This is a genomic window from Salsuginibacillus halophilus (assembly GCF_003014715.1).
GTDB lineage: Bacteria > Bacillota > Bacilli > Bacillales > Marinococcaceae > Salsuginibacillus > Salsuginibacillus halophilus.
Genome location: NZ_PYAV01000010.1, coordinates 1 through 115,343 on the forward strand (window position 1 = coordinate 1; position 115,343 = coordinate 115,343).

A 115,343-nucleotide genomic window follows, 5' to 3' on the forward strand; every position below is an offset into this window, starting at 1 on the left:
AGCCGAAAATCCCGCAGGCAGCGGTTGTCTGCCGAGGAAGTTGAGGCCGTACCCGAGGCAAGCGTCCGCCGAAAAGCGACGTCAGCCTTCATTTTCTTAAAAGTTTGTCTACACGCTGACAGAACCGCCTGCACTGCAAGGCGGTTCTGTTTGTATGATACAATGTATGTAGTCAAAGCTGGTTTGTCAGCCAGCCTGTCAATTGCTGCGTGTTAGGGTGAGAAGCATGAGTATATTAGTAGCAGAAGGACTAACAAAAACACATGGAGATAAAACGCTATTTCAAAATATTTCATTTACAATTGAGCCGAAGCAGCGTATCGGTTTAATTGGCGTCAACGGTACAGGAAAATCCACGTTACTGAAAGGAATTGCTGGTATTGAAGGTTTTGAAGCCGGCACACTTCAGCACAGCAATCAGCTGCGGATTGAATACTTACCGCAATCACCGGACCTTGAAGAATCAAAAGCCGTCATTGATGAAGTGTACGGTGGAGACGCACCGGTTATGCAGGCGATGCGGAATTATGAACGCGCCCAGCATAAGCTGGAGCAGTCTCCATCTTCAGAAGCAGCCCAAAATGAGCTTTTAAAAGCGCAGGCTGAAATGGATGCGTATGAGGCATGGGAGGCAATTACGACTGCTAAGACTGTGCTTACAAAACTCGGTGTCACGGATTTCATCAAACCAATTCAAGCGCTCTCCGGGGGACAAAAAAAACGCGTCGCGATCGCGAAAGCTTTAATCCAGCCGGCGGATCTGCTCATTTTAGATGAGCCGACCAACCACTTGGACCAAGAAGCAATTGAATGGCTTGAAACATACTTGGCACAGTACAGCGGGGCAATTATACTCGTCACGCACGACCGCTACGTTTTAAACAGTGTAACAAACTACATTTTTGAGTTAGAACAAGGGAATTTGTACGCTTATGCCGGGAATTATGAAACTTTTCTGCAGAAGCGGGCGGAGCGTGAAGCCGAGCAGGCAAAAGCTGAAGCGAAGCGCCAATCTTTATTAAAGCGTGAGCTTGAATGGTTGCAGCGTATGCCAAAAGCGCGTGGTACAAAACAGAAAGCCCGTAAAGATCGGGCTGAAGAACTTAAAGAAGAGAAAGGCCCGAAAGAAACAGAAAATGTAGACTTTGCAATTGGCTCAAAACGTCTTGGTAAGAAGGTTATTGAAGTTGAAGAGGCAGGAAAGTTTTTCAACGATACGTGGCTGTTCCGCAACTTCACATATAAAGTTACCCCAAAAGAACGGATTGGCATCATCGGCCCTAACGGTGCCGGTAAAACAACGTTAATGAACGTATTTGCCCAAGTTCTTCCGCCGGATGAAGGTGAAGTTGAACACGGTGAAACGGTGCGTATCGGCTATTATACGCAGGAACAAATGGATATGGATCCGGACTTACGGTTAATTGATTATATTCGTGAGGCAGCAGAAGTTGTTTATACGAAAGATGGACGGGAAATTACAGCAGAACAAATGTTAGAACGCTTTCTCTTTTCGCGCGCTTCACAGTGGGGGTATATCCGCCGTTTATCAGGAGGTGAGAAACGGCGCCTATATTTGCTCCGCATCTTGATGGGTGAGCCAAATGTGCTATTTTTAGACGAGCCAACGAACGATCTTGATACGGAGACCTTAAGTGTGCTTGAAGACTATTTAGCACAATTTCCAGGGGTTGTTGTGACCGTATCTCACGACCGTTACTTTTTGGACCGGGTTGTCGATCATTTATTTGTTGTTGATGGCAGCGGTAAGATCACGCGGTTTAACGGTGGGTATTCAGCTTATTTACAAGCACAAACTAAAGAAGCCACCCCAACAAAGAAAATCAAAGAAGAAGCAGCCCCGACAAAACAGCAGAAAAAGATGTCCTATAAAGAACAGCAGGAATATCAAACAATTGAACAGCAAATTGAAGAACTGGAAGGAAAAATCGAACAGCTGCAAACTGAAATTGCGGAGGCGGGAAGTGATTTTGAAACGATCCAAAGCTTGCACGAACAGCAAGAGCAGGCTGAAGTTGAACTCGAAGCTGCCATGAACCGCTGGGCGGAACTTGCAGAGCTTGCTGGTGATGCATAACGAAAAGCTCGAGGTGATTAATTCACCTCGAGCTTTTTGTCTTTTAATGGAAATTGAACGTGCACAATCGTAGCATCATCAGCGAGTCCGCTGCTTGTTAATTGATTGAAATACTCGTTTAAGCTCTCTGTTGTATGACGTTCATTGAGAAGGGCTGTATCTAATGCTTCATACACACCGTCAGTCATAAAGTAAATGTCGGCTACGTCTGTGAGTGTCATTTTACATTGCTCAACAGGGGTTTCATTAAATAAGCCAAGCAGCATTCCTAAACATTTATGTGTACCCACTTTGCCATCGCGGTAGCGGGTTAAAAATGCAGGAATGCCTGAAGACACATAGTTCATTGTACCGGAGCGTATATTGATTTCGGCACAAAAAGCAGCCGCAAAGTAATTCTCCGGAAGTACAGCTTGTGTAGCAGTGTTGATCTCTTGAATTTTTCGTTCCAATGGAATGTTCAGCTTCGTTGTATACTCAAATAAAACATGAATAGCGGAAGACTGGAGGGCAGTAGAAACCCCGTGCCCCATGACGTCTACAAGATAGATAAATAAATGGTCATTATCAAGCCAGTGATAACCGTACGTATCACCACTGACGTAGTTATTTGCTTCATAAATAGCATCAATATTCACATCACGATGGATCAATGGGGCAGGCAGCATTTCCTGCTGTAGTTTTGAGGCTGTGCTCAAATCTTTTTCGACCTGAAGATCGAGAGAGATGTCTGTCGCTGTGCCGACGATCCCTGCAGGTTCGCTTCCTCCTTCGTACAAGAGCATCGCACTCCAGCGGTACATCAACTCACTCCCGCTTTTGGTGTAAAGTTCCAGCTCAAATTCAGTTGAGCCTTCAACTTTTACATTATCAAGCTGCTGTGCTAGTAAATCATGCCCTCGCTCCGGAAACAAATCCAATGTATTTTTTTGCTTAATTTCCTGGGTTGTAAAGCCGGTTACTTCTTCTAAACGGCCGTTCCATTTTAAAAGATCCCCGTCTAAGTTCATGTGGTAAACAATATCAGGTATAGCTTCAAAAACACTTTCTTGTTGGAAGATCTGCTTTAACATGGTATTTTCGGAGCGCTTACGTTCCGTAATATCGTGATGAGCCATCGTATAATGTGTAAGTTCTCCTTGTTCGTTAAAAACAGGGTTCATAACGATATCCACCCAGATGATTTGACCGTTTTTACAATATAACAAAAGTTCTTCGCGCACTGTCATGTGCATATGAAAAGCATCGGCAATGCGCTTTATCGTACCTTGGTCAGTCATTGGACCGTGCAGCTGCTGTCGGCCGTCACCGTCAATTTCATGCAGTTCATAACCGGTTAAGTTCGTGTAAGCTTCATTTGCATAAACGATGGTCGGTGTTTCTGTACGCATGTCGAGAATGATAAAAGCTGTACTGGTTGTATCAAGCGCTTGATACAACCACATGTTTTGCTCATGTAGATCAATTAAGGTTTGTTCACGCTCGTGACTCATTTTCAGCTGGTAACGTAGTTGAATTTCAGATTCGACCCAGTGGGCAAACATTTGCAGCTGCTCAAGCTCATCATCTTGAAATTCTCTAAGCCCATAATCAAGCACACATAAAGTACCAAGGGCATAGCCATTTTCTGAAAAGATAGGAACACCTGCATAAAAGCGAAAACCGGATTCTAAGATCGCTTTTCGGTCACTAAAGCGGCTGTCTTGCAGCAGATCAGGCACAATCAAAGGAGCTTCTGCAGCTACAGCGTATTGGCACACAGAGTTTTCGCGTGCAATTTTACCTGATTTTGTAAGCTCACTAGGGAGTCCTGTAGTAGACTTCAACCACTGCTTATCGACATCAATTAAAGTGATTAAGCATATAGGGGAACTTAATTGCTTTTTTACAAAATTTGTAATTTCATCAAGGGTTTTGTCACCTTCCCCGTTAGCTAAACCTAATGCCTCCAGTGCTTGAAGGCGCTCAAATTCCCGCTCAGCCGAAGCTGCTGCGATATTTTGGTTTGTGCTAAGGTGATGAAGAAGTTGTTCGTAATTCATGGATTCACTTCCTATAGTTACACATTCGTACGTATAATTTATCATGATTCTATACAACTTTAAAGGAGCATAAAGAACCTGAAAACGTTGTAGTGATGAGCGGTTGCTCAATCAAATGAAAATAAAAAAGAAGATAATCAGCGCTGTTAAGAGTGAAAGTGCAGCTGTGGAAAAAGAAGCAGAGCTGATTGTTCAGCCCTGCTTTTGCCATTGGTCGATGTGGTCAGTGATCTGTTCGATGGAGGCGTGATTTTCCGGGGAGTCATCAATGTGTTTAAAGCGGACGTTACCTTGCTCATCTACAAGCCAGGTACCTCCTTGAATGTAAACGTCCTGCGTTTTCATAGATGTGGTTGCAACTTTACGCTGGGCAGGGTCTTTCGGAAGAAATTGCTTAACTTTTCTTGTTAGTATTCCAACCGCAGCTTTAGCAAGCATTGTTCTCTTTTTTAGTGTAGGATGTCCAAGTGCACGAAACGTATGGCGTTTCGGATCGCACGCCAAGGTAAAAGGAAAAGGGCCAAATGCTTCTTCAAACTCGGATACAAGTAACGGGGGTGAAGGGAAAATCCCGACGATACGCACCCCACGCTCTTCTTGAATGGCTGGAGCGGACTTACGCAACTGCGCAAGAAATTGTTGACATATCGGTCAGCCAGGGTGCCGCAAAAATACAAATAACGTACCGTCATCATCGCTGCGAAGATCGTTGAGGCTGACTTCTGTACCATCTTGTTTTGTCACATGAAGTGTCAGTTGCATTGATTTATCTCCTTTCCTCTGAGTTAAGAGGATCTTCGTTATTGAGCCACAATGTTTCAAATTGCTCTGCTGGAACAGCAGGGCTGTATAAAAAACCTTGGCCATAATCGCTGTTCTGTTCAGTGAGCCACGAAGCCTGTGTTTCAGTTTCCACACCTTCAGTTACAACATGTAACCCAAGAGAGTGTGCCAATTGTATAATCAACGCTACCATTTTTTCGTCTTTAATGGTGCCGGGGACTTCGAAAATGAATGAGCGATCGAGCTTAACCGTATGAATCGGCAGGCTGCGTAAATGAGTTAATGATGAAAAGCCGGTGCCAAAATCATCGAGACTAATGCGAATCCCCTGCTCGGTAAGTACTTTTAAGAGCCGGGTCGCCCCGTTTAACTGTTCAATGGTACCGGATTCTGTAATCTCAAGCTCAAGTTTTTCTGGTGGGAAACCTGTATCACGAAGCGCTGCCTGCACCATGTCAGACGTCCCTTCAAGCTGAAAATGTAGAGGAGAAAGGTTGACGCTAATGTGCTCAAAGTCAAAACCTTGATCAAGCCATGCTTTTCCCTTACGGCATGCTTCATACAGCACGTGACGGGTAAGTAGTGTGATATATCCATATTTTTCAATTAAAGGCATAAACTCTCCAGGTGAAACCCAGCCGTATACCGGATGCTCCCAGCGTACGAGGGCTTCAGCAGCAACAAGCCCTTCAGAAGCTAACGGAACTTTAGGCTGGTAATAGACATGAATCTGCCCTTGGCTGAATGACCACGGGCAGTCTTCCATTAACTGTCGTTCTCGCTCGTCGGAGTGTGACTCAGGATGATAAAACAACCATTGGCCAAGACCTTCACTTCGTGCAAGCTGAAGAGCACGCTCGGCTTCTTTCATCAATTGCTGTTTTGACTTTAAACTTTGCGGCTTTGTGATCCCGAGCGAAAAATCATTCGTTACTTGATCACCAAAAATGGTATATGATTGATCAAGTGCAGCTTTTAGTTCAATGAGCAGTTTATCTAAAGAGGCTGCTAATGTCCCAAAAATCAAGAACTTTCGGTTTTCAAGATGAAATAACATTAAATGGCGGTTTGTTACTTGCTCAATGCGTGCGGCAGCCTCCTGGATAACTGCATCGCCTGCTTGATAACCAAATGTTTCGTTTAATTTAGGGATATGTTCAATATGGATCATAACTGCAAAACGGGCGCTTCCACGGTCTTTTAGTAGTGTGTCTTCTAGTGAACGTTGGTTAGGCAGACCAGTCAGCGGGTTTCTGTATTTTGTTTGAATCGACCAGCGTCGCTCGTTATAAATGAAGAAAACGACAAATGAAAACATCACAAAAACAGCAAATGACACGCCGGCCCAGAGCCAGTCAATACCGCTCTCCGGTGCGGGTAGTAGTTGGGCGGTCATACTGCTTGGAATGCAGTATGAGGTCGCTTCCATGCCAGTGTAGTGCATGCCGCTGATAGCTGCGCCTAAAAGTAGAGAGGCTCCGATTTTTTGTGAGAAACGCCGGTTTGTTTTCATGAAAGAAAAAATTAGTAAAGCAGCGATTGAGGCAGATACTGCTATGATAAATGATAAGAAAAACATACCGAAATTGTATTCCCGTACTCCTGCAAATTGTATGGCCTCCATGCCGGTGTAGTGCATGCTTGTAATCCCTAACCCCATGAATCCACCAGCAATAATGATTGTCATGAACCGCCAATCTTTTTTATGAAGGACATAAAAAGCAATAAAAGCCGATAGTAAAGCAGGAATAAATGAAACTGCTGTTAACACGGGATCGTAGCTGAGCGGGATTCTAAGCTCAAATGCAGCCATTCCAACGTAATGCATCGACCAAATGGACAGCCCCATCGCTACAGCTCCGGCTGTGATCCAAACGTTTTTTTTCAGCCGCTTCCCTTGTTCACCAGCCATACGGTGGATTTCTAAAGTTACAAACGAGCCGAAGACTGCAATTAAGATAGAGAGTGCGACGATACGCCAGTCGTAAAAGTGTATTAGTGTGTAAAGATTATCATTCATATTCCCGTTCACCTTCATATTCATCTCCACAAGTAACCAAAAGTCATGCTTCTTACCTATTATATCATGAAGGTGACGGCCATCGACGTTTGAATATAGTTAAAAAGACAGTTTTTTAAGTGAATTATAAATGGACTAGGTGTTTTATAAAATATTTATAAGGTCGATGTTGGTGTTTCAGCGTCAGCTGCAATTGTGAGTAAGTTGCCGGTGCTTACAGTTGCTTCGTAATCAATAAGGTTCCGTGCAAAAAATGCGCCACAAAACCTCCGGTCAACTGTAGGCAAGCTGAAAAAGTAGTCCACGATATTTTTACGCTCCGCGCTTGAAGCGAACCCGGTTTCTTTAATACGTTGAATGATTTGGTTCACTTCTTCGTTTTCTGTTTTGCCCGCTGCCCAGCGGTACGCTTCTTTCGTTATTGAACAGTAGGCGCCAGGTTCAATTGTTGAATTAGCATGCTCCTCATAAATCATTGCTTGAAATATTAAATGATCGCGAAAGAGAAGGTCATGATAAATTGAGTTTTTTGCTTTTGCAGGTGCAGTTTGGCTTGCCTGCACTGCTTCATAAACCATGGCAGGCGATAAACATCCGCTTGAGATCCAAGGTGACAGTTTTACAGATTCATCTAACGGTTTAATGCCCTCTCTCATTTCTACATAATGATCGAGCGCACCATTTTCTTTTGTGAAGGCTCGTAACCGTGCTTGACCGGCTGTTGTACCTCCAATGAACTCGGAAGGCCCTGCTAAGCACTGCAGGCGTTGCTCTAGTATTTGGGCACTTACATTGTGAGCATCAGCCTCAACCATATCTTTTTGAGGGTGAGGCGGGGAAAAGGTTTTTCGTGTTTGCTTTTTAACATCTGCTTTGTAAATTAAATCACGAAGCGATGCTGGTGGTTTGATTTGAGCTGTATTAGTTACACCCGGGTTGTACAACGTTTTGCTAAAAGATGAATAAATATCGACCCCGGATGTTTTTAACTGCTGCGTCAAGGTCTCAGTTGTTTGCCGGTTGAAAGGTTGCGGCTCGTCGTGAAAGTACACCCCATCGATATTTAATTGTTCAATTAAAGCTTCCCATTGATCTTCCGGATCACTTTCAATAACAATTAATGGCACATTCAACTGTTCTAAATGCAGGTGAAGATCTAGTAGTGCCTCGTAGTAAAAGCGCTGCTGAATAAGGTTGCACTGACCAAAAGTATCGTCGCGCCAAGCAGATATATCGGATGCAATAAAAGCAACAGCGATGACAGGCTCATTTGTTTGCAGGGCTTCGGTTAATGGGGGATGGTCGAGCGTACGTAAATCATGTCGAAACCAGACAGCTTTTCGTTTGGCCAAGGATCCCCCTCCTTTCTGTACAACGTTTAGCGGTGATCTGTAACGAACTTTACCCTTTATTATACAAATTGTAACGGATTATGCAAAAGTTTAACATAAGTTATTCAAACAAAAACTTTTTTAGCGTTACTATGCAGCTGCTGGTTGTTTAGACGAAGATTGACATGGTACACTATATTATTGACTGACTGTCAGTCAATAGATTTATTGAGTGATCGGAGGTTCTTACATGTCGCAAACAAAAAAAACGCAAATTATATCAGCGGCAAAGCAGCTTCTAGCTGAACACGGTATTGAGAATATTAAAGTGAACGATATTGTAAAGCAGGCAGGTGTGGCTCAAGGTACCTTTTATTTGTATTTTCGTTCTAAGTCGGCTTTAATTCCAGAGATTGCGGCTGAATTAATTGGAGAGCTTTTGCAGATCCAGCGTGAGAAGTTGTCACAAGTCGTACGCACAAGTGACAAAATCGATATCATTATTGATACGTCTTTTGAGGTGAGCCGTTCTTACAGGGGGCTGCTTTCCCTGTGTTACTCAGGGCTTGCGATTAATGACGAGTTAAGTGAATGGGAGCGGATTTATGAACCGTATAAAACATTCATTGAAGAAATTTTAGAAGCTGGTAAAGCTGAAGGTGAAGTGACCCAGCAGATTGCCACAAGTTCTGCGGCGCAAATGATGATCAGTTTGATTGAAGAAACAACAGAACGTGTTCATCTACATGAAGATGAAACAGAAGTGCCGCATGAAAAAGAACAGCTGCGTACGTTTTTAAAGCGAGCTCTACTTCATGTGTAGAGAGGTTTTAATTTCATCATGAGGGTTTTTCAAACGCCTTATCCGAAAAGGCTAGCTGAAGGCGAGCCTACGGGAAAGCCTCCGTCTGAAGTGAAGAACATGTTAATTGTTCTGTTTTTAATTTCTTTAAGGGTTTCAAAAATTGAGGTGAATAAATGATGGAAAATACAGCGTTGAAGGAAAAGTCATTGTTAGTGCTTTCCGTTTGGGGGGCGCTTATTTTTGCGGTTGTAGCGATTGTGTGGGGCATAGCTATCCAATCGCAGATGTTGTTGTTTGATGGTGTCTACTCATTTTTAAGTGTTGGGTTGTCAGCGATGAGCCTGCTTGCAGCTAAATTTGTAAGCCAGGATGATGAGCGGAAATTTCCATTTGGTAAAGCAGGTGTAGAGCCTTTAGTGCTCACATTAAAATATACCGCCATTGCAGCGATGTGTATTTATGCAATTGCGGCTGCACTTACAGATTTATTTGCAGGCGGCCGGGATGTGAGTGCCGGTCCCGCTACGGTATATGCATTGCTTGCTACGATAGGGTGCTGGTGGATGTACCGCCATTTACACCGGAAAAATCAAGGTGACTCTTCAAACTTTGTCCGTGCAGAAGCAAATCAATGGCTGATGGATACGTATTTAAGCTTAGCAGTTTTAATTGGTTTTTCAGCTGCTGTTGTCATGTCTTACACGGCACTTGCCAGCTGGACCGTTTATGTTGATCCAGTCATGGTTCTTATTGCTGCCGGTTATTTTTTAAAAGTCCCGATTGAAGGCATTCGTGAAAGCATGCGTGAAGTGCTTAGTATGGCCCCGCAAGATGGTGTGCAGGAGCGGGTGGAAGCGCTGGTTGAACAAGAGGGTGAAAGAAACGGTTTTGAAGCTACCGTTGTGCGAACGTCCCGTGTTGGACGGAGGTTGTATGTTGAAGTAGATTATATTGTTGGAGAATACGCCGAAGTCCAGGATATCCGCGGGGCAGATGTTGTACGCAGTACCTTGTATGCTTCTTTAAAAGAAGAGTCAACAGATTTATGGCTGACCGTATCCTTTACACACGATGCTTTTTGGGCGGAATAAAGAAAGAGTTTTGAGGTGCGCTTGATTAATCCAGGTGTGACATCTACACTATGGAAAGAATCAATCGTGTTTTTAGCTAGTTGAAGATAGAAAGGATTTTGAATATGACAACACTGCGTGAAAATATTGAAGCGCGTAAAACGTTTGCGATCATTTCACACCCTGACGCCGGAAAAACGACGTTAACGGAAAAACTGCTCTATTTTGGAGGGATGCTCCGTGAAGCAGGGACGGTTAAAGGGAAAAAGAGTGGCAAGCATGCTGCAAGTGATTGGATGGACGTAGAAAAAGAACGCGGAATTTCAGTCACAAGTTCCGTGATGGAGTTTGACTACAAAGGCTCGCGGATTAATATTTTAGACACGCCCGGTCACGAAGATTTTAGTGAAGATACGTACCGGACATTAACTGCAGCAGATTCAGCTACGATGTTGATTGATGTTGCAAAAGGTGTTGAAGCGCAGACGAAGAAATTGTTTAAAGTTTGTCGGATGCGCGGTATCCCAATTTTTACGTTTATTAACAAGCTCGACCGTGAAGGACGGGACCCGTTTGATTTAATGGAAGAGCTAGAAGAAGTGCTCGGCATTCGCTCTTGTCCAATGAACTGGCCGATTGGGATGGGGAAAAGACTGCAGGGAATTTACGACCGGCAGCTAAATAAAGTTGAACTGTTTGATGATGCGGTTGGTCATATTGAAACGCTAGATGTAAGCGGCCCGGATGATCCGTTATTTGACGAACGGCTTGATGAAACTGTTGTTGCGCAGTTCCGTGAAGAAGTAGAACTACTTGATGTCGCCGGTGATCCGTATGATGAAGAAGCGATTGCTGCAGGCACGTTAACACCAATTTTCTTTGGTAGTGCAATGGCCAATTTTGGTGTACAGAACTTTTTAGAACACTTTCAGCAAATGGCCCCATCACCTGCTCCAAGAGAAAGCGATGAAGGGCGGATTGATCCGGTAGAGTCATCTTTTTCCGGCTTTATCTTTAAGATTCAAGCGAACATGAACCCGAAACACCGGGATCGAATCGCATTCTTACGGATCACCTCCGGAAAATACGAACAAGGGATGACCGTAAAACAGCCCCGGTTGAATAAAAATATCCGACTTGCCCAGCCAACACAGTTTCTTGCTCAGGACCGTGATATTGTGTCGGAGGCTTATGCAGGGGATATTATCGGCTTGTTTGATCCAGGGACGTTCGGAATTGGTGATACGTTAACTGCTGAAGGGTCATTCCAGTTTGATGAAATGCCGCATTTTTCACCGGAATTGTTTGCAGCTGTCGAGCCTAAAGATGTGATGAAGCATAAATCCTTTGATAAAGGGATGTCCCAATTAACAGAAGAAGGGCTTGTCCAGCTGTTCCGGACAGAAAATCAAGTACCGGCCCAGCAGATTATCGGTGCAGTCGGTGAGCTTCAGTTTGAAGTCCTTGAGCAGCGCCTGCAGACCGAGTATAACTCTAATGTCCGGATGGAGCGTAAACCTTATCAAGTTGCCCGTTGGGTTGACGGTTCAGATGAAGCGATTGAAGATATTAAAAAGCGCCACCGTCATCTTTTGCGGGACAAGGATGATCGGCTCGTAGCAGTGTTTGAAAGCGAATTTCAGCTGCAGATGGCGCAGGGAAAATTTCCTGACATCACATTTTATGAAAACGTCTTTCAAATGGAACAAAACCATGTATAATAGAACCTCACGGAACGTGCTGTCTTGCAAAAGACTAGCGCGTTCATTCATGTATTTTGTTTTAACACATAAAAGCGTTCAAGTATTGATGTAACGAAAGGGTGTGGGGTGATTGACTGAACAAGAACAAGTATCACCTGCCTCAACGACGGAGGCAGTACTGATTTTTATCGGGATTTTAGCAATTATAGGTCCGGGTCTGCTCGTGTTTGAAGCGGCACCACAAGTTCCGATATTCTTTGTCCTGCTATTATTAATTGCATATAGCTTTATGAAACGAGTTCCTTGGAATGAAACCGAACAAGGAATCAAAAAAGGGATAGAAGCCGGTATTATTCCGATTGTTATCTTTTTACTGATTGGTATATTAATTAGCATATGGATGAGTTCAGGCACGATTCCAAGCATTATATACTACAGCTTTCAAGTAATTCATCCGTCAATTTTCGTTGCAAGCATCTTTGTTGTAACGGCACTAGTTGGCACGGCCGTCGGAAGCTCATTTACCACGGCTTCAACCGTCGGTGTTTCTTTTATGGCGTTAGGTGCGTTAATGGACATGAACTTAGCACTCGTAGCTGGTGCAGTTGTTTCCGGCGCCCTCGTGGGTGATAAGATGTCGCCGCTTTCAGATACGACAAACTTAGCTTCATCGATCGCCGGCGTTGATTTGTTTGAACACATTCGCCATATGCTTTGGACAACCATCCCTGCCTTTTTCCTTTGTCTTGGGTTTTACCTTATCATCGGCGGAGGTGCTGCAACAGCAGACTTATCAGATTTACAAACGTTAATGGGCGACTTGCGCGCAGAGCAGATTGTTCATCCACTGGCTTTGTTACCGCTATTGGTGATTTTCATATTCGCAGTGATGCGTGTTCCGGCAATACCAACAATCGCTGCAGCGATCGGTGCTGGGCTTCTCACTTCGTTAATCTTTTCGCCAGGGTATACGATGAGTGAGTTTTTAGGATTCATTCAAGCAGGGTATGCTCCTGATACTGGAAATGAACAGCTTAATTCCATTTTAGCTCAAGGTGGAATAGAGAGTATGATGTTTGCGCTATCGCTCTTAATTTTAACCCTTAGTATGGGTGGGGTGTTGTCTTCACTCGGTTTAATTGAGCAGCTTATGCAGGCGATTCGTTCATTTGTTCAAAGCACCGGTAGGCTTGTTACTTCAACCGTCGGTACCGGTATCGGCATTAACCTTCTGCTTGGGGAGCAGTACATGTCGGTGATTTTAACCGGCAAAGCTTATGCTTCAAAATATGCTGAATTAGGTTTAGCACAAAAAAATATGTCGAGAGCCTTAGAAAATGGCGGGACTTTAATTAACGCATTAATTCCGTACGGTGTGAGCGGGGCGTTTATGGCAAGTGTGCTTGAAGTTGATGTGCTCGCTTATGCACCTTTTGCCGTGTTTTGTTTAATTGGTCCTGTACTGGCCATATTGTATGGGTGGATAAACATTGGTATGGCAGAAGCGGAAAACGAACGAAAAACGACATAAAATCGAATCACTTCTTAAAAGAGCGTGGATCTGTTAGAGACAGTATTCTACGCTCTTTTTTAATAATACAGCGTGAGTTATAATTAAACACATGTACTTTAAAACTATTTAAAAATAATAATGTTTAATGTTTTTAAGAAAAGGGGATAGGCATGAGGATGTAGCGAAGGTGAAAGAAAAGGAAATATTCTATTAAAAGACACAAAAGATTTGTTAATTGTATCGTTGCCTACTTGCTGGTGTTGAACAACCATTCCCTTCCACAGGCAGCCACATATTTTAAGTTTACGAATGAAGGGGGAAAAGGTATGCTCATTTCAATTCGAAATGGCCTGGTATATATTTATTTACAGCATAAAGATGCAATCAGTCAGCCGTCTGATTCTTTCCCTGATGCTGATGGTTATTTTCTTTACGACCGGGCTTCCAATTGGGTAGGGGTCAGGATTAGACGGACGCTCTTAGAGGAGGGACCGGTCATGCCGATCGGGGTACCAAAAATTAAACGTCTCGATTATATGCTGCTTCCTGGAAGTATTGAGGAGACAAAAACGCAATTAGAGATTAAATTTCATGCAGAAACTGAAGTTTACAGCACCCGCGAACAATCTTGTGTACTTGATTTGAACGAACACGGCATTTATGGGATTGAGATGGTGATGGATACGACTGTCACATCAGGAGCAGCTTGTTTTGTCGAGCGCTTTCTTGATCGTCCATATTTTTAAAGGAATGTTATATTTCTTACCCCCTATGGGATGAAACAAAACCCATCAGGTGGTAAGATTTTTTATATACAGCATACAGCGCTTTTCGTTCGTTGGCGTAGATCTACCGTATACAAATGATGCCAATCATAATGGAGGATTATATGGGCTTTCGATTTCGAAAAAGTAAAAAGCTTGGTAAAGGTGCACGTATAACATTCAGTAAACGGGGGGCTGGCCTTTCTTTTGGTGGAAAAGGATTGCGGCTCGGGGTAGGTTCAAGCGGCCCCCGGGCACGGGCAACGCTTCCTGGTACAGGTGTGTTTTATGAGAAGCGCTTTGGCACGTCTAAAAAAGCAAAGCAGCATTCGAATGACACAGCTGGTTCTTTAAGTGGGCAAAGACAGCAGGCAGGGTCGGCACGTAAACAGGCTGAAGCGTATAGAGATGCGTGGGAAGGCTGGATGGAGCAGCTGCGTACGTTTCACCAAGCAGATGTTGAGGAAGTCGACTGGGTTGGTGAAGCAGAAGCTTTACCACCATTTACAGAAGAAGAGACGGGCCCGAATGAAGCTGCAGCCCGGCGGCGCCTTGAAGCATATCGACCGACAATTTTTGATCGTTTATTTCGGCGCGAACATAAAAAAAGAGCAGCATTAAAATCAGAATTAGAAAATGCAAAGCAGGAAGATCGTGCATTGTATGAAGCTTGGCAGGAAGATGTGGCCCGTGCAAAGCGAATGGTCGCAGGCGATCCAGAAACAATGAAAGCGGAGATCATGTCAGCAGGAGCGGCAGAGCTTTTGAAAAACTTAAAAGGCCGGCTCGATGTTCAAAGTATCGCGACAGATACCGCGGTTCTACGTCTTTTTCTTACAGATGACGAAGAAGTAGTACCTCATGTTCGTTACCATGTGACAAAAACCGGCAAGCTTTCGGAGAAAAACTTAACAAAAACAGAATATTATGCCTTGTGGCGCGATTATGTGTTGGCACTGGCAGTGCTTGTCATGCGTGAAGCAGTGGCTCACACTCCGCTTGAAAAAGTTGTCGTACATGTTCAAGGACCAGATGCCGATGGCTCAGAAAGTACAATTTTCACGGTCGGCGTACGACGTGATTTAGAGTATCAACTCGATCAAACGCATTTACCACTTACTGAAATTGTGGAAGAGCTGCCGCACCGATTAAACTTTTTGAAGACAAAAGGTACACGCGCGGTGCAGCCGTTAGAGGAGGAAGATGTGTGAAAAATATGAAGCTTTTAGCCCGAACCGTCGTAAGTACAGCTATCGCGGCCGGGTTAATGGCTTGTGGAACAGCTGCAGACGAAAAAGAAGCGGTAGAAGAATCCTCAGTTTACGAATCCGATGAATCAGATGAAGAGGAAAATGAACAAGACGAAGGGGAAACTAGTGAGAATACGTTAAATGAAAATGAGGGGCCTCGCGAAGAAAGTGATGATTTAAAACAAGAAGTAGATGTACAAGAAGATTCAAATGATGAAGAGGAAACCAGTGAAAAGAGTGAGGCGGTCGTTACTTTTCTAAACGTAGACCAAGGGGATGCTACGCTTATTGAAGGCGAAGACACGACCATTCTCATTGATGCAGGCCGGCATGATCGAGATGATGTTCTACCTGCATTACAAGCACGTGATGTGACATCGTTGGATGTATTGATCGGCACGCACCCCCATGCTGATCATATCGGGCAGTTCGAATCAGTATTGCGTGAACTTGACGTGGATGAAGTATGGATGAGTGGAGATGATCATTCGACGCAGACGTACGAGCATGCCTTAGCAGCTATTGATGTTTACGCTGAGCGGTATGAAGAGCCTCGTGCTGGCGATAGGTATGAAATTGATCCATTTGACATTGAAGTTTTTAACCCTGAACAATTAACCGGTGATCTTCATGAAGGGTCAGTTTCATTTAAAGTGTCACACGGTGATGTTGATGTTGTGTTCACCGGAGATGCTGAAGAAGAGACTGAGCTTGATATGATCCATCGGGGTCATGATCTGCAGGCAGATATTTTTCAGCTCGGTCATCACGGGTCTTCAACTTCAAACATCCCGCAATTTTTAGATGAGGTGGCTCCGGAAGTTGCGGTATATTCAGCAGGGGCAGATAATCAGTATGGTCATCCGCATGATGAAGTCATCAATTCACTACAAGAAAGAAGTATTGAAACCTATGGTACTGATATTCATGGAGATGTTGAGGTGACTTCTAATGGAGCATCCTTTGAAGTCTCAACGTCTCAAAGTGGTAATGTGTTTCATGTTCACGACCCACAGGAGACTTCACAAGCAACTGATTCAAATTATGAAGACGCAAAACCGTCCGAGCAAGGTTGTATAAATATTAATGAAGCAGGCGCCCAAAAACTAGAAGATATTATTCATATCGGTGAAGCCCGGGCCCAGTCCATCAAAGAGCACCGCCCGTTCCAAAGTGTTTCCGGGTTAGACCGTATTGATGGGATCGGTGCGGGACGTCTCGAGGAAATTCAAGCAGAAGGGACAGCATGCGTACAATGATGAAAAAAAATCAACGGCATGGGGTCATTGACCGAATAGTAGATGGTGCGCAGGCAGTCATTATAGATCAAGTAACAAATCAAACGTATCATGCAGAGGTTGGGAAGCTTCCAAGCTCAAGTGAAGAAGGTTCGCACGTGACGTTTCATTTGTTTGATGACACGGTGCAAGAGGTAAGATTAGCTGAAGATGAAAGAAAAAAAGCACGTCAGCGGGCTGCTGAAAGCAAGGCGCGTCTGCAGAAAAAAGCAGGAAGTCGTTTTAAGAAATAACTTCCCTCCCGTCTGCGGGTTGTTCAAGGGCTGGCTCCGTTGTATAATGTGACCATTGCATGAAAGCGTAAAGCGTGCACAAATGAGGTGAAAAGCATGAGTGATGAGCAATACGAGACAGGTGAAGAAAACTTGTCGAATAGTGACGAGCAGTATGAAAAATATAAAGAGCAGATTGACGATATCCGTTCAATGGTGACAAACGCGATTGCTGAAACAATGGACTTGTATGGTGCGCCTCCTTCTGTTGGTCGAATTTATGGCGCGATGTATTTTCATGAAAACCCTTCAACATTAGATGACCTCCGCGAAGAGCTTGATATGAGTAAGGCAGCGATGAGTACCGGCGTGAAGCGGCTCTTAGAAAATAAAATGGTCAAGCGGGTTTATAAGAAAAAACAAAGGAAAGACTTGTATCAGGCAGAAACTGATTTGTTTAAAACATTTATTTCTTTCTTCACGAAGCGTTGGGAATACGAATTAGATGTGAATTTAGATGCTATTAAAGATGCGGAGCCGTATTTTAAAGAGCTGCTCAATGATGAAGAGCTGCCGGAAGCATTGCGTGAGAGTGTAGAGGATGATTTGCAAAAAATTCAGCAGGCTAGAGAGTATTATCACTTTTTGCAGGAATTGATCATGCTTTTCCGTACCGAAGAAATTTTTGACATGATGAATGAGTACCGCCAAGAGCGTCGCTTTGGCCGGAATATGAATGATTAATCTTATATGTTGAAGCGCCGTCTGCAGTATGCAGGCGGCGCTTCGTTTACCTATTTTTACAGTTGTTTCAATTCTTCATCTTCAAAAACGCGCGAACGGGTGAAAAAGCGGACGCCTTCAGGACCTTCGAGAGAAAACATACCACCGCGGCCATCAACGACATCGATAATCAGCTGCGTATGCTTCCAGGCATTGTATTGATCGGCGGAAATGTAAAATGGGGCTCCGCCGATTTCACCAAGGTAAACGTCTTGTTCTCCGACACGCAGTTCTCCATCAGGATAGCACATCGGGGAACTGCCATCACAGCACCCGCCGGATTGGTGAAACATCAGCGGGCCATGTCGCCCTTTTAGCTTTTCAATGAGCGCCACAGCTTCGTCTGTAGCTGTCACACGTTCAACCATGCAGCACCACGCCTCCTTTAAAAGAGTCCCATCGGTTTTTCCCCGTAGCTGACGAGGAGATTTTTCGTCTGTTGATAATGATCAAGCATCATGAGGTGGTTTTCCCGACCAATCCCTGATTTTTTATACCCGCCAAACGCTGCATGAGCCGGGTAGTCGTGATAGCAGTTCGTCCAGACGCGGCCGGCTTCAATATTGCGCCCGAAGCGGTAAGCTGTGTTAATATTACGTGACCATACCCCGGCGCCTAAGCCGTATAATGTATCATTTGCAATTCGAAGGGCTTCATCATGATCTTTAAAAGATGTAACTGAAACGACCGGACCGAAAATTTCTTCTTGGAAGATCCGCATTTGATTATTGCCTTCAAATACGGTTGGCTGCACGTAATAACCACCGGAAAGGTTACCATCGAGCTTCATTGACTCACCGCCGGTTAACACTTTGGCACCTTCCTGTTTGCCGATATCAAGGTAGGAAACGATTTTATCCATTTGTTCTTTGGATGCTTGAGCTCCCATCATCGTATCTGTATCAAGTGGATCGCCTACTGTAATTTTATTAACCCGGTCAATGGCTTTTTGCATGAAGTCGTCATAAATCGATTCATGCACTAAAGCGCGTGATGGACAAGTACACACTTCACCTTGGTTTAAAGCAAAGAGAGAAAATCCTTCCAATGCTTTTTCTAAAAAGTCATCGTTTTTATCCATGACGTCTTCAAAGAATAGGTTTGGTGATTTGCCGCCGAGCTCCAGCGTAACAGGAATGATATTTTCAGAAGCATACTGCATAATTAAGCGTCCTGTGGTTGTCTCACCGGTGAAGGCAACCTTGTCGACCCGGGGGCTTGAAGCAAGGGGTTTACCGGCTTCAACGCCGAAACCGCTCACTACGTTAAGCACACCGTCCGGGAGCAGATCCTGGACTAATTCAAGCCATACATAAATCGAAGCTGGCGTTTGTTCTGCAGGTTTAATGACGACGGCATTGCCTGCTGCAAGCGCCGGTGCAATTTTCCATGCGGACATGAGTAATGGAAAATTCCACGGAATGATCTGGCCTACAACACCGATCGGTTCATGGAAATGATAAGCTACGGTATCCTCGTTAATCTGGCTTAAACTTCCTTCTTGGCTGCGAATCGCTGCGGCAAAGTAGCGGTAGTGATCAATCGCAAGTGGTACATCAGCTGCAAGTGTTTCACGAACCGGCTTCCCGTTGTCCCACGTTTCAGCTACTGCTAGTTTTTCGAGGTTTTCTTCCATGCGGTCAGCAATTTTATTTAAAATGAGTGCACGTTCTGCCGGCGGCGTTTTTCCCCATGCTTCTTTTGCTTTATGGGCGTGTTCAAGTGCCAGTTCCACATCATCTTTTGTTGAACGGGCAATTTCACAGAAGACTTCGCCAGTGACAGAGGTAGTATTTTCAAAGTATTCGCCGTTGGCTGGTGGACGGAACTCACCACCGATAAAATTATCGTAACGTTTTTTAAACTGAACAAGGCTTTCTGGACTGTTAGGCGCTGCATATTTCATAACATCACTCCTTAACAAAAATGAAAGCGATTTCTTAAAACTTATTTTAGCACGTTTTCTTTTAGTTGGAAAACATAATCTATTATGAACAAAAGATGATTAAAGATGATCAAGAAGATTGCTTTAAAGTAAAAAAGAAATTAAAATTAACAATTACAAATTCTACTATTCAAATCAAGCAAAGGTGGTGGATCATGAATCAGATAGGACAAATCATTCGTAAATATTTTGCAGTGCTCGTTATTGTTGTTTCGATCGTTGCTTTAGTGCAGCCGAATGCATTTATATGGATTGCGCCTTATATTAATTTGTTGTTAGGTGTCGTCATGTTCGGAATGGGGTTAACAATGCGCCCGGTTGATTTTCAAGCGGTAGCTAAAAAACCGCTCCCGGTATTTATTGGTCTAGCGGCACAGTTTGTTATTATGCCGCTCGCAGCCTTTGTCATTGCTTATGCTTTGCAGCTGCCGCCGGCACTTGCGGCAGGTCTAGTACTTGTAGGGGCTTGTCCGGGGGGGACAGCTTCGAATGTGATGGTGTATTTATCACGCGGTGATGTTGCTGTATCTGTCGCCATGACAAGCGTTTCTACGCTGCTTGCGCCACTTCTCACCCCAGCTGCATTTTTGTTACTTGCCGGGCAGTGGCTTCCGGTCAGTGCGGGGGATATGGTGGTTTCAATTCTACAAGTCATCATTGTTCCGATTGTGCTTGGAGTTTTGGTGCGCCGGACATTTCCAGATGCTGTTGAACGTTCGGTTGCAGCACTTCCGGTCGTTTCTGTCGCAGCAATTTTAGCGATTATTGCTGCGATTTTGGGCTTAAATCAAGAAGAAGTGCTTACAGGCTCTGCGCTCGTTTTTGCAGCGGTCATTTTGCACAACACTTTCGGATTGTTACTTGGGTATCTCACGGCAGTTTTCACCGGCTTAGATCGTACGAAGCGCCGGGCGATCAGTTTAGAGGTGGGGATGCAGAATTCCGGTCTTGCTGCTGGACTTGCAACAGCCCATTTAAATCCACTCGCTGCGCTGCCGAGTGCAATATTTTCTGTATGGCACAACATTTCCGGTACGGCATTAGTGTCGCTATGGAATCGCGACCGTAAAAGCAAAGAAGGAGAAGGACTTGAAAATGAACACCCACCGAATAGTTAGGTGCTAAAAAATCATTCATAAACTAATGCTGCCCATAAAAGCGGGTAGCATTAAACTATCGACAAAGTACAAAACCAAACAATCACGGACAGCTTACTGCTCCGAGCCGCGGACTGCCGCATGAAGATGACAAAAAACTGAATCATGAATGTAACCTTCACGCCAGACGGACGCTTTCCCGAGGGCTTGGCTTCAGCTAACTTGTTCGAATAAAAACCAATCGAACAAGTGGATCTTCAGCCTGCGCTTAATCCTCTGGGAGTCGCCGTCTTTCGTTTCGGTTACTTTTACATTTGTCTTTCGTGTATGGTTCGCTTGATCGTTTACAAAGCATCATGATGTAACTGATTCATGTAGCTATTGCTTGATCAAAAAGAACCTCTACAATGCATGACCCTCAAATGATGCTAGGCTGACGAGCACCGGCGGCGACGCCACCAGGAACAGCGCGAGCCGAAAATCCCGCAGGCAGTGGTTTTCTGCCGAGGAAGTTGAGGCCGTGCCTGGGGCAAGCGTCCGCCGAAAAGCGACGTCAGCCCCCGCTTTTCTAAAAAGCATGTCTACACGCTGAGGCTGCCCACTTTTATGGGCAGCCTCAAAAGTTAGCTATGCTTGTTTTCGTGCCATGATTTTTCGTGTGACTGTTTTTTCGATTTCAATAATAATAAACGCTGCAGCACCCATGACTAATGGAATTAGCCAGTAAATGATTCCAATTGGCTTGGTTTCAAATGCTGTATTCATAAATGGAACGTAAAGAATGAAAGCCTGCAGCGCGATTAACACACCAGAGACGAGAAAAGCGACTTTATTTTTAAAGAAGTTGCGGTTAAAGGCAAAGCCCGTCTCATTTCGGCAATTAAACAAGTGAAACATCTGCATTATCACAATGGTCTGCAGAACAATCGTATTTACTGTACTGCTGTCATAACCTTGTTGAATCAAGTTTAAATAAAAGATCATCGTTCCGCCGCCGATTAAGAGCGATACAAAAACGATCCTGAAAATGTAGTACGGTGTGAGTAATGGTGTATTTACATCTCGAGGCGGCCGCCTCATTGCCCCTTCCTCAAGCGGTTCAAAAGCAAGCGCAAGAGAAACTGTAACGGCAATGACCATATTCACCCACAAGATTTGAATCGGTGTTAAAGGCATCATTGCACCTAATAAAATGCTGATCATGATTAAAAAGGATTGGGCCCCGTTGGTCGGTAAAATAAACAAAATCGTCTTTTTTAAGTTAGAGTAGACCCGGCGGCCTTCTTCAACAGCGCCTTCGATTGTTTCAAAGTTATCATCGACAAGTACCATCTGCGACGATTCTTTTGCAACTTCTGTTCCTTTGACACCCATGGCAACACCGATATCTGCACGCTTGAGGGCCGGAGCATCATTGACCCCGTCACCTGTCATGGCAGTAACTTGATCATTTTCCTGCAGGGCTTGAACGAGCCGGAGCTTATTTTCCGGACTAGTACGTGCGAAAATATCATAAGTCATGACAGCTTCAGAGAGTTCTTCATCTGTCATCTGGTCAATTTCCCGTCCTTCGAGGCCTTTTTTGCCGTCCCCAATGGCAAGCTGCTCCCCGATGGCAATGGCGGTATCCTTATGGTCACCGGTAATCATTTTGACACGGATGCCAGCCTTCTGCGCGTCTTTAACGGCTTCAATTGCCTCATCGCGTGGTGGATCAATGATGCCGGTTAAGCCGAGAAATTCGACGCCTTCTTCTAAATCTTCATGCGTGATTTCTGTTTTGTCTTGAGGAACCTTTTTCATACCTGCACCAAGAACCCGTTCGCCTTGGGTCGTACGCTCTTTCATTTTATCTTCCCAGTAAGCTCTATCAAAATTGTTTTCGCCTTTTTCCGCCATATCAAACAAGCGGTCAGGAGCTCCTTTAATATAAATGATTTTTTCATCTTCTCGCTCGGTTAGCACAGCCATGTACTTATATTCAGAATCAAATGGAATTTTTGATTCAACCTCGCGGCGAGGGATATCAACATCAATTTTTGCAGCTAGTGTAAGCAGGCAGCCCTCGGTTGGCTCACCGTTAATCGTCCACTGCCCATCATCCTGCTCACGTAGTACAGCGTCATTACACGTGATCATCGCTTCAGCTAAAGTTAATAAAGCAGGATGCTTTTCGTCATCGATCTCTTCGCCGTTTTGTTGTAAAGCGCCTTCAGGGGCGTAGCCGGTCCCTGTGACTTTATACTCGTCCTGTCTTGTAATGACTTGGGTGACAGTCATTTCATTTTTCGTTAATGTCCCTGTTTTGTCAGAAGAAATGACAGATACAGCACCAAGTGTTTCGACAGAAGGAAGGTTACGCACAATGGCGTTGCGCTTTGCCATGTTTTGCACGCCAAGGGCAAGAATGATTGAAATAATTGCCGGCAGGCCTTCCGGAATAGCGGCAACAGCAAGTCCGATGATCGACATTAACAATTCAAAAGGTCCGTAGTCACGGACAAACAGCCCGAACATATACATGACGACCGAAGCGAGGAGAATGAAGACAGCGACTTGTTTGCCGAAGCGGTCCGTCTGCTTCATCAGTGGTGTTTTTAATTCTTCAACTTCGGAAATTGAGGAGTTAATTTTACCAATTTCAGTATGTTCGCCGGTAGCGACAACAATGCCAGCACCACTACCAGAAGTAACTGATGTACCTGAAAAAGCCATGTTAATTTGGTCGCCGATCACAAGGTCAGACGATAAAACGTCCGTTTGCTTTTCCGTAGAAGTTGATTCGCCGGTGAGTGCGGCTTCTTCCAGTTTTAAATTGTCCGCAGTAATCAGCCGTAGGTCAGCAGGAACTTTATCACCGGCGCTTAAGTAAACAATATCGCCTGGAACGACTTCAGATGCATCAACTTTCTGTCGTTCCCCGTTACGAAGGACATTTGCTTCAGGTGAGAGCATGTTACGTATGCCTTCAAGCGCCTGCTCCGCCTTACTTTCCTGGAAAAATCCGATACTTGCATTAATGACTGCCACAAGCAGGATGACAGCTGTATCAATGTAGTGACCGAGAAGAAAGGTGATAATCCCGGCAACAAGGAGGATATAAATTAGTACGTCATGAAAGTGCTTTAAAAACTTTATGAAGGTACTTTCTTGATCTGCTTCTGGCAGCTTGTTAAGCCCGTGCGTTTCGAGACGCTTCTGCACTTGTTCGTTGTTAAGCCCGTTTGTTTGATCAGTTTCTAAAGATGAGATCGTTTCGTCTAAGTTTTTGTCGTGCCATTGTGTATGCTGTGATGATTCGTTCATAGGGCTTCCACCTCTCTACTTGCTAAGTACATTGTGAAGTTGTGGAACTTGAGTTCAATTGCAGCAAGTTCTTTAAAAACTATTTTTCTCCTATAGTAACAATTGACGTTTTTGCCCTTTTTTAAACACGTTTCAGTTAAACCTAAGGGGGTATAATCGAATAAGCTATTACACATACTTAGCTTCCGCTGAACGCCAGCCGAATATGCCAATACAAGCGACAGCTGCAAGCAGCGTAAATAAAAATGGTTCCCACGTACCGAAAAGGTCATATACCATTCCCATAGCAACCGGGCCAACGCTTGCAATTAAGTAGCCGAAAGACTGTGCCATCCCGGATAAACCGGCTGCGTCTCGGGCATTTGCTGCACGCAGGCCGAAAAATGTTAAAGCGAGACTAATCGCCATCCCTTGTCCAAGTCCGAGAAGAATGACACTAATGATAATGACAGGCAGGTTCAGTGCACTCAATAGACCTGTTAAGCTTAAAATATAAACGGTGCAGATCACACCGATGAGTGGTTTTTGATTTTTCAGCTTCTCAGCAATTAAAGGAACGGCAAAACTACCGGGGAGACCGACAATTTGTAATAAAAACAACAGCCAGCCGGCAAAACTTAAAGTTAAGCCGAAAGATTGCAGTACGTCCGGGAGCCAAGCGATGACGTTGTAAAAAAGGAACGATTGAAACCCCATAAATAATGTCACATACCAAGCAAGCGGTGAGCGCCAGAGGGAATAATTGCGCGCCACCGTTTCTGTTTGTTCAGGACGGTTATGAGTACCATAGTGTAAAATCTGCGGCAGCCATGTGAAAAGAGCTAAGACAGCTAAAATCCCCCATACAGCAAGTGAGCCGTTCCAACCGAGGCCGGCATTATCAGCCAAAGGTACGCTGATCCCGCTAGCGATACTGGCCATCAGTGCCATACAGGATGTATATAAACTTGTCATCACTCCGACCTTGGCGGGGAAACTTTCTTTAATTAACCCTGGCAACAGCACATTCAGTACAGCGATACCGGTGCCGATAAAGGCGGTTCCGATTAAAATGGCAGGAACAAAAGGAGCAGTGCGGATAAAGATGCCGGCACTTAGCACAATTAACGCAATAAAAAGCGCTGTGCGAAGCCCAACGCGCCGGCCGAATCTTGGAGCTGCAATTGAAAAAATGGCAAAGGCGATCAATGGGATTGTCGTTAAACTTCCGGCAGCGGCACTCGACATTCCAGTGTCTTCACGGATAAACGGAATGACGGGCCCGACAGCTGTAATCGCAGGGCGTAAATTAAAGGCGATGAAAATAATACCTGCAACAAACAAAATGAATTGAAAGCGTGAAGAAAGCTGCATATATAGACGCTGCCTTTCTATGAAACAAATTAGTATTGCTTAACTAGCAATTTACTATAACACTACAGCTTGTACTTTTGATAAGCAAATCATAACGACCTTACATTTTTTGAAACGTCCAGGCGGATTGCTACGTAAAAATGATATAGAGATAAGCGTGTAAACAAATTTTCAAGAAAAGCGTGGGCTGACGTCGCTTTTCGGCGGACGCTTGCACCCGGAGGGCACAAGTGTGACATCGGGTTGATCTACGCTAAAGCTTGATCTCACCGTGTCTTCTTAGCCCCCGGCACGGCCTCAACTTCCTCGGCAGAAAACCACTGCCTGCGGGATTTTCGGCTCGTGCTGTTCCTGGTGGTGTCGCCGCCGATGCTTGTCAGCCGTCCGTCAGTAGTGTTGGTTACGTTCATGATTCGGTTTTTAATGGCAGCCCGCGGCGGTGCTGTCCGTGAATGTTAGGTTTGTACTTTGTCGACAGTCTGAGAGATAAACTGGAAGAAGGTGTTATTTTGATTGAGCTGCTTTTTTTAGTGCTAATCATAGGGTTATTTATACAAGAAGCTTATCAATGGTTTGTTGTTAAAAAGCGAACGGTTATGTCGTATGTTCGATTGTCGGGTATTGTTATCGCGGTAGGCTATATTGCTGTTTACAGCTATATTTACGGCAGCATTGATTGGACGAACAGTTTTTTAATAATATTAGCTGTTTTATTTATATTTAATGAAGAAAAAGGGCTGATTAGTAAATGGCTCCTTCGTGTATTCAGCGTTTTTTTATTTTGGCTTGGTGTGTCTCAACTTCATACGCAAGGTACGGCGAGCGATGTGTTCAATTATTTCGCTGAAGATCCTGAGAGTGCTTCAATTGTTTACATAGAAGATGAAGAAGTTAAAGTTGCAGTGAATGAAAGTGAAGCACTTCCAATGGCAAGTACATATAAAACCGTACTCGCCTTAACATTTGCTAAACAAGCGGCAAAAGGTGATCTGAATCCGGAAGAGAACGTATCTTTAAAAACACTTGAGCGTCTTCATATTCCAGACTCTGATGGCGGCGGCCACCAAGCCTGGCTTGATCAACTCTCTGACGAAACCAATGCAGCAGGGGAAGTTCGTCTGTTAAAAGTAGCTGAAGGTATGATGACTTACAGTTCAAATGCCAATACAGATTATCTTCTGCAGGAGCTGGGCACTGAAGAAGTCAATGGTGTGCTCGAGGATATGGAGATGCAACATCATACAAAGCCGCATCCTGTGGTAGGCTCTTTAATGCTTGCCGAACGTAAGCAGCAGGAGAACAGCGATGCTTCGGAGGAAGAGATCGCAGCGAGTTTAGCGGAGCTGAGTGAAGATGCTTACCGTGAAAAAGCTTGGGATGTGCACGCTGAACTGCTTGCAGAAGAAGCAGATTATGCACAGGAGTCCTTTCGTCAACCGCTTAAGCAGCAGCGCGTTTGGTCGGACCGGCTGCCGCAGGGAACAGCTGAAGAATATGCCAAGATGATGCAAGCTGTACAAAACAGAGACCTGCCATTTCAATCTGATGAGGAGGTTTTGGCAAATCTGTTTGAATGGGAAAGCGCAGGAAGTCAGTTTCACGAATACTATACTCCTGTTGTCGGCGGTAAAGGTGGTTCCACAGCTTTTGTGCGTACAGAAGCTGTTTATGCAGAAAAAGGAGACGGCACAAAAATGCAGCTTGTTGTGTTATTGGATGACTTAGAACGAGATGAACAACAAAGACTTAGCGGTGGCGTTTCTGACTTTGTGCAAGCAATGATTGAAGAAGAGGATTTTCGGCAAAACGTGATCGAACGTCTAGGGCATTGATAACAGTTGTGACAAAATCGTAGAAAAACCTTCACGGAGTTCTACACTGCATCTGGTTTCCATATGCTACAATCAACGTGTGTATTTAAGTTTAACTGCAAAGGCGGTTTTTCAACATGACAGAAGTGACGATTCTTTTGGCGTTTGGTGCCGGGCTGCTCGCTTTTATCTCTCCGTGCACGCTGCCGTTGTATCCATCGTTCATTTCATACATTACAGGTGCGTCAGTGAATGAACTAAAAACGAATCGTGGGTTGTGGCCGATTACATTAAAACATTCGATCTTGTTTTGCTTAGGCTTTTCCCTTGTTTATTATGTCCTCGGCTTCTCAGCCAGTGCGGTCGGCTCTATGTTTACAGATTATCAAATGCTCATTCAACAGCTCGGAGGTATTTTTCTTGTGCTCGTTGGGTTATTCTTAACCGGGATCTTACAACCGAGTTTGTTAATGTCTGAAAAACGGATGACCTCTTTTATGCCGAAGAAGACGAGCGCATTTAGTACATTTGTGATTGGTATTATATTTGGCGCCGGTTGGACACCTTGTATCGGTCCAATTTTCGGTACAATTATGTATCATAGTGCAGCTTATCCAGATCAAGCTTTTGTTAATATTACATCATATGCGCTTGGATTTTCTTTACCGTTTATCGCTATGGGCTTTGCCCTTGGAAAAGTGAGTGTGATCACAAAGTATTCCAGCTTGTTTATGAAAATTGGCGGAGCTTTTATTATTGCGATCGGCATTATGGTATTTTTTGATTGGATTATTTACATTAATATTTGGAGCCAGCAGCTGCAAAATATGCTGTTAAACTAAGCTATGTTGTTTATGCCTTCCGCTCACTGAGCGGGAGGTTTTTTGTAAATTAAGGCTACCTCGGGTAAAATGGTTTGAAAGTAAATTTTTGCAGGAAAAGAAAGGTAAGAAAAGAAGGGGGCCTATATGACAAAGACGACATGGTTCCGCATTTTAACAGCAATTGTCTTGATTCTGCTTGCAATTAATTTAGCGGTTCAAGTACCGTTTATTTTTTATCCTTTTAAAGTTGCAGTAGAGTCGCTTGCGCCGGTATTAATTTTAGGCGGAGTTCTCTATTACATATTGCGTCCGCTTGTGAATGTAATGAAAAAGAAAATGCCGGTTGTTGTTTCGATACTTCTCATTTTTGGCTTGTTCACAGGGTTACTCGCACTCTTAATCATTTTGGTTGGCCCGATTTTAGCCAATCAGGTAAGTAACTTTGTAGAATCTGCACCAAGATTCGCTAACGACATGCAGTCTTGGTTTAATGATCTCATGCAGCAGGATTGGGTGGCTGTGATTCAAGAAGAGGCCGGGTTTGGTGATGTTGATGCATCTACAATCACTGATCAACTAATGAACACATTGTCAGGTATGGGAGAAAATATTATAGGGTTTCTCGGGATCGTCGTAAACGTTGTAACTGCGATTGTGGTTTTGCCATTTGTTCTTTTCTTCTTGTTAAAAGATGGCGATCGTCTACCGGGAAATATTGTTGGTTTTTTACCTGAAGATTCAAGAGATGAAGGCCGAAATATTCTTCAAGATATGGATGAAACATTAAGTGCCTACATTCAAGGACAGGCAATCGTTAGTGTATGTGTCGGCTTGCTATCGTTAATTGCGTATTTAATTATTGGTCTTGATTATGCATTAGTATTGGCGACGATCGCAATGTTTACAAACCTCATTCCGTTTATAGGACCTTTTATCGGAACAATACCGGCTTTAATCATTGCCTTGTTTGAATCTCCGGTGACTGCCCTGTGGGTCGTGGTAGCAATTATCATCATTCAACAAATTGAAAGTAATTTAATCTCACCGAATGTAATGGGGCATAAACTGAAAGTGCACCCTTTAACAATTATATTACTGCTGCTCGTAGCTGGAAACTTAGCCGGTTTGATTGGTTTAATTTTAGCGATTCCGGCGTATGCCGTATCTAAAGTGATTTTGCAAAACGTTTATCGTCTCTTAAAGCTCCGTTATCCGCAGTTGCGGTAAGTCAAAGGGGGAGTTCTGTTGAAATATTTGCGTCAACTTATCAATGAGTGCCAAGAAGACAACGTACCGCTGCTTGCAGCTGCGCAAGGTTTTTATTATATGTTGTCAGTCGTACCACTTGTTATCCTCATTTTAGGTGTGCTTCCTTATTTAGAAATTAAACCGGAGCAGGCCATGAATTTTGCTGCTAGCGTACTTCCTGGAGAGGCACTGGCTGTATTTCAAGAAACGATACTTGACGTTATTAGTGTACCTAGTGGCGGTGTCTTGACATTCGGAGCAATCGGCACAATATGGTCAGCTTCTCTGGGCGTTAATGCTTTTATACGAGCCACAAACGAAGCTTACAACACCACTGATAAACGGTCATTTTTAGGAGCAAGGTTTATGTCAATGGGACTGACCCTTCTATTAATCTTTGTGGTGATCGTTACATTGCTTCTGCCGGTGTTTGGAAATGCGTTGCTCGAAATGAGCCGGGGCTGGGTGGCGGTGCCGGAGGATATGAACTTTGTTTTCCAATTGGCACGCTGGGGGTTAAGCGTCATAGTCATGCTCATTGTACTTGTAGGATTATACCGGCTTGCCCCGAAAAAGAAGCTTGGTTTTAAAGACGTGTGGCCTGGAGCAATACTCGCTGCTTTAGGTTGGCAGCTCATTTCTTGGGGTTTTTCCGTATATATCAGCTATTTTGATATGTTCTCTGCGACTTATGGCAGCTTGGGTGGGTTAATGATTTTAATGCTATGGTTTTTCATGACTGGATTAATTTTAATTGTAGGTGCAGAAGTTAACGCATTATATCATCGCTACAAATACGGCGAAATGAGTTAACGAAATTAAAAAGGTGCTAACCGATTACTGGTAAAAGTTTTCGGTTGGCGCCGTTATTTTTGTTACGGGAAATCATTGTTTCGTTCTGCTGTAATTTCTCCTCCGAATACATCTTCAACCTGCTCTCCTGTATAGCGAATTTTAAGCAGACCTACATCTTCTTTAAAATAGCGTATCGTGCCGGTATTTTCTTCAACCGGGGCCGCTTCCATCGTTTCTTCCTCGTAAGTAATGGTTTCAAGTTCTTCAACAGCATCAGCGCTGAAATAAAGTTCATCACGATTAGATTCCTGCCCAGCAAGCCACGCTGTTACTTCTTCTGGATCTTCATTTTCTTCTAAACGGTATTCCACGTCATTAAATGTAATTTCTCCTTCACGGGTAGTATGCTGAAAGCGAACTTCCTCATTGTCATGATCAATATCAAACAAATGATAAACAGCAACAGCATGACCTTCATGACCTTCGGCTAAGGCATGTTGATCAGTAACCGAATGAAATTCCATGCCTTCGCCCAGACCTGTTCCAGGGCCTTCTGTCTCGTGACTACTAAATATTTTATAATTGTTAATTAAAGATTCAAAACGCTCTTCATCTTCATCATTGTCGTTACTGCTTTCTTTAAGGTCTGCACCAGTCATGTCTGTTTCTCCTACATTGACCTCACCATTGTCCGAAGTGTCGTCGCTTTGCTCAACATCAACTCCATGATCAGGGGAGTTTTCATGCGAGTTTGGCTCTTCTTCGGTTTCAGTAGTGCAAGCTGTGTTTATGAATGCAAGAAGGATGCAAAAAATCAGGGCCGCAACTTTTTTCATCATGGATCGCTCCTTGTTGCTTTCGTACTTATGGTAGAAATACCCTTTATTTACACACAATAATCTACGTGGTGGAAGATTCTTCGTTTGCATATCGACTGATTAAGTAAGACACGGTAAAATATGCTCAGAATGTCGTAAAGGAGTTAACTTCATGAACGTTTTCTATGCCGTTTCCCGACTTTTTCGTGATAGTGAAGAAACAAAAGACAACACAACAGATGATGCGTTACGCTCTCGTTATTATCAAGCATCGGTCCAGGACGTATTAGATGCGTTGTCCGTCATTGCAGTAGAAAACGTCCCTGGAGAAATTGTATCTCAGGATCTTGAACGTGGAGAAGTTATGATCCACCTGCAGGAAGGAAGCAAAATCTTTGATATGACGGTAACGGTTATACCACTGGAAAGGGGAGTTGCGGCCGTAGATATCGTGTCTAACGTTCGTAACCGTAAAGGTGACTTAACTCGAAACCGCAAGTGGATCCATGAAGTATTAAAGTGTCTCGATCACCGTTTTGAACGAATTGAAAAGCCAAGTTAGTGCATCCCTGCAAAAATAAGAAATGCTAGTCAGATGATAAAGCGAGCTCCGCACGAATGAAGTGCGGAGCTCGTTTTAGCTTATAGACAAACTCTTAAGAAAAGCGAAGGCTGACGTCGCTTTTCGGCTCACACTGTTTCTGGTGGCGTCACCACCAATGCTTGTCAGCCTTAAGTTATGACATCGTCATAAAACATCATTGAGACCTTTATCAAGATAGGTGAAAGTTGTAAGTTTGTCTTTTAACGAAGATAGGGTGTTGTTAAACCGTTATGATGACTGTAATTCAGGCATCTTAAAAAGAGAGTCCCATCGTGCATGAATCGTCCTACGCTGTAACGATTCGTCTTTGTATTTTGTTTTTTACGCACAGCTCTCTCTGACACCACTGGGAAGAGCAGCAGTCGAAGACCCCGCAATGAGTAGTTTTTCACGCGCAGCTGAGGTGCTGCGCCGGGATAGAAAACACAATGAGGTCAAGCGTAAGCGCAGGTTGAATTGATGTTTCTTCCCGGTACGTGACCTGGAGCTGTCTCAAAAGGTTATAAACATATGATTTAAGAAAAAGGCACAAGAAATATACGAGACTCCTGCAGGAAATCGGGCAGCTGAAGATCCCGCAATGAGCGGGTTTTTCACGCGCAAGCTGAAGCGTTGCCTGCGGAAAGCGAGTATATTTCCCGTGCCTATCATTTAAAGTATATCTTATGGGGTAGCCCCATTTTAAATCTTTAAGCTTTTTGACCGGCGTTTTTCACTTCGGCGATATATTCTTCGTACGTGAGCTTACGGTCAATCATGCCTTCTGGTGTAAATTCAATAATACGGTCAGCAATGGTTTGAATAAACTCATAGTCGTGTGATGCAAAGATGATTGACCCTTTGAAAGAAATAAGCGCATTGTTTAATGCAGTAATGGCTTCAAGGTCTAAGTGGTTTGTCGGTTCATCAAGTAAAAGGACGTTCGAGCCGCTCAACATCATTTTGCTAAGCATGCAACGTACTTTCTCACCACCGGAAAGAACATTCGCTTTCTTTTTCGCTTCTTCACCAGAAAACAGCATACGGCCTAGAAAGCTGCGGATGAAGGTTTCGCTTTGGTCTTCCGGTGAATACTGACGCAACCAATCAACAAGGTTAAGATCCGACTCAAAGTAATGGCTGTTGTCTTTAGGGAAGTAGGAAAGACTTGTTGTCAGTCCCCATTTATACGTCCCTTCATCAGGATCCATTTCACCAGCGAGAATTTTCAACAAGGTTGTTTTCGCAAATTCGTGATCACCAACCAAGGCAACTTTTTCGTTAGGGTCAAGCGTAAACGATACATTATCAAGCACTTTTTCGCCATCAATTGTTTTAGATAAGTTTTCAACCGTCAGTAAGTCATTACCAATTTCACGCTCCGGTTTAAAGTGAACATAAGGTGTCCGGCGCGAGGATGGTTTAATATCATCAAGCTCAATCTTTTCGAGTGTTTTCTTACGTGAGGTAGCCTGCTTTGATTTTGACGCGTTCGCACTAAAGCGGGCAACAAACTCTTTGAGCTCTTTAATTTGTTCTTCTTTTTTCTTATTTTGTTCTTTTGCCATCTTTGTTGCGAGCTGACTGGACTCATACCAGAAGTCGTAATTGCCGACAAACAGTTCGATCTTGCCATAATCAATGTCAGCAATGTGTGTGCACACTTTATTTAAGAAGTGGCGGTCGTGTGAAACAACAATGACGGTGTTTTCAAAGTTAATCAAGAACTCTTCAAGCCATTGAATTGCATTAATATCTAAGTGGTTTGTTGGCTCGTCAAGCAAGAGAATATCAGGGTTACCAAATAACGCTTGGGCAAGAAGTACCTTCACTTTCTCACCGCCGACAAGGTCGGCCATTTTTTTATGATGCAGATCTTCTGAAATACCAAGACCTTTTAACAACATCGCAGCTTCTGACTCTGCTTCATACCCGTTCATTTCGGCAAATTCACCTTCAAGCTCTGCTGCGCGCATCCCGTCTTCATCCGAGAAGTCCGGTTTCATATAAATTGCATCTTTTTCTTTCATAACTTCATACAGGCGTTGATAACCCATAATCACTGTTTCAAGAACTTCGTATTCTTCATACGCAAAGTGATCCTGTTTCAATACGGCCATCCGGTGGTTCTTTTCGATATGAACACCGCCGGTTTGTGGTTCAATTTCACCTGATAAAATCTTCAAGAAGGTTGATTTGCCGGCACCATTGGCACCAATAACACCGTAACAGTTGCCGGGAGTGAATTTAATATTAACTTCTTCAAAAAGTTTTTTATCGCCGTAACGTAAGCCGACGTCGTTGCATGTGAGCATAAACATACATCCTTTACAAAATTGTCTACGCTACATCATAACATGTTTGAGCGGCTAGTTCGAGGTGGGGAAAGGGGATAAGGTGAACAAAAAAGCCGCAGTGAAAGACACCGCGGCTTTTTCTTTAGTCGAATTTAGATTGCCGTAGCATTGCATAAGCCATAATGACACTGACGCCCACCAAACCACCAGACAGTCCAACAATAGCAATCATTTCCATAGCCATTTTGTAATCACTCCTTTACGTGTTTGGTTTATTCTATGAGTAACATTTCCCTAAACTTAACCATTTCAAACAATTCTAAATTTTTAAAAGAAAAAATGCTTGCCAGGGGAGAACCCTGGCAAGACGTATTGATTATCAAGTTTACGATTGGCTCATGTTATTTAAAGTTTTAACAGCTTTTAATAAAGATGGAACGTGCGTACCCTCGCCCCAATAATTATCGATGAGCACTTTAAAATGTTCATATTTCCCTGCGTTTGGAAACCAGTTGAATTCTTCATCTTGCTGTCCTTTATCTACAAGAACTGAAGTTTCAATACAGAAGCTCTGCATGCCAGCACGACCTCGTGATTTACCAATGCCGGAATCACCTACACCACCGTAAGGAAGATAAGGGTTAACGATACTTTTCATGACATCATTAATATTGACATTACCCGTACGAAGTTGATGTGCCATCGCTTCGCCTTTTGTAAGGTCTTTTGTGAATATTGAGCCACCAAGGCCATAGCTTGTCGTATTGGCAAGCTCTAGTGCATCAGTTTCGCTGTGCACTTTCATGACCGGCATAATAGGCCCGAACGTTTCTTCCTGCATAATCTTCATATCATGCGTTACGTCTGTTAAAATCATCGGCTGTAAAAACATATCCTCATCGTTCCAGTACTTTGGCTCAAGTCCTGATTCTAATACAGCACCTTTATTAAGTGCATCTTGAACGTGTTCTTTGACAATTTCAAGCTGTTTTTTCGTTGTCATAGACCCCACGTCAGCATCCTCGTCCCGACCTTGACGCAGACGGGCGGTTTCGCGCTTAACCTCAGAAAGAAAGCCTGCATATACCGCTTCATGAACGTAAACACGTTCTACAGATAAACAAATCTGTCCACTGTGATGGAATGCACCCCAGACAGCCCCTTTAGCTGCTCGCGTCACATTAGCATCTTCACATACAATGAGCGGATCTTTTCCGCCGAGTTCAAGCACAGTAGGCGTTAGTTGTTCTGCAGCTGCTTTTTGGACAGATTTTCCGACAGCAACAGAGCCTGTGAAATGAATGAAATCTGGTTGATGGGTCGTCAAGGCTTCGCCAAACTCACCATCTCCAATCACAACTTGAAAGACATCTTCAGGAAAAATCGCAGCAAATCGTTTTAAAAGTTCTCCGACCATCGGGGTGAACTCAGAAGGTTTTAAAACGACACTGTTACCCATTGCAAGTGCTTCTACAACCGGGATGATGCCGAGCTGGAATGGGAAGTTCCAAGGTGAAATAATTAACACTGACCCGCGGGGTTTACGGTCGACGTAAGAGCTTTTGCCAGCAAGATGCAGTGGCGTCTTGCGCTTATCTTTTGCAAGTACTAGCGGTGCATCTTTTTCAACTTGCTTCATCGCATCCAGGCTGGCTAAAATTTCATCAGTGAGCGCGTCTGTTTTTGTTTTACCCGTAGAAGCAGCAATAATTGATGCAGCTTCTTCTTGGACTTCAGCAAGGGTATAACGCAGCAGTCGAATGTAGGAGATGCGTTTTTTTATTGATAAGCTTGACCAGTATTGTTGGGCAAACCGGCTTCGTTCATAAATATCTGGAACATCGGATGGATTTGATGCCTCAAATGTTCCAATTTTCTTGCCGCTTGCAGGATCATAAGCAGTGGATACCATGCGATAAGCTCCTTCCAAGTTATAAATTAATTTAAATTAGGCTTTAGTTGTGTTTCATTGTTAATGGCATTATGAAATTGTTTTCTTAGTATTTCCATGCGCTGGCGGTTTTTCCCTAAATCAGAATAGCCAAGGCGTGATTTGCTTAAAAAGTGAACACGCCCTTCATCACCAAAGTAAAAGATAACATCATCTTTAAAACGGAGAACTTTTGTTTTAAATTCAGCTTCTAAATAGTTTTCGTCAGCTTTTAAGATCGTAACGTTAGCGTCTGCCTCTAATATACGCTGGATTAGCCGATAAGCTTCTTTTTTTGTCCCCTCATAGACGTAAGGTTCAATGGCGTGGCGTTGACTTGTTGTCATGGTAGAAACACAATTTGGGCTTTTTGGACATTCCGGCAGCGGCATTAAACTCATCCTTTCAGAAGAAGGGTACTTCATGACATCTTCCCGAAAGCACCCGCTCTTAACCTTAAACTTTAATCTGTTTTTTCGATGAGTTTAAGAGGTGCGTTTTTTAATCGCCACGGTACAGCGTGAAACACAAATTAATGCGTCTTCTTCATCGGTGATCCGGATCTCCCAAACCATAGTTGATTGACCTTTATGAAGTGGAGCGGCTGTTGCGGTCACTTTACCATCGGCTTTAGAACGAAGGTGATTCGCATTAATTTCTAAACCTACTGCCGCTTCAGTTTCCGGGTCAATCTGGTTAAACGTGCCGACGCTTGCAGCTGTTTCTGCTAAAGCGACGGAAGCCCCGCCATGTAAAAGGCCAAACGGTTGATGCGTCGCTGCATGCACCGGCATTTCCGCAACCACCTCGTCTGGCGTGATCTCAATAATTTCGATCCCTAAAGCCCCCATTAATGTATCTTCTGTTGGTTTCAATTCCGGCATAATTACTCCTCCTTTATATAATGACAACGTTCGTCGTCTAATTGTAGATTCCTTCTTTTTCTATCGAAGAAAACAAAAAATTTAACTAGTTGCGATTGACACTGTTGAGCGCATGCACTATTGTATTAATTGTACTAGTTGAACTAATACAATAAGAACAATAGAAGAAGGTGAGACTTTGCTCCACATTGATCCGAAAAGCCAGACACCCATCTATGAACAAATTATTGTTCAAATGAAGGATCGTGTCGCTAAAGGAGTGCTCAAGCCGGGTGAAAGAATTCCACCGGTTCGAGAGTTGTCTTCGCAAATTGTTGTAAATCCAAATACGGTGAGCAAGGCTTATAAAGAGCTCGAGAAACAGGGAGTGATTGTAACGATGCGCGGGAGAGGGACATTCATTAGTGAAGATGTTACTGCCGGAATTACTGCCGGGCAAACGGAGCATGTAAAAAAAGAAATGAGCCGGGTGGTACTTGATGCTTATTATGCCGGCGTTTCAAAAGAAGAGCTGCATGTCTGGATCAATGCTTTTTACGATGATTTAGGGGGATGGGACAAGTAATGGAAGTGCGAAACATTTCAAAATCAATTCAAGAGACAGAAGTACTGTGCGATGTGAGTTTTTCTATAGCACCTGGCACGATTACTGGAATCGTCGGTCGTAACGGTGTTGGAAAAACGTCTTTATTAAAAACGATGGTAGACATCTTCCGCCCGGATGAGGGAGAGGTGCGGGTCAAAGGCGAGAGTATTCAAATAAATCCATCCGCAAAGCAGCATGTCATTTTTGTAAGTGATGTCACTGAAGCGTTTAAAAATGAAAGTGTAGATCATATTGTCTCGTTTTATCGCGAAGTGTATCCATCTTTTGATCATGCGTATTTTGAAGAGTTAATGGCTCGGTTTGACCTCGAAAAGATCCAACAAGTGAAAAAGTATTCCAAAGGACGTAAAGCGTTGTTCGCATTAATTTTAGCGTTTGCGACGAGAGCAGATTTCGTTCTGCTCGATGAACCCACCGATGGACTTGATGTCATTGTGAAGCGACAAATGATGCAGTTCATGGTGGAGGCTGTCGCGGAAAACGACATCTCAATCTTAATTGCTACGCACCGACTTGATGAGCTCGAGACGCTGGCCGATCAAATTATCATGTTAAAAGACGGTCAAGTTGAAGCACGGTATGAGCTTGAGTCGGTTAAAATGCAGTATCAAAAAATGCAGATTGTATATGCCGAACAAATGCCAGAAGAGGTTATAGAGAAAGTGAACATTTTACAGCAGAGTGGTCGTGTCTATGTATGCTTTATCGCGCGTGCGGACAATGAAACGAAGCAGGCGGTTGAAAAAAGCGGTCCATTACTTATTGAAGAACTGCCGATGAGTCTAGAAGATTTATTTATAGCTAAGTTAGGAGGGGACCGCTTTGCTACCTAAAGCACTATGGAAAAAGGATTTTAAGCAGACGAAAGGGCTTTTCATCTATTTGGGGTTGGTGTTTATATTTTGGTTTCCAATCCAGGCGCTTTTACGTATCGACGGAGCACTAGAGACCTTGAGGGAGGAACAAGCTAGAGGCGAGGATCATCATTTACAGTTTTTGCAGACATCAAGTTACTTTTGGGAACAATTATTGTCTAGTTCTTCGTGGTTGCTTGCTCTCTTATTATTAGCTGTTATTCCAGGTGTTCTTATTGGTAGTGAGCGAAACTCTGAAACACATCACGTGATGACAGGCCTTCCTTTTAAGCGGCAGACACTGTTTATTTCTAAATTTGTCGTCGGTGCTGTTGGCATAAGTTTGTTGTTTTTCTTTGCCATCGGGCTTGCATATATTTTCGTTGCACAATCGGAACTTAGTTTCGTAACAGAGCAGTTTTCGTTGCTTGAGCATCTATGGCTTCCATGGACGACAATGCTTGCTATTTTTGCACTAGGAATGTTGATGGGATCTCTCGTTGGTGAAATGTTATCACAGATTGTTTTAACCCTTATATTTTTAATTTTTCCATCGGGATTTTGGTTGCTCGTAAGACAGTTTATTGAAATAAATAACATTCCATTAGGCGGTGAGCAGTGGCAGGCTGAATTTGTAGGAAACGTCACACTTCCTTTAATTCTCCTGGATGGAAATATGAATGGATGGTTCATCATCCCGGCAGTTATGACAATAGTTTTTGCCGTAGTAGGTACTTATAGTTATGCAAGCGCAAAAGATGAGCATAACGGTGAGTTACTACTGTTTAAAAAGTTAAATGTCATCTTTTTACCTGGTGTCGTTGTCTGCTTTGCCCTTCTTGGCGGTATGATCGCAGCATCTATTGCACCTCATAGCCAACAAGAGTTTCAAGTGATTTTATATTGGATCGGAGCCGTGCTTTTAGGAAGCGGAGCGTACTTTAGCACCCGGCGTCTCTTGCAAATGAACCGAGGGAGGAAAAAATAAAAGCCGCTGTTGTAAATCGTAACTATTACGTTTATAATTAAAATGTAATTATTACGATTTAAGGAAGGTGCTATAATGGCTCGTAAAGCAAAAGTTGCTAAAGAACAAAAGCGACAGGAAACTGTTGAACGTTATGCAGCTCTTCGTCAGCAGTTAAAAGAAGCCAGGGACTATGAAGCGTTAAAGAAGCTTCCTCGTGATGCTTCACCTACCCGACTCACCCGGAGATGCCGAGTGACAGGCCGTCCCCGTGGCGTCTACCAAAAATTTGGAATGTCAAGGATCGCTCTACGCGAATTTGCTCATAAAGGGCAGGTGCCCGGTTTGAAAAAATCGAGCTGGTAAAACAGCACGGATTTTTCTATATAACCAATCTGGACTTGCATTTTTAATGTGTTTGTGTCATTATATAATGTAGATAAGAACGGATGAGCAAAACTGATTCGGCTCCTGCACCAAATTTGTAGGACGAAAGAAGTTTGACTGTCCTCCTTATCGTATTTTAAGCATTTGGTTGAAGGAGGCCGTTAACATGACCGGCACAGTAAAATGGTTTAACGCAGAAAAAGGATTTGGTTTCATCGAGCGCGAAGATGGTGACGATGTATTTGTTCACTTCTCCGCTATCCAGGCAGAAGGCTTCAAAACACTTGAAGACGGCGAAACAGTTGAATTTGAAATCGTCGAAGGCGACCGTGGCCCACAAGCTGCAAACGTCGTTCGTCAATAGTCCTTATAAATGGAACAAAAGCCCGGAAGCTTGATGCTTTCGGGTTTTTTTAAGGATGTTATGAAAGCGGTTTCTTTAACTTAATTCAGGTTTGTGTTGTGATCTATTCGGAAATATAAAGGTAAACGGTCGTTAGATGAAGGGGGAGACAAGTGATGCAAGTGAACACAAAAGGTATACACCACATAACCGCAATTGTCGGTCCACCACAGGAAAATATCGAGTTTTATGGAGAAGTACTCGGCCTGAGGCTGGTGAAAACGACAGTTAACTTTGATGACCCGGGTACTTATCATTTATATTTCGGTGATGAAACCGGAAAGCCGGGAAGTATTATGACTTTCTTTCCGATCCCAGTTAACGAACGTCCAATCCCGGGGTCAAGACAAGTCGAGACAACCATTTTTCAAGTACCACCGGCAGCCCTCCCTTTCTGGGCAAGCCGTCTGGAGAATTACGGTGTGAGTTATGAAGAAAAAGAACGCTTCGGATCAAAATATTTGCAATTTCAAGACCCACACGGGTTAAAATTGGAGATGGTTGAAGACAAGCGCGGTGAAGCGTTTGAATCAGGAACTGGCGCAATTACGCCGGATGAAGCAATCAAAGGATTTTATGGAGCGGTCCTGCATTCAGCTGACCATGAAGCGACTGGACGGGTATTAACGGAACTGCTTGGGTTTTCTTACGAAGGTAGTGAAGGCAGTATCCATCGTTACACGGTTGGAAGTGGCCTTGGTCATACGATTGATGTGATGGAGGCAGAGGCACCAGCAGGTGAAATGGGCGCTGGGATCCACCATCATATTGCATTTCGGGCTTCGTCCCATCAGGAGCATGAAGTTTGGAAGAAAAAAATCTTGAATTACGGAATTCATGCAACAGACATTAAAGACCGGCAATATTTTAAGTCAATTTATTTCCGTGAACCCGGCGGTATTTTGTTTGAAATCGCAACGGACCCACCTGGCTTTATGATTGATGAATCAAAAGAGGAGCTCGGCTCAAATTTAAGACTTCCGGATTGGTTAGAGCCGCACCGGGAGCAGATTTCCGATCAACTGCCGATTATTGGCAGCCGTCGGTGAGAACAAGTTAAGGAAAAGGAGGTTATTGTTTGGAGTTGAAACATATTTATAAACACGGACGGAATCCGGAGCGGCCGGTACTTTTATTACTTCACGGAACTGGAGGTAATGAAGAAGATTTGATGCCGTTAGCCCGGATGATTGACCCGGAAGCAGCAATTTTAAGTGTACGTGGAAATGTGGAAGAAAACGGTATGCCTCGGTTCTTTAAGCGGTTGCGCGAAGGGGTTTTTGACCACGAAGATTTAGCAAAGCGTACAGATGAGTTATACGAATTTATCCAAGAAGCAGCTAAACAGTATGAGTTCAACCTCGGACAAGTAACAGCAATCGGGTATTCTAATGGCGCAAACATTGCTGCGAATTTACTGTTCCGCCATGGCCCGGTTTTAAAAAATGCAATTTTGCACCACCCGATGGTTCCAGATGCTGATGCTTTAATACCGGAGGTGAAAGAACTTCCGGTTTGGATTGGCGCCGGTGCAAATGATCCAATTTGTCCACCTGAGCAGACAGAAGAGCTTGATCGGAAGTTGCAGGAAGCAGGAGCTGAAGTAAAAGTAAACTGGTACCAAGCAGGTCATCAATTAACACAAGAAGAAGCGAAAGATGCAGCTGTCTGGTACGGCGCCCCTTAATTAGAAAACCATATGTGTATTGTGATTTATAAAATAAGGGGCTGTCCCATAAGGTCTACTTGAATTGATAGGCATGGGAAATATACTCGCTTTCACCAATGGCACAAGTGTGACATCGACTCAATCAGCGCTTCCGCTTGATTTAGTCGTGTCTGCTTTGCCGCTGGATAGCGTATCAGCTTGCGCGTGGAAAACCGCTCATGGCAGGATCTGTAACCGGCCGATTTCCTGTAAGCGTCCGCCGAAAAGCGACATCAGCCATAGTTCATCTTAAAAATTTGTGTACACGCTGAGCCTGCCGAAACAATCGGCAGGCTCATTTTAATACGGCAAACCGTAATAATAAGTACACCGCTTGAATTGTGGTGGTACAACATAAAAACCCCCGGCAGTTGATCTGCCGGGGTCAGCGTGAATTAGTCTAGTACTGTAACTTGAACGTTTTGACGTCCAAATGAATATGCTTCATCTTTTGTAGGCACGTGAAGATCGATACGGTTGCCTTGGATCGCACCGCCAGTGTCGCCTGCAATTGCTTCGCCGTAGCCTTCAACGTGTACGCGGCTGCCGAGTGGAATAACATTCGGATCAACAGCTACAACGCTTTTGTTAGGGTTGTTGTTTAGGTCTTGACCTGTCGCTGTAATACCAGTGCAACCAGTGCAGTTTGCAGTGTAAGCTGTAGCTTCCATTGTCATGGTTTGACCATTAGCTTCAGAAGACTGCGTTTCTTGCTGCTGGTTTTGTTGTTGGTTTTCTTGTTGTTGAGTCTCTTGCTGTTGAGTTTGCTGCTGTTCGCTAGCGGCTGGCTCATTGTTTGTTTCCTGTTCAGCCGGTTGTTCAGCTGCTGCTTCTTCGCTGGCTGCAGTCACAGCTGGCTCATAAGATTGCAGCGCGCTTAACGTTTTCGGTCCGACTTTGCCATCCGTTGTTAAACCTGCACTTGATTGAAACTGTTCAACAGCACTCAATGTGTTTTCCCCAAAGATGCCATCGATACTGCCGTTATAGTAGCCGGCAGTCTGTAAGTCTTCTTGTACAAATTCAACAGTTGGTCCTTCATCTTCTAGTTCTAGCACTTGAAGTGCCCCAATGGTTTGTGGTCCTGCAATACCATCAGTTAACAAGTTGTGCTCGTCTTGATATGATTTAACGAGCTGGGCGATTTCTGTGTCGTATACCCCATCGATATCTTCTTGATCTGCGATTATATCGTTATCATAGAGAAGCTCTTGAAACTCTTTAACCTCACCGTTTTCCGTGCCTTCTTTTAACAGGTCGTTCCCCAGTTCGCTCGCATCAGCGGACGAAGGGCTTAAAGCAAAGACAAATCCAGCTGCGAGTGCGGAAAAGCCAAATGCTTTAACATGCCGAACAGGTGTAAGAACGTTCATGCATGCTACCTCCTTTATTTTCTATGAATTTCATTGGGCGAACCAATGACTGCGAGACTTATAGTATCAAGGTAAAAGCAAACGTACAACACTAATTCGGGTTTCTTAAACGAATTGAAATCAATTTGTTACGAGTGAAATTTATTACTAAAGTTATAAGGCTTTTTGTAATGTTGCCCCTTCTTTTTTCACATTTTTCTTCACAATTTGCAGAAAAGCACCATTTTGAAAAATTCCTTCCGAATTTAATCGAAAGGGATTAGTGAATTTATGGATGTTCAGCTCTACTAACAGAAATTGAAGTGCATTGTTCACTAAGGTTCATCTTTCCAGCCGTTTTTAATAAAGCTGTAAACGTCATCAAAGATACCGATATCATATAAAATAACGAGTACAACAAGAACGATCGGTCCAATAATTAAACCGATAAAGCCGAAAAGCTGTAATCCGGTAAACATAGAAATGAGAACACCAAGCGGGTGTAGATTTAAACTGAACGACAATACTTTGGGTTCGAGGGTCTGCCTTACAACAAGAGCTACGACGTATAAAACAGCAATGGCTAAGCCAAATGTGATGTCACCTGTGAAAAACAAGTAAAGAAACCACGGGATTAAGATTGTACCGGTGCCGAGGTAAGGAATAACCTCTGCAATACCGACAATCACAGCCAGCGTAAATGCGTATTCTACCTGTAGAAGAAAAAGTCCGATCAAAACAATGACAGTAGTAATCATCATTAGGATGATTTGAGCACGAATGAAGCCAAAAACCCGCAAACGAAGCGCAAGTGAGAAAGCCTTCGCCCGTTCCCTCAAACCGTCTGGAACATTACGCTGCACTAACGAAGTTAAGCGTTCCCAGTCTTTTCCGAGAAAGTACACGGCTAAGATTGTAAAGATAAAGCCAATGAAAACTGACGGAAAGCCGAGTGCGAATTGTGTAACCCCGTCAGCAAGCGATTGACCGAACTGCCCAAAGATTCCTCCGAGCTGCGTCCCCAGCTGCGCGATACCTTCTTCAAGGGTAGCCTGCTGTTCAGGTGATAACGTATCTAACAAGCCGGTCATTTCCTGCCAGAAAGGCCAAATTGTATCGTTGAAGAAGTTTTGCAAGTTATCTGCAGCTGTTTCAATCCAATCGGGCACACGTTCAGAAAGCTGTTGAAACCCGTAAACGGATAAAAAGCTGAGGGCCGTTATTATTGCCGCCAAAGCAGAAAGTCCGGTAAGCAAGCCCATGAATGCAGCAAGAGCGGGGTGAAAGTGAAGCCGGTACTTTAATGTGCGCACTAAAGGGTGAAGAAGCCACGCAAGCAGGATGCCGATTAGAAAAGGATAACTTATTGAAAATAAGATACCAAGCAGCCAAGCAGCCAGCAGGGAGACTCCAATTACAACTGCAGTACGCAGTAGTATGTAGGCGTGCTGCTTCGTCATAGGCAGCTCTCCTTTAATATTGTTCTCGTTGAACCGTCATACCGAGGTTAGGGTAGGGCGATGTTTGTGAACGAACGCTTAAAAGGTAAGATTCGTTTGAAACAACTGTACTTAAATGCTTGTTCTCGGTCAAAAGGAAGAAATCCTTCTTAATTGAAAGTTTTAACTTCCTCGCTACTTAAATACGTATGATGCATAAGCGCGAAGTTGAGATTGTGTAACATATCACCGATGCCCCGGCAGTTTGCAAGTGGTTGGATTAAATCTTGGTGTTGAGAGAGCAAAGGGGCTAAAACCTTAAGATGTTTTTTTCCAGTCAAGGCTGCAATGGTTTGATAATTACCTAATCCTCGCTTAAGCCACATATCATTAAGTTTATCATGGTCGATGACGTAAGCACTTTTATGGTGAAATCCTACATCATAAGGCTCGTGTATGAAATCGTCAGGAAAAAGAAAACCATGATGAGCGGATAATACGACCCAATCTGCGTTGTGCATCTCTGTATATGCCACGCCGCGCTTAAAGAGCGTACCAGTATAAGCATTTCGGGCAGTTGTAGACCCGGTATTAGGGTCTTTATCCCATATTTTAGCTCGGCCTGGGGGAAGAATATAAATGAGTGTCATCATTAATCCTTTCTTGCACTTTACCGCCATTATACACCTGTTTACAAGCTCGGGCTATGTTTGGGGTGTTTACGCTCACCCACTGGGCTGGGAAGCATTTCGTGTGCGAAAATTTGTGATATACTAAAATCGTATTGAACGATGTGTGTGAAAGGAGAGCTTGATATGACTTTAAAAGATTGGAAGGCTTATATTCAAAACAATCGTGTTGAAGTTGTCATAGCACTTGGACTAATTTTTGCTTCTTTAGGTATGGGGGTTGTCGGAAGTATTGTTGTAGATACAGCTTATGATGGCTTTGCTGGGTTTTATTTAGGGTTAACTGCAGGGGCGCTTGTGCTTTTTTCAATATACATTGGAATTGCGAAAGTACTTTCGTTTAACAGTCATAAAAAGTCCTCATCTTAAGCTGAAACCTTTGCGGGCCTATGTGATGTCTTAAGCAGGAGCATACCCTTTTTAACCTTTGTTTTTTCTGCTCAGGATTGATTCAGAAATGAGGCATTTTTCATGATGGTTTATTTGATAAGCGCATTCATTTGCGCTTTTGTTCTTCCTTTGTTTTTAGTGTTAGTGATGTACGGGCTGTTTGAAGGGCTGATTGTTGTAACAATTGGGAGCTTGTTTCAGCAGATGTTTCCTTTAACATTGTTATTTTACATACTTGTTGGTGTTCCTGGCGCGTGGGCTGTGGATCGTATGTTTAGCCGCTGGCGGACTGAGGATGGAGTGTTCTATCAAAGCTTAATCTTGTTTGCTTACGGGGTCGTTGGGGCCCTGGTTCTAGTCGTTTATATGATGGCTTTTCAAGTGGCTGACCTTACACCTCAGCTTGATTTTTTGTTTGCTGTTGTACCTGGTTTTATCGGTGGGGTCCTTTTGTTTATCATCATTCGAGCATTGCGCTGGTTTGCTGTTAAATTTTGGATGAATTCGTAAAGCTGTAGCCTCTCCTATTTTGGAGAGGCTGATTTTTTAATGAGATTAGGTGAAGCATATGTATCCGACAGCGGCTTGGCCGGAAAAAATCAGGTTATTTTTATTCGTTATGGCACCGATCGTTGTAACACAAATCGGGATGTATGCCATGAAATTTATCGATACATTAATGTCAGGCCGGGCAGGAGCTGTTGACCTTGCCGGTGTAGCGGTAGGCTCAAGTCTGTGGCTCCCGGTGTTTACGGCTTTGAATGGAATCATGCTCGGATTAACACCGATCGCAGCTCAACATATTGGCGCATCACGTAAAGATGATGCGGCCCATGATATTACACAAGGACTATATTTATCCGTTGTTTGCAGTACAGTCGTAATTTTACTCGGAGCTGTTTTTTTAGATGTCGTATTAAACGCCATGAGTCTTGAGCCGGCAGTGCGTGAAGTCGCTCGTAATTATTTAATCGGTTTGTCATTTGGTATTTATCCTTACTTTGCATCAATGGCGCTGCGCAGCTTTATGGATGCACAAGGTGAAACACGTATGACGATGACAGTGATTTTAAGTGCGCTTCCGGTCAATGCCTTTTTCAACTACGGATTAATTTTTGGAAACTTTGGTTTACCGGAGCTTGGCGGGGCAGGTGCTGGTTATGCGACGGCTGCTACCTATACGGTAATGTTTGTATTGTATGCCTTGTTTGCATCAAAGCTTCACCGCTTTCAGTCGTACCGTCTGCTTAGGTTTTGGCCGCGTGTGTCGCTTCATAAATGGAAAGAGCTTTTAAAAGTCGGTCTCCCAATCGGCTTCACAATATTTTTTGAAACGAGCATTTTTGCTGCAGTGACACTTTTGATGAGCGGTTTTCAAACAGAAGTGCTCGCAGCCCATCAAGCCGCTATTAACTTTGCTTCGCTTTTATATATGCTGCCGCTCAGCATTGCGATGACGCTAACGATTGCTGTTGGCTATGAAGTTGGTGCCGGCAGACTGCGTGATGCCAATCAATATACTGGGCTGGGCATGCTGGTTGCATTTTTACTCGGGTTATTTGCCTGCTTTGTGATTTATGTTTCAAGGGATACGGTTTCTGCTTGGTATACCTCTGACCAAGAGGTAGCGTTTTGGATGCAGCAGTTTTTAATATATGCGATCTTCTTTCAAATGTCAGATGCGGTAGCTTCACCGATACAAGGTGTCCTTAGAGGTTATAAAGATGTGAATGTTCCATTTTTAATTGCGTTCGTTTCATTTTGGCTGATCGGACTGCCGTTTGGTATTTCTATCGCTTCATTCACGACGTTTGGTCCGTTTGGTTACTGGCTTGGACTAATTGCGGCGCTCGGGGTTATGGCTGTCCTCCTTTTTTTCCGTTTACGCTGGATGCAAAAACGAACCGCAGCTTTAGTTAGCTTAAATTCGCCAAAATCAGGGTAATAATACCGAAGGATGATGTGATCATTTCTATTGGAGATGTTAAGTGAATATTAATGTTAAGGAGGTGGAAGTTGATGGATGTAAGTGAGTATATCCGTTCGCTTCATGCCAATGAAGATGAACATTTAAAGCGGATCAAGCAGGCGGTGTATGAAGCAGAAATGCCGGAGATTTCAATTCCACCGGAAACAGGGCAGGCGCTAAAACTGCTCATCCGTATGACAAACCGAAAGCGTGTGCTTGAAATCGGATGCTTGGGGGGGTATAGCAGCTTATGGATGGCCCGAGGCCTTGCTGAAGACGGTGTTGTTGTATCGCTTGAAAAAGAAAAAAAACATGTTGAAGTCGCCAAAAAAGAGCTCGAGCAAACTCCGGACGGGCAAAAGATTTCGATTCGCCACGGAGACGCACTTGAAGCACTACAAACGATGAGTGAGGAAAATGAGCGCTTTGATTTCTTTTTTATTGATGCAGATAAAGAGCGTTACGAAGCTTATCTTGATGCATGTATTGAGATTGCTCAACCTGGCGCAATTATTGCAGCAGATAATGTATTGTGGAAGAACCGTGTAATTGATCCGGATGTACAAGATGACTTAACAATTGATGTACGCAGTTTTAATGAAACAGTCGCAGCTGATGATCGCGTCGACAGCTTAATTCTTCCTATTGGTGATGGTTTAACGGTGGCGCTTGTTCGTTAATCAAACCGATATGAAATTAGAAGTGAAAAACAGGAGGATGTAATATGCGTGAATGGAAGCTTCCAGTTATAAACGCGGTGACGCTCGCTGTTGTAGTGATCATGAATGCTTTGTCTAACCTTCTTCCTTTTAACAATCAGACGGTTGGGGAAATTTCTGATCGATTAAATGTTTTATTTACGCCGGCAGGCTATGTTTTTTCGATTTGGAGTTTAATTTATGTACTGCTCGCGATATGGGTGGTGCGTCAGTTTGTGACGCAAGCTGGACGGGAGAGTGCCGAACGCGTTGGATTTTGGTTTCTTATAAGTTCAGTATTTAATGTAAGCTGGCTTGTTTTATTTCATTATGAGTTGTTTACCGCAACGATGGTTGTTATGACGCTTTTGCTATTGTCATTAATCATCATTTACCGTCGTTTGGATACCTTAACAGGGAGGAAGAAAATCGATTTACTCCCCTTCTCTGTATACATCGGTTGGATTTCGGTTGCTTTTATTGTGAACATTGGGGTAGTTCTACGTGCTCAAGGCATAGATGGATGGATCATCTCTGGTGAATTATGGACGATCGTTGCGTTAGTTCTCGGCGTTGTGCTGGCACTTCTGTTTTCGACCACGTTTTCTGACATCGTTTATCCACTCGTGTTTATATGGGCGTATATCGGAATTAGCGTTGAACGTTTTGAAACTTATCCGCTTTTAGCTGTAACTGCATCTTTTCTAGCCGGGGTTTTAGCGCTTGGTGTCGTACTGTCTTCGTTTCAGCGGTCGAAACAGCACCGCAAGACAAGTGGTTAAATTGAAGTCAAAATGGGAAAAGCCATACAGCGATTGATTTAGTTTTTAAAGGAGGCTTATCATGCCAGCGACAAAAGAAGATGTACGAGCTTTAGTCGATCATTTGCGTCAAGAACAGCTTGATGCTGTGTATGAGTTCATTCAAGAGATGAAAGATACGGATGAAGGTTCTATGACCAAAGGGGAAATCGAGGGCTTGTACGATGAGGAAGCTTACTTTTCCGAAGGGGAAAACAACCCTTTTGATGAGCTTCAACAAAAGGACATAGCCCGTAAAGATCGGTTGTAATTGTTGTCAGCCCGCTGAAAGCTTCGGCGGGCTGCTTTTTGAATGGTTACATATAGATGGGAGGCGGCGTCGTGAGTTCAAATAAAAAATATGATTTTATTGGTATCGGGATTGGCCCGTTTAATTTAGGATTGGCAGCGTTAAGTGATTCAGTTAATGAACTAGAAACGGCATTTTTTGAACAGGATGCCTCATTTGTGTGGCACCCAGGGATGCTGCTTGAAGGTACTGTGTTAAATTCAAGTTTTATCGCCGATCTTGTGACATTTGCAGATCCAACAAGCAGGTATACATTTTTAAATTACTTACATGAACATAACCGGCTTTACAAATTTTTCTTTAATAAGACACTGCATATGCCTCGTAAAGAGTACGAAAACTACGGGCGTTGGGTAGCAGATCAACTCGACTCCTGCCATTTTAGCTCTAGAGTTGAAGATGTGACCGAAGAAGCGGATGGTTATGCTGTACACGTCCGTGATTTACAGACTGATCAATCTCAAGTGTACTATACTAACCATGTTGTTGTAGGAACAGGAACAGCGCCACAAGTCCCCGGTGGTTTAGAAAACAATTTAAATGAAGATGTGTGTCACAGCAGTACCTACCGATATGAAGCATCTCATATGAAGCAATCCGATAAGATTGTCGTCGTAGGCGCAGGGCAAAGTGCGGCGGAAATATTTCATGATTTACTAAAAGATCAAAAGCATTTTGATTATCACTTAACATGGCTAACGCGTTCTCATCAGTTTTTTCAAGCTGAAGAAGCAAAACTGGCCCGCGAAATTTTTTCACCGGATTACGTTCGGTATTTTCGTTCACTTCACATCGATAATCGCTTAGAGGCGTTGCCTCCTTTGGACCAAGCGCGTAAAGGAATTGAACCAGATACGTTAATGGCGATTTATGAATTGCTGTATCACCGCTCTGTTGAAGATCAAGAGCCGCAAGTTACGTTACAGCCGTTAAGCGAAGTAAATGATGTGAAGTATGAACAAAAGAGTGGTCGCTACACCCTTGAAGCTTATCAGCATCAAAAAGAAGAACATTTTCAAGTTGCTGCAGATAAAGTCATTATGGCCACAGGTTTTACGCCGAAAGTTCCTGACTGGTTGAATCGTTTCGATCACGTGATTGAACGTGAAGGTGACAACTATTATAAAGTCACAGATGATTTTCAATTATCTTTTACGGACCGCCGCCGCCACTCGATTTATATGCTAACGAATTTAGATCATTCACACGGATCAGCGGCGACAAATCTAGGGTTGTCAGTATTTCGGAACCAAATAATTATTAACAGCATCATGGGGCGCGAAGTTTATCCGCTGAAAACAAATACGGTATTTCAACAATTCATGCCTTCAAATGAAGTATAGTACAGCAAAGTAAAGCGTAAGCGTATAAATGATGTGAAAGTGTAAATATTAATCACAGCGATGCTCACTGAATCATCAAGATGTTTCAAAAATGTAAGATAAGATCGTGTATTATGTGAAAAGTTGTAAAAGAAAGCTTTTTATGTTTCATGAAGTGTTTACGTGGAATATAGACAAATGTAAACATTAATACTGCAATTATCTTTAAGGAGGATGTTTTATGAATAAGAAGCTTTTATATGCAGGTCTGACAGGTGTACTCACATTAGGCGTTATGGCAGGTTGCGGTGACGACGATATGGATCCGGATGACGGCATGGGCGAAGACGACCCAATGGAGGAAGATGGCGGCGACTTGGACATGGATGACGACGATGACGACATGGATCTAGATGACGACGATGATGATGACGATGACGATGATGATGACGATGACGACATGGATCTAGATGACGACGACGATGACGACGATGATGATTTATAAAATTTAATGTAAAGTCCGGCATGCCGGAACTTTGAGCTGCCCTGTTTATACAGGGCAGTTTTTTGTACAGGTGCAGTGTTCATTGATATGGCGCCGGTGGATCAAAAAATCCTGGAGGTGAAAAACAATGTTAACATCCGCTGCATGGTGGTTCGCAGCAGCACTTTCATTGGCAGCAGGCGCCTTAGGTTTCATTGTCCTACTTACTGTGCATTATTATATTGAAAAAGATTTAAATCAACGAGTGCCATTTTTTCCGTTTAATTTGCTTGCTGTCCTTTTCATCACTTCATTTTTTGGTGGCACATTTACGATGGTTTACGGTATCATATTCGAAGGTGTTCGCGACATTGGCTGGTTTTATGTCTTGTTAAAAGCTTATATAATGCCGTTACCGTTGCTTTTGGCAGGTTATATTTTTTTGTTTCCGCAATTTCGTTCATGGCGCCGTCCATATCAAGCAGTGGAAGGAACAAACGTGGTGAAATTAAAAACACGGCATTATCAAAAGCGAAGTCGTTATATTTAAAGATAGGCTGGTGGCAGTATGGCGAAAACAAAATATTATGTTGTCTGGAAAGGTCGTAAGCCGGGAATTTACACCTCGTGGCCGGCATGTGAAGAACAAGTTAAAGGTTATCCAGGGGCTCAGTTTAAATCATTTCAATCAAAAGCAGAAGCAGAAGCAGCCTACTACCAAACGGAGAAGCAAGCGCCTGCGCACACGGGTGAAAAAAATCAAGCTGGATATATCGAAGAAAGTATTTCAGTTGATGCTGGATCACACGGAAATCCAGGCATCGTTGAGTTCCGGGGGGTTTATACGAAGACGGGTGAGGTTGTGTTTCAAAGTCCAAAAATTCATATTGGCACGAACAATATGGGAGAGTTTCTTGCCATTGTGGAAGCTTTAAAGTGGTTAAAAGAGAAAGAGGAGCACGCTTGGCCGGTTTATTCAGACTCGGCAACAGCAATGAAATGGGTGCGCGAGCGTAAAGTTAACTCAACACTGAAACGAAATGCAGACAGTGAAGATATGTGGCAGCGCATCGATGCTGCTTTACAATGGCTTAAGGAAAATAGCTGGTCAAACCCGATCTTGAAGTGGGACACGAAAACGTGGGGAGAGATTAAGGCAGATTATGATCGAAAATAAAGGGGGCTGGCAATGTACAGCATCAATATCTTAGATCAATCGCCTGTGGCTGTAGGGGAGACACCAGCTGAGGCGCTTCGAAACACTGTTAAGCTGGCGGAAACGGCTGAAGCCTGCGGTTATGACCGCTTCTGGGTTTCTGAACATCATGACACCCCAAGTCTGGCAGGGTCAAGCCCTGAAGTACTGCTTGCACATATTGCAGCCAAAACCTCTACGATTAAACTCGGTTCAGGCGGTGTGCTTTTACCCCATTACAGCGCATATAAGGTAGCTGAACAGTTTAAAGTATTGTCAGCACTCGCCCCGGGGCGAATCGAGCTCGGTGTCGGCCGCGCACCCGGCGGGATGCCAAGAGCTACTATGGCACTGCAGGAGGGAACAAAACGAGATGTCGCCCGGTATCCGGAGCAGATTGAAGACGTCCTTTCTTACCTGCATGATACACTAGAAGAGCATCATCCATATTACGGTTTAAAAGCGACACCTCAAGTAGCAGAGCCACCCCAGATGTGGATTTTAGCTTCTACACCGGGAAGTGCGGAGCTTGCTGCGAAAGAAGGGCTGCCGCTTTGCTTTGCTCATTTCATTAATCCTGCAGATGGACGTGAAGCTGTAGATTACTATTTAAAGAACTTTACACCTTCACCTGGTTTGCCCGAACCTAAACTGATGATTGCAGTATTTGTTGTATGTGCAGATACTGAAGAAAAGGCTGAAGAAGAAGCGCTTATTATGGATGATGTATTGCTGTCAATTGAATACGGTAAGCAAATTGAAGGCATTCCTACAAAAGAAGAGGTTGCCATGAAAAGCTACACATCATTTGAGCAGGACCGGATTAAACAGAACCGTGAGCGCATGTTTGTAGGTACTGGAGATTCAATTCGTCAGCAGGTAGATCATCTTCAGCATTTTTATCCGACAGAGAACTGGATGTTTGTCTCACTTGCGCGTGATTTTGAAATGAAGCGCCAAGGGTATGAACAAATTTCCAATTCCTTTTTCGACCACGTTTAAAGCATGCAGCAAGTGGGAATTTTACATGCGGAACACGATAGTAAAAGGGAGGTACTTGTATGGGAAAAAAAATTGCGGTGCTTATGACGAATTGGTTTGAAGACTCCGAATATACAAGTCCGAAACAGGAGCTTGAAGGCGCTGGTCACGAGCTAACAGTGATCGAAAAGGAAGCAGGAAAAACGATTAAAGGAAAATCTGATGGAACAGAAGTTGTCGTAGATGCTGGTATTGAGAATGTAAAACCTGAAGACTTCGATGCGCTCTTAATTCCAGGTGGCTTCAGCCCGGATATTTTGCGAACAAATGATAAAATCGTTAATTTTGCGAAGTACTTTATGGATCATGACCTTCCTGTATTTGCGATTTGCCACGGGCCACAGCTTTTGATCACTGCAAAAGCAATTGAAGGCCGCAAAGCGACAGGCTTTTATTCAATTATGGTTGATATGGAGTATGCAAAAGCTGATTTAAAGGATGAAGAGGTCGTGGTTTGCCATAACTTAGTGACAAGCCGGACCCCAGATGATCTGGAGGCATTTAACCGCGAATCGCTCCGTCAGCTCCAAGCATAAATGTCTGCTTAAGAATGAGCTTCCCCAAATGATGGGGGAGCCTTTTTTACAAGAGTGAAAAAGATATCAAGGAGGTTTGATTCATGGCTGAAGCAGTGGTGGCTGGAGGCTGTTTTTGGTGTCTTGTGCCCCCTTTTGAAAATTTAGACGGTGTACACGCTGTGACAACCGGTTATACCGGCGGAAACACTGAAAATCCAACGTATAAAGAAGTATGTACGAATGAAACCGGACATGTAGAGGCTGTAAAAATTGATTATGATCCCAAAATTATTTCATTTTCTAAACTGCTTGAAGTTTTCTGGCGGCAAATTGACCCTACAGACGATGGAGGGCAGTTTAATGACCGCGGCGAATCTTATCAAACAGCTATTTTTTACGGCAGTGAAGAAGAAAAAGAAGCTGCAGAAGCCTCTAAGCGCATTATTGATGAAAATGGTCCTTTTAAAGCTCAAGTACAGACAAAGATTTTACCGAAATCAACGTTCTATCCTGCAGAGGAGGAGCATCAAAATTATCATCATAAACACCCGCTGCATTATCAAATGTACAAAAAAGGCTCAGGCCGCCAAGGCTTTATCGAGACGTATTGGAGGAATTAAATATGACAAAACAGCAATTTGATAAAAACCACCTTACTCCGATTCAATTTCAAGTAACTCAAAAAGATGGAACAGAACGACCGTTTGAGAATGAGTTTTATAATTTTTTCGGGGAAGGTATATATGTAGATATTGTTTCAGGCGAGCCGTTGTTTCACTCAAAAGATAAGTTTGAGTCTGACTGTGGGTGGCCGAGCTTTACTCGACCACTTTATGAAGAAAATGTTACGGAACATTTTGATGATAGTTTAGGTATGCGTCGCACAGAAGTCAGAAGTAAAAAAGCTGATTCCCACCTTGGACATGTATTTCCAGACGGTCCCCCGCCAACTGGTCTGCGTTACTGCATTAACTCAGCTGCACTCAAATTTATTGCGAAAGATGATCTGGATGACCAAGGTTACGAGAACCTTTTGACAACGTTCGATGAATAAGGAGTCAGTAAACACGTTTTGCGCAACGTAAAGTGTGGAATAATAAATTATGTGAAGTCTTCAAACAGTATATCTAACTGATTGAAGAATACCTATTTGTTCAAGGAGGGCGATGTCATGGATGCCAAAACAAAAGAGCTAATTGATGGATTGAATGAAGACCTTGCCAATGAATATGGTGCAGTAATTATGTACAATCATTACGCTTCTGTGGTTGAAGGCTTGTACCGCCAAGTACTTAAACCGTTTTTTGAATCAGAAGTTCCTGATGAGCTCCAGCATGCACAGTATTTAGCAGAAAAAATTAAAATTCTCGGTGGCACACCGACCACTCAACCAGTGGAAGTGTCCAATCCGTCAACTGTTAAAGAGATGCTTGAAAATGCCCGTCAATCTGAGATTGATACCATTAAACGTTATAAAGAACGCTTGAAACTTGCTGAAGAGCTCGGCATGGTTGAGCTGCAAGTGAAAATGGAAGATATGATTGCTGATGAAACGGGCCATATGGAAGATATGGAGCGCCTGCTGCAGGACGCACGTCTCGAATAGTAGAAATACTGAACCTCCCGAAACCATCGGGAGGTTTCAGACTGTAGACAAAGTACAAAACTTAACATTAACTCACAACTTACGGCTCCAACCGCCGCGGGCTGCTCTATTAAGAGGAGAAAAGCCGAATCATGAACGTAACCTTCATGCCAGACGGACGCTTTCCCGAGGGCTTGGCTTCAGCTAACTTGTTCGATTTGATTGCCAATCGAACAAGTGGATCTTCAGCCTGCGCTTGATCCTCTGGGAGTCGCCGTCTTTTGTTTCGGTTACTTGTTCGTTAACGATCATGAAGGATTTCCATTGTTTATGGTTCGCTTGATCGCTCATAAAGCGTCATGATGAAATTGATTCATCTAAATATCGCTTGACCAAAAGGTTCTCTACAATTCATGACCAGCAAATGACGCAAGGCTGATGAGCGCCGGCGGCGACGCTACCAAGAACAGCGCGAGCCGAAAATCCCATAAGCAGTGACTTTCTGCCGACAAAGTTGAGGCCGTGACGGAGGCTAAGAAGACACGGTGACTTCAAGCTTTAGCGCAGATCAAACCGATGTCGCACTTGTGCCCTCCGGGTGCAAGCGTCCGCCGAAAAGCAACGTCAGCCTTCACTTTTTCAAAGGTTTGTCTACACGCTGGAACCTCCCGAAACCATCGGGAGGTTCTTTTTCGTTAACCTAAGCTTTAAAGCGTGATATGCTATAATTAGGAGAAAGGAACGAATTCTAAGGTCTTGATTATATGGAGGGTTACATATGACGTCATCTGATCTTGTCCCGGTGCTTGAAGGAAATATTGCAAAACGAACCTTGCAGTTTTTCTGGTTGGCTGATTGCTCCGGCTCTATGAAAGGGAAAAAAATATCCACCTTAAATCAAGCGGTTCGAGAAGCGCTGCCTGAAATTAAAGAAGCGGTCTCGGCCCATCCAGAGGTGCAGATTGAAATGCGGGCGATTGCTTTTAGTAACGAAGCAGCCTGGCACGTTGGTCCAGAGCCTGTAGCACTTGAAGACTTTGTATGGCCGGACCTCGAAGCTGGTGGGATCACTGGCACTGCCCAGGCAATTGAGCTGCTTTCTGAAGAGTTAAGTGTCGATAAAATGAACCGCCGTGGTTATCCGCCCGTATGCATTTTGCTTTCAGATGGTTATTGCACAGATGATGAGAGCCGTTTTGAAAGTGCCATCCAAACGCTGAACGAAATGCCTTGGGGACGCAAAGCTGTCCGGCTTGCTATCGGTATTGGGCAGGAGCACCAATACAATGAGCAGGAGCTGTTGAAGTTTGTCAGCCATGAAGAGATCGGTGTGTTGAAAGCTGATTCGCCGGAAAAATTAACATCATATATCCAATGGGCAAGTGTAGCTGCTTCTGTAGGGGCATCAGTTGGAAAAAGCCGAATGAGTAAAGATGATGAACATAATGTAGCGCTGCCGCCGCCGCCGTCGGAGGTAACGCTCGTTGAAGATGCAGATGAAGATGATGTTTTTTAAAAAGTTTTTTTGCCATTCAGCGCTTAAAGAGTGAAGTGGCGAAAGCTTACATAAAGCGGGGGGATGCCATGAGTCACGTCGAACGTGGCACTTTTACTAAAGGAGTTTATGCGGCAGCTTCTGAAATTGGGGCATCCCACATTGCACAAGGGATGCCGTGTCAAGATGCATGCAAAACGGGAGAGGGTCGCGGCTGGTTTCCATATACCATTGTAGCTGTTGCAGATGGGCATGGGGATCAACGTCATGATTTAAGTGATATAGGTGCAGCAACAGCTGTAGAGGTTGCTGTGCGGGAACTTTCAAATTCATGGCATCATTACAAGTTGTATCGTAAGTCATTTCATGATTTTTTCTGTTACGATGCAGGACGCCGTATCGTACGAGCGTGGCGGCAGGCAATCACTCATTGTGCTGAGACTGCCGGGGTTACTGCGCGCCCTGGGCGGAGTGTATATGAACGCTACGGTACAACAGTTCAAGTGGCGATGTGGGCGAATGGTTACGTTTTAATGGCGAAGGTAGGGGACGGAGAGATGCGTTTCAGTTCAGATGGAATATCGTTACAAAACCCGTTTGTAGCACCGTCGGACCTAGATTCACAAACGACGCATTCACTTGCTATGAAAGATGCTTCACGTGTTTGGCAGACAGCGGTATATCCTGAACCGGCACCAGGCGGCTACGTGTTTGTATCTACAGACGGTTTAAGCAACAGTTTTCCGACAGATCAAGACTACAACGCTTACGTCCAGCAGCTTTATAACGTTGTTGAAACGCATGGGTTAGAAGCTGTCTCTCGGTCTTGGCCATCTTGGTTTTCTTCTTATACACACGCCGGCAGCGGTGATGATATCACCGCAGGCATGATATGTTTTGGTCTTGGTGAAGATGAGAGGGGGAAGCAGCATGATTCAGCAAGGACATGAGGTTGTTTCAGCCATTAGCGGCGAGAAAATCACTGTAGGACGTAAGCTTGGTGAAGGTGGACAGGGCCGGGTTTTTACCGGTCGTCGTCCGGACGGAACAAATGTGGCGGTGAAATGGTATAACGATGTACAAGCGACCCCTGATCAAAAGCGGGGGCTGCTCCATTTATTAAAACATGGTCGGCCTTCGGGCGCTGCCGGCGCGCGATTTGTATGGCCGATCGATCTTGTCGAGCACCAGGCAGATCCTTGTTTTGGGTACGTTATGGACGTTATTGATATGAAACGCTTTGCTGAATTAGGCGAAGTTTGGGCAGGGATCAAGCCGGCTCCATCATTTCGGGCGATGGCGAGGATTTCTGCTAAAGCAGCAGAGTCTTACCGTAAGCTTCATCTAGACGGCTTTTGTTATCGTGACATTTCTTCAGGCAATTTGTTGTTTGATCCAACGGCTGGAGACGTGCTGATTTGTGATAATGATAATGTTGGTATTAACGGACAATCAACAGCGCAGGTGCTTGGTACCATGGAGTATATGGCTCCGGAGATTGTTCGCGGTGAAGCTGTTCCTGGAACGAAGACCGACCTGCATTCTCTTGCCGTACTGCTGTTTCAACTGTGGATTTGGCATCACCCGTTCCACGGAAGGATGGAATATGATATTCGCAGCTGGGACCTTCCAGCAAAAAAACGCGTATATGGAGAAACGCCTGTTTTTATTTTTGATGAAGATGACCACCGAAATGAGCTCCCGGATGATCCTGAATATGATACAGCAAAGCTGCGGTGGTCAGTATGTCCCAAACCATTAAAGCGGATGTTTCGCCGCGTGTTTATTGAAGGGGTGGAGCGCCCGGAGGCTCGTCCGATGGAAGGCGAATGGCAGAAACTGTTTCGCCAGCTAGAAGACAGCGTGGTAACGTGTCCATCCGACCGTGCAGAAAATATTTGGGACGGGGAAAGTTCGGAAGTGGTATGCTGGCATTGTCGGCAGACTTTCCCGCTGCCGCCAAAGCTTATATTTAAGCAGGGAAGCAGTCTCATGCTCGATAGCACGGCAAAACTTCGCTACCGGCACGTACAGGCAGTTGATGAAGCATCTGGTGGTGATCAAACAGCTGGCGAGATCGTCCAGAATCCTAAAAAACCTGATATATGGGGATTGAAAAATTTAACCGATGTTTCTTGGCGAATGCAGAAGCAGGACGGAACCGTACGTGAAGTTCCTCCAGGCCAGGCAGCTACGTTAAGTCACGGTATGAACTTAACATTTAATGACGGCGCTACAGCTTACGTAACGTCTTAAACAACATAGATGCCTCTTACGCGCAGCTCTCGTTGAATCAAATGGTAAAATGAGCTTGGGTGTTCGGTTTCTGCCTGCCATACTGCAAGCAGCGCATTTGCGTTTAATTGATCATAATCCTCCACAGGATTAGCTTGAATGTTGGCATAGACGAGTTCTGGCAGATCGTTTAAGGGTTGAACGGTGGTAATGAGATTTTTGGCAACGGATAAATGTTTTAATTGCTTTAAAGGTGTTAACGGATGTAAGGATTGAATTTGGTTCCGATCAGCTTCAAACTGTTCTAAGCAGCTCCATAACTGTAAACCTTCGATGGACCAAATACCTGCTTCTGCAATATTTAACTTTGTGGCTTGAAATTTATTTTTTTCAAGTCGCTGCAAATGGTGAGCAAGGGCAGGGTCTTGTACGCAGCCTTCAGCATCTTTAGTGCGATTTGCGTTTTCAACTCTTGCTAAAGCGCGTACCGTGCGGCGGGCAAGGGTGCGGTCGATGCCAAAAGTATCGTAAATATAATAGCTGAGCTTCGTTTCCAGGGCGTAACTGTAACGTTCATTTTCCAAGCTTTCAGCCACGCCTGCTTCGAGGGCTGTCCGCAAAATATATAAGTCACGGAGACGTTCTCCTTCAGTTTGATCATAAAGCAGGTTAAATATCTGCTGAGGCCGTCGGAGCAAAGACGGCTGGTGTTGAAGAAGGTTCTTAAGTAGAACTTCGACTTCATGTGTCATCATAAGACCTCGCTTTCTAATTCATATAATTAAAGGAGTTAATGGATGAATGCTGTGAATTCAAAGCAAACAACGGCACCCTTCTCTCTAAAGGCATTAGAAGAAAGTGCAACAGAGCGGCTGCGGTATCGTACGTATTATCAATTGCCAGACACTTGTGAACATAAAGTGACTCACATCCGCTCCAATAATGAGATTTTGGCGTTACAGCTTTATCAGCCGGATCAAGTGAATGGACGTCTATACATGCTTCATGGTTATTTTGATCATACCGGGGTTTTAGGGCGGTTTATAACGTATGCACTCGCTCAAGGGATGGAAGTATGTACAGTTGATTTTCCAGGGCATGGGCTTTCAAGCGGCGCCCGGTACACAGTAGACGATTTTAATCATTATGAGGATGCGCTTCAAGCGTTATTTCAAGTTTTTGAGCATCCAACGCAGAACTATATTCTCGCAGGTCATAGCACTGGTGCAGGTATCGCAGCTAGACATGTTTTAAAAAACGAGTTGCCGGGGCTCGAGCGGTTGCAGCTTGCTGCTCCACTGCTCCGTTCAGCTAACTGGAAAAGCTCTCGTTTATTATATCACGCTGCCAAGGCTTGGGTGACAGAAGTCCCCCGTCGGTTCCGCGAAAATTCCGGGGATGAAGTGTACTTGGCTGAACAAAAGCAAGATCCATTGCAGCATACGAAAATCCCTCTAAGCTGGTTGGAAGCTTTGTTTCGATGGGAGAAAGAGTTTCACGATTTGGCGCCATCAGATGTTCCTGTTGATATTTTTCAAGGGGGGCGTGACCAAACTGTCGACTGGAAACAAAATTTAGAGGCTTATAGTGAGAAATTCACGCAATCTCAAACGTACTGGCTTCCGGAAGGACGGCATCAACTGCTTAATGATGCTGAACCCATTCGTCGCATTGTTTATCGATTAATGAAGCAAAATTGGGTGTGATTTTAAAAAGGAGGTCGTGGAAAATGACGTTACAAGCAAAATTTAAAGAACTTGAAAGCAAAATGAATGCATCACCAGAGGAGATTGAAGGAGTTAATAAGGTTTATCAATTTAATATTAAAGGTGAAGATGAGTCGGTTTATCAAGTCATTTTTGCTGATGGGCAAGCAACGTTTGAAGCAGGAACTCCTCATGAACCGCAATGCACCTTGAAGATGAAAGAAAATGACTTAATTAAGTTAATCGAAGGTAATCTAAACCCTACTACCGCATTTATGACCGGAAAATTGAAAGTCGAGGGCGACATGGGTCAAGCGTTAAAGCTGCAAAATATTTTAAAGGCTTATCAGTAAAAAAGTGCCCGGCGTACCAACATGCGCCGGGCACTTCTTTACTCTTGTTCGATGGTTTTCTCTTGAATGCGCTCCATTTGTTTCTCCTCGAGACGCTCTTCAATCTCTGTAAGAAGGACTGGGTCTTCTTCGAGTTCCTTTTTATTCTCATCTACAAGTTCATCAAAAGAGTGCTGTAAAATTTTTCTCATGTTTATCATCCTCTTTGTCATCATATTTTTAACGCCATTATACAGAAAAATGCGCTTTATTTTGTTATAAAACTGTGTCATTTTTCGAAATTCTATTGAACAATCTATTTAAACGTACCCTTTATGTCTTTCTAGAAAACACAAATGTTTACTTTATAGCTACAGTTTATTTCATGGAAAAAGTAAATAACACAAAAAATCTGAAATGATAACGCTTACATATAAATTAGTTATTTACATCGGGAGAATCCATTGATAGAATATTTAACAAATTTAGCCCCTGGAAAAAATCATTTGTCCTCTTGAGGCATACAGATAGTTTCTAGGAGAGAACTTCGAGAGCAGAGGCACTGGCAGTAAAATTCACGAAAAATTGAAGGAGGACGAAATCATGACAGTTTCCGAGCAGAAGCAAATTGTACAAATGCAGCAGAAAATCGAAGAGATGAATGCAGAGTTGCAGCGGTTGGAAAGTCGCAGCCGTAATGAGTTTGAATCGCTTGAAACAGATTCGTTTTTAAACGAGATGTACAACTAAGCTTAGCTTAGTGTAGGGAAAATATAAGCGCGAATTTAAAGTGGACTTATTTATATTTCGGTTACAGGCCCGGTTAATACCGGGCTTTTTTGTGTAGTTATCGCTAATTTTTTAAAGATAGCGTATAATGAATGAATGGATATTCATTTCGGAAGGAGAGACTGCTCAATGCAGCAGACGAAAGCAACAGATATGGTTCATCAAATTACGATTCCGACACCATTTCCAGTAGGTCCGGTTCATGTCTGGTTTATTGAGGGTTACTCATTAACATTGGTCGATACTGGCCCGGCTACGCCGGAAGCAGAGCGTGTCTTAAAAGAAGAACTGCAAGCTTTGGGATATCAACTGCAAGACATTGATACAGTTGTGCTTACTCATCACCATCCTGATCATTGCGGGCTCGCGCATCTATTTCAAGATACTGCTGAAATTGCTGCCCATCCTAAAGCGGCACCATGGGTGGAAAAAGAGACAGACTTTATCGAACATATGAGGCAGTTTTTCCGACGTTTTTATCATGCTCATGCTCTGCCAGCTCAGCTTGTAGAAGCAGTGACCCGAGAGCAGGAGTATCTTTTAAATATGACCCCATCGGTTACAGTAGATCAGTTCCTTGTTCATGGTTCGAAGCTTACATCCAGCCCTGAGTGGCAAGTTATAGAAACTCCGGGTCATGCGCAAAATCATATTAGTTTATATCGTGCAGATGACGGTGGTTTTATCGGTGGTGATCACTTACTTTTGGATACCTCCTCGAATGCAATTATTGAACCACCTCATCTCCCTGAAGAAACGAGGCCGAAGACACTTCTTGAATATCGGAGTTCTTTGAAAGCATGTGCAGCCTTAAATATTAGTATGGTTTACCCAGGACACGGGCCCGTATTTTATGATGCAGCAAAGCTAATCGAACAGCGGTTAATTGAGCAAGAAGAGCGTGGGAAAGAATTAGTCAGAAGGCTTCAAACATATGGCGAACAGTCGGCATTTGAATTGTGTGAAGCGCTTTTTCCAAACGTGCATAAAAAGCAGCCGGCATTAACAATGTCTGAAATTGTTGGTCACCTTGATATGTTAGAAGCAGCTGGAGAAATCGGACGTGTACAAAGAGATGATGAAATGATTCGTTACAAAGTAGATCACTAACTTAAGATCATCAATTTAAAGGTTTGTCTACACGCTGGAAATTTCGTTGTTTGAAGTGTTGTTGATGAGAGGAAAAACAAAACTATGCTAGACTAAAAAAAGGTCGAATTGAATTTTTAGAAATAAGGAGGATCAAGCTATGGGTGATTCAACAAACAAAAGGTTGTGCGCTGGACTTACTGTTGCAGGTGTAGCAGCATGCTCGTTACTGCTTGTGAACAAAGATGTCCGGACAAAAGTTTTTCAAGGAACAAAACAAGCCGCAAAATCTGTGAATGATGCGAGTGTTTATTTACGAGATCACCGCGAGGAAGTCATTACTCAGCTTCGTGATACGTCAGAGCAGGTATCAAGTTTATTAAAATCTGCAAATCAAGATGTGCAGTATATTTTGCAGCGTGCCTCCCACTTAAAAGAAGCAACAAGTGAACTTGCCGATACGACAAAAGAAGCTGCGCAAGAATTAAAAGAGATTAAAGAAGAGGCTGCGGCTGAAACAGAAGATGAAGCTCACCACGAAGAGGTTCAAGCCCCGGCTGAAAACCGATAAAAAGAAAAGATCGTGGGCTAAACTAATTTTTGTGTTTATGCAGGAGTAAAACAGGTTATACAACGAGTAGAGCAATTTGAACCTGCATACTTGAGAAGGGGGACGTCCACGATGCCATTGATGAATGATTTAAAGATGCTACAAAAGAAAAGTGACGAACAAGGAGTATTAAGTATTTATTTAAGTACAGACTTCAGCTCAAAGAGTCAGCAGGCTGGAGAGTGGAAAATCCTCTTGAAAAACGGCTTAAAGCGTTTAGAAGAATATGTAGAAAAAAGCGGTTCTCATGATGAGCTTAAAGCATATAAAAAAATAAGCGCAGAAGCAGATAAAGCGATCCGTGAACAGCAAGCGAATATGCAGCGCAGCGTTGTACTATTTGCTTCAGCTGATGGTGAGGTTTGGACCGAGAAATATTTGCAAGTGCCTGTAGAAACTGAATTTCATTGGGAGAAAACACCTGCCACTGACCAACTCGAGAAGCTGCAGGAATCTTTCCCTTCAGCCGGGCTCATTCTTGTACAGCAGCGTGATGTTGCTTATGTAGACATTGGCCTTGGCGAAGTTAAAGATGAAATGCAGTACAGCTGGGAGCTTGACTCTGAAGATTGGAAAGAATATAAAGGTAATGCAACTTCAGTGCGTGTTGCTTCTGGTTCCACTCAAATGGATGAACTAAAGCACCGCTTTGAAGAAAACCGTCACCGCTGGTATAAGAGTCTTGCATCTGTACTTGATAAGAAAGTGAAGGATCATGGCAACCAAGAACTTTATTTAATTGGAAGCAAAGAATACGTTCAGGACCTTCAAAAGCACCTCAATAAAGAAGTTACTGATGTCATTCCGAAAAACCTATTCTCTTCACCATCACATGAGTTGTTGAACGTGGTTTACGATGAAAATGTCCGCTAAGCGGATATAAGAAATGCCCCGGGTGTTATTTAACATCCGGGGCATTTTTGTTTGGATGGAAAAGCCAGCCCAGTGACCAAATGATAAAAAGCATAAAAGCCATCGACAAGTAAATGCTGCCGGTGCCGAACTGATCGATCACAATTCCACCGGCTACGGGTCCAGACATACTTCCGAGACTAAAGCTAATCGCCATAAGAACATTCCCGGTTGGTAGTAGTTGTTTTGGAAGCAGGTCCGCTAAATACATTAAACCAAGAGAATACAATGATCCAAGCAGCATCCCAAGCATTGAAAAACCGGTTAATAAAGCAATCATGGAAGACTCCAGCATGGGCATACTGCTGAAAATGATAAAGCCTGAGGCAAGTAACAGCATGAGCACGCGCTTTCTTCCCCAACGGTCGCTTAACATACCAAGCGGAAGTTGAGTGATTAAGCTGCCGAAAACAAAGGCAGGTAAAAAAATCGTGACCCAGTCTAGAGAAATGCCGGCCCGTATTGCATATATCGGATAGCTTCCGTGAATCGAAGCTTCTAAATAACCAAAAGAGAAGCCGGGAAGTAAAGCAAACCAGGCGAGTTTAATTGTTTGCTTATAACGCATCATCCAAGGCATTTGAATGTTTAAATGGTCGTCAAAATCTTCGCTTGGCCATTCGTTTTTTAAACGAAGCAAAAAGAGCCAGACAAAAAGCGAAGAAAATGCAGTGATGAGAAATGGCAGGGATTCATGAACAGTTAAAAGCTGGGTCATGATCGGTCCAACCCCAAAGCCCATCCCGAAAGCAAGGCCGTAAATGGCGAGGCTTCGGCCACGCTTTGCTGGATCGGCGGTTGAAGTGATCCATACTTGCGTAGCAAAATGAATTAAATTATCCCCGATTCCAATAATCATACGTAAAACAAACCAAAACCAAAAAGCCTGCCAAAGCGGAAGAATCAGTAAAGCAGTGACAACAGCAATAACCCCGGTTGTAATCAGCGGTTTATAACCAAATTTACGCAAGGGCTGCTCGATAAAGGGTGAAGCGAGTAAAATGCCAATATATAAGGCGGTGGCATTTAGACCATTTGCCGTGGATGTAATACCTGCCTCTTCAAGTAAGACGGCAAGTACAGGTAACAGCATTCCCTGCACAAAGCCGGCTACAAGGACAAGCGAAACAAGCAGCCAGTAACGGTACGTAGGATTGTTCGTTTGTTGCAATGTATTTTGTCTCATAATTCAAGGCATATTAACCTCAATTTTTAGGTTAAAAAAGCGCCGGCTCACCTCTTTTCTCTCTAAAAGCTTTTCTATTCAACCCAATACATCGTAGCTCTTTTACATGATTGAAACAACAGGTACAGCAGATTTGTCGACTTTAAGGACGTGCATGTTTTAAAATAGAGGATAGATTGTATAAAGGAGCGAATCATCATGGATTTTCGTCTGAATAACGAAGCTTTTATTACAGAAGCACCGTTTGGTGAACTTCAAGTTTCCGGTAATCCGGAACAAGGCTACCGCCCGTATCAGCTGCTTGTTTCATCAATTGCTGTCTGCAGTGGTGGGGTATTCCGAAAGATTATGGAAAAGCAGCGGATCCCGTTTACTGATATTCAAATTCATGCAGACGTAACACGAAATGAGGAAGAACCTCAAGAAATTACTGCGGTTCATCTTCATTTTAAAGTAGCAGGGGACGAGCTGAAGGAGCATAAAATCGAAAAAGCGCTACAGTTAACGTATAAACATTGCAGCATGGTCCAATCAGTCAAAGATAGTATTAAAGTTACAGAAACCTTCGAGCTCGTATAAATTGAACAGTGGGCAGCCTTGAGGCTGCCCACTGTTTCCGCTCTTATGAGTTTAAAGCTTGAGAAAAGGATGTGCGAGCCTTGCAGCAACAGCAGTTAGATTTTACAGAAGGTAGTATAATGAAAAAAATGATTTTATTTTCCTGGCCGATCTTTGTCGGCAATTTGCTGCAAAGTTCGTATCAGATCATCGACAGCTTATGGGTGGGAAACTTGCTCGGTGCAGAAGCCTTGGGAGCCGTTTCGATTTCCGCAACTGTGATCTTTACGATGCTGTCTTTTATTATAGGCATTAACGGGGCAACCCTAACAGTCCTTTCTCAACATAAGGGTGCAGGAAACCAAGCAGGCCTTGCCCGCTCGTTGAATGCGTTTGTCTTTGTCCTCGGATCTTTAGCCGTAATGTTAGGTGCGCTAGGTTTCTTTTTAGCCCCTTATATTTTACGGTTTATGGGAACACCGGAATCTATTATGCCGATGGCGGAAACTTATCTTCAAATTAATATGTTGTTTATTTTCTTGTTGTTTGGTTACAACTTTGTCGGGACAGTGCTGCGGGCACTTGGCGACAGTAAAACGCCGCTTCGGTTTATCTTTTTAGCCGTTATTTTAAATACGATATTAACACCAATATTTATTCATGTACTCGGCTTAGGCATTCAAGGGGCAGCGATTGCAACCGTACTTTCACAGGGCACAGCGCTTGTTGTTGGATTGTATATTTCGATTGCCCACCGAGGTGTGCCATATTCAATGCCGCGGCTGCCCGATTGGGAAGAGTTTAAAAGGTTGTTTCGCCTTGGGCTGCCATCTGGTTTGTCGATGATGGCGATATCCGGTGGTGTGCTTGCGATTATGACGGTGGTTACATCATTTGGTGATACGGTCGTTGCTGGTTACGGTGCTGCTCAGCGGGTGGATAGCTTAATTATGCTTCCGGGGCTAACACTTGGCTCAGCGATTCAGAGCATGGCGGGTCAAAATATTGGGGCGCAGTTGTGGGACCGGGTGACAGCGATTGCTAAAAGCGGTGTGTTATTGATCTTAGGTGTTGCAACCACCATCAGCTTATTTGTGTTTTTAATGTCTGGTATTATTATGAGTGCGTTCGTAGATGACACGGAGACAGTCGCATTTGGCAGCACATATTTACAGCTTGTTGCTTTTTTCTATCCGTTTTTAGGTATTAACTTCGTTTTAAATGGGATTGTTCGAGCCGCTGGAGCAATGGTGCCAGTATTGATTTTAAATATTGTTTCTTTTTGGGTACTGCGCTTTCCGCTTGCCTGGCTTTTGTCCTCATGGTTTGGTCCTGAAGGAATTGCCGTTGGGATTGGCCTTAGTTTTATTATTAGCGCAGCTATTGCAGCCCTTTACTACCGGTTTGGTCGGTGGCGCAATATTCAGCTTGTGGAGAACGAAGATGAAGGTAAGGAAGAAAGTGCTTCAACACGGAGCTAATATTGTAATTAAAGATCAAACAAAAAGCTCGTTAGGATATATTCGTCCTAACGAGCTTTTTGTTAAGATTTGTTCCGGTTCACTGGAAATTGTTCGCGTTTTTGCTCATCGGTTGGACGTCGCGAGGCCCACATAAACAGTAACACAAGACAAATGCCGACAGTTAAAAGCGGTGCAATCATGATTAGGAAAAAATCAAGGCCTGACATTTATCCTCCCTCCTTTTCCGTTGAGAAAAATCCTCTCATCCATAGAGTATTCGTTCCTTCAAGCTGTACTGAGTTCTTACTTTTTCCCTTGAACATACTCATCATCAAATAAGAATAAACGCATCGCGAGATATAGTGATGGAATTAAGAGCAGCAACCCGCCAATAAAAGCGGCAATTAAAGCGATAGCCATTGCTTCGTTTACAAAGCCATCATAAATGGTCAAATACGGATAGAGTAGATAAGGTAGATGCGACGCACCGTAGCCAAACCATGCTGTGCCGTACTGCAGCATCACCAACACAAAGGCAAGCCCAAGGTATTTTCCTTGATACACAAGTGCTACAGCTGCACAGAAGAATAAGAGTGACAAGAAAAATACCCAGCCTATACTAATCATGCTCGAAAAGTGCTCCGGGTTATGCTGACTCAAAGTGAAGAAGATGAGCACACAGGCAGCAATGGTTGGTGCTGACCAAAAGAGCGCATATTTACGAAATAACTGATAGGCCTGCGGGTCCCCTGCTCGATTTGCGTAATACGTCAAAAACATTGCAGAAATATAAAGGACGCTTACGATCGCAAGAATGACAACACTCCAGGAGTAACCACTAGAAAAAAGTGCGCCGTACTGCAGCTGAACGCGGTCATCTGTCACTTCTAAAAAACCGCCTTCAGAAATCGTTAATACCACGGTAAAGGAAGCTGGAATTAGCAACCCGGTAGCACCGTATAAAAAGGAGTACAAACGGTTGTCTTTAGCTCCGTACGTATTAAACGCATAATAAGAACCGCGTATCGCAAGCAGAATGATTGAGATGCTGCCTGGGACGAGTAATGCTGAACCGTAATAATAGGCAGTGTCCGGGAAGAACCCGACAATACCAATAAAAAAGAAAACGAGAAACACGTTCGTAATCTCCCAAACTGGTGACAGATAACGTTGAATTAATTTGTTAATGCGGTAATCTTTTTTTGATTCTTTATTGTAATAGTGGAAGAACCCCGCCCCGAAATCAATCGAGGCGACGATCAAATACCCGTATAAAAAGAGCCATAAAACGGTAATACCTAAAACTTCATACGTCATGCGGAATCACCCCGCGTTTCAATTCCACGTTCATAAAGTTCCTGCTCGGCAGGTTTTTTCTTAAACATTCCCCGCAGGACAAGCACAGTACTGATCCCGAGGAACAAATAAAGCAAAATAAACAAAATGAGCATTAAACCGACGTGATCAGCTTGAGTTGCACCTTCAGCTGTCTTCATCAAGCCGTTTAAGATCCAAGGCTGACGCCCGACTTCTGCATAAAACCATCCGGATTGAATGGCAACAAAAGCAAGTGGACCGCCGGCAATAATGCCAAAGAGCAGTGGTCGGTTGTAAAGCAGGTGCCGCTTAAATTTATAAATCGCTAAATAAGCACCAGAAATGAAGGTTAAATACATGCCGATAAATACCATCAAATCAAAGGCGTAGTGCACCCAAAGTGGCGGCCATAAGTCTTCGGGGGTTTCGTTGAGCCCTTCAACTTCAGCACCGGGGGTACCGTATGCAAGAATACTTAAGGCGTAAGGGATTTCTAAAGCATACTCCACTTCACCTTCGTCATTTAAGACACCTCCGAGAACTAATGGCGCTTCAGTTTCAGTCTCAAAATGCCATTCAGCTGCTGCAAGTTTTTCTGGTTGGTATTCAGCTAGAAACTTACCGGAAAGATCACCGATTAACACGGTGCCAATCGAAAAAATGAAAGCTGCAACCATTGAAAGATGCAGTCCTTTTTTGTGATACGCATGATCGTTACCACGAAACAGTTTCCAAGCGGCAATCATTGCGAGAATAAATGCCGAAGTTAAATAACACGTAATGATAACGTGTGCAGTTTTAGTAGGCGTTGCCGGGTTAAACATTGCTTCAAGCGGTTGAATATTGCGCATGACCCCGTCAACCAACTCAAATCCTTGAGGTGTGTTCATAAATGCGTTCACCGTTGTAATAAAGAAAGCGGAAGCTGTTGCCCCTAGAATGACAGGGATAATAAGCAAGAAATGACGAACCTTACTTTTAAACCGATCCCATGTATATAAATAGATACCTAGAAAGATGGCTTCAAAAAAGAAAGCAAAAACTTCCATGAACATCGGTAATGCAATCACTTGTCCGGCAACCTGCATAAAGTTCGGCCATAAGAGGCTTAATTGCAGACCAATTGCAGTACCAGTAACAACACCGACGGCAACAGTAATAACGAAACCGCGAGCCCACCGTCGTGCAAGCATTGTGTAGTGCGGATCGTTGCGTCGGATCCCCATCCATTCGGCTAATGCGATCATAATAGGGACGCCGACGCCGAGGGTGGCAAAGATGACGTGAAACGCTAAAGTCAGTCCGGTTAAAATCCGGCTGAGCATGACCGGATCGGCCTCGAACATGGCAGGACCCTCCATTTCTTTATAGATGACGTGTAATTTTCTTAATGTGAATTACTTCACAATTATAACAGAAAGGTTGTGACAACGGGATAGCGAAAAAATTAACGATATGTGAACGAACAATACAAAACACATACCCTTGAGGTAAAAAGAAAAACACAAGCCGCTTCCCTTAAGTCGACGGTCGACAACGTACAAAACCTATGATTTACGCACATATCACTGTTCGCTTCCCTTGGTTTAAGGTCTGCACGTGAACCCCCACCATTGTGGGGTCTTCGACTTATGCACTTCCTAGTGATGTCTAAGAGCTGCGCGTAAACACAATACAGGTACGGACTGCGCGAAGGCAATTACGCTTTAAAATATCCGCATTATAGTCGCCTTGACGGGTTAACAACCTATCTTAATTAAGGAATGAACTTAAGAGTTTCGAGTTTTCACATAACGCAAGGCTGACAATTATCGGCGGCGACGCCACCAGGAACAGCGCGAGCCGAAAATCCCGCAGGCAGTGATCTGCTGCCGAGGAAGTTGAGGCCGTGCCTGGGGCAAGCGTCCGCCGAAAAGCAACGTCAGTCTGCGCTGTTCTTAAAAGATTCTCTACACGCTGAAACCGCCCCCCTTAAGTCGGAAGACGGTTTGTTAATCAATAGCTCACGAATGTTTTGAAGTTATTTTGTTGGAAGGGAGATGTTTGCCTCTCGCTGTTGAAAGTCGATATCTTTGTAGTAAGCATCTTTCACGAGCAGGTTAGGACCGAGGCACTCAACTGCTGGACAGTGGCAGCTAATGCTTTTTGCCTGCTCGGTTTGGTGCCAGGTTTGGAAAGCTTCTTCGAAGGAAGTGTCGTTGATGTTGCCAAAAGATCCCTCTTCGTCACCGAAGTCCGTGACAATAATCTCTCCGTCAAAAATATTTACATTTAAGCGCGAACGTCCATCAGGATCATTTCTCACGGTTACGTTGTCAGCTGCATACAAGCGCTGCAAAAGTTCAAGTTCTCCTTCGTCATTGCTGCACGGATAAAACGGGAGTGTGCCAAAGAGCATCCATGTATTTGGATCACGCACATCAAGCAGCCGGTGGATGCCGGCTTGAATATCAGCAAGCGGTGCAGCTTCTAAAGCGCTGGCGAAATCAACGGGGTACATAGGGTGGATTTCGTGTCTTTGACAACCCATTTCCACAACTTGTTCATGAATGGATGCGAGGTGGGGAAGGGTTCGTTTGTTGAGCATCGTTTCAGCTGAAACCATTACCCCTGCAGATGTAAGCTGTTTGGCGTTATCAACCATTTGATGAAAAAACTTCTCGCGCTGCGCAAGCGAAGGCTTTTTATCCATCATACGAAAGCCGATATCTGTAAAATCATCGATGCTGCCGTAGTTGTGTGAAATATGCAGTACATCTAAATAAGGGGTGATTTTCTCATAACGCTTGGCATCGAGCGTTAAATTCGAGTTGATCTGTGTACGGGCGCCGCGCTCACGTGCATATTTTAGTAACGGCACAACGTAATTGTTTACCGATTTCATCGATAGCATCGGCTCGCCCCCGGTAATGCTGAAAGCACGCAGGTGCGGAACTTCATCTAGTCGCTGAATAAGCAACTCCAGCGGTAAAGTGTCAGGGTCAACCGTATCTAGCATGTAGCCTACAGCACAGTGTTCACAACGCATGTTACACAGCTTCGTTGTCGTAACTTCGATGTTAGTTAGTGTAGGTGCCCCAAAGGTGCGTATATCGTCATATGCCTCCCAAGGATCATTGGAGGGTGTAATTGGTGAGAATGTTGAAGAAATCATAACAAGTAGCTCCTTTATCTTTGCTCACTATCGTTCATGTTAACGCATTGAAAGAAAAAGAAAAAGCCGGACCGCCAAGAAAAGTGAAATTATAGTTTTGAGGGTAACTGTAAAGCTATAAGCTTCTTTTTTGCCAGCAATATGATACATTAATCTTAGAGCAAATCATGTATAAAAGGAGCGATTTTTTGAATCTATTATTAATTCGACACGGCGAATCGGAAGGAAACCGAACGGAGCGTCTGCAAGGTATTCAAGATTTTCCTTTATCTGAAGAAGGGAAAAAGCAGGCAGCTTTACTCGGTCAAGCATTAAAAACTGAACCATTGGATCATATGTATGCAAGCGATTTGTCGCGTGCATTTGAAACAGCCCAATTTGTAGCTGAGCATCAGCTTTGTGACCCAATCACCCGGCCTGACTGCCGCGAAGTTGCTTTAGGTCCGCTTGAAGGAAGAACGCGCGAAGAAATTATTCGTGAATACCCAGGCGTGCTTGGACCGAACTTGCTAACATCAGGTCTTGAAGGGACCGAAACGATTGAAGCGATCACAAAGCGCTGCCGTACTTTATATGATGATTTAATAACAAAGCATGAAGGTGAAAATATTGCAGTTGTAGCTCACGGCGGGTTTATTGCGATCTTTTTAATGTATTTAATGCATGGTGAAGACTGGTCAAATCATCACCGTCCGTTTCGAAAAACGAATACGGGTGTTACGCGCATTGAGTTTAAAGAAGGCAAACCTTACTTTCATTACGTGAATAAGACCACCCACCTAGAAGCTTATTCTAAGTCTTAATTCAACGTTTTAAGCCCGGATCTTCAACGGGAAAAAGGGGGTGGGGCTGATCGATTTTTATACCCTGATGGCTGTTCTAGTGCTCGTGCTTGTTGTATATGAACTGTATGATCTGAAAAAGAAAACCGAGATAAAAAAAGAAGAAATTCAACTTGAGCGGGAGAGAATAGCTTTAGAAACGAAGAAACGAGAAGAAGAAAAGTGACGGATTTAAACAATGAAATGTAGATGAAGCTTGAAGGGGATTTTAAAAGTGTTTAAAGAAAAACCTGAATGCTCAATGTGTAAAAAAGAAATCATGGGTGCAGAAACGGTTTTTGTAAAAATGCGTTACCCTAAGCGTAAAGGATTCACGGAAATCAAGGCATATTTACAAAACGAAGGTCGTTTCATCTGTGAAGCCTGCTTCAATCAAAACGCGAAATAAATATCAGTGCAAAATAGAAGGGGGAGCTCTCACGATCGTGTAGAGCTCCCCATTGTTGTTTAACCTTGATAGTTGTATTCGATTGGTGAACCTGGTCCGAGGTCGATACCAAACAGCATCCAAACAATTAACATAATTGTCCAGATGATTGTGAATACGATCGAGTACGGCAGCATAACAGAAATCATTGTACCAATGCCCATCTTCTTATCATACTTTTGAGCAAAAGCGATGATAATAGCAAAGTACGTCATAAGTGGTGTGATGATGTTTGTTGTTGAATCGGCAATCCGGTAAGCCATCTGTGTCATTTCCGGAGAATAGCCGAGCTGCATCATAATCGGCACAAAGACTGGAGCCATCATTGCCCACTTCGCAGATGCACTTCCGATAAACAAGTTAATAAATCCGGCCACTATTACAAATGCTAAAATAAGTGGAATGCCGGTTAGATTAATGCTATCGAGAAATTCTGCGCCGTAAACACCAAGCAGCATACCGATACCGGATTCGCCGAAGTAGGCAACAAATTGACCTGCAGTAAAGGCAAGAACAATGAACATGCCCATTGAGGCCATTGTATCTGACATTTGGTTAGCAACATCTTTATCATTTTTAATGTTTTTCACTGCAATCCCGTAAACGAGCCCCGGGACGAAGAACAGAATCATAATAACCGGCACGAGTGAGTCCATAAACGGTGACTGAATGACAGCCCCTTCTTCACCACGCATCGGTGAATTAGGAAACGCAACAAGCATTGCAAGCGCAACGGCTGTAACGAAGAAAGACGTTACTGCCCAGCCGAGGCCGCGTTTCTCATCATGACCGAGACCTTGCAGATCCTCTTTATATTCGCCTTTATATTCACCAAGACGAGGTTCAACAATACGCTCAGTTACCCAGGAGCCGGCAAGCGTTAAGACGAAAACAGATGCTGCAATAAAGTAATAGTTCATTGCAATGTTCATTGTCTCTGCATACGCCGGATCAATGGTTGCGGCAGCTTCAATTGTCAGCTCACCAAGCATCGGATCTGTCGCAGATAAGAATAAGTTCGCGCTGAAACCGGCGGATACACCGGCAAAGGCAGCAGCGAGTCCTGCAAGCGGGTGGCGTCCAAGCGCTGCAAAGATGACTGCGCCAAGCGGCGGGAGTACAACGTAACCAGCATCAGACGCTACGCTGGACATGATACCAGCAAAAACAAGTCCTGCAGTAATAAGTTGTTTCGGAACACTGAGTACGAAGCCGCGCAGGGCTGCGCTAATCAACCCGGATCGCTCGGCAAGACCGATACCAATCATTGTTGCAAGAACAACGCCAAGCGGCGCAAATTCAATAAAGTTATCAACCATGCTCGTGAATATATAATTTATACCGTCACTTGAAAGCAGGTTGAAAACTTGAACCATTTCATCTTGTTCACCAGGGTGTTCGACACTCAAGCCGAGGTTGGCGATCAAGGCTGAAGCAATAACGACAAGCCCTGCTAAAATTGCAAATAGCGTAATCGGGTGGGGAAGTTTATTCCCGACTTTTTCAATCATGTCGAGAAATTTCTGGAAAAACCCTTTACTCTCAGAGGCCATAGGCGAAACTCCTTCCTTTTATCAATTTAAAATTGCGTGCAGAGGCAGATTGCAAACGTTTACACCACATTACTATTGTGCCACCGAAGTAATTATAAAGACAATATGAAAATTTTTAAATATTTACTAATATAGTAGGAATAGTTAGAAAACATCGATATTTCTAAATCCTTTTATGGTTTGGCGTGTTACTGCATCAAAATTACTGAGGACCTTGTATAAGGACAGTGAAATTTCCACAAATTAAATGAAAAACAAAGGAGACTTTGCGATGGCACGAATGCTGTTTGGGATAAGCGCGGTCTGGCTGTTGGCACTGCTGTTCATCGTGCCAGCAAATGCTGATGAGGTACACCAGTGGAATTTCAAGCCTGCAGAAAATCATGAGCAACCTGGTACAGAGCCACATTACGAAAAGATGCTCGAGCAGTACGGTGGGGTTTATATTGGTGATCCGGACGAGAAAACGATTTACTTAACATTTGATAATGGTTATGAAAAAGGGCATACCGAAGACGTACTCGATGTTTTAAATAAACACGATGTTCCTGCTGCATTTTTTGTTACCGGTCATTACCTTGAAAGTGCAGCTAATATCATTCAACGTATGGTTGAAGAAGGTCATATTGTAGGAAATCACTCCTGGCATCATCCAAGCCTGCCCGAAGTATCAGATAAACGGGCAGCGCGCGAACTGGGGGAAGTAGATGAATACTATCAAGATTTAACGGGGGAGGAACGCATGCAGTATGTAAGGCCACCTCGCGGGACATTTAATGAGCACTCACTTGAGCTGACCGCCTCCCTCGGTTATACAACTGTGTTTTGGTCTTTTGCTTATGTGGATTGGTTAACCGACCGGCAAAACGGTGCAGATTATGCGTACAACCGAATGATGGACCGGGCGCATCCCGGGGCTGTCATGCTTTTACATGCGGTTTCTGAGGATAATGCTAAAGCGCTTGATCGGGTAATAACAGATTTGAAACAAGAAGGTTATTCCTTTGAGTCCCTTGACCATTTAATGGAGCAAAAAGCAGAAGTCTTATAACTTCCTTCCTTTCAAATAGAAACTCCCCGCCGGGAGCTAAGTTCCGGCGGGGAGTTTCAGCGTGTAGACAAACTTTTAAGAAAAATGAAGGCTGACGTCGCTTTTCGGCGGGCGCTTGTCTCGGGTACGGCCTCAACTTCCTAGGCAGCCAACTGCTGCCTGCGGGATTTTCTCACTCGTTGTTCTGCGAAGGCGTCGCCGCCGATGCTCGTCAGCCTTGCGTTATTTGATCGTTATAAATTGTAAAGATCTTTTTAATCAAGCAATAGCTACATGAACCCGTTTCATCATGATGCTTCATAAATGTGCAAACGACCCCTATACATCGGAAATACTAGATGACCTTTCAATTGACAAGTGACCGAAAAATGACGGCGACTCCCAGAGGATTCAGCGCAGGCTGAAGATCCACTTGTTCGATTGGCAATCAAATCGAACAAGTTAGCTGAAGCCAAGCCCTCGGGAAAGCGTCCGTCATTCGTTCCGGTCACGTTCATGGTTCGGTTTTTAAGGGCAGCCCGCGGCTCGGAGCAGTAAGCTATGCATGAATTTTAGATTTTGTACTTTGTCGACAGTCTGAAACTACCCGCCGGCAGTTATTCGCCGGCGGGTAGTTTAATGTGGGCTGCTAAAATTTCAAGCGGAAAAAGGTCTCTAGTATCAAAGGCAATAGCTTCAGTTGTACGGACATAAAGAATAGCCCGCTCGCTTTTATCTTCACTTGGAATCTGAAAAGTAAGTTGTCCCATATAAGTTGAAGCTGCTTCTTCAGACCCAGCTGTGCTCACCCAGCTGTCGCTGTAGTGGTCCCAAATCCCAGACCAATGAACATAAGGGATGTATGTAACGAGTAACTTACAAATTTGCTGCGCTTGATCGTTTAAATCATCAGCAGTTTCTGCAGCGTGAAGCGCACGTAAGCAGGCGGTGTCGGTGGCGATTGACAAAAGATCACATCCTTAAAAATAGTTATCATAAAGCCGTTAAAAATGACGAGCTGCTCCCATCATGATACAGTTAATTTTAACAAAGCGTGCACTAAGGTCGGAGTGGGAGTTATAGGAAATGGAGGTGTTAGATTGGCTTGGAGAGAGAAGATTCCCCTTACGCCCCCGTATGAGACGAAATGGATGCTGAAGCGTTTAGCGATGGATCCGTTAAATACTGTAGATGCAGCAAATGGCTATGTGGCTGTGCCCTTGACCATGTTAAACAATGCAGAAGTTATTCATGTATGGTTCAGTCATGATGAAGCAATGCCTGAAGTTGTAGTAGAAGGTGAGAACTTAACATTTGCACAGGTTTATCCACAGCTAGCGCGCATCTTTGGTTGGGAACAGCCGCTGCAAAAAGTGTATAAGCATTTTCAAAAAACTGATCTCGCCCCGCTTGCTGCGCGCTATCAAGGGACACCGTTAGTCCTCGATTTTGATTTGTACGCCTGTTTGATGAAAACGATTATTCATCAACAACTGAACTTATCGTTTGCAATGACCTTAACAGAACGGTTTGTACAAACATATGGTTCCCAAAAAGATGGAACATGGTTTTATCCTGCACCTGAAACAATTGCCAGCCTGGAGCCTGAAGACTTGCGCGCTCTGCAGTTCAGCCGTTCGAAAGCATCGTATGTCATTGGGGTTTCACAGGCTGTCGTTGAGCAAAGTTTAGATTTACAGGCGTTACACGACAAATCTAATGAAGACATCATGAAACAGCTTACCCGTTACCGAGGTGTTGGACCTTGGACCGGCCGTTGTCTTTTATTGTTCGGCCTCGGCAGACAGGACTTGCTGCCGGCTAATGATATCGGGATTCAACGTGGCTTACACACGTTATTACAAACCGAAAAGCGTCCTACCGCTTTAGAAGTTGAAGCAGCTGGAGAACAATTTGCTCCTTACCGGAGTTTTGCGTCTTTGTACCTTTGGCTGAGTACAGAAGAATAACACAAAATGGTTGAATTTTTATGAAATTAACGCTAATATGAATGTGTGTTCATTTTGATGTGGAATCAACAATTAAACGTTTACAATTGATTAGTCGTAAAGGCATATGCGCGCTTTGTGCGCGCCATTTTTTCAAAGTTAACATACCGACCGGTTAGTATGTTCATTTTAAAGTTGAACAGGAGGGATATGGCTTGAACTTTTCCTATACAAACGAGATGCAGGAATGGCTCCGATCGGTTCGGACATTTATGGATCAGGAAGTTTATCCAAATGAAGCTGTGTATGAAGCACAGCTCCGCGCTGCAGACGATCCTTTTGCTTATGTACCTGAAGTCATGGAATCGATGAAAGCAAAAGCGAAAGAAAGCGGGCTATGGAATCTGTTCTACCCTGATGAAACTTATGGCGCTGGATTAAGTAACTTAGCTTACGCTCCCTTAGCAGAAGAAATGGGGCGATCCTTAATTGGACCGGAAGTTTTCAACTGTAATGCCCCTGATACGGGGAATATGGAGGTGCTTGCCCGTTATGGCACAGAGGCACAGAAAGAAAAATGGCTGCATCCACTGCTTGCAGGCGAGATTCGTTCAGCGTTTTGCATGACGGAACCAGAGGCTGCTTCAAGTGATGCGCGCAATATTGAAGCTTCGATTAAAAAAGACGGCAGCGACTACATTTTAAATGGAACAAAATGGTGGTCCTCCGGTGCAGGTGATCCCCGCTGTGAAGTGTTGATCTTTATGGGGAAGACGGATCCGGATGCGCCGACCTATGAGCAGCAATCCATGATCATTGTACCGATGGATACACCTGGGATTGAAGTTAAGCGGATGCTGCCGGTATTTGGTTATGATGATGCACCACATGGTCACGCAGAAATTAACTTTCACGATGTCCGGGTGCCGGAAAGTAACCTGCTTGTTGGTGAAGGGAAAGGATTTGCAATTGCGCAAGGCCGGCTCGGCCCCGGCCGGATTCATCACTGCATGCGTACGATCGGTGCAGCTGAGCGGGCGCTTGATATTTTGTGCGCCCGGGCAGATGCGCGAGCCCCGTTCGGGCGTGCTTTAAGTGAACAAGGGGTCATCCGCGAATGGATTGCTGAGGCGCGTATTGAAATTGAACAGGCGCGCCTCTTGACGCTGCAGGCGGCTGACCGGATGGATAAGTACGGAAATAAAACCGCAAAAAAAGAGATTGCCATGATTAAAGTGGCCGCACCCAATACTGCTTTACGTGTGCTGGATCGGGCCATTCAAACCCTGGGTGCTGCCGGTGTGAGCGATGATTTTCCATTGGCGCGTCACTATGCTGCAATCCGGACACTCCGGATTGCAGATGGTCCAGATGAAGTTCATAAACGGGCGATTGCAAGACAAGAGCTTGAAGAGCAGCGCAAAGTATAAGAGGAGGGATCAGTTTGCGTAGTATAGAAACTTTGTTTGACTTAACGGGAAAAACAGCCATTGTGACAGGTGGAGGCCGAGGACTTGGCGCCCAAATTGCTGATGCACTTACCGATCAAGGAGCTAATATCGTGATTTGCTCACGTAAACAAGAAGCGTGTGAAGCGGTAGCTGCGGAGTTCGCGAAAAAAGGCGTTCAAGCGGTCGGCATCGGTTGTGATGTGACGGATCCAAACGATGTGGAGCGGGTCATCACACAGACAATGGATACTTTCGGTTCGGTAGACATTCTCGTAAATAACAGCGGCACATCTTGGGGAGCTCCAGCAGAGGATATGCCGCTTGCGGCTTGGGAGAAAGTCATGGATGTGAATGTCAAAGGTACATTTTTAATGGCGCAAGCTGCCGGCCGGGTGATGATTGAACAAGGTTCCGGAAAAATTATCAACGTTGCTTCTGTCGCCGGTTTAAGTGGTGCTGATCCACGCTTTCTCGATGCGATCGGCTACAATACGAGCAAAGGGGCCGTGATTAATTTCACGAAAGACCTTGCGGCAAAATGGGGGCGTTACAACATTCAAGTCAACGCGATCGCACCCGGATTTTTTCCGACGAAAATGTCAAAGGACGTACTAGATATGGGTGGTGAAATCATTAAAGATCGGACGCCGCTCGGCCGTTTTGGCGGAGAAGATGAATTAAAAGGAGCCGCCGCCTTTTTAGCTTCAGAGGCATCGAGTTATGTTACAGGCGATGTTTTATCTGTAGACGGCGGAATGAGCGCGATGTAAAAAAGTGATAGCAGAAAACAGGAGGAAGTAACATTGCAGCAGGAAATGATTGATATCAGTATTGATTTGTTTGAAAAACAAGGGTTTAAAGAAACGTCCATCCAGGATATCGTCAGCGCCCTCGGCGTCACAAAGGGTACGTTTTATTACTATTTTTCAAGCAAAGAAACGCTTTTAATGGAGATCCACCGTAGTTATATCGATGAAATTCTTGAACAACAGCAGACGATTTTAAAAAATGAGGATGCAACGGATGCAGAAAAGTTAAAAGCTTTGATTCATCAGCTGATTACAAGCATTGAGCCGAAAGGAGATAGTGCCCGCGTATTTTTTCGTGAGTTTCGTCATTTAAGTCGTGAGCATCTTGATGAAGTGTTGCCAAAGCGCGACCAAGTACGCCTTAATTTTGAGCAGGTCATTCGTGATGGGATGCAGCATGGTGTCTTCCGTCCTGAACTGAACCCGGTCATTGTGACCTTAGGTATCCTCGGTGCTTGTAACTGGACATATCAATGGTTTGATGCTGACGGCAGTACGAGCGCAGATGAAGTAGCCGCAATTTATGTGGATTACATGCTTCACGGCTTAAACAAAAACGAAGGAGGATGATTATGACAGCAGCAGTAAAACGTGTGACAGTCGTTGGTGCTGGGGCAATGGGACGGCAGATTGCGATGTTAAGTGCACTTGGTGGATTTGAAACGAAGCTGCATGATCTAGATGAAACGGTGCTTTCTCAGGCAGAACACGAACTGCAGGGGCGCATGGCAGATTGGGAGAAAAAACAAAAGATTTCTGCGGAAGCGGTGGAAACAGCTTTCTCTCAGTTGACGTTGATGACAAGTTTAAAAGATGCAGTCGCTGATGCAGATGTTGTGATTGAGGCGGTCGTAGAAAAACTGGATGTGAAACAAAAAGTTTTTGAACAGCTGGATGCGTTTGCGCCGGCAGAAACGGTACTTGCAACGAACAGCTCGACGATTGTGAATTCAAAACTTGCAGAAGTAACCAACCGCCCGGCGCAGGTTTGCAACATGCACTTTTTCTATCCGCCGCTTGTGATGGACTGTGTTGAAGTTGTAAAAAGTGATGTAACCTCCGAAGAAACGGCTGCTAAAGCATTGGCTGTCTGTGATGCGATGAACCGCTCTGGGTTTTTACTGCATAAAGAAATTGAAGGTTTTGTCGCCAACCGGCTTTTGTTTGCTTTAACGAATGAGGCGATGGCGCTGTATGAAGGAGGATATGCTGATTTTGAAGCCATTGACGCCATCACAAAAAAAGCGCTTAAACACCCCCTCGGCCCGTTTGAGTTAATGGACCTGTCCGGCATTGATGTCGGCTATTATGCACAAACGGCTGTTTTTAATGAAACAGGACGACCGGAGGATGCCCCTTCACCTGTGCTGAAAGAAAAACTAGATCGCGGTGAGCTCGGGCGTAAAAGTGGAAAAGGTTTTTATACGTATAGTTAAGGAGTGCTCAAAATGACTTATGAAACGCAAGTAAAAGTTCGATTTTCAGATACAGATGCCTTAGGTCACATTAATAACACAAGTTACTTTGCCTATTTAGAAGAAGCAAGAATTGATCTGCTGCAGCATCTTGGTTTTACAGCACCGGGTGCGCAAACCCAAAGAGATTTTCCTTTTATGGTGGCTTCAGCTTCATGTGATTTCAAAAACCAAGCTTATGCTGGGGAAATTCTTCATGTTTCAACCTCGCTAGAACGGATCGGCAATTCAAGCTTCACGCTGCAGCACCATTTGACGCGAGATGACGGTACAGAAGTAGCTGTTGGTACAGCTGTTCTCGTTTATTTTGATTTTCAATCCGGAGGTACGTCGCCCTTGACTAAAGAGATGAAACAAACGCTTCAATCTTTGTCATAGGAGGTGAACAAATGACAGCTTCACATGATACGTCCCGGGTTCGTCCGGGAGAGGAACTGCCGGAACAAGCCCTTAAAGCCTTTTTGCAAGCCAATTTTGACTTGCCGGATGAACCTCTTGAGATTCGTCAATTTTCTGCAGGCCACTCTAATTTAACGTACGAAATTAGCGCAGGGTCATTTGAGGTGGTGCTCCGGCGGCCGCCGTTCGGCCCGGTTGCACCTAAAGCGCACGATATGGAAAGAGAATACGAGTTTCTCCGCCGATTGCATCCGGCCTATCCGCTAGCACCTGAACCGTATATTTTTTGTGAAGATGAAAACGTGATTGGCCGTCCGTTTTTTCTCATGGAGCGGCGTCGCGGCGTGGTTGTTGATACAGCGCTTCCGGAGAACGTTACTGAGCCGCAGAAAACAGCAGAACAAATGTCAGCCTCATTTGTACAGCGGCTAGTAGATTTGCACAAGGTTAGCCCTGAAGATTGTGGGCTGCTAGAAATGACAAAGCCTGACGGGTTTATGGAACGGCAGATTAACGGCTGGTTGAAGCGTTACAAAAAGGCAAAAACCGAGGAACATCATGAGGAAGAATTTGTGATGCAGTGGCTTATTGACCATTGTCCACTTGACGGAGCGGCGGCGGTGATTCATTACGATTATAAATTAAATAATGCCATGTTTAATGAAAATTTAACTGAAATGACGGGATTGTTTGATTGGGAAATGGCAACTGTCGGCGACCCGCTAGCAGATATAGGAGCGCTTCTTAGTTACTGGGTGGAAGCTGATGACCCGGACTGGTTAAAGCAGGCCTTCGGTACGCCGCCGGTGACAGTGCAGCCGGGGTTTTATACCCGGCGGGAGCTGGTAGAAGCGTATGCACGAAAAAGCGGGCGCAATGTAGATGATCTTCATGTTTATGTCGCTTTTGGCTATTTTAAGCTGGCAGTGATTGCACAGCAGATTTATGCCCGGTACGTGGCTGGTCAAACGGATGACCAGAGGTTTAAGCATTTGAATCAAACTGTCGGGGCTTTGTTCAACCGGGCGGCAAGCGTTATTCGCGAGGGCGTATAACATGGCTGTGGTACATGTTATTTTTCAAAAAGAAGATGTCATACCGGAGCGACTTGCCGGAAAAGATGTCGTTGTGTTTGACGTACTGCTTGCGACAACAACGATTACTCGTTTAATTGAAGCAGGATCGCTTAACATTTATCCGGCGCAAAGTTTTCAAGCAGCAGAACAATGTTTTGAACAATTAAATTCTTCATCCGCCATTCTTGCAGGTGAATGGGAGGGGGAGGCAGTTCAAGGGTACCAGCTGCCGCTGCCCACCCAGCTTGCCCCTTTGTCCACTGGAAAAGAAGTCGTCCTTGTAACAACGAATGGAACGGTGGCACTGCATAAGGCAGCGAAAGCGCACCGGACAGTGGCAGGCTGTTTGTTAAATGGACAGGCCCTTGCCGACTCATTCGTAAATTCAGATCGGGACCTTGTATTAATATGTGCAGGTTCAAGTGAAGCACCTGCACTTGAAGATACATTCGGTGCCGGTCGTCTTCTGGCACTGCTAAGTCAAGCTGGCGACAAGCGGAGCTGGACAGATGCTGCTGTAATGGCGTTCAGTGTTTATAAGCAGCATGATCCAAAGCGCTGCCTTGCTTCATCAATGGTAGGTCAAATGTTTCAAAAAGCCGGTCTCGCCGAGGAAACAAGCGCGGCGGCTTTATATGATACAACGCAAGTCATCCCTGAACTACAAACAGACGGCCAATATTTAAAGATCGGAGGATGTGTATGATTCAAATGAAACAGCGCGGGGGCAGTTTTTTAATTGAACCGGCTGCACCTGAAGATACCGTAGTCCCTGATGAGCTCACAGATGAACAGCAGATGATCAAAAAAACGGCGCGTGCTTTTAGTGAAGAGCAAGTAGAGCCGGCCGGTGAAGCCATTGAAAATCAAGATTTCGACAAAGTGGTTTCGTTATTAAAGCAGGCGGGTGAGCTAGGCTTATTAGGTCATAGTGTACCTGAAGCTTATGGTGGGTTAGGTCTTGATAAAGTAAGTAAAGCGATTGTCGGTGAAGCTGTCGGTCGGACAGGCGCTTACGGGGTGGCTCATGCCAACCATACGTGTATTGCAACGCTTCCGATTACGTATTACGGCACAGAAGCCCAGAAAGCATACTACTTGCCGAAACTGGCTGATGGGCGGATGGTTGGCGCATATTGTTTAACTGAACCTGATGCAGGCTCTGATGCGTTAGCTGCAAAAACAACTGCGGTATTGAATGGAGAAGAATCTCACTACATCTTAAACGGCGCTAAAATTTATATTACCAACGCCGCTTTTTCGGATACGTTTATTGTGTATGCCAAGGTGGACCAATCGCAATTCACAGCGTTTATTGTTGAAAAAGATACCCCTGGGCTTGTGATCGGCCCAGAAGAAAAGAAGATGGGGATTAAAGGTTCTTCCACATGTGAAGTACGGTTTGAAAACGCAGAAGTTCCCGTGGAAAACGTGCTTGGTGAAGTGGGTAGAGGGCACACCATCGCATTTACGGTGTTAAACTTAGGCCGCTATAACCTTGGCGCCGCTTGTACAGGGGCTGCAGAGCATGCGCTCAACATTACGCTTACGCAAGTTAATGAACGCAAGCAGTTTCGGCGGAAGCTTTCACAGTTTGCTGCAACAAAAGACCGGCTTCTCGGTATGGGTGTGCGTCTTTTCACTTCAGAAGCTGTGCAGTACCGTACAGCAGGTTTAATGGAAGGAGCCCTCGGGGATGTGACTGAAGAAACTCCCCACCGCGAAATTGCAAGTAGAATGGGAGAGTTTGCGCTCGAGTGTGCTGCGGCAAAAGTCTACGGTTCAGAAGCATTCGACGACATCGTTGACGATGCCGTGCAGCTTCACGGCGGAGCCGGCTATATTCAAGAGTACCGGATTGAGCGGATGTATCGTGATGCTCGAATTAACCGTATTTTTGAAGGGACAAATGAAATTAACCGGCTCTTGTTAACGGGACAGTTTATGAAAAAGGCATTGAAAGGCGAACTCGCGTATGAACCTGCTGTTGCTGCAGCATTTCAACATTTACAAACACCGCTGAACGCTCCGCAGGCAGAAGACGCAATTGAGCGGATGCGGGCGTTATTTCTAGCTTTGGCTGAAGAAAGTCGAAAAGCCTACGGCGAATCTTTAGAAGAAGAGCAGCATTTGTTGATGCAGCTTGCCGAGCTTGCCATCGAATTGTATGCAGCAGAGTCAGCGTGGATTCGTGGGATGAGGCAGGGCGAAAATTCCATGCAGGCGGCCCTTGCAGAGCTGTCTTTGGAAGAAGCAGGGCGTAAGGTACAGACGGTCGTTTCAAAGATCCTCCTCGCTTTCGATGACAGCGTCGATAAGTCATTTTACCGCGGGGCTGTTCCGTTGTTTGAGAGCAACCGAACCTTAACAGACCGGCGAGACATTGTAGACCGGTGGAGCGATAAGCAGCGTTATGATTTCAATGGATAAGGAGTGAAGGCAATGAAAGCAGTGCAATTTACAGAATACGGTGGACCAGAAGTATTAAAGGTGCAAGAATTTGATGCACCGGTACCGGAAGCAAAGCAGGTTGTGATTCAGATTGAAGCGATAGGTGTAAATTATGCAGATACGATGCGCCGGGAAGGGCAGTATGTTGTTGACACACCGCTCCCGTTTATTCCGGGTGCGGAAGTCGCTGGTGTTGTAGAATCAACAGGCAGTGATGTTACACGGTTCAGTGCCGGAGACCGGGTGGTTGCGCTCGTTGGTGAGGGCGGTTATGCAGAGAAAGTTACTGTGGATGAGGCTGGATTAATTCCAGTTCCTGAAGGTGTAGACGCGGTTCACGCAGCTGCGATTCCATTGCAAGGGTTAAGTGCGTATCATATTTTAAAAACGATGGGACGCATCGCACCAGGTGAAACCGTGCTCGTGCATGCTGCAGCAGGCGGGGTCGGTTTGTTTGCTGTGCAGATGGCAAAGTTAATGGGTGCTGGTAAAGTCATTGGTACCGCCGGATCAGAGGAAAAACGTGAGCTCGCTCGTTCTTTTGGAGCGGATGTGGTTATTGATTATACAAAAGACGGCTGGGCGGAAGAAGTAAAAGAAGCAGCCGGTAAAGGACGAGTAGACTTGGCGCTTGAAATGGCCGGCGGGTCAATCTTTCATGATACGTTAAGAACACTTGCGCCATTCGGCCGTCTCGTTATTTACGGTGTTGCAAGTGGCGAGCCTGCCGAGTTTTCCCCGATGTCGTTGATGGAGAAGAATAAGAGTGTCATCGGGTTTTTCCTGCCGCAGATTATGAGATATCCGGAGCTGCTGCAGAAGAGCTTGGAGGAAATGCTCGGCTGGATTCAAACCGGTGAGATCAAGCTTCATATTGGCGGTGTTTACGACTTACAAGAAGCCCCTGATGTGCACCGCAAACTAGAAGGGCGCGAAACCGCAGGGAAATTAATATTAACACCATAATGAAAGCCTCTGTCGAGAATCGACATCAGCCATCGTTCATCTTAAAATTTGTCTAAACGCTGACTTTGCATTTCGGCGGACGCTTGCCTCGGGTACGGCCTCAACTTCCTCAGCAGAAAACCACTGCCTGCGGGATTTTCGGTTCGTACTGTTCCCGAAGGCGTCGCCGCCGATGCTTGTCAGCTTTGAGTTATTAGAACATAATGAAAAGTTGTAAGCTGGGTCAGTGAACCAAATGAAGATGTTATGAGGCAATAACATGGCTGTAAGACAGATGCTTTAAAGCGTGATTTCTTTCACGCACGAAATGTCCTAGGTTGTAATCATACATCATGATGTTTGAGTAGGAACTGTCTCAAAAGTTTTAAAATCTGTGATTCAAGAGTAAGGCACAGGAAATATACGAGACTCCTGCAGTAAATTGGGCAGCTGAAGCGTTGCCTGCGCCACAAGCATTAGCGTAGATCAACTCGATGTCGCCCATGTGTCCTTCGGGTGCAAGCGACCGCCGACAGCCCCCGCTTTTCTACAAATTTGTCTACCCGCTGAAACAAACCCAGCTTCAATGCGAAGCTGGGTTTGTTTTAAAATCTTATACGTATTCTCATTTTAAAATTTCGTACGGTTCAGCATTTGATAAAGGGCACAGAAGCTTGAGATATTGTGCTGCGTGTAATCAATACGCAGTTCTGGCGAAGCGAAAGTGCGCTGCACAGCCCCGAGGGTCAATAAAGGATCTTTATAGTGCACAATGCTCCCCGGGCGGAGTTGAAACTGCAGTTGAAACCGGACGGATGCCTGCACAGAAGCAAGCAGGCGCTTTGCATAAGCGTCGTCTCCTGTGCGAGTAGCGAGCTCCCAGCATGCGCTCAATCCTTCTGAACGGCAGGCGGTTGAGGTCGGCTCTGGTGGAAGGCGCGGCACCGTAAAGCCGCCGATCCAAGATGGGTGTTTCGCTTCGTTAATCATTTGTGTACTCATAATTGCATTTGCAATAAAGTAAGCTTGCTTTTGAAAAATCGGATCTTCTTCAAATTTGTGCAGATCGTTTAAGGCGTAAAGCTGCCAGTGGTCATGTTCGACAGTATCTTTAGTAACGTCTTTATCGCGGACATGAATGATATACCTGGAAGCTTTAGCGGCTGCGTCTTTCCATTGTGTATCTTCAGCCGTTTCAACAGCCTGCAGCCGCAGCAGGCCGAGCATGGCTTCACCTGGATAATATAACGATTCAAACTCACGTACTTCACCGGTGGTATGACGTTGTTTATGAATCGTGAATTTTCCTTCTTCATCCATCGTATCAATAATCCAGCGTCCAAGTTTGCGCATAAGCGGTAAGTAGCGGTCATCATTTGTAAGCTCTGTATATTTTGCAAGTGCAACCATTGCTAGACCATTTCCGCCGAGCTTTCGGTATCCTTCATCAAGCAGCACAGCACCTTCCCCGTCTTTGGTTTCCACAGGGGCTGTACTTCCGGCGAGAAATTCGAGCGCTCGTTCTGCGTTATAGAAAACTTCATCTGTACCGGTAATTTCATATGTTTCAAGCATTGAATAAGCCGTTCCGGCATGGCGCAACATATTGTAGTCGTCAACCTCGATGCGTAATGCCGGGTCATACGTATAAATAAAAGATCCGTCTTTTTTTACGATGTTTTGAAAATAAAAACGGTTCGTCCACTCAATCGCTTTACGCAATTGATCAGCGTTAATGCTGCGGTGAACGTACAAACCGTTGCGAAGCTTAACTGTAGAACTAGGGTCTACATAATAAGAACTGCGGCGAATACGAAAAAACGGCAGATGTTGAAGGTCTTCTTTAACAAGTGCTGGTGTAGAGACTTGTTCATTCAAAGCATTTACTGCTGCATCTAGTGATAAAACTTTTTTAGGAAGTACATCGTGTCCCCTTACCTCTTCTGGAAGTAAGACGTATGCTAAATCATTTCCAAAGGCCAAGCCGTCTGTGCCACGCTTAAAAGGTAACTTCTCACCTTCTGCTTCCTCGGCTGTCGAGAAATTTTCATATGGATTTGCAGACAAAATGAAATCCAGTTTTAACCCACGGATGGTAAAATGAGTTGTATCGATCGTATTTATGTATTTATGCAAGATATGCTTTAAGGCTTCCATGCTCGTTGATCCACAGGAACTAAAGGTATAGGTGGAGGATGTATGGTTGGTCGCTGTGACACTTAAATAAGTTTGCTCAAGTTTTTGTCCTGAAGGTTCGCCTAAAGTGTCCGGCAGCTGGTTTGTACGTTGGTTTTCAAAGGCCGAGAAAATTTGTTTCAGCTCATTTGTCTTCAAAGTTTGATCACTCCTAATGGACTTCATTGTAATTAATGCATATACCCGATTTTTTCATCTGTAAACGATGCTTATAGGTAAACAAACGGCCTTATTTTCCTTAAGACTTGTGAAAGCGATATAATTGAAAGATCGAGGTTTTAACAGGAGGTGGCGTATGTTGTTTGGAAAGCGTATTGAAGATTGGAAAGCCGAGTATCCAGCTGTAGCTGACATATTAAATCGAGAAGAAGTGATGTGGTTAAACCCTCGTTATGACGGTACAGCTCCGCTGCATGAGCATGATGATGTGCACAGGCAGACAGTGGCACAGGCAAAAGCACGTTTAGAAAGGTTTGAACCGCTCCTTCGCTCATTTTTTCAGCTAGAAACAAATGAAAAAATAGAATCTCCTGTAACGTATATAGCCGATTTACAATCAGCTGAAGGAGAGCTGCCGGGCACGTGGCTGTTAAAGCGGGATGATTTGCTGCCGACTGCTGGGTCGATTAAAGCACGTGGCGGTTTTCATGAAGTGTTTCGTCTCGCTGAACAAGTTTCAGCAAACCATGGCATGCTTCCAGGCTTTGAAGCGTATGAAGCATTTCAAACACAAGAAATGCGGGAGTTGTTTCAAACGTATCGCGTGCATGTCGGTTCTACAGGTAATCTAGGTTTAAGCATTGGTTTAATGAGTGCAGTTCTCGGCTTCCAAGCAACGGTGCATATGTCAAGTGATGCGAAGACGTGGAAAAAAGAAATGCTACAAAGTTACGGGGTGACAGTAAAGGAGTATACCGGTGATTATAGTAAAGCTGTCACAAGTGGACGGGAACTGTGCCGCCAGACGCCAGGGTGTTATTTTGTTGATGACGAAGCGTCACCACATTTATTTAACGGTTATGCTGCTGCTGGAACTGAAGTGAAAGCACAACTGCGCCACCTCAATATTCGTGTGTCTAAAGATACACCTTTATTTGTGTATTTACCATGCGGTGTCGGCGGGGGTCCTGCTGGCGTAGCGTACGGATTGAAACAAATGTACGGCCCGAATGTTCACTGCTTTTTCTCTGAACCTGTTGAGTCTCCGGCTGTACTTCTCGGCTTGCTGACTGGCGCCCATGAAAAACTAGCTGTACAGCACTTTGGTTTAACGAATGAAACCATTGCTGATGGTCTTGCTGTTGGACGGCCGTCACGTTTAGCGTGCCAGATGATGGACACGAGTTTAAGCGGCGCTTTCACTGTGAAAGACGAAGAACTTGCCAGGCTCCAAAAGGCAGCTTATGATACCGAAGGCATAAAGCTCGAACCTTCAGCGGCAGCCGGGCTCCCTGGAGCAGCGAAAGTTTTAGCATCAGGTTATGTAGAAAGCCGTGGAATTGATCCAAATCGAATCACTCATTTAAGTTGGAGTACAGGCGGTTCGCTTGTGCCAAGTGATATTTTTGCACAAAGCCTCTCCAATCCTTTTAGTTAAAGCCTGAAATATTGTTTTCGTTTAATGTTTTTCACAAGGAGAATGGTTATGAGCGTTAAAAAAGCTTATATACTCGCTGCGCTTGGTGCTTCGCTTTGGGGCACCATCGGCTTGTTTGTCGAGGTGCTCCATTCACACGGCTTCAGTTCCTGGGAAGTTGTTGCGATCCGGCTATTGTTTTCTGCGCTGCTCTTAACCGTAGTTGCTGCAGCTTGGTATCGTACGGCGTTTAAGGTTAAACTACAGCACCTCCCCTTATTTATCGGCACAGGTATTATTAGTATTGCCTTTTTTAATTATTTCTTTTTCACAGTGATGAATGAAACATCAGTGTCAATTTCTGTTGTTCTTTTATATAGCGGCCCAGTATTTGTCGTCTTATTGTCACGGCTGTTTTTTAAGGAACCTTTAACCCGTAAAAAACTTTGTGCTCTCGGTTTTATGGTGGCCGGGACCGCTTTTGTTGTAGAGTATGTGCCGCTTGGCGGTGGTGAGCTTTCACCTCTTATTATCGTTTTCGGCTTGGCTTCAGGCTTTTTTTATGCGCTTTACAGTATTTTCGGAAAAGCGGCAGGCCGTTACTACGATTCCATGACAATCACATTGTATTCAATGATTCTCGGTGCTTTGTTTATGGTGCCTGCAAGTCAGTTGTGGCAGCAGGCAAATACATTATTCAATATTGAGGTTCTTGCTACGGCTGTGGGACTGGGGCTTGTGCCAACCGTACTCGCTTACCTTCTATATACAACAGGACTCAGGTATGCGGAGTCTGGACGCGTTTCAATTTTAAGTGCAGCAGAGCCTGTTGTTGCGGTTTTAATCGGGGTGTTTGTGTTTCAAGATCAATTAACAGGATGGCAGATGGCAGGGATTGTTCTTGTCATCGTCAGTACGGTCTTAACGTTTGACTTGAAGTGGAAAAAGAAACAACTTGAAAGGAGTGAAGCAGCATGATTCAAATCATCCAAGAACCGATCAAAGATTTTGAAGGTGCAGATGTTTGCTGTCTTCCTGCGGACGCTTCAGGGCTGCCGGCTATTGAAGTTTGCCCGGATATTGAAGGCTTGTTAAGCAGGAAGGTAAAAAGTGAGGCTAAAGAAAGCTGTAATGAGCTCCAGCCGGTCTCAGGTGATATAATAGCGACTGGTGCCGGGGCGCTTGATACCGGTCTGCTTGTACATATGGTTGTACATCAGCAGCCAGGTGAGTTGATTAGGCATTCAAACCTTGCAAGAGCTTTAGAGACGGTCGTTGACTTTTGTGAAACAGAAGGCTTTGAAGATGCAGGAATTACTTTCATCACAAACGAAACGCTCGGTTTAACGGCGTTAGATGCAGCTGCTTTGTACAACGTTTACCTCGAAGCGTCTACAGTGCGTTTTTTCGTCGCTGACCCAGACCAGTTATGGCCTGAAGCGCCAACTGTTTAAACAACGAGACAAAAGGTAGGTAGTGAAGGAAAGTGGCATCACTGCTTACCTTTAAACATTAAATTCAGAAAAGTTTGTCAGATAAACTTCCGAGATTATAGCTGCAGCTTGTTTTTTCCTAAATAATGTAGTTAGTTAATAACTTAATAGATTTGGAAGGGGCGGTTGCAGTTGGACGAAATGTATTTAATGAACAATTTGTGGATCATGGTTGCTTTTATTCTTGTTATTTTAATGCAGGGTGGATTCATTTTACTTGAAGCAGGCTCGACCCGAATGAAAAACGCAGGTCACATTGCCGGAAAAACGGTTTTTACCCTTGGAATTGCTTCACTTGCTTTTTGGGCGCTAGGTTACGGTTTAATCTATGGTGATTCGCTCGGAGGGATTGTAGGCACGAATGACTTTTTCTTTGGTGATTTCACTACACAAGTAGACGGATTAGCGGGGTCAGTTGATTTTATCTTCCAGCTGGCGTTTGCTGCGATTGCGTTAACAATTGCTTTTGGTGGGTTTGCTGAGCGGGCAAAGTTATCAGTTTATATTGTTTTTGCTGTATTATTTTCACTGCTTGTTTATCCTGTTGTTGCACATTGGATTTGGGGCGCTGGTTGGATTGGTGATTTAGGAAAGCAGGACTTTGCTGGCTCCACAGTGGTTCATTTAACAGGTGCGATGGCGGCTTTAGCTGCTACGATCTTACTCCGGCCACGGATTGGAAAGTACAATTCAGACAGAAGTTCAAATGATATTGCTGGACACAACCAAGTGTACACAGCACTCGGTGTTTTATTACTGTGGGTTGGTTGGTTCGGCTTTAACGCCGGCAGTACGCTCGGTGTTGATGGCGCGTTTTTCGGTTATGTCGGCTTAAATACACAACTTGGTGCAGCAGCCGGGGCAGTCGCTGCTTTATTAATCGCCTGGGCAGTGCTTGGTAAGGCTGATGTGCCGACAATGTTAAATGGCGCCCTTGCCGGGTTAGTGGCTATAACAGCTTCATGTGCATTCGTTGCGCCATGGGCGGCTGTTGTGATTGGTCTAATTGGTGGTTTAATTGTTTACGGCAGTATGAAATTTTTTGAGAAGAAAAATATTGATGATCCCATTTATGCTTTATCTGTACACGGAGCAGCCGGTGTATGGGGGACCATTTCAACCGGGTTTTTCGCCACACCTGCGCTTGCAGAGATGAATGGAGGCCAGGCTGGGTTATTTTACGGTGGTGGTTTCGAACAGCTTGGGGTGCAGGTCATCAGTGTCGTAGCTTGCGGTTTGTTTGCATTTATTGCTTCTTACGTATTGTTAAAAGCCACGGGAGCATTAACAGGCGGGCTCCGCGTATCTGAAGAAGAAGAATTGATGGGGCTGGATATCAGTGAGCATGGAGGTTACGGTTATCCTGAAAATGTAGCGTATGCAGAAAAGCAAGGTGCTTAACAAAAGCGAAAACCCCGCCGACGAAATCGGCGGGGTTTCAGCGTGTAGACAAAGTACAAAACCTAACATTCACGAACAACTTACTGCTCCAAACGCCGCGGGTTGCCCTAAAATAAGAGGATATAAAACCGAACCATGAACGTAACCTTTACTTTCAGACGGACGCTTTCCCGAGGGCTTCGCTGAATCCTCTGGGAGTCGCCGTCTTTCGTTTCGGTTACTTATTAACCATTTGTAGCGTCTATAAATGCTCTGCCAATACAGCAGCAAAAGTTTCTAGATGTTTTTCATCTTCTTCACTAAAGCGGTCCTGTTTCGGGCTGTCTATATCGAGCACTCCTAAGAGTTGACCGTCTTGGATGAGCGGAACGACAATTTCTGAAGCAGAAGCAGCGTCACACGCGATGTGTCCGGGAAACTGCTCTACGTCTGCGACCCGCACTGTCTCAAGCTTTGCAGCAGCGGTGCCGCAAACGCCCTTTTCAAGCGGGATGCGGACACAAGCCGGAAGTCCTTGAAAAGGACCGAGCACGAGTTCACCATCCATATATTCATAAAAACCGACCCAGTTTACATCACTTAAAAATTGATCAAGCAAACTTGAAGCATTAGCAAGGTTTGCTGTACGGTTCGGCTCATCTTCAATTAAAGCTTTCAGCTGTTTTGTGACAAGGTTGTATTGTTGTTCTAACGTGCCATTGTATTGAATTTTTTCAAACATAAGTTCATCCTCCTTTACCTTATGGAGTATATCATACAGAGAAGCGGAAAAACATCGAACAGCATCGTCTGATCAGCTTCATATGAGTTGGACATTTTCAAGTTCATTAAACCCTTGCATGAGCCCATCAGGATGGTGGGCATCAGAACCATAGACGATAGGGATACCCAGATTTTCAGCGTAAGCGGCCCAGGGAGCTTTAGGGTAAGGTTGACCGCAATCTGCTTTTTTAACACCGGCGCCATTGTAGTCGAGGACAGCTCTATTTTTAGCCATGGTTTGAAAAACCCTCGACAAGTAAAACGTTTCAATTTCTTGTGAAGCGGGTATTAGGTTTTGAAACTTTGTGATAAGTGCCGGATGGCCGATACGTTTCGGTTGATAAGCACCTAAGTCAGCTGTTATAGAGGCTTGAACAGTTTCATAATACTGCCGGGCTGCTTCGTCAATGCCGCCCGCTTCAGTTACAAACCGCTCAAATTCCCGGCTGTCATAATCAATACAAATATAACTTGTAGCTGTTGGCATAAAGTGAACAGACAAAACGGCATCATCTAGCAGACCGCCGATTTCATTTAAGAGCTGTTTTGTTTCTGTTTCAAAGCCGGTAATGTAATCAATCTCAAGGCCGGTATAAATGGTGATTAGCTGCTTGTATTCTTTTTTTAAAGCTTTAATCTCATTGAAGTAGTTTTCTAAGTGGTGTGCATCCATTGCACTGTCCTTTGTTGGCGCCGGATCGCTAAAACCTGCCGGCAATGGTGCGTGTTCTGCAAATGTGATTTCTTTTAATCCGAAGGCAGCTGCTTTTTCTACATAAGATGCCCAGTCTGCATCAGAGCCGTGCGGACAATAAGGTGTATGAACGTGACCATCGCGTCGAATCAAAACAGTCCCTCTTTTCGAAAAAATATCGTGTAAGTATCAAAAGGTGTCAAGTTGTAGTTATTTTGTGTCACAACCAAACCCGTTCCGTGTTATCATAAAAGTAATAAAACACACACTATCGTTATGAGAATAACGAAAAAATCAGTATTTGTACAACCACCTTATCTGATCAAAAAAGACAAGACTTAAGTATGGAATTAAAAGAAGACAAGAGAATTATAAAGAAAAACTTGAATTTTGCAGGATTTTCGTAATAAACAGCGAATCTTATACTGTAAGAGTAGGTTGAGTTAACTGGAGTGAAAAAAATGTGGTATATCATTGGAGCAGTCGCTGCGCTTGTTCTGCTGTTTTTAGGATACAGCTATTGGATGCGCAAGCAAATATATCGTGAAGTAGACCGGCTTGGGCGGCGTAAAAGTGAGTTAATGCATCGCCCGGTTGCAGAAGAAATTGGGAAAGTAAAAGGTTTAACGATCTCCGGTGAAACAGAGGAGAAGTTTGAACGCTGGCGCCGGGAATGGGACCGGCTTGTTGAAGAAGAACTCCCTTCAGTAGAAGACGACTTGTTTGAAATTGATGAACTTGTCAATCGGTACCGTTTCAATAAAGCCAAAGCAGGGATTCAGGAAGCAGATGAAAAACTTGACCGCGCAGAACAGACAATTGATGAAATTGTAAAAGATGTACAGGAATTAATTGAAAGTGAAGAAAAGAACCGTGTGGATATTGACGAAGCAGCTGCATCATATGAAGAAGCGGTAAAGGTACTGCACGAACACCGGCGCAGCCTCGGGCGTGCCGCCAGCATTTTAGAACGACAGCTGCGCGGATTAAAAAATGACTTCATAACGTATGATGAAGAAACAGAAGCTGGTAATTACATACAAGCACGTGAGATTGTAATCCGTCTGCAAGAGCAGCTGAAGCTCGTTCGCTGGCAGATGGAGGAAATTCCAAAGCTTCTTGTGGAGACTGAAGTTGATCTTCCGCGAGAGATTAATGAGTTAGTCCGCGGCATTGAGGAAATGAAATCTGCTGGCTATCCGTTAAAAGAAGAAGAGTTAGATAACAAGATTCAAAACGTACGAAATGAACTGCACGAAATCGGTCGATTACTCGAACAACTACATGTTGAAGAAGCGGCCTACAAGCTTACTGAAGTAAAAACGAGTGTAGATGAGATGTACACAGAGCTTGAAGAGGAAGCGGAAGCTCGGGCATTTGTGGAGCAGCAGATATCTTCCGTACAAGAAGCTTTTGAAAATGTTCAACATTCAGTTGCAGATTTGAAAGCGGAAAAGGAAAAAGTTGAACAGAGCTACCGCATTCCTGAAGAAGAACTGGAGCGGCAGAACAGCAGTGAACACGCTTATACAGAAGTAGCTAAGCAGTGGCGGGTGTTTGAAGACCAATACGAACACCAAAAGCGTGTTTTCAGCGGCTTAAAAACAGAGCTTGAACAAGTGCAGAAACGTTTAAATGATATTGAGGCAGATATTTATCATTCAAGAGAAGTGCTTCACTCTTTGCGTAAAGACGAAATTGAAGCAGTTGCTTCATTAAAAGAACAACGCCGTAAATTAAAGCTCGCGCAGCAAAAATTGCAAAAGCATACGCTGCCAAAGGTACCGGGTGTGCTTATTAACGAAATGAATGAGGCCGGAGAGCAGCTCGACAAGGCAGCGCGCTATTTAGAAGAAGTTCCACTCGAGATGGGCAAAGTGAACGCTGCGATTCGTGAAGCAGAATCACAAGTTGAGCGCATGGAAAACCATCTTGCCATTACCGCTTCACAGGCAAGACGCGCAGAATTGCTGATTCAGCAGTGCAACCAGTTCCGCACCCAGTCGCAAACCGTTAATGAAACATTAAATGAAGCAGAAGCAATGTTTCGTGAAGGTCGTTACGATGAAGCCGTGCAAAAGGTTCGGCCTCTATTAGAGAGACGGCGTCCGCAAGCCGTGGAGTACGTTGAAGAAGAAGTGAAACAGCTGACGTAATGTGTCAGCTGTTTATTTTTTTCAATAACGGGGTAAATGTATTTACCAGGACATAAGTAATGGGTGTTCAAAGAGACTTTTGTCATTTATAATGAATAGAGCAATTGAAAAAGGAGGGCCATAATGAAAGCAGGACTCACTTTGATGATGGCACTTCTTTTGTGTGGAGCCGTTTGGCTGACGTTTTTTACTACAGCTTCGTCTGAAAACAATGAAGAAGATCATCAAAACCTTTCTGAAGCAGAAATTGAAGAGCTTGCAAACGAACTAGATAATGCCCTGGGTGAAAATGCCCAAGATCTAAGTCATGATACTGATGCTGAAAGTGACGGACAGGAAGACGATACCGCTTATGCGATGAGTGAAGAGGAAGAAGATCACACCAGTGAAAACCTTGAAGCAGATACAAAAGAACTCACGCGTGAGCAGGCAGAAGAAATCTCGTCGGACCGGTCTGCATCTGTGGAAGAAGTACTAGAATATGTATCAGAAAATAACGATTAAGCTCAAACCTTCAGTCCTGGCGGAAATGGCCAAGGTTGAAGGTTTATTTTTGGTGTAGGCAGCAGCGCATAGTTATGATATTATATATCGTTAGGAAAAGCGCAGGAACGAACTGAATTAATAGATAAATAATGAAATGAAAGGAGGAGGTCCGAAATGATTTATCTTGATAACAGTGCAACAACACAACCATTTTCTGAAGTGCTGCAAACATTTCAAGATGCTTCAATGCAATATTTCGGCAACCCATCCTCCCTGCACAGTGCAGGAATGAATGCAGAGCAGTTATTAACGAAAGCACGGACAGCAACAGCAAAACTGTTCAGTATAGATCCAAAAGAAGTCGTTTATACTTCCGGTGGAACAGAAGGGAATAATCTCGCAATTAAAGGAACAGCGCTTGAACATGTTTCACGAGGACGTCATTTAATCACGTCACAAGTAGAACATCCTTCAGTTTTAGAGGCTTTTGAGCAGCTAGAAAATGCTGGATTTGAAGTGACTTACCTCCCTGTAGATGCTTCAGGTCGAGTATCTCCAAAAGAGGTACAGCATTCACTACGCAAAGATACAACACTTGTTTCAATTATGCATGTAAATAATGAAATTGGCACGGTTCAACCGGTTGAAGAAATAGCTGATATTTTGCAGCACGTACCTCACACCTATTTTCATGTGGATCATGTGCAGGGGGTAGGGAAAGTTTCACTTGACTTTGCCCACCCTGGCATTGACCTCTGCACGGTTTCTGGTCATAAAGTGCATGCTGTAAAAGGTACCGGCTTTTTATACGTGCGCCAAGGCGTCAGCTTATCTCCTCTTTTTCATGGTGGTAAGCAGGAACAGAGCCTTCGTTCCGGCACCGAAAACGTACCGGGGATTGCAGCGCTAGCCAAAGCTTTACGGATGTCATTGGAACGCAGTGACGAGCTAGACCGGCTTGAAGGATTAAAGCGCCGCTTAATGTTTGCGTTTCAAGAGATGCCCGGAGCCGTCGTAAATACGCCGGATGATGCGAGCGCTCCACACATTTTCAATGTAGCCTTTCCAGGTGTGAAGCCTGAAGTTGTCATCCAGTCGCTTGCCAAGAAAGGGATTCACGTATCAACGAAGTCAGCTTGTGCTTCAAAGCTTCAACAAGCAAGTCCCGTGCTGCTTGCACTTGGTAGAGATGTTGAAACTGCAACAAGTGCGATCCGTGTCAGTTTATGTTTTGATACGACAGAAGAAGAAATCGATCAGCTGCTTAAAGCGCTGCACGAATGTCTTCCTGAATTTTTAGAAGTGATGGGAGCGAAAAACGCATGAAATATGATCACATTTTAGTACGTTACGGTGAGCTTGCATTAAAAGGAAAGAATCGTAAAGAGTTTGAAAAAAAAGTACAAAGCAATATGCGAAATGTCATTCAAGATCATCCGACAGCGAAGGTTAGACGGACACATGGCCGGATGATGGTTGAAGTTCACGATGAAGATCCGCACATGTTAATTGAAAAGTTACGCTATGTATTCGGGATTTCGTCGCTCAGCCTTGCTTTAAAAGTACAATCCTCATATGATGAAATCTTAAACGGGGCACTAGCAGCATTTCAAGAAAGCGGGCAGGAGGCAGAGACGTTCAAAGTCGATGTCCGCCGGGCTTATAAAACTTTCCCGATGCGTTCCCAAGAGCTTGCACCAAAAATTGGCGCACACATCTTGCAGCACACGGAAAATGTGACGGTAGATGTGCATCATCCTGACGTTGAAGTGAACGTAGAACTTCGTGAGCAGGGGACGTATATTACTTGCGGCCGCGTCGAAGGTTTAGGTGGACTGCCGGTTGGTACGAGCGGACGTGTGCTGCTTATGCTCTCAGGTGGTATTGACAGCCCTGTAGCCGGCTATTTGTCGCTAAAGCGCGGCGCCAGCTTAGAAGCCATTCACTTTCACAGCCCACCTTATACAAATGAGCGTGCAAAGCAAAAAGTTGAGGACCTTGCCTCACAGTTAAGTGTGTATGGTGGTAAAATCCGGCTTCATATCGTACCGTTTACAGATCTTCAAAAAGCGATTCATCAACATGTACCTCCACACTATGCCATGACTGTGATGCGGCGGATGATGATGCGTATTGCTGAACGTTTAGCTGAAAAACGTGAAATTCTTGCACTTGCAAACGGAGAAAGTCTCGGTCAGGTAGCTTCACAAACGCTAGAAAGTATGCATGCCATCAATGAAGTAACCAATATGCCGATTCTGCGTCCGCTTGTAACGATGGACAAGCAGGAAGTGATTGAAATTTCCCAGGAAATCGGAACGTATGAGACGTCTGTACTTCCTTATGAAGACTGCTGTACTGTATTTTTACCGGAGAATTCGAAGACAAGACCGAAGCGTGACAAAGTTAGCGCAGTTGAAGAAAAGTTTGATTTTGAACCTTATATTCAAGCAGCAGTTGAAGGTATTGAAGCAAAGATGATTGAGCCGCATACAAATGCCGATGAAGTTGACGAACTGCTGTAATCCATTGAAGCGCCAAGGATGCCTGTATTTCAAGGAATCTTTGGCGTTTTTCATTTTGTTCAAATTTCCTTTGCTTGCGCCGGCTGTTTGAATTTGGGATGATAAACAAAGAAAGCAGAAATTAAAGGAGCGCATGTTTATGGCGACATTATGGTACGGAGGAAAGCTCCGCCCGCTAAATTCTGCAGAGGCTGAAGCCGAAGCAGTGATCACAGACGGGGGTAAAATTCAGTCTGTAGGAGAAACAGCAGCACTGCGAAGCGCATGGCGAAGTCAAATAACAGAAGAGGTCAATCTCGATGGCGGAGTGATGTATCCGGGATTTGTTGATAGTCATTTACATATGATTGGTGTAGGAGAAACCATGCTCCGTCTTGATCTGTCTGAGGTCCGTTCATATGAAAGCTTAAAAAAAGCAGTGAGCGAGCGGCGGGAGCAGCTCACCCCGGGAGCTTGGCTGCTTGGTGAGGGCTGGAATGAAAATGAGTTTGAGCATCCTTATATTCCAACGCTTCATGAGTTGGATGATCTGGCCCCGAGCCAGCCGATGGTTTTAACTCGGATTTGCCGGCATGCTGTACTTGCAAACTCACTCGCTTTGAAACTTGCAGGAATCACAAAAGACACAAAAGATCCTGAAGGTGGAAGAATTGAACGTGATGCGCATGGTGAGCCGACCGGCTATTTGCATGAAACCGCACAAGATCTTGTCCGTGCAGTCATCCCGGAAAAAAGTGAAGCCTTTTTAAGGCAAGCGCTTGAAACGGCTGTAGATCATATGCACGCCTATGGTTTAACAGGAGGGCACACTGAGGATTTAAGTTATTATAACGGCTACACATCGACCACAGGTTTGTTTCATGAAGTTCTTCGCCAGCCGGGCCGTAAGCTGCGCACCCACCTTTTGGTTCACGAACATGTGCTTGATGATTTTCTTTCTGCATCTGTCGAGCAAACAGCGCTTATGACTTTCGGCGCTGTGAAGATTTTTGCTGATGGTGCACTTGGCGGCCGGACAGCTTGGCTTTCCGAGCCTTACAGTGATAATCCTGCGACGACAGGGGTGCAGATTCATACGGACGAAGGTTTACAGAAGGTTGTTGAGCGGGCCCGGGGAGCTGGTAAAGCGGTTGCTGTTCATGCGATTGGAGATTCGGCTCTGGAGCAGGTGCTCGATGCGCTGGAAGCTTATCCAGCACCAAAAGGGTTGAAAGATCGGATCATTCATGCAGAAGTCGTACGCCCGGATTTAGTGAGGCGCCTGATGGAGCTTCCTGTCGTCATTGATGCGCAGCCGCGCTTTTTAGCATCTGATTTTCCGTGGGCTTATGAACGCCTCGGCAGTGAGCGGGTAAAGCATGTGCTTGCTTGGCGAACGCTATTAAACAGCGGTATAGCTTGTGCCGGCGGTTCTGATGCACCGATTGAACCTGTGGATCCACGGCTTGGGATGCATGCAGCGGTGACGCGCTGTAAGCCGGGAGAAGTGCATGAAGGTTATGTATCGGAAGAAAAAATTACAGCATTTGAAGCTTTACAAATGTTTACGATCCGTACAGCAGAGGCAGAAGGAATGGCGCACCGCCGCGGTGTCATTGCGCCGGGGTATGACGCTGATTTCACGGTGTTGTCTGAAGATTTATTGACGACGGAGCCGGATATATGGCTAGAAACAGATGTGAAAATGACAATTGTTGATGAAACGATTGTGTATAATCGTACGTAAAAAGAAATGCAGTGATGAAAAAGGAGGATGTATATGAACGCGAAACGTTGGTGGGCTTTAGGTATTGCTGCCCTTGTATTAGTTGTTGGGATAGGATTTCAAATGGTGGCAACAACCGCAGCCACTTTTATGGATTTTGGCGATGATGACGATGATGACGGCTTTCAAGAATCCCGTGTAGATGAAATGGGCGGCCCGGGTAAAATTGCTGTTCTTGATGTGGATGGCGTCATTATGGATATGGGAACGCCGGGACTGCTTGATGCAGGTGGTTACAACCATGAGCAGTTTTTAAGAGCGATGGACCGCGCAATGGCTGATGAAAGTGTCGATGGGATTATGCTTGATGTAAATACGCCAGGTGGCGGTGTCGTAGAAAGTGCAGAAATTCATGAGAAAATTGTAGAAGCACGTGAAGAGTACGAAACCCCGGTTCATGTGTCGATGGGCGGTCAGGCGGCTTCCGGTGGTTATTATATTGCAGCTGCTGCAGATACAATTACAGCTCATCCGGCGACCATTACAGGTTCGATTGGTGTAATTATGGAATCAATTAATATTGCCGATCTTGCCGAGGATCTTGGCTTTGAAATTGAAACCATTACTTCTGGTGAGAACAAGGATATCATGAACCCAACCGAGCAGTTAACTGAAGAGCAGGAAGCCATTTTGCAATCAATGGTTGATGACATGTATGAAGATTTTGTTCAAGTGGTAGATGAAGGGCGCGATTTATCAGAAGAGGAAGTTCGTAACCTTGCTGACGGCCGAATTTTCACTGGAAATCAAGCATATGATGAAGGTTTGGTCGATGAGCTTGGCACACGTGGTGATGCTCTTGAGCAGATGCGCGAGGACTTAGAAATGCCGCAGGCAGAAGCCGTGCGTTATGAGCAGGGCATAGGGTTTCAATCTTTATTTGAGTTAGGGGCGCGTCAGCTTGCCGGCGATGATATCCGTTTATCTCTACTCCGCGAATTAACAGCTGATAACGATTTGCCGCGCTTAATGTATATGTATAACGGCGAGTAAAGGAGGGATTTAAATGGATGTAACATATGAAGAAACATCGCGTGCGGCTGAAGCATCGGAAGCACCCGCAAAACCGCTTCCACGTACGGAGACTTACGCAGGTTTTTGGATGCGATTTTGGGCATACTTGCTTGATTTAGTCGTTGTGGCCGGTGTGAATGGTTTGTTAATTTCACCGTTCTTTATTTTTACAGATGCTTCAGTGAGCTTGTTTGGTATTTTCGGGCTGCAAGCAGTACTGACATCTCTAGTGTTATATGTTTATTTTGTGCTGATGACAAAGCTCCGCGGGCAGACGTTAGGTAAAATGGTGTTTGGCTTAAGGGTAGCAAGGGTCGATAAAACTCCGCTGACGTGGAGCAGCGTCCTTTTCCGTGAAGTGATCGGGAGGTTTATCCACCGCTTTCTCTTTATTACAAACCTGCTATATATAGCGGTGGCGTTCACACCGCAGAAACAAGGTGTGCACGATATTTTTGCCGATACATGTGTATTATTAGAACGTCCGCGCTAATGTGGAAAGAGCCCCTGATCTGTATGATCGGGGGCTTTTTGTATGTATGTAAATTTTTCTGGTTAGACTGAATCCAGCAATGCAAGACAAGGAGCGGGCGATTATGGGAGGCTGGACCATTACAGGAGCGATTTTTCTTTTATTGATCATCTGTATATGTGCGGTGAAGGTTCATATATCTATTCGGTATAAACATGATAAAGGTAACGACCGATTGCAAATTAAATTTTGGTTGTTTCATGGCTGGCCGCGTTACAGCATTGATGTACCGGTGATACAAACTGACCCGGATCGGCGGGGGGTAGTTTTCCGTGAAGAAAAGCAAGGGACCGGCAATATGCAGAGCGAGGAGATAAAAGATGAAACTTTACCTGAAGCAATGATGCAGGCAGAAATGTTGAAAGCTTATGTGGAACACGTACAAAAGCTTCACCGCATGATTTTACGCTGCTTAAAGCGAATCCGGGTTTATCACTTTTCATGGGAGTCTGCTGTAGGCGTAAAAGATGCGGCGTTAACAGCACAATTCACCGGGGGGCTTTGGGCGGTAAAAGCGTACGCCGCTGGTTTATTGTCTTCCTTAACGACGTGGCAGACGACACCGGAGTTAAGTGTACATCCAAAGTATCAGCAGTTTGTATCGAAGACAGATGTTTCATGCATGCTAAGTTATCGCATTGGGCATGCTATACCTGTCGTTTTGTATGTGCTGCGGCACGCCTTGGAGTTTTTACGGGCATACAAACAATCAAAGCGTGTCAAACGTGACAAAAAGGAGGATAACGATGAGTGAACATCCAATCCAGGGATTAATGCAAACTGCGATGGAGAATGTGAAAGAAATGGTGGATGTTAACACCATTATCGGCGACGCAGTAGAGACACCGGATGGATCAGTGATTATCCCGGTTTCAAAAGTGAATTTTGGATTCGCAGCTGGTGGAAGCGAATTTTCTGCTGCCCGCACGAGAGAAGGAGAAAAACACCCATTTGGTGGGGGAAGTGGAGGTGGAGTTTCGATTACCCCGCTTGCGTTTATTGTTGTCAACGGGGAGGGCGTAAAAACTGTTCATTTAGACAATGATACGCACCTTTATGAAAAAATTGTGGAGTTTGCGCCACAGGTTGTAGACAAAATCCAAGAGCTGTTCTCCAATAAGGGCGCTTCACAACAACCGCAAGCATGGCAACAGCCGCAACAGCCACAACAGCCACAACAGCCGCAACAGTCACAGCAAATGGGAAATCAGTCGGCTCAGACGCCGCCGAACCCACCGCCATACCCATAAACAGCCACAAGTTTTGCAATTTATTGAGAAAACCTTCATCATTAAAGAGTAAACTTGGTGAAGGAGGAATCAATTATGGCAAATGTAACATTTAAAGGTCAGCCGATGACACTTGCAGGCGGTGAGGTTAAGCCTGGCGAAACTGCACCGGATTTTACAGTGCTCGCTACTGACTTATCAGAAGTTTCATTAAGTGATTTTAACGGTAAAAAAGTGCTTATCAGTGTGGTGCCATCCATTGACACAGGGGTATGTGATGCACAAACCCGTCGTTTTAATGAAGAGGCAGCGAGTCTCGATCATACAGAGGTGCTAACGATCAGTATGGATCTTCCGTTTGCACAGCGGCGTTGGTGTGCAGCTGAAGGTATTGAGAATGTTCAAACCCTTTCCGACCACAAAAATGGTGAGTTCGGACAAGCGTACGGCGTTTTAATGGAAGAGTTGCGCTTGCTCGCTCGTTCCGTCTTTGTTGTTAATACGCAAGGTGAAGTTGCGTATGCAGAATATGTTTCTGAAGCGACAGAGCATCCAAACTACGAAGCGGCGATTGAAGCTGTTAAAGCAGCAGAATAAAGAATTTACCCGGCCGGCCTCTTTAAGTACGGCCGGGATTTACATATGTCACGATTCAATGAACCATATAAGAATGGATGCAAGAACGTGACAGAAGCGGTATAATATACGTTGTGAGTCATGTTTTAAAGTTGTGAGACAGTTGCAGCCAAACATGCAAAAGTAAAAAATGATGAAGCTTGAAAGCTATACAGGAGGTAGTACATTGAAAAAAGGAAAAATTGTTTTAGCAGATGACCGTGAAATTCATATCGATTTTTATCCGGAAGCGGCACCTATTACGGTTCAAAACTTTGAGCAGCTTGCCCAAAAAGGTTTTTATGATGGCTTAACCTTTCACCGCGTCATCCCAGGTTTTGTAGCTCAAGGTGGCTGTCCAGACGGTACAGGTAGAAGCGGAAGTGGAGAAACAATCCCGTGTGAAACTGAAGGAAATCCGCACCAGCACCAACCTGGCTCACTATCTATGGCGCATGCTGGTAAAGACACAGGTTCAAGCCAGTTCTTTATTGTTCATGAGCGTCAACCGCACCTTGATGGGGTACACACGGTGTTTGGTCAAGTCACGACAAATATGGAAGATGTTTTAAACATTCAAGCAGGCGATCAGATGAAGCAGGTCGTTGTTTGGGAAGAATAGTGAGATAAAGCTGCCTTCGGTATGGCACCAGGCAGCTTTTCTGTACGATGCATAAGCAGGAAGGATTGAAATTTTAATGGCAGCTTTTTTACTATCGCTTGTCATGGTGTTTGGTGTTTTAACATTATTTTCTGCATTTTTAACACTTGTGACTTGGCCGCGTCGGCACGAGCTTAACGCGAAACCTTTGAAATTGCTGATTGCTGCTGGTACTGTATTCATTTTTGCTGTTGTCGGTTTGTTTTTCACGGCAGATCCTTATGAGATGGAAGTTACCGGTGAAATGACACCGCCATCAAGTGTGGATACCATCGAGGAAGAAGTGGCGTTTCACCTTGAAGAGGAACGTAACAGTCCAACCGGCGATAATATTGAAGTGATGGACCTTAACCTTGAAGATGCGGATCAGGGTGTAAATATTGCATTAACGCTAGAAGCGGATGATAACGTAACGACTGATTTACTTAGAGCAGGAACACATATCACTAGTGCACGGCTGATGCAGCGCTTGGCTGAAATTGATGAGGCAGAGGACATTCAATTAACTTGGGAGTTTTTTGTTGAACCTGATCAGGAAGCGTCTTTTTATCAAGAAATGATGTATCTTGAAATGCATCAGGAAAATATTCAAACGCAAAACTGGGCACAGGTTGATTCAGAAGATGTGCCGGAAGTTGTAGATGCTTATGAAGAAGATCCCGCTTTTCTTGAAGAAGACTAATCAGGGGGGAAAAGTAAGATGAAAAAAAGCGCAGGTGTAATTGCAGCGGCTGTACTCATCGTTTTGCCGAGTACAGTGGGTGCATTTGAAATGAATGAACCTGACGAAGGGCGCGACTTTCAATCTGATTTTACGGACCAAGAAGACACAAATTCATTTGTTGATGAAGAATCTTCTTTACAGGGCGAGGAACGTTCCCGGTCTTCTTTCTTCGAGGGTGAGAGGCAGGATCACTTTAATGTTTGGGAGGAACGAGGTGAAAGTTCAGGGTTTGAAGACTTTCAACTTCCTGATCATATCCCTGGTGTAGAACAAGAAGAAGCTCCGTCTCACCAAGGCGTCATGAATCAGGCTCCTGAACAATCCCCGCAACCTGGTCAGGGAATGTCTGGCGGTAATGATGTTTCACAACAAGATCCAGGCGGGGCGGAGCTTAGCGGGGAAGGTATGGATCCGCAAATGATGCAGATGATGCTTGAGATGCAGCAGCCCGGTGGTGCTGGTATGATGGGGACAGACCAACAAGGTCAAGGTATGGGAATGGAAGGCCTTATGGATGATCCTGCAATGATGATGCCGTAACTAGTCATTGCGGATCAGTAAGTAAATGATGAGCCCGATAATCGGGAAAAATAAGGTTAAAAGCAGCATGCCGATGGCGTACTCTTTGCTGTTGCCCCTCCGGATCGCATCACGGTAAGCCCATATACTTGTAAGTAAATTTAATATGAATGGTATTAAGATAAAGAAAAACAGGATTAAGAGCATCCCGCCGAAGCCAAACAGACCGAGGAGTGGCTCAATCAACATGTAAAACCGCCCTTTCTTTTCATCTTCTAATACGAATTGATTATACAACAAGTTTCAATAGAATGAAAAAGGAGCTGTCCCATAAGGTATACTTTTAATGATAGGCATGGGAAATATACTCGCTTTCATCAATGGTACAAGTGCGATATCGGTTTGATCTACGCTGACGCTTGAAGTCGCCGTGTCTTTTTAGCCCCCGTCACCGCCTCAACTTCCTCGGTAGAAAGTCACTGGCTGCGGGATTTTCGGCTCGCGCTGCTCCTGGGGGCTTGTCAGCCTTTCAAGAGGGTCATGAATTGCAGAGGTGCTTTTGATTAAGCAATATGTATATGAATCAACTTCATTATGACGCTTCATGAGCGATTGAACGAACAATGTACCTTGGAAATGATTGATAGCACTTAAATTTCAAAGTGACCGAAACGAAAGACGGCGACTCCCAGAGGATCAAGCGCAGGCTGAAGATCCACTTGTTCGATTGGCAATCAAATCGAACAAGTTAGCTGAAGCCAAGCCCTCGGGAAAGCGTCCGTCTGGCGTGAAGGTCACGTTCATCATTCGTTTTTTACCCTCTTAATAGGGCAGCCCCCAGAGCTCGGAACAGTAAGCTCTGCGTAAAATTTAAGTTTTGTACTTTATCAACAAAATGAAAAAGGAGCTGCGTTCGCAGCTCCTTTTTCTCGCTTTATTGTGCTTTTTTAGAGGCGCTTGGTGTATCTTCATCAACGTCTGCTGGGTATACACCGTTTTCGTCATGAATTTCTCGTCCGCTGATCGGTGGATTGAAAACACAAACCATGCGCATGTCTGTTTTTGCACGAAGCATATGCTCATCGTGCTCATCTAAAGCGTAAATGGTATTTGCAGAAATCGGGTGGACTTTATTGTCCGACAATGTTTCTACTTCACCTTCGCCATCAATGCAGTATACAGCTTCTAAATGGTTTTGATACCAGATGTGCGTTTCTGTACCTGCACGAATGATCGTGTCATGAACAGAGTAACCCATGCCGTCTTTTTTTAAGAGAAGGCGGCGGCTTACCCAATTGCCTCCATCGACTTCCTGTTCTGTGTTAATAATATCTTCAAGTTTTACGACTTTCATGATTTCAGCCTCCAACGTTGGTTTAAGAAGTAACTAAATCTTTTTGTTTCACTGTGGCTTCGATCGCTGCTTCTAGGCGGTTCAAGCCATCTTCTAGTCCAGCATCATCGATAGTAATCGGCGGGAAGAGTTTAAATACTTCATCCTCAGCGCCGGCAGTTTCCATAATCAAGCCTTTTTCAAATGCTTTTTCAGCAACATCTTCAGCAAGACCCTCAACATCGCAGGCGATTCCTTGCATAAATCCGCGCCCTTTCAGGCTGCCACGCAGCTCAGGATATTTTTTCGTCATATCCTGCAAAAAGTTCGTGATTTTTTTCGATTTTTCTTGTACACTTTTTTCTAGAGTGTCATCTTTCCAGTACTCAAGTGCAGCTGTCGCTGCCACGAAAGCAGGGTTGTTACCGCGGAAGGTTCCATTGTGTTCGCCCGGCGCCCAAATGTCGTATTCAGGTTTAATTAGGGTTAGTGCGAGCGGAAGCCCGTAACCGCCAATGGATTTAGACAGGCATACGATATCAGGATTAATTCCGGCTGGCTCGAAGCTGAAGAACGTTCCTGTACGACCAACACCTGCCTGAACGTCGTCAATGATTAAGAGAATTCCGCGTTCGCGGCAGATTTTTTCAATGCCTTGCAGCCACTCATTGCTAGCTGCATTTAAGCCGCCTTCGCCTTGAACAGTTTCAAGAATAAATGCTGCCGGCATATCAACGCCGCTGCCATTGTCATCAATAAACTGTTTTACATAGTCTAATTGTGCCTTCGTATCGCCGTTGTAAGCATCGTAAGGCATTGTAACAGAGTGGTTCAGCGGGATTCCGGCACCCTGACGTTTAAATGCGTTACCTGTAACAGATAGTGCGCCAATCGTCATGCCGTGAAAACCGTTTGTAAAGCTGATGACATTTGTCCGTCCAGTAACTTTACGGGCAAGTTTCAGCGCACTTTCAACGGTATTTGTACCGGTTGGACCAGGAAACATCGTTTTATAATCTAGATTGCGGGGCTTTAAGATGATGTCATTAAACGATTGGAGAAACTCCGCTTTAGCTTTAGAAGCCATATCAAGTGAATGTGTAATGCCATCTTCAGTTAAATATTGAATGAGCGCCTGCTTCATCTTCTCGTTGTTATGACCGTAGTTTAACGCACCGGCACCCGAGAAGAAGTCAACATATTCGTTGCCATCAAGATCCCAAAGTTTATGATCTTTCGCTTTGTGAAATACAGCTGGAAAGCCGCGGCAGTAACTGCGGACTTCAGATTCCAAGTTTTCAAAAATAGATAAGTCATTAAAGTTCATGCGTTAAAAAGCTCCTTTTTATAAGATAATGATCATTATTTTTTAATGTTTCGTTTTATGACAGACTTATTTTTTGATAGGGCCGATACGGAAAGTCAATTCCTCTTCATGACCTTCGCCTGGGAACAACTCTTCGGCAAAGCACTCAGAAATCTTGCATTTTGTACCGAGTTTTTTAGCCATGCCTTTAAATAAATTTTGTGATGCAGTATTTGAAGGTGTAACCGTCGCTTCTAAATACCGAACATCAGCGCAAGCTTCACGATCAAGCAGCTCAAATAAAATTTTTGAAGCTAAGCCGCGTCCTTTTTGGGACTCATCAACGCCGATCTGCCATACAAACACGGTGTCTTGTTTCTCAGGTGGAATAAACGCAGTAACAAACCCGACAACGTTGTCATCTTCTTTCGCAACAACGCAAGTCTCAGCAAAGAATTCGCACATCATAATGTACTTATAGGAAGAGTTAAGGTCGAGACCGCAGTCGTTAACGAGCTTCCACATTTTGCGGCCGTCTTCTACTGCCGGTTTCTCGAACGTCAGTGTCTTCACTTGTTCCGGCGTCAACGTCGCCGTATTTGCATTCATGTTTTTACCACCTTCATAAGAGTATTTTGCAGCAGCGGCTGATATTAAAGGCTGAAAAGCCCAGTTTCAGCGCGTTCTGCGTTTCGTCATGTTTTAATAATAAGAGTCTCACTGACAAATATCAAACGCGTTTGTTCTTGATTAATAGCGGTTAATTGGTTTGAATGAGGATTGCACTTATTGGTTGTAACTTCCTTTCCTTCATACTTGCATATAGTAGCGTTTGCAACGGATTTGAAAATAGTACCGTTGTTTTTTTTATGGGCAAAAAACCATGAAAACCTAGATGTGACGGGTGTTTCAAGGTTTTCGCAGCGATGTTCGTGAAATATAAAATTTTCAGAAGAAATTTTAATTTTGTAGTAATTTATTTAAAAAGGTGAACTGTGAACGACTATATCTTTTCAGCGAACACCAGTGGAAATACGGTTTTAACGAGTTTAGGGGGAAGAATCCGCCGGTGCTATTAGACAATCTTTAATGCAGTGCTTTTTTGTGGTTAAGCTTTTCCTTTTCAGGGAACTTAAAGTTGTAATTGATTTGTTAAGGAGGCTGAATGCGATGGATAAAGAAAGTACACAGCAAATGATTCAGACTGTCATTGATGAGCTCGTTGAAACAGAAGATTTTTTAGATGAAGCTAAACAAGTGGACCGGCAGGAAGTGCTGCGTTCAGCTGGTGAGATTTTGCAGACGACAGATAAAATTATAAAAAGTTATATTCGCGTTTCATTGGAAGATGGAGGAATTGAGAGAATTCCAGCCTTCCGTGTACAACACAATAATGTAAGTGGTTTTTATAAAGGTGGCATTCGCTTTAACAAAAGTGTTCACGAAGAAGAAGTTGAGAACATGGCGATTTTAATGACCATAAAAAATGCCTTGCATGAACTTCCGTTTGGTGGTGCTAAAGGTGGTGTATATATTGATCCTGATGACTATACAGAAAAAGAACTGCACCTTATCAGCACTCGGTATGTTGAACGTTTTACCCCGGATATTGGACCAACCCATGATATCCCGGCGCCGGATATGGGAACAGACGCACATGTAATGGATTGGATGGTTGGTGCTTTTAAGTCCATTCATTCAGGACAGCCGTATCTTGGATCATTTACAGGAAAGAGTATTGAAAACGGTGGAGCGTATGGGAGACGTGAATCGACGGGTGTCGGTACGTTTCTAAGTTACTGGTACTTAGTGAACGAGTGGTTTCCTCAAGATAAGAGACAGGAAAAAAGCGGGAGTCGAAGTGAGCAGTGCCGCGTTTTAAATCATTTGTATGATAAACAAGCAAACGATGAACCAATTCAAGTTGCTGTTCAAGGCTTTGGTAATGTAGGACATATCGCAGCACTCGAGGCAGTGCATTGTAAAGACACACGCCATCACGTTGTTGCTGTATCTGACAAGCATGCAACGAACTATTGTGAAGATGGTTTGGATGTGGATAAGCTAAATAATTATAAACATCAAACCGGTCATCTGCCGCGTAACGATGAAGAGTTGAAAGAAGCTGGCGTTTCTGGGGAAGTGCTTGATGATAAAGCTGTTTTAACTGTCGAAGCAGACGTGTTAATTTTAGCCGCTTTAGAAGATCAAATAACTGCAGATAATGTAGATGACGTTCAAGCAGATATTCTCGTAGAAGGGGCGAATGCTCCGGTAACGCTTGAAGCTGACCAACACCTTGAAAAAAACGGGAAGATTGTCGTACCGGACATTTTAGCAAATGCCGGCGGGGTACACGTTTCGTATTTAGAATGGAAACAAAACCGGCAATCGGAAATCTTCAGCCGCGAGCAAGTATTAGATGAACTTTCTAAGCAAATGAAGCGTACGCTTGATCGGGTCTTCGACAAGTATTTCCATACAGATCTTGAAACGATGCGCCTTGCATGCTACACACTATCGATTGAGCGACTGGTACGGTTGATGTATAAACACGGAAAGCTGTATTAATTGTAAAACTAAGAGGTGCCTCTCATGAAAGAGGCACCTCTTGGACTGTCGACAAAGTACAAAACCTAACATTCATAGACAGCTTATTCCTTCGAGCTCCGCGGTTCCACCTAATAAGAGGATAAAGCTGAATCATGAACGTAACCGAAACGAAAGCGGACGCTTTCCCGAGGGCTTGGCTTCAGCTAACTTGTTCGAATTGATTTCCATTCGAACAAGTGGATCTTCAGCCTGCTTTTCATCCTCTGGGAGTCGCCGTCTTTCGTTTCGGTCACTTTTACATTTGCCTTTTGTGTACGGTACGCTTGATCGTTCATGAAGCATCATGATGAAACTGATTCGTGTAGATATCGCTTGATTAAAAAGATCTCTTCAATTCATGACCATCAAATGACGCAAGGCTGACGAGCATCGGCGGCGACGCCACCAGGAACAGCGCGAGCCGAAAATCCCGCAGGCAGTGGTTTTCTGCCGAGGAAGTTGAGGCCGTGACGGGGGCTAAGAAGACACGGTGCGATCAAGCTTTAGCGTAGATCAAACCGATGTCGCCCTTGTGCCCTCCGGGTGCAAGCGTCCGCCGAAAAGCGACGTCAGCCCCTGCTTTTCTAAAAAGTTTGTCTACACGCTGAGAGGTGCCTCTCATGAAAGAGGCACCTCTTAGTTTATTGAAGCAAGTCTTCAAGTGCGGGGCGGAGTTCAGGAAAAACAAATGAGTAGCCGTGTGCTTCTGCGCGAGCAGGGAGCACTTTCTGTCCTTCAAGAACTAAGACACTCATTTCGCCGAGTGCTGTTTTTAAAGCGATGCTCGGAGCAGGGATCCAGTGAGGACGGCCGAGGACAGAGGCTAAAGTACGTCCGAACTGTTTCATCCGCTTCGGGTGAGGAGCGACGACGTTCATTGGTCCTGAAAGATCCGGTTGATCTATAGCGAAATGAATCATTTCTACAACATCTTCCCAGTGAACCCAGGAGTACCACTGCTCACCTGAACCAACAGGTCCGCCTGCAAACAATTTGTAAGGCAGCACGATATTTGGGAGCGCTCCCTCTTGGTCATGAAGCACAAGCCCTAGGCGGGCAAAGACGGTACGAACCCCATAAATTTTTTCAGCTTCAGCGGCTTCTTCCTCCCAGCGCTCACAAACATGCTGCAGAAAGTTACGCTCAACCGGCCGGCTGTCTTCTGTAAATACATCAGTCGTCGACGTACCGTAATAACCGACTGCTGAAGCATTAATGAGGACACCTGGTTTTTCAGGTAATGCTCCGCACAGCCGTACAATTTCTCTAGTTGCTTCAATACGGCTATCGAGAATTTTTTGTTTATGATCTTCAGTCCAGCGCTCATTAATTGACGCTCCTGCTAAATTAACAAAAGCATCTACATGTCCCAGTTCATGCTCAGGCGTTCGATCGTTGAGCCACTCGACATAAGTAATTCGTTCGCTATTCTGTTTGTTTAAAGCGTTTCTTGTTAATATAGAAATGTCTGCTCCTGCATGAATAAGGTGATCGGTTAGAAGTGAGCCAACAAGGCCGGTTCCGCCTGCAATGGCGACATGCATAAGTTTCTCTCCTTTATCAACATATAGAAGCAGCTGCGAGAACCTGAAGCAATACCTTATGGCATTACACAATCACCTGCTAAAGGGGGTAGGGTGTGGTGGTTAACAACAAAGTTCTCGCAGTGCTGCTTAAAACACATTTACCCGTCGGAGTTAAAATTTAATCCGCTTTTTCGGTACGAAATGAAAGGGGTGCGGAGTGTACAAGATTACAAAAATTACACCGCAGGAACAAGAGGAGCGGTATAACGTTTTTATAGATGATGGTGACGGGGAGCGCTTTGGTATAGGTGTTGATGAAGCTGTACTTGTGAAATGGCAGCTTCGCCGTGGTCTGACTTTGAGTGCTGAAGAATGGCAGCAGCTTGAACGAGATGAAACAGACCGAAAAGCTGTGAACGCTGCCTTTCGTTATGTTGCCTCGCAGCTTCGGACAGAAGCTGAAGTTAAAGCGTATTTAGAAAATAAAGAGTACACAGCCATTGCAGAGGCACTAAATGTTTTAAAACATTACGGCTATATTAATGATCAAGCTTATGCTGAAGCGTTTGTAAGAACAAAAATGAGAACAACTGATCACGGACCGCAGCGGATCCATAAAGACTTAGCATACAAAGGCGTTGCATCAAATGTTGCAGAACAAGCGCTTATGTTGTTTACACATGAGGATCAATTAGAAGTTGCAGCCAAAATTGTAACCAAGCAGATGCAAAAACATACAGGATCGGCTCGGATGATTGAACAAAAAATCGTTGAAGCGCTCCAGCGCAAAGGTTTCGCACAAGCATTAATTCAAGAAGTGCTCCGGTTATATTACGAGCCGCCGGATGAGTCTGTCGAATGGCAGGCGCTGCAGCAAGAAGCAGAGCGTAAATATGAAAGGTTCCTGCGTACAGAACCGCCGGAAAAAGCGAAACAAAAGCTGCAGGCATATTTAAGCCGCCGTGGTTATCAGGCATCGGCTGTACGCGCTTATATTAAGGAACTGGATTCAATTGAGGGAGGAACGAATTAAATGGAAAAACGATTCAGCCAAATGACAATGAACGAACTGCGTGAAGAAGTAGGGCGGCTTCGTGAAGAAGCAATCAAGGCAGAACGGCAAGGACGTGTGAGTGAATTTGCTGTTGCGCAGCGGAAAATGACGATGGCTGCTTCTTATATGCTTGATCCAAATGAGTTTCAACCAGGAGAAGTTTATCTGCTTGACGAGGAAGAAGCTACTTTTCAAATTTCTTATCTAAACGGCATTTTTGCCTGGGGTTATCGGGAAGGGAACCACGAACTTGAAGCAGTACCTATCGCGATTTTAAAAAAACAGCCGGAAGCTTAAGTTAAGAAGGTGAACGGCGAAATGTGAAGCCGGAAACTTGTGGTGATGATTTTATCTATAAGATGAGGCAGCGTGCTTCAACACGCTGCCTCATCTACACATTTATGATGTTTTCAGCTTCACTTCAGATTGTTTTAATCGTTTCTCCAGCGTTTCTTCGCTGTAGATCCATCCGGTGTATGAAGCGTAAATGTGGAGGTTCTCGTCCATCCGTACCACGGCGACGAAAGGATAGTAGCCTTTTGAACGGTATCTTAAATCTGTAAATGTAACTTCGTAACCTTGCTCGGTCTCTCTGGTTTTCCACCTGTAAGTAGGTGAAAACGACAAGAATGCGGCTAAATTGTCATCTT

General features: G+C 44.3%; 117 protein-coding genes (1 of these 117 running past the window's edge). 83 read left to right on the plus strand and 34 right to left on the minus strand.

Annotated elements, in window-relative coordinates:
* Nucleotides 1-226: 226 nt before the first annotated feature.
* Entirely contained in the window at nt 227-2,098 is a 1,872-nt protein-coding gene (gene abc-f, locus B0H94_RS10355) for a ribosomal protection-like ABC-F family protein (RefSeq protein WP_106589199.1), read from the plus strand.
* A gap of 17 nt (nt 2,099-2,115) precedes the next feature.
* Here abc-f and B0H94_RS10360 read toward each other — a convergent pair whose 3' ends face one another.
* The 4 genes from B0H94_RS10360 to B0H94_RS10375 form a co-directional block, all read right to left on the minus strand.
* Entirely contained in the window at nt 2,116-4,140 is a 2,025-nt protein-coding gene (locus tag B0H94_RS10360; RefSeq protein ID WP_181315354.1) for a PAS domain S-box protein, read from the minus strand.
* Nucleotides 4,141-4,332: 192 nt separating this feature from the next.
* On the minus strand, nt 4,333-4,764 hold the full coding sequence (locus B0H94_RS10365) for a peroxiredoxin-like family protein (protein WP_345789043.1): 432 nt from the start codon (nt 4,762-4,764) through the stop codon (nt 4,333-4,335).
* 142 nt (nt 4,765-4,906) lie between these two features.
* The gene (locus B0H94_RS10370; protein ID WP_181315355.1) at nt 4,907-6,943 is read right to left on the minus strand and encodes a bifunctional diguanylate cyclase/phosphodiesterase; all 2,037 of its coding nucleotides are present in this window, start codon (nt 6,941-6,943) and stop codon (nt 4,907-4,909) included.
* Nucleotides 6,944-7,098: 155 nt separating this feature from the next.
* Nucleotides 7,099-8,295, minus strand: coding sequence for a deoxyribodipyrimidine photo-lyase (locus B0H94_RS10375; RefSeq protein WP_106589203.1), 1,197 nt, complete (start codon nt 8,293-8,295; stop codon nt 7,099-7,101).
* A gap of 229 nt (nt 8,296-8,524) precedes the next feature.
* Here B0H94_RS10375 and B0H94_RS10380 point away from each other — a divergent pair, with 229 nt between their 5' ends.
* The 9 genes from B0H94_RS10380 (at nt 8,525) to cudC (ending at nt 17,633) form a co-directional block, all read left to right on the plus strand.
* Nucleotides 8,525-9,097: a TetR/AcrR family transcriptional regulator gene (locus tag B0H94_RS10380; RefSeq protein ID WP_106589204.1), complete on the plus strand. Its 573-nt coding sequence runs from the start codon at nt 8,525-8,527 to the stop codon at nt 9,095-9,097.
* Nucleotides 9,098-9,255: 158 nt separating this feature from the next.
* On the plus strand, nt 9,256-10,170 hold the full coding sequence (locus B0H94_RS10385) for a cation diffusion facilitator family transporter (RefSeq protein WP_181315356.1): 915 nt from the start codon (nt 9,256-9,258) through the stop codon (nt 10,168-10,170).
* Between the two features lie 104 nt (nt 10,171-10,274).
* Nucleotides 10,275-11,870: a peptide chain release factor 3 gene (locus B0H94_RS10390; RefSeq protein ID WP_106589206.1), complete on the plus strand. Its 1,596-nt coding sequence runs from the start codon at nt 10,275-10,277 to the stop codon at nt 11,868-11,870.
* A gap of 112 nt (nt 11,871-11,982) precedes the next feature.
* Nucleotides 11,983-13,383, plus strand: coding sequence for a Na+/H+ antiporter NhaC (nhaC, locus tag B0H94_RS10395; protein ID WP_106589207.1), 1,401 nt, complete (start codon nt 11,983-11,985; stop codon nt 13,381-13,383).
* 308 nt (nt 13,384-13,691) lie between these two features.
* Nucleotides 13,692-14,111: a hypothetical protein gene (locus tag B0H94_RS10400; RefSeq protein ID WP_106589208.1), complete on the plus strand. Its 420-nt coding sequence runs from the start codon at nt 13,692-13,694 to the stop codon at nt 14,109-14,111.
* A 143-nt stretch (nt 14,112-14,254) separates the two neighbouring features.
* On the plus strand, nt 14,255-15,340 hold the full coding sequence (locus tag B0H94_RS10405; protein WP_181315357.1) for a DUF4236 domain-containing protein: 1,086 nt from the start codon (nt 14,255-14,257) through the stop codon (nt 15,338-15,340).
* A gap of 5 nt (nt 15,341-15,345) precedes the next feature.
* Nucleotides 15,346-16,638, plus strand: coding sequence for an MBL fold metallo-hydrolase (locus tag B0H94_RS10410; RefSeq protein WP_245893983.1), 1,293 nt, complete (start codon nt 15,346-15,348; stop codon nt 16,636-16,638).
* Nucleotides 16,626-16,910: a DUF3006 domain-containing protein gene (locus B0H94_RS10415; protein WP_106589211.1), complete on the plus strand. Its 285-nt coding sequence runs from the start codon at nt 16,626-16,628 to the stop codon at nt 16,908-16,910. Before B0H94_RS10410 ends, B0H94_RS10415 begins: the two co-directional genes overlap by 13 nt.
* Before the next feature lie 96 nt (nt 16,911-17,006).
* Entirely contained in the window at nt 17,007-17,633 is a 627-nt protein-coding gene (gene cudC, locus B0H94_RS10420) for a choline uptake/conversion transcriptional regulator CudC (RefSeq protein WP_106589212.1), read from the plus strand.
* 56 nt (nt 17,634-17,689) lie between these two features.
* On the opposite strand, the gene B0H94_RS10425 is transcribed toward cudC, so the two are convergent.
* Together B0H94_RS10425 and exaC are read right to left on the minus strand one after the other, a co-directional pair.
* Entirely contained in the window at nt 17,690-18,040 is a 351-nt protein-coding gene (locus tag B0H94_RS10425; RefSeq protein ID WP_106589213.1) for a DUF779 domain-containing protein, read from the minus strand.
* 17 nt (nt 18,041-18,057) lie between these two features.
* Nucleotides 18,058-19,578, minus strand: a complete 1,521-nt coding sequence (gene exaC, locus B0H94_RS10430) for an acetaldehyde dehydrogenase ExaC (RefSeq protein ID WP_106589214.1) — start codon at nt 19,576-19,578, stop codon at nt 18,058-18,060.
* Between the two features lie 194 nt (nt 19,579-19,772).
* Here exaC and B0H94_RS10435 point away from each other — a divergent pair, with 194 nt between their 5' ends.
* The gene (locus B0H94_RS10435; RefSeq protein WP_106589215.1) at nt 19,773-20,735 is read left to right on the plus strand and encodes a bile acid:sodium symporter family protein; all 963 of its coding nucleotides are present in this window, start codon (nt 19,773-19,775) and stop codon (nt 20,733-20,735) included.
* A 606-nt stretch (nt 20,736-21,341) separates the two neighbouring features.
* Here B0H94_RS10435 and B0H94_RS10440 read toward each other — a convergent pair.
* Entirely contained in the window at nt 21,342-24,020 is a 2,679-nt protein-coding gene (locus B0H94_RS10440) for a cation-transporting P-type ATPase (protein WP_106589216.1), read from the minus strand.
* 168 nt (nt 24,021-24,188) lie between these two features.
* Nucleotides 24,189-25,373 carry a CynX/NimT family MFS transporter gene (locus tag B0H94_RS10450; RefSeq protein ID WP_106589218.1) on the minus strand — a complete coding sequence of 395 codons (1,185 nt, stop codon included), beginning with the start codon at nt 25,371-25,373 and terminating at the stop codon, nt 24,189-24,191.
* Between the two features lie 509 nt (nt 25,374-25,882).
* On the opposite strand from B0H94_RS10450, the gene B0H94_RS10455 reads away from it, so the two are divergent.
* From B0H94_RS10455 to B0H94_RS10470, 4 genes are all read left to right on the plus strand, one after another.
* Complete coding sequence (locus B0H94_RS10455; protein ID WP_181315358.1) at nt 25,883-27,205, plus strand: serine hydrolase; 1,323 nt, start codon at nt 25,883-25,885, stop codon at nt 27,203-27,205.
* Nucleotides 27,206-27,321: 116 nt separating this feature from the next.
* Nucleotides 27,322-28,026 (plus strand): cytochrome c biogenesis CcdA family protein, encoded by a 705-nt coding sequence (locus B0H94_RS10460; RefSeq protein WP_106589220.1) that lies wholly within the window; start codon nt 27,322-27,324, stop codon nt 28,024-28,026.
* Nucleotides 28,027-28,152: 126 nt separating this feature from the next.
* Nucleotides 28,153-29,235 (plus strand): AI-2E family transporter, encoded by a 1,083-nt coding sequence (locus B0H94_RS10465; protein WP_106589221.1) that lies wholly within the window; start codon nt 28,153-28,155, stop codon nt 29,233-29,235.
* Between the two features lie 18 nt (nt 29,236-29,253).
* A complete protein-coding gene (locus tag B0H94_RS10470; protein WP_245893975.1) occupies nt 29,254-30,069 on the plus strand; it encodes a YihY/virulence factor BrkB family protein in 816 nt (271 codons plus the stop codon).
* A gap of 62 nt (nt 30,070-30,131) precedes the next feature.
* Here the strand turns inward: B0H94_RS10470 and B0H94_RS10475 are convergent, their stop codons facing one another.
* Nucleotides 30,132-30,887, minus strand: coding sequence for a hypothetical protein (locus tag B0H94_RS10475; RefSeq protein WP_106589223.1), 756 nt, complete (start codon nt 30,885-30,887; stop codon nt 30,132-30,134).
* Between the two features lie 154 nt (nt 30,888-31,041).
* Here B0H94_RS10475 and B0H94_RS10480 point away from each other — a divergent pair, with 154 nt between their 5' ends.
* Nucleotides 31,042-31,431 (plus strand): hypothetical protein, encoded by a 390-nt coding sequence (locus B0H94_RS10480; RefSeq protein WP_106589224.1) that lies wholly within the window; start codon nt 31,042-31,044, stop codon nt 31,429-31,431.
* Between the two features lie 731 nt (nt 31,432-32,162).
* Here the strand turns inward: B0H94_RS10480 and B0H94_RS10485 are convergent.
* The 4 genes from B0H94_RS10485 to B0H94_RS10500 all read right to left on the minus strand — a co-directional run bounded on the left by B0H94_RS10485 (nt 32,163) and on the right by B0H94_RS10500 (nt 36,563).
* Nucleotides 32,163-33,767, minus strand: a complete 1,605-nt coding sequence (locus B0H94_RS10485) for an ABC-F family ATP-binding cassette domain-containing protein (RefSeq protein ID WP_106589225.1) — start codon at nt 33,765-33,767, stop codon at nt 32,163-32,165.
* A 367-nt stretch (nt 33,768-34,134) separates the two neighbouring features.
* Nucleotides 34,135-35,661 carry an aldehyde dehydrogenase family protein gene (locus tag B0H94_RS10490; RefSeq protein ID WP_106589226.1) on the minus strand — a complete coding sequence of 509 codons (1,527 nt, stop codon included), beginning with the start codon at nt 35,659-35,661 and terminating at the stop codon, nt 34,135-34,137.
* Nucleotides 35,662-35,687: 26 nt separating this feature from the next.
* Nucleotides 35,688-36,071 (minus strand): DUF1499 domain-containing protein, encoded by a 384-nt coding sequence (locus B0H94_RS10495; protein ID WP_181315359.1) that lies wholly within the window; start codon nt 36,069-36,071, stop codon nt 35,688-35,690.
* 93 nt (nt 36,072-36,164) lie between these two features.
* Complete coding sequence (locus B0H94_RS10500) at nt 36,165-36,563, minus strand: hotdog fold thioesterase (RefSeq protein WP_106589228.1); 399 nt, start codon at nt 36,561-36,563, stop codon at nt 36,165-36,167.
* 178 nt (nt 36,564-36,741) lie between these two features.
* Here B0H94_RS10500 and B0H94_RS10505 point away from each other — a divergent pair, with 178 nt between their 5' ends.
* From B0H94_RS10505 to B0H94_RS10535, 7 genes are all read left to right on the plus strand, one after another.
* Nucleotides 36,742-37,128 (plus strand): GntR family transcriptional regulator, encoded by a 387-nt coding sequence (locus B0H94_RS10505; protein ID WP_106589229.1) that lies wholly within the window; start codon nt 36,742-36,744, stop codon nt 37,126-37,128.
* Complete coding sequence (locus B0H94_RS10510; RefSeq protein WP_106589230.1) at nt 37,116-38,003, plus strand: ATP-binding cassette domain-containing protein; 888 nt, start codon at nt 37,116-37,118, stop codon at nt 38,001-38,003. Before B0H94_RS10505 ends, B0H94_RS10510 begins: the two co-directional genes overlap by 13 nt.
* Complete coding sequence (locus tag B0H94_RS10515) at nt 37,993-39,012, plus strand: ABC transporter permease (RefSeq protein WP_106589231.1); 1,020 nt, start codon at nt 37,993-37,995, stop codon at nt 39,010-39,012. Before B0H94_RS10510 ends, B0H94_RS10515 begins: the two co-directional genes overlap by 11 nt.
* A gap of 75 nt (nt 39,013-39,087) precedes the next feature.
* Entirely contained in the window at nt 39,088-39,357 is a 270-nt protein-coding gene (rpsN, locus tag B0H94_RS10520) for a 30S ribosomal protein S14 (RefSeq protein WP_106589232.1), read from the plus strand.
* Nucleotides 39,358-39,544: 187 nt separating this feature from the next.
* Complete coding sequence (locus tag B0H94_RS10525; protein WP_018923418.1) at nt 39,545-39,742, plus strand: cold shock domain-containing protein; 198 nt, start codon at nt 39,545-39,547, stop codon at nt 39,740-39,742.
* Nucleotides 39,743-39,897: 155 nt separating this feature from the next.
* Complete coding sequence (locus B0H94_RS10530; RefSeq protein WP_106589233.1) at nt 39,898-40,830, plus strand: ring-cleaving dioxygenase; 933 nt, start codon at nt 39,898-39,900, stop codon at nt 40,828-40,830.
* A gap of 35 nt (nt 40,831-40,865) precedes the next feature.
* Nucleotides 40,866-41,468, plus strand: coding sequence for an alpha/beta hydrolase (locus B0H94_RS10535; protein ID WP_181315373.1), 603 nt, complete (start codon nt 40,866-40,868; stop codon nt 41,466-41,468).
* A 416-nt stretch (nt 41,469-41,884) separates the two neighbouring features.
* On the opposite strand, the gene B0H94_RS10540 is transcribed toward B0H94_RS10535, so the two are convergent.
* The 3 genes from B0H94_RS10540 to B0H94_RS10550 form a co-directional block, all read right to left on the minus strand.
* Nucleotides 41,885-42,862: a peptidoglycan-binding protein gene (locus B0H94_RS10540; protein ID WP_106589235.1), complete on the minus strand. Its 978-nt coding sequence runs from the start codon at nt 42,860-42,862 to the stop codon at nt 41,885-41,887.
* Between the two features lie 314 nt (nt 42,863-43,176).
* Nucleotides 43,177-44,301 (minus strand): sporulation integral membrane protein YtvI, encoded by a 1,125-nt coding sequence (ytvI, locus tag B0H94_RS10545; protein WP_106589236.1) that lies wholly within the window; start codon nt 44,299-44,301, stop codon nt 43,177-43,179.
* Nucleotides 44,302-44,450: 149 nt separating this feature from the next.
* Nucleotides 44,451-44,930: a DUF6884 domain-containing protein gene (locus B0H94_RS10550; RefSeq protein WP_146139943.1), complete on the minus strand. Its 480-nt coding sequence runs from the start codon at nt 44,928-44,930 to the stop codon at nt 44,451-44,453.
* A 165-nt stretch (nt 44,931-45,095) separates the two neighbouring features.
* Here B0H94_RS10550 and B0H94_RS10555 point away from each other — a divergent pair, with 165 nt between their 5' ends.
* The 18 genes from B0H94_RS10555 (at nt 45,096) to B0H94_RS10635 (ending at nt 59,032) form a co-directional block, all read left to right on the plus strand.
* On the plus strand, nt 45,096-45,338 hold the full coding sequence (locus tag B0H94_RS10555; RefSeq protein ID WP_106589238.1) for a hypothetical protein: 243 nt from the start codon (nt 45,096-45,098) through the stop codon (nt 45,336-45,338).
* A 102-nt stretch (nt 45,339-45,440) separates the two neighbouring features.
* Nucleotides 45,441-45,869 (plus strand): hypothetical protein, encoded by a 429-nt coding sequence (locus B0H94_RS10560; RefSeq protein ID WP_106589239.1) that lies wholly within the window; start codon nt 45,441-45,443, stop codon nt 45,867-45,869.
* Nucleotides 45,870-45,927: 58 nt separating this feature from the next.
* Nucleotides 45,928-47,304 (plus strand): MATE family efflux transporter, encoded by a 1,377-nt coding sequence (locus B0H94_RS10565; protein WP_106589240.1) that lies wholly within the window; start codon nt 45,928-45,930, stop codon nt 47,302-47,304.
* A gap of 74 nt (nt 47,305-47,378) precedes the next feature.
* Nucleotides 47,379-48,008, plus strand: a complete 630-nt coding sequence (locus tag B0H94_RS10570) for an O-methyltransferase (RefSeq protein WP_181315360.1) — start codon at nt 47,379-47,381, stop codon at nt 48,006-48,008.
* Nucleotides 48,009-48,052: 44 nt separating this feature from the next.
* A complete protein-coding gene (locus B0H94_RS10575) occupies nt 48,053-48,808 on the plus strand; it encodes a tryptophan-rich sensory protein (RefSeq protein WP_106589242.1) in 756 nt (251 codons plus the stop codon).
* 61 nt (nt 48,809-48,869) lie between these two features.
* On the plus strand, nt 48,870-49,097 hold the full coding sequence (locus B0H94_RS10580; RefSeq protein ID WP_106589243.1) for a hypothetical protein: 228 nt from the start codon (nt 48,870-48,872) through the stop codon (nt 49,095-49,097).
* Nucleotides 49,098-49,168: 71 nt separating this feature from the next.
* On the plus strand, nt 49,169-50,479 hold the full coding sequence (locus tag B0H94_RS10585; RefSeq protein WP_245893976.1) for a lysine N(6)-hydroxylase/L-ornithine N(5)-oxygenase family protein: 1,311 nt from the start codon (nt 49,169-49,171) through the stop codon (nt 50,477-50,479).
* Between the two features lie 220 nt (nt 50,480-50,699).
* On the plus strand, nt 50,700-50,963 hold the full coding sequence (locus tag B0H94_RS15200; protein ID WP_181315361.1) for a DNA primase: 264 nt from the start codon (nt 50,700-50,702) through the stop codon (nt 50,961-50,963).
* 127 nt (nt 50,964-51,090) lie between these two features.
* On the plus strand, nt 51,091-51,492 hold the full coding sequence (locus B0H94_RS10595) for a hypothetical protein (RefSeq protein ID WP_106589245.1): 402 nt from the start codon (nt 51,091-51,093) through the stop codon (nt 51,490-51,492).
* 18 nt (nt 51,493-51,510) lie between these two features.
* Entirely contained in the window at nt 51,511-52,119 is a 609-nt protein-coding gene (locus B0H94_RS10600; RefSeq protein WP_106589246.1) for a ribonuclease H1 domain-containing protein, read from the plus strand.
* Between the two features lie 12 nt (nt 52,120-52,131).
* Complete coding sequence (locus B0H94_RS10605) at nt 52,132-53,139, plus strand: LLM class flavin-dependent oxidoreductase (RefSeq protein ID WP_106589247.1); 1,008 nt, start codon at nt 52,132-52,134, stop codon at nt 53,137-53,139.
* A gap of 59 nt (nt 53,140-53,198) precedes the next feature.
* Nucleotides 53,199-53,714, plus strand: a complete 516-nt coding sequence (locus tag B0H94_RS10610) for a type 1 glutamine amidotransferase domain-containing protein (protein ID WP_106589248.1) — start codon at nt 53,199-53,201, stop codon at nt 53,712-53,714.
* A gap of 83 nt (nt 53,715-53,797) precedes the next feature.
* A complete protein-coding gene (msrA, locus tag B0H94_RS15455) occupies nt 53,798-54,316 on the plus strand; it encodes a peptide-methionine (S)-S-oxide reductase MsrA (RefSeq protein ID WP_181315362.1) in 519 nt (172 codons plus the stop codon).
* 2 nt (nt 54,317-54,318) lie between these two features.
* Nucleotides 54,319-54,750 (plus strand): peptide-methionine (R)-S-oxide reductase MsrB, encoded by a 432-nt coding sequence (gene msrB / locus B0H94_RS15460; RefSeq protein ID WP_181315363.1) that lies wholly within the window; start codon nt 54,319-54,321, stop codon nt 54,748-54,750.
* Between the two features lie 117 nt (nt 54,751-54,867).
* A complete protein-coding gene (locus B0H94_RS10620) occupies nt 54,868-55,302 on the plus strand; it encodes a ferritin-like domain-containing protein (protein ID WP_106589249.1) in 435 nt (144 codons plus the stop codon).
* A gap of 757 nt (nt 55,303-56,059) precedes the next feature.
* Nucleotides 56,060-56,797 (plus strand): vWA domain-containing protein, encoded by a 738-nt coding sequence (locus B0H94_RS10625; RefSeq protein ID WP_106589250.1) that lies wholly within the window; start codon nt 56,060-56,062, stop codon nt 56,795-56,797.
* A gap of 68 nt (nt 56,798-56,865) precedes the next feature.
* Nucleotides 56,866-57,726 (plus strand): protein phosphatase 2C domain-containing protein, encoded by an 861-nt coding sequence (locus tag B0H94_RS10630; RefSeq protein ID WP_106589251.1) that lies wholly within the window; start codon nt 56,866-56,868, stop codon nt 57,724-57,726.
* A complete protein-coding gene (locus B0H94_RS10635; RefSeq protein WP_106589252.1) occupies nt 57,707-59,032 on the plus strand; it encodes a protein kinase domain-containing protein in 1,326 nt (441 codons plus the stop codon). Before B0H94_RS10630 ends, B0H94_RS10635 begins: the two co-directional genes overlap by 20 nt.
* Here the strand turns inward: B0H94_RS10635 and B0H94_RS10640 are convergent.
* Nucleotides 59,029-59,763: a leucine-rich repeat domain-containing protein gene (locus B0H94_RS10640; RefSeq protein WP_106589253.1), complete on the minus strand. Its 735-nt coding sequence runs from the start codon at nt 59,761-59,763 to the stop codon at nt 59,029-59,031. The genes B0H94_RS10635 and B0H94_RS10640 overlap by 4 nt on opposite strands.
* 45 nt (nt 59,764-59,808) lie before the next feature.
* On the opposite strand from B0H94_RS10640, the gene B0H94_RS10645 reads away from it, so the two are divergent.
* Nucleotides 59,809-60,717, plus strand: coding sequence for an alpha/beta fold hydrolase (locus tag B0H94_RS10645; protein WP_106589254.1), 909 nt, complete (start codon nt 59,809-59,811; stop codon nt 60,715-60,717).
* Between the two features lie 23 nt (nt 60,718-60,740).
* On the plus strand, nt 60,741-61,070 hold the full coding sequence (locus B0H94_RS10650; RefSeq protein WP_106589255.1) for an SCP2 sterol-binding domain-containing protein: 330 nt from the start codon (nt 60,741-60,743) through the stop codon (nt 61,068-61,070).
* 38 nt (nt 61,071-61,108) lie between these two features.
* Here B0H94_RS10650 and B0H94_RS10655 read toward each other — a convergent pair whose 3' ends face one another.
* Nucleotides 61,109-61,261, minus strand: a complete 153-nt coding sequence (locus B0H94_RS10655) for an FbpB family small basic protein (RefSeq protein WP_106589256.1) — start codon at nt 61,259-61,261, stop codon at nt 61,109-61,111.
* A gap of 391 nt (nt 61,262-61,652) precedes the next feature.
* Here B0H94_RS10655 and B0H94_RS15215 point away from each other — a divergent pair, with 391 nt between their 5' ends.
* From B0H94_RS15215 to B0H94_RS10670, 4 genes are all read left to right on the plus strand, one after another.
* Complete coding sequence (locus B0H94_RS15215) at nt 61,653-61,799, plus strand: hypothetical protein (protein ID WP_181315364.1); 147 nt, start codon at nt 61,653-61,655, stop codon at nt 61,797-61,799.
* A 168-nt stretch (nt 61,800-61,967) separates the two neighbouring features.
* Nucleotides 61,968-62,948 carry an MBL fold metallo-hydrolase gene (locus B0H94_RS10660; protein ID WP_181315365.1) on the plus strand — a complete coding sequence of 327 codons (981 nt, stop codon included), beginning with the start codon at nt 61,968-61,970 and terminating at the stop codon, nt 62,946-62,948.
* Between the two features lie 139 nt (nt 62,949-63,087).
* Nucleotides 63,088-63,498 (plus strand): hypothetical protein, encoded by a 411-nt coding sequence (locus tag B0H94_RS10665; protein WP_106589258.1) that lies wholly within the window; start codon nt 63,088-63,090, stop codon nt 63,496-63,498.
* Nucleotides 63,499-63,609: 111 nt separating this feature from the next.
* Entirely contained in the window at nt 63,610-64,410 is an 801-nt protein-coding gene (locus B0H94_RS10670; RefSeq protein ID WP_106589259.1) for a VLRF1 family aeRF1-type release factor, read from the plus strand.
* 25 nt (nt 64,411-64,435) lie between these two features.
* On the opposite strand, the gene B0H94_RS10675 is transcribed toward B0H94_RS10670, so the two are convergent.
* Nucleotides 64,436-65,620, minus strand: a complete 1,185-nt coding sequence (locus B0H94_RS10675) for an MFS transporter (protein ID WP_245893978.1) — start codon at nt 65,618-65,620, stop codon at nt 64,436-64,438.
* 213 nt (nt 65,621-65,833) lie between these two features.
* On the opposite strand from B0H94_RS10675, the gene B0H94_RS10680 reads away from it, so the two are divergent.
* Nucleotides 65,834-66,214 carry an OsmC family protein gene (locus tag B0H94_RS10680; protein WP_106589261.1) on the plus strand — a complete coding sequence of 127 codons (381 nt, stop codon included), beginning with the start codon at nt 65,834-65,836 and terminating at the stop codon, nt 66,212-66,214.
* Between the two features lie 80 nt (nt 66,215-66,294).
* Nucleotides 66,295-67,674 carry an MATE family efflux transporter gene (locus tag B0H94_RS10685; protein ID WP_427909948.1) on the plus strand — a complete coding sequence of 460 codons (1,380 nt, stop codon included), beginning with the start codon at nt 66,295-66,297 and terminating at the stop codon, nt 67,672-67,674.
* A gap of 62 nt (nt 67,675-67,736) precedes the next feature.
* Here the strand turns inward: B0H94_RS10685 and cydS are convergent, their stop codons facing one another.
* The 4 genes from cydS to yfkAB all read right to left on the minus strand — a co-directional run bounded on the left by cydS (nt 67,737) and on the right by yfkAB (nt 72,127).
* Nucleotides 67,737-67,883: a cytochrome bd oxidase small subunit CydS family protein gene (gene cydS / locus B0H94_RS15220; RefSeq protein ID WP_181315366.1), complete on the minus strand. Its 147-nt coding sequence runs from the start codon at nt 67,881-67,883 to the stop codon at nt 67,737-67,739.
* Between the two features lie 76 nt (nt 67,884-67,959).
* The gene (locus B0H94_RS10690) at nt 67,960-68,973 is read right to left on the minus strand and encodes a cytochrome d ubiquinol oxidase subunit II (RefSeq protein WP_106589262.1); all 1,014 of its coding nucleotides are present in this window, start codon (nt 68,971-68,973) and stop codon (nt 67,960-67,962) included.
* On the minus strand, nt 68,970-70,319 hold the full coding sequence (locus tag B0H94_RS10695; protein WP_106589263.1) for a cytochrome ubiquinol oxidase subunit I: 1,350 nt from the start codon (nt 70,317-70,319) through the stop codon (nt 68,970-68,972). The genes B0H94_RS10690 and B0H94_RS10695 overlap by 4 nt, the downstream gene beginning before the upstream one ends.
* 674 nt (nt 70,320-70,993) lie before the next feature.
* On the minus strand, nt 70,994-72,127 hold the full coding sequence (yfkAB, locus tag B0H94_RS10700) for a radical SAM/CxCxxxxC motif protein YfkAB (RefSeq protein ID WP_106589264.1): 1,134 nt from the start codon (nt 72,125-72,127) through the stop codon (nt 70,994-70,996).
* Between the two features lie 188 nt (nt 72,128-72,315).
* Here yfkAB and B0H94_RS10705 point away from each other — a divergent pair, with 188 nt between their 5' ends.
* From B0H94_RS10705 to B0H94_RS10710, 3 genes are read left to right on the plus strand one after another with little or no spacing between them, the layout of a single operon-like run.
* Entirely contained in the window at nt 72,316-72,930 is a 615-nt protein-coding gene (locus tag B0H94_RS10705; protein WP_106589265.1) for a histidine phosphatase family protein, read from the plus strand.
* A gap of 40 nt (nt 72,931-72,970) precedes the next feature.
* A complete protein-coding gene (locus B0H94_RS15225) occupies nt 72,971-73,135 on the plus strand; it encodes a hypothetical protein (protein ID WP_181315367.1) in 165 nt (54 codons plus the stop codon).
* Nucleotides 73,136-73,183: 48 nt separating this feature from the next.
* Nucleotides 73,184-73,357, plus strand: coding sequence for a Fe3+ hydroxamate ABC transporter substrate-binding protein (locus B0H94_RS10710; protein WP_245893979.1), 174 nt, complete (start codon nt 73,184-73,186; stop codon nt 73,355-73,357).
* Nucleotides 73,358-73,416: 59 nt separating this feature from the next.
* Here the strand turns inward: B0H94_RS10710 and B0H94_RS10715 are convergent, their stop codons facing one another.
* Complete coding sequence (locus B0H94_RS10715; protein WP_106589266.1) at nt 73,417-74,949, minus strand: AbgT family transporter; 1,533 nt, start codon at nt 74,947-74,949, stop codon at nt 73,417-73,419.
* Between the two features lie 271 nt (nt 74,950-75,220).
* Between B0H94_RS10715 and pdaA the strand changes: the two genes are divergently transcribed.
* The gene (pdaA, locus tag B0H94_RS10720; RefSeq protein WP_245893980.1) at nt 75,221-76,000 is read left to right on the plus strand and encodes a delta-lactam-biosynthetic de-N-acetylase; all 780 of its coding nucleotides are present in this window, start codon (nt 75,221-75,223) and stop codon (nt 75,998-76,000) included.
* Nucleotides 76,001-76,596: 596 nt separating this feature from the next.
* Here pdaA and B0H94_RS10725 read toward each other — a convergent pair.
* Nucleotides 76,597-76,947 carry a hypothetical protein gene (locus B0H94_RS10725; protein WP_106589267.1) on the minus strand — a complete coding sequence of 117 codons (351 nt, stop codon included), beginning with the start codon at nt 76,945-76,947 and terminating at the stop codon, nt 76,597-76,599.
* A gap of 132 nt (nt 76,948-77,079) precedes the next feature.
* Here B0H94_RS10725 and B0H94_RS10730 point away from each other — a divergent pair, with 132 nt between their 5' ends.
* The 10 genes from B0H94_RS10730 to B0H94_RS10775 all read left to right on the plus strand — a co-directional run bounded on the left by B0H94_RS10730 (nt 77,080) and on the right by B0H94_RS10775 (nt 86,555).
* The gene (locus B0H94_RS10730; RefSeq protein WP_245893981.1) at nt 77,080-77,949 is read left to right on the plus strand and encodes a DNA-3-methyladenine glycosylase family protein; all 870 of its coding nucleotides are present in this window, start codon (nt 77,080-77,082) and stop codon (nt 77,947-77,949) included.
* Nucleotides 77,950-78,143: 194 nt separating this feature from the next.
* Complete coding sequence (locus B0H94_RS10735; RefSeq protein WP_106589268.1) at nt 78,144-79,358, plus strand: acyl-CoA dehydrogenase family protein; 1,215 nt, start codon at nt 78,144-78,146, stop codon at nt 79,356-79,358.
* Between the two features lie 14 nt (nt 79,359-79,372).
* Entirely contained in the window at nt 79,373-80,149 is a 777-nt protein-coding gene (locus tag B0H94_RS10740) for an SDR family oxidoreductase (RefSeq protein WP_106589269.1), read from the plus strand.
* 33 nt (nt 80,150-80,182) lie between these two features.
* Nucleotides 80,183-80,758: a TetR/AcrR family transcriptional regulator gene (locus tag B0H94_RS10745; RefSeq protein WP_106589270.1), complete on the plus strand. Its 576-nt coding sequence runs from the start codon at nt 80,183-80,185 to the stop codon at nt 80,756-80,758.
* On the plus strand, nt 80,755-81,624 hold the full coding sequence (locus tag B0H94_RS10750; RefSeq protein WP_106589271.1) for a 3-hydroxyacyl-CoA dehydrogenase family protein: 870 nt from the start codon (nt 80,755-80,757) through the stop codon (nt 81,622-81,624). Before B0H94_RS10745 ends, B0H94_RS10750 begins: the two co-directional genes overlap by 4 nt.
* 12 nt (nt 81,625-81,636) lie before the next feature.
* Nucleotides 81,637-82,041, plus strand: a complete 405-nt coding sequence (locus B0H94_RS10755) for an acyl-CoA thioesterase (RefSeq protein WP_106589272.1) — start codon at nt 81,637-81,639, stop codon at nt 82,039-82,041.
* Nucleotides 82,042-82,052: 11 nt separating this feature from the next.
* Nucleotides 82,053-83,117, plus strand: coding sequence for a phosphotransferase family protein (locus tag B0H94_RS10760; protein ID WP_106589273.1), 1,065 nt, complete (start codon nt 82,053-82,055; stop codon nt 83,115-83,117).
* A 1-nt stretch (nt 83,118) separates the two neighbouring features.
* Entirely contained in the window at nt 83,119-83,844 is a 726-nt protein-coding gene (locus tag B0H94_RS10765; RefSeq protein ID WP_106589274.1) for a 2-phosphosulfolactate phosphatase, read from the plus strand.
* On the plus strand, nt 83,841-85,568 hold the full coding sequence (locus B0H94_RS10770; protein ID WP_181315368.1) for an acyl-CoA dehydrogenase family protein: 1,728 nt from the start codon (nt 83,841-83,843) through the stop codon (nt 85,566-85,568). The genes B0H94_RS10765 and B0H94_RS10770 overlap by 4 nt, the downstream gene beginning before the upstream one ends.
* Before the next feature lie 12 nt (nt 85,569-85,580).
* On the plus strand, nt 85,581-86,555 hold the full coding sequence (locus B0H94_RS10775; RefSeq protein ID WP_106589276.1) for a quinone oxidoreductase family protein: 975 nt from the start codon (nt 85,581-85,583) through the stop codon (nt 86,553-86,555).
* Between the two features lie 609 nt (nt 86,556-87,164).
* Here the strand turns inward: B0H94_RS10775 and B0H94_RS10780 are convergent.
* Entirely contained in the window at nt 87,165-88,868 is a 1,704-nt protein-coding gene (locus tag B0H94_RS10780) for a glycoside hydrolase family protein (RefSeq protein ID WP_106589277.1), read from the minus strand.
* Between the two features lie 157 nt (nt 88,869-89,025).
* On the opposite strand from B0H94_RS10780, the gene dsdA reads away from it, so the two are divergent.
* The 4 genes from dsdA (at nt 89,026) to B0H94_RS10800 (ending at nt 93,200) form a co-directional block, all read left to right on the plus strand.
* Nucleotides 89,026-90,327 carry a D-serine ammonia-lyase gene (dsdA, locus tag B0H94_RS10785; protein WP_106589278.1) on the plus strand — a complete coding sequence of 434 codons (1,302 nt, stop codon included), beginning with the start codon at nt 89,026-89,028 and terminating at the stop codon, nt 90,325-90,327.
* Between the two features lie 48 nt (nt 90,328-90,375).
* Nucleotides 90,376-91,284 (plus strand): DMT family transporter, encoded by a 909-nt coding sequence (locus B0H94_RS10790; protein WP_106589279.1) that lies wholly within the window; start codon nt 90,376-90,378, stop codon nt 91,282-91,284.
* Complete coding sequence (locus tag B0H94_RS10795) at nt 91,281-91,760, plus strand: hypothetical protein (protein WP_106589280.1); 480 nt, start codon at nt 91,281-91,283, stop codon at nt 91,758-91,760. Before B0H94_RS10790 ends, B0H94_RS10795 begins: the two co-directional genes overlap by 4 nt.
* A 171-nt stretch (nt 91,761-91,931) precedes the next feature.
* Nucleotides 91,932-93,200 carry an ammonium transporter gene (locus B0H94_RS10800; RefSeq protein ID WP_106589281.1) on the plus strand — a complete coding sequence of 423 codons (1,269 nt, stop codon included), beginning with the start codon at nt 91,932-91,934 and terminating at the stop codon, nt 93,198-93,200.
* Between the two features lie 241 nt (nt 93,201-93,441).
* On the opposite strand, the gene B0H94_RS10805 is transcribed toward B0H94_RS10800, so the two are convergent.
* Entirely contained in the window at nt 93,442-93,921 is a 480-nt protein-coding gene (locus B0H94_RS10805; RefSeq protein ID WP_106589282.1) for a GAF domain-containing protein, read from the minus strand.
* A gap of 78 nt (nt 93,922-93,999) precedes the next feature.
* On the minus strand, nt 94,000-94,809 hold the full coding sequence (hisJ, locus tag B0H94_RS10810) for a histidinol-phosphatase HisJ (protein WP_245893982.1): 810 nt from the start codon (nt 94,807-94,809) through the stop codon (nt 94,000-94,002).
* A gap of 308 nt (nt 94,810-95,117) precedes the next feature.
* Between hisJ and B0H94_RS10815 the strand changes: the two genes are divergently transcribed.
* From B0H94_RS10815 to B0H94_RS10875, 13 genes are all read left to right on the plus strand, one after another.
* The gene (locus B0H94_RS10815) at nt 95,118-96,812 is read left to right on the plus strand and encodes a septation ring formation regulator EzrA (RefSeq protein WP_106589283.1); all 1,695 of its coding nucleotides are present in this window, start codon (nt 95,118-95,120) and stop codon (nt 96,810-96,812) included.
* A gap of 123 nt (nt 96,813-96,935) precedes the next feature.
* Complete coding sequence (locus B0H94_RS10820) at nt 96,936-97,316, plus strand: hypothetical protein (protein ID WP_106589284.1); 381 nt, start codon at nt 96,936-96,938, stop codon at nt 97,314-97,316.
* A 156-nt stretch (nt 97,317-97,472) separates the two neighbouring features.
* A complete protein-coding gene (locus B0H94_RS10825) occupies nt 97,473-98,624 on the plus strand; it encodes a cysteine desulfurase family protein (protein WP_106589285.1) in 1,152 nt (383 codons plus the stop codon).
* A complete protein-coding gene (thiI, locus tag B0H94_RS10830) occupies nt 98,621-99,823 on the plus strand; it encodes a tRNA uracil 4-sulfurtransferase ThiI (protein ID WP_106589286.1) in 1,203 nt (400 codons plus the stop codon). Before B0H94_RS10825 ends, thiI begins: the two co-directional genes overlap by 4 nt.
* A gap of 139 nt (nt 99,824-99,962) precedes the next feature.
* A complete protein-coding gene (locus B0H94_RS10835; protein ID WP_106589287.1) occupies nt 99,963-101,549 on the plus strand; it encodes an amidohydrolase in 1,587 nt (528 codons plus the stop codon).
* A gap of 33 nt (nt 101,550-101,582) precedes the next feature.
* Nucleotides 101,583-102,581, plus strand: a complete 999-nt coding sequence (gene sppA / locus B0H94_RS10840) for a signal peptide peptidase SppA (RefSeq protein ID WP_106589288.1) — start codon at nt 101,583-101,585, stop codon at nt 102,579-102,581.
* A gap of 13 nt (nt 102,582-102,594) precedes the next feature.
* Nucleotides 102,595-103,095: an RDD family protein gene (locus B0H94_RS10845; protein ID WP_106589289.1), complete on the plus strand. Its 501-nt coding sequence runs from the start codon at nt 102,595-102,597 to the stop codon at nt 103,093-103,095.
* A gap of 103 nt (nt 103,096-103,198) precedes the next feature.
* On the plus strand, nt 103,199-103,888 hold the full coding sequence (locus B0H94_RS10850) for a DUF2953 domain-containing protein (RefSeq protein ID WP_181315369.1): 690 nt from the start codon (nt 103,199-103,201) through the stop codon (nt 103,886-103,888).
* Complete coding sequence (gene ytfJ / locus B0H94_RS10855) at nt 103,881-104,384, plus strand: GerW family sporulation protein (protein ID WP_106589291.1); 504 nt, start codon at nt 103,881-103,883, stop codon at nt 104,382-104,384. The genes B0H94_RS10850 and ytfJ overlap by 8 nt, the downstream gene beginning before the upstream one ends.
* 75 nt (nt 104,385-104,459) lie before the next feature.
* Nucleotides 104,460-104,960 (plus strand): thiol peroxidase, encoded by a 501-nt coding sequence (gene tpx, locus B0H94_RS10860; protein WP_106589292.1) that lies wholly within the window; start codon nt 104,460-104,462, stop codon nt 104,958-104,960.
* 205 nt (nt 104,961-105,165) lie between these two features.
* Nucleotides 105,166-105,600 carry a peptidylprolyl isomerase gene (locus B0H94_RS10865; protein WP_106589293.1) on the plus strand — a complete coding sequence of 145 codons (435 nt, stop codon included), beginning with the start codon at nt 105,166-105,168 and terminating at the stop codon, nt 105,598-105,600.
* A gap of 76 nt (nt 105,601-105,676) precedes the next feature.
* The gene (locus B0H94_RS10870) at nt 105,677-106,321 is read left to right on the plus strand and encodes a hypothetical protein (RefSeq protein ID WP_106589294.1); all 645 of its coding nucleotides are present in this window, start codon (nt 105,677-105,679) and stop codon (nt 106,319-106,321) included.
* A gap of 18 nt (nt 106,322-106,339) precedes the next feature.
* The gene (locus B0H94_RS10875) at nt 106,340-106,903 is read left to right on the plus strand and encodes a hypothetical protein (RefSeq protein ID WP_106589295.1); all 564 of its coding nucleotides are present in this window, start codon (nt 106,340-106,342) and stop codon (nt 106,901-106,903) included.
* On the opposite strand, the gene B0H94_RS10880 is transcribed toward B0H94_RS10875, so the two are convergent.
* The 4 genes from B0H94_RS10880 to ectA form a co-directional block, all read right to left on the minus strand.
* Nucleotides 106,904-107,089, minus strand: a complete 186-nt coding sequence (locus B0H94_RS10880; RefSeq protein WP_106589324.1) for a PLDc N-terminal domain-containing protein — start codon at nt 107,087-107,089, stop codon at nt 106,904-106,906.
* Between the two features lie 727 nt (nt 107,090-107,816).
* On the minus strand, nt 107,817-108,236 hold the full coding sequence (locus B0H94_RS10885; protein WP_106589296.1) for an ectoine synthase: 420 nt from the start codon (nt 108,234-108,236) through the stop codon (nt 107,817-107,819).
* Between the two features lie 22 nt (nt 108,237-108,258).
* Nucleotides 108,259-109,542, minus strand: a complete 1,284-nt coding sequence (gene ectB, locus B0H94_RS10890; RefSeq protein ID WP_106589297.1) for a diaminobutyrate--2-oxoglutarate transaminase — start codon at nt 109,540-109,542, stop codon at nt 108,259-108,261.
* A 66-nt stretch (nt 109,543-109,608) separates the two neighbouring features.
* Nucleotides 109,609-110,130 (minus strand): diaminobutyrate acetyltransferase, encoded by a 522-nt coding sequence (gene ectA, locus B0H94_RS10895; RefSeq protein ID WP_106589298.1) that lies wholly within the window; start codon nt 110,128-110,130, stop codon nt 109,609-109,611.
* Between the two features lie 561 nt (nt 110,131-110,691).
* Between ectA and B0H94_RS10900 the strand changes: the two genes are divergently transcribed.
* Nucleotides 110,692-112,092: a Glu/Leu/Phe/Val family dehydrogenase gene (locus B0H94_RS10900; RefSeq protein WP_106589299.1), complete on the plus strand. Its 1,401-nt coding sequence runs from the start codon at nt 110,692-110,694 to the stop codon at nt 112,090-112,092.
* A 662-nt stretch (nt 112,093-112,754) separates the two neighbouring features.
* On the opposite strand, the gene B0H94_RS10905 is transcribed toward B0H94_RS10900, so the two are convergent.
* Nucleotides 112,755-113,657 (minus strand): TIGR01777 family oxidoreductase, encoded by a 903-nt coding sequence (locus B0H94_RS10905; protein ID WP_106589300.1) that lies wholly within the window; start codon nt 113,655-113,657, stop codon nt 112,755-112,757.
* A 199-nt stretch (nt 113,658-113,856) separates the two neighbouring features.
* Between B0H94_RS10905 and B0H94_RS10910 the strand changes: the two genes are divergently transcribed.
* Entirely contained in the window at nt 113,857-114,672 is an 816-nt protein-coding gene (locus B0H94_RS10910) for a RecX family transcriptional regulator (RefSeq protein ID WP_106589301.1), read from the plus strand.
* Nucleotides 114,673-114,990: a YfhH family protein gene (locus B0H94_RS10915; RefSeq protein WP_106589302.1), complete on the plus strand. Its 318-nt coding sequence runs from the start codon at nt 114,673-114,675 to the stop codon at nt 114,988-114,990.
* A 102-nt stretch (nt 114,991-115,092) separates the two neighbouring features.
* Here the strand turns inward: B0H94_RS10915 and B0H94_RS10920 are convergent, their stop codons facing one another.
* A protein-coding gene (locus B0H94_RS10920) for a metal-dependent hydrolase (RefSeq protein WP_106589303.1) crosses the window boundary here: on the minus strand, nt 115,093-115,343 show its end. The gene runs 745 nt beyond the window's last position; the window shows 251 of its 996 coding nt (coding positions 746-996); the start codon falls outside the window, past its right edge; it ends in the stop codon at nt 115,093-115,095.

Coding starts and splice junctions, on each gene's coding strand:
- yfkAB (WP_106589264.1), bottom strand. CDS start 72,127: ATGATTTCTTCAACATTCTCACCAATTACACCCTCCAATGATCCTTGG.
- B0H94_RS10760 (WP_106589273.1), top strand. CDS start 82,053: ATGACAGCTTCACATGATACGTCCCGGGTTCGTCCGGGAGAGGAACTG.
- B0H94_RS10605 (WP_106589247.1), top strand. CDS start 52,132: ATGTACAGCATCAATATCTTAGATCAATCGCCTGTGGCTGTAGGGGAG.
- B0H94_RS10450 (WP_106589218.1), bottom strand. CDS start 25,373: ATGCAGCTTTCTTCACGCTTTCAATTCATTTTGTTTGTTGCAGGTATT.
- B0H94_RS10540 (WP_106589235.1), bottom strand. CDS start 42,862: ATGAACGTTCTTACACCTGTTCGGCATGTTAAAGCATTTGGCTTTTCC.
- B0H94_RS10900 (WP_106589299.1), top strand. CDS start 110,692: ATGGATAAAGAAAGTACACAGCAAATGATTCAGACTGTCATTGATGAG.
- B0H94_RS10380 (WP_106589204.1), top strand. CDS start 8,525: ATGTCGCAAACAAAAAAAACGCAAATTATATCAGCGGCAAAGCAGCTT.
- B0H94_RS10390 (WP_106589206.1), top strand. CDS start 10,275: ATGACAACACTGCGTGAAAATATTGAAGCGCGTAAAACGTTTGCGATC.
- B0H94_RS10795 (WP_106589280.1), top strand. CDS start 91,281: ATGATTCAAATCATCCAAGAACCGATCAAAGATTTTGAAGGTGCAGAT.
- B0H94_RS10360 (WP_181315354.1), bottom strand. CDS start 4,140: ATGAATTACGAACAACTTCTTCATCACCTTAGCACAAACCAAAATATC.
- B0H94_RS10875 (WP_106589295.1), top strand. CDS start 106,340: ATGAAAAAAAGCGCAGGTGTAATTGCAGCGGCTGTACTCATCGTTTTG.
- B0H94_RS10905 (WP_106589300.1), bottom strand. CDS start 113,657: ATGCATGTCGCCATTGCAGGCGGAACCGGCCTTGTTGGCTCACTTCTA.
- B0H94_RS10845 (WP_106589289.1), top strand. CDS start 102,595: ATGGATGTAACATATGAAGAAACATCGCGTGCGGCTGAAGCATCGGAA.
- B0H94_RS10575 (WP_106589242.1), top strand. CDS start 48,053: ATGCGTGAATGGAAGCTTCCAGTTATAAACGCGGTGACGCTCGCTGTT.
- B0H94_RS10595 (WP_106589245.1), top strand. CDS start 51,091: ATGTTAACATCCGCTGCATGGTGGTTCGCAGCAGCACTTTCATTGGCA.
- msrB (WP_181315363.1), top strand. CDS start 54,319: ATGACAAAACAGCAATTTGATAAAAACCACCTTACTCCGATTCAATTT.
- B0H94_RS10815 (WP_106589283.1), top strand. CDS start 95,118: ATGTGGTATATCATTGGAGCAGTCGCTGCGCTTGTTCTGCTGTTTTTA.
- B0H94_RS10485 (WP_106589225.1), bottom strand. CDS start 33,767: ATGCTCACATGCAACGACGTCGGCTTACGTTACGGCGATAAAAAACTT.
- B0H94_RS10850 (WP_181315369.1), top strand. CDS start 103,199: ATGGGAGGCTGGACCATTACAGGAGCGATTTTTCTTTTATTGATCATC.
- B0H94_RS15215 (WP_181315364.1), top strand. CDS start 61,653: ATGACAGTTTCCGAGCAGAAGCAAATTGTACAAATGCAGCAGAAAATC.
- B0H94_RS10565 (WP_106589240.1), top strand. CDS start 45,928: ATGTATCCGACAGCGGCTTGGCCGGAAAAAATCAGGTTATTTTTATTC.
- B0H94_RS10820 (WP_106589284.1), top strand. CDS start 96,936: ATGAAAGCAGGACTCACTTTGATGATGGCACTTCTTTTGTGTGGAGCC.
- abc-f (WP_106589199.1), top strand. CDS start 227: ATGAGTATATTAGTAGCAGAAGGACTAACAAAAACACATGGAGATAAA.
- cudC (WP_106589212.1), top strand. CDS start 17,007: ATGAGTGATGAGCAATACGAGACAGGTGAAGAAAACTTGTCGAATAGT.
- B0H94_RS10385 (WP_181315356.1), top strand. CDS start 9,256: ATGGAAAATACAGCGTTGAAGGAAAAGTCATTGTTAGTGCTTTCCGTT.
- B0H94_RS10370 (WP_181315355.1), bottom strand. CDS start 6,943: ATGAATGATAATCTTTACACACTAATACACTTTTACGACTGGCGTATC.
- B0H94_RS10825 (WP_106589285.1), top strand. CDS start 97,473: ATGATTTATCTTGATAACAGTGCAACAACACAACCATTTTCTGAAGTG.
- B0H94_RS10415 (WP_106589211.1), top strand. CDS start 16,626: ATGCGTACAATGATGAAAAAAAATCAACGGCATGGGGTCATTGACCGA.
- B0H94_RS10410 (WP_245893983.1), top strand. CDS start 15,346: ATGAAGCTTTTAGCCCGAACCGTCGTAAGTACAGCTATCGCGGCCGGG.
- B0H94_RS10650 (WP_106589255.1), top strand. CDS start 60,741: ATGACGTTACAAGCAAAATTTAAAGAACTTGAAAGCAAAATGAATGCA.
- B0H94_RS10805 (WP_106589282.1), bottom strand. CDS start 93,921: ATGTTTGAAAAAATTCAATACAATGGCACGTTAGAACAACAATACAAC.
- rpsN (WP_106589232.1), top strand. CDS start 39,088: ATGGCTCGTAAAGCAAAAGTTGCTAAAGAACAAAAGCGACAGGAAACT.
- B0H94_RS10490 (WP_106589226.1), bottom strand. CDS start 35,661: ATGGTATCCACTGCTTATGATCCTGCAAGCGGCAAGAAAATTGGAACA.
- B0H94_RS10915 (WP_106589302.1), top strand. CDS start 114,673: ATGGAAAAACGATTCAGCCAAATGACAATGAACGAACTGCGTGAAGAA.
- B0H94_RS10625 (WP_106589250.1), top strand. CDS start 56,060: ATGACGTCATCTGATCTTGTCCCGGTGCTTGAAGGAAATATTGCAAAA.
- B0H94_RS10620 (WP_106589249.1), top strand. CDS start 54,868: ATGGATGCCAAAACAAAAGAGCTAATTGATGGATTGAATGAAGACCTT.
- B0H94_RS10525 (WP_018923418.1), top strand. CDS start 39,545: ATGACCGGCACAGTAAAATGGTTTAACGCAGAAAAAGGATTTGGTTTC.
- msrA (WP_181315362.1), top strand. CDS start 53,798: ATGGCTGAAGCAGTGGTGGCTGGAGGCTGTTTTTGGTGTCTTGTGCCC.
- thiI (WP_106589286.1), top strand. CDS start 98,621: ATGAAATATGATCACATTTTAGTACGTTACGGTGAGCTTGCATTAAAA.
- B0H94_RS10680 (WP_106589261.1), top strand. CDS start 65,834: ATGGATTTTCGTCTGAATAACGAAGCTTTTATTACAGAAGCACCGTTT.
- B0H94_RS10425 (WP_106589213.1), bottom strand. CDS start 18,040: ATGGTTGAACGTGTGACAGCTACAGACGAAGCTGTGGCGCTCATTGAA.
- B0H94_RS10480 (WP_106589224.1), top strand. CDS start 31,042: ATGAACGTTTTCTATGCCGTTTCCCGACTTTTTCGTGATAGTGAAGAA.
- B0H94_RS10530 (WP_106589233.1), top strand. CDS start 39,898: ATGCAAGTGAACACAAAAGGTATACACCACATAACCGCAATTGTCGGT.
- B0H94_RS10560 (WP_106589239.1), top strand. CDS start 45,441: ATGATGGTTTATTTGATAAGCGCATTCATTTGCGCTTTTGTTCTTCCT.
- B0H94_RS10400 (WP_106589208.1), top strand. CDS start 13,692: ATGCTCATTTCAATTCGAAATGGCCTGGTATATATTTATTTACAGCAT.
- ectB (WP_106589297.1), bottom strand. CDS start 109,542: ATGAACTTTAATGACTTATCTATTTTTGAAAACTTGGAATCTGAAGTC.
- B0H94_RS10495 (WP_181315359.1), bottom strand. CDS start 36,071: ATGCCGCTGCCGGAATGTCCAAAAAGCCCAAATTGTGTTTCTACCATG.
- B0H94_RS10600 (WP_106589246.1), top strand. CDS start 51,511: ATGGCGAAAACAAAATATTATGTTGTCTGGAAAGGTCGTAAGCCGGGA.
- pdaA (WP_245893980.1), top strand. CDS start 75,221: ATGGCACGAATGCTGTTTGGGATAAGCGCGGTCTGGCTGTTGGCACTG.
- B0H94_RS10465 (WP_106589221.1), top strand. CDS start 28,153: ATGACAAAGACGACATGGTTCCGCATTTTAACAGCAATTGTCTTGATT.
- B0H94_RS10775 (WP_106589276.1), top strand. CDS start 85,581: ATGAAAGCAGTGCAATTTACAGAATACGGTGGACCAGAAGTATTAAAG.
- ectA (WP_106589298.1), bottom strand. CDS start 110,130: ATGAATGCAAATACGGCGACGTTGACGCCGGAACAAGTGAAGACACTG.
- B0H94_RS10510 (WP_106589230.1), top strand. CDS start 37,116: ATGGGACAAGTAATGGAAGTGCGAAACATTTCAAAATCAATTCAAGAG.
- B0H94_RS10460 (WP_106589220.1), top strand. CDS start 27,322: ATGACAGAAGTGACGATTCTTTTGGCGTTTGGTGCCGGGCTGCTCGCT.
- B0H94_RS10660 (WP_181315365.1), top strand. CDS start 61,968: ATGCAGCAGACGAAAGCAACAGATATGGTTCATCAAATTACGATTCCG.
- B0H94_RS10640 (WP_106589253.1), bottom strand. CDS start 59,763: ATGACACATGAAGTCGAAGTTCTACTTAAGAACCTTCTTCAACACCAG.
- B0H94_RS10880 (WP_106589324.1), bottom strand. CDS start 107,089: ATGCTCTTAATCCTGTTTTTCTTTATCTTAATACCATTCATATTAAAT.
- B0H94_RS10475 (WP_106589223.1), bottom strand. CDS start 30,887: ATGAAAAAAGTTGCGGCCCTGATTTTTTGCATCCTTCTTGCATTCATA.
- B0H94_RS10635 (WP_106589252.1), top strand. CDS start 57,707: ATGATTCAGCAAGGACATGAGGTTGTTTCAGCCATTAGCGGCGAGAAA.
- B0H94_RS10765 (WP_106589274.1), top strand. CDS start 83,119: ATGGCTGTGGTACATGTTATTTTTCAAAAAGAAGATGTCATACCGGAG.
- B0H94_RS10770 (WP_181315368.1), top strand. CDS start 83,841: ATGATTCAAATGAAACAGCGCGGGGGCAGTTTTTTAATTGAACCGGCT.
- B0H94_RS10670 (WP_106589259.1), top strand. CDS start 63,610: ATGCCATTGATGAATGATTTAAAGATGCTACAAAAGAAAAGTGACGAA.
- B0H94_RS10610 (WP_106589248.1), top strand. CDS start 53,199: ATGGGAAAAAAAATTGCGGTGCTTATGACGAATTGGTTTGAAGACTCC.
- B0H94_RS10750 (WP_106589271.1), top strand. CDS start 80,755: ATGATTATGACAGCAGCAGTAAAACGTGTGACAGTCGTTGGTGCTGGG.
- dsdA (WP_106589278.1), top strand. CDS start 89,026: ATGTTGTTTGGAAAGCGTATTGAAGATTGGAAAGCCGAGTATCCAGCT.
- B0H94_RS10645 (WP_106589254.1), top strand. CDS start 59,809: ATGAATGCTGTGAATTCAAAGCAAACAACGGCACCCTTCTCTCTAAAG.
- B0H94_RS10580 (WP_106589243.1), top strand. CDS start 48,870: ATGCCAGCGACAAAAGAAGATGTACGAGCTTTAGTCGATCATTTGCGT.
- B0H94_RS10715 (WP_106589266.1), bottom strand. CDS start 74,949: ATGGCCTCTGAGAGTAAAGGGTTTTTCCAGAAATTTCTCGACATGATT.
- B0H94_RS10435 (WP_106589215.1), top strand. CDS start 19,773: ATGAATCAGATAGGACAAATCATTCGTAAATATTTTGCAGTGCTCGTT.
- B0H94_RS10870 (WP_106589294.1), top strand. CDS start 105,677: ATGGCAGCTTTTTTACTATCGCTTGTCATGGTGTTTGGTGTTTTAACA.
- B0H94_RS10630 (WP_106589251.1), top strand. CDS start 56,866: ATGAGTCACGTCGAACGTGGCACTTTTACTAAAGGAGTTTATGCGGCA.
- ytvI (WP_106589236.1), bottom strand. CDS start 44,301: ATGACGAAGCAGCACGCCTACATACTACTGCGTACTGCAGTTGTAATT.
- B0H94_RS10405 (WP_181315357.1), top strand. CDS start 14,255: ATGGGCTTTCGATTTCGAAAAAGTAAAAAGCTTGGTAAAGGTGCACGT.
- exaC (WP_106589214.1), bottom strand. CDS start 19,578: ATGAAATATGCAGCGCCTAACAGTCCAGAAAGCCTTGTTCAGTTTAAA.
- sppA (WP_106589288.1), top strand. CDS start 101,583: ATGAACGCGAAACGTTGGTGGGCTTTAGGTATTGCTGCCCTTGTATTA.
- B0H94_RS10570 (WP_181315360.1), top strand. CDS start 47,379: ATGGATGTAAGTGAGTATATCCGTTCGCTTCATGCCAATGAAGATGAA.
- B0H94_RS15200 (WP_181315361.1), top strand. CDS start 50,700: ATGAATAAGAAGCTTTTATATGCAGGTCTGACAGGTGTACTCACATTA.
- B0H94_RS10690 (WP_106589262.1), bottom strand. CDS start 68,973: ATGACGTATGAAGTTTTAGGTATTACCGTTTTATGGCTCTTTTTATAC.
- tpx (WP_106589292.1), top strand. CDS start 104,460: ATGGCAAATGTAACATTTAAAGGTCAGCCGATGACACTTGCAGGCGGT.
- B0H94_RS10835 (WP_106589287.1), top strand. CDS start 99,963: ATGGCGACATTATGGTACGGAGGAAAGCTCCGCCCGCTAAATTCTGCA.
- B0H94_RS10440 (WP_106589216.1), bottom strand. CDS start 24,020: ATGAACGAATCATCACAGCATACACAATGGCACGACAAAAACTTAGAC.
- B0H94_RS10885 (WP_106589296.1), bottom strand. CDS start 108,236: ATGAAAGTCGTAAAACTTGAAGATATTATTAACACAGAACAGGAAGTC.
- cydS (WP_181315366.1), bottom strand. CDS start 67,883: ATGTCAGGCCTTGATTTTTTCCTAATCATGATTGCACCGCTTTTAACT.
- B0H94_RS10665 (WP_106589258.1), top strand. CDS start 63,088: ATGGGTGATTCAACAAACAAAAGGTTGTGCGCTGGACTTACTGTTGCA.
- B0H94_RS10755 (WP_106589272.1), top strand. CDS start 81,637: ATGACTTATGAAACGCAAGTAAAAGTTCGATTTTCAGATACAGATGCC.
- B0H94_RS10655 (WP_106589256.1), bottom strand. CDS start 61,261: ATGAGAAAAATTTTACAGCACTCTTTTGATGAACTTGTAGATGAGAAT.
- B0H94_RS10790 (WP_106589279.1), top strand. CDS start 90,376: ATGAGCGTTAAAAAAGCTTATATACTCGCTGCGCTTGGTGCTTCGCTT.
- B0H94_RS10500 (WP_106589228.1), bottom strand. CDS start 36,563: ATGCCGGAATTGAAACCAACAGAAGATACATTAATGGGGGCTTTAGGG.
- ytfJ (WP_106589291.1), top strand. CDS start 103,881: ATGAGTGAACATCCAATCCAGGGATTAATGCAAACTGCGATGGAGAAT.
- B0H94_RS10695 (WP_106589263.1), bottom strand. CDS start 70,319: ATGTTCGAGGCCGATCCGGTCATGCTCAGCCGGATTTTAACCGGACTG.
- B0H94_RS10555 (WP_106589238.1), top strand. CDS start 45,096: ATGACTTTAAAAGATTGGAAGGCTTATATTCAAAACAATCGTGTTGAA.
- B0H94_RS10550 (WP_146139943.1), bottom strand. CDS start 44,930: ATGACACTCATTTATATTCTTCCCCCAGGCCGAGCTAAAATATGGGAT.